Genomic DNA, 111,039 nt, shown 5'->3' with positions numbered 1-111,039 from the left:
GTGAACTTTTCCTTCTCGCGCATCGCGAACCAAGCGCATTGATTCGCACTTCCCGGCAATCGACGTGTCGGCAGGGATAGCTGATGTGTGATTTTCCGTCTCCGACGGGCGAAGACGATCAATTGACTCTACGGTCTGGGCGTATTCATCGCGAAGGCGGAGACGGGTGAACATAGTCACACCTATGTCAAGGTCGCAGCACTCGGGTGGCCTGATTTTCGCTGGGCTCTGGGCCACGCTAGAATCAGCGAGGCCCTTCGGGGCAAGCGCCCGTAGCTCAACGGATAGAGCATCTGACTACGGATCAGAAGGTTAGGGGTTCGAATCCCTTCGGGCGCGCAGAGCAAGTCCGTCGTTTCAGTCAGGAGCTGGTGCGACGGGCTTTTTGATTCCCGGTCGGATGGCACTGCGACGAGTCCGGGCGGTCCTGCGACGCGCGGGGTTTGGCTGGCTTGCCCAAGCCGATACGCAGCCATGGCACGGCTCGCATCCCGGCGCTGCGCTGCCTTGGTGCCGCAGGACGAGGCGTCACGACTGGTCAAGCGGTGACACCCGGCGTCAGCGCTGCACGCTGCCCCGCCATTTCGAGTCCTGCAAAAAAGTTCGGGGGACCGCGTTATGCATCGGGCGCTCAACTGTCTTAACGGGTATGAGCCGTTTAGGGGCGTCTCGCCGTCTCGGGGGCGGCGCCACGCTTTCTCGCTCAATTTGCACACGAAATCGAGCGGGCCGCGGTACTGCCTTTTTCAACGCTGTCACTGATTTTTTGCCCGATTGGCAGCGATACTCCCACATCTAGGAAACCCCATGAAGACACGACTCAGGACTCTGACGGTTGCGGCTGTGGTCGCCTTATCGACCGTTTCGCTACAGGGGCTGCCGCAGGCGAGCGCGGCGACCGACACCTTTGCCTTTGGCGTGTCCGCCGGTGGCACACGCATTTCTGCGGTCGGCACGACTGTCACCTCTGATCTGACCGCAGAGTCTTCGCTGATCGGAAGGTCGCCAGCCTCGACGAGCAACCAGGTCGCGAGCGTCCGAGTCGGTACACTCGCGCAGGTTGGCGCTGTCAACACCGACGCCGCCGCTGTGAGTTCCGGCAATGGGTTCGCGACGACCGCTCACGCCCGCACGGCCAACATCAGCCTGCTCAACGGTGCGATCAAGGCTTCTGCGGTCGACACGACAAGCAAGGCTGAGTCGAAGAGCGACGTGACGCCGACCGCGAGCAATCACACTGAGTTCGTGGGACTCACCATCGCAGGCAAGAAGTACCCGGTCAACGTTCCAGCCAACACCGGCGTCACCATTCCGGGCCTTGCTCAGGTCACCCTCAACGCATCCTCGATCGAGATCGATGGCGAGACGGTGGTCGGGCAGGGCGCAGGTCTGTACGTCACATTGTTGAAGGCGTTCAATGGCGTTGCAGCCGGCGCCGTGATCGTCCTGAACCCCACCTACGCCGTGGTCGTCCCGACGACTGATCAGGACGGCGGCCTCCAGTTGGGCGGCGGTGGGCAAGGTGCCTATGCGTACGCACACGTCGGCGACGAGGTCGAGGCCGAGACCGGTCAGATCGGCCGCAAGACCATGCCGCCGCGGGGCACCAACGGACAGACCTTGTCGAACACGACGGCCAAGGTCAACGTGCAAGGGTTGCTGACTGCCAAGGCGATCGAATCGACCGTGAACGGTACGAGCGTTCCTGCGCTCTCGGAGGCGACAGCCACCAGCACGATAACCGAGCTACGTCTGTTCCCCAGCCTGTTGTCGAGCGGGGTGATCACGGCCACCGCCATTGGTTCCAAGTCGCACGTTCGCGTCGATGACGGGACCCCAGTCACCGAGGGCAGCCTGCAATTCATCAACCTGAAGATCGCCGGCAAGGCCATCCCGGTCGATGTCGCCCCGAACACCACCCTCCACGTTGCCGGACTCGGGAAGGTCGTCATCAACGAGCAGAAGGAGATACGGGCGCCAGGCTTCGGACACGCGTTCCGCGTCATCGCACTCCACATCACGCTCGACACGGCCCGAGCTGGACTGCCTGTTGGAGCCGAAATTGAGCTGGGCCACTCCTACGCGGTCGCCTTCGGCTGAGCCTGCTTCGGCCCCTGAGCCGATGACGTGACAGAACGCCCCAGACTGAAGGTCTGGGGCGTTCTGCGTTGCCAGATTCAGCGGGTCTTCAGGCTCACCGAAGCCCTCTTGTCGTCATCGACGCCAGACGCTGACGATGGGAATGGTGTGGCGAGTTCCAGGCCGTTTCATGTCGCGTCGGAGACAAAGAAAAAGGGGAGCCGCCGAAGCGACTCCCCTCTTTCACACGCGGCTGTTCAGTTGCGTCGTCGACTGAACATCGGGCGGAGCGTCGTGACGACCCGCTCCCTGACTGTCATCAGCCGGACCGGTTGCACTGCGCCCCAGGCTTCCCTGGTCCTGACCATCTCGGCCATCGGTGGGAGTGTCAGCGAGTGAGCCGACATCCGTACGGGCGCCGCCTCGGCAGCTGCAGGCGAACGGCGCATCAGGAGCAGGGATCCTGCCGCCGTCATCGCGACCGCCATCAGCAACAGGTCCAGTGACGAACCTCCCGTGTCGGGCAGAAGCCTGTCCTCCTCGGGATCGAGTCCTTGGTCCTCGGGATCGAGCCCACCGGGCTCATCGCACTCGGCCTCGTTGACGTCTCCGGCTTGTTCGCCATCCTTTGCGTAGCGGATGGCGTATGAGCCGTGCGCGTCGTTGAAGTCGGCCGGGAACAGGCCGTCCCAGTCCTGTCCGAGGGCACTTTCGTTGACGATGATGATGTGGTGGAAGGTGCCGGGAGGGGCACCGGTGAACTTGCACACCACGACCTGGTCCTCGTCGTCGGTGATGATGACGTCGCAGTCGGTGCCCTCGGCCTGGTCGCCCGGTATCAGCGGGCACTGGTCGAACGGGTCCGGCAAGCAAGCGGCTTCGTCGACGTCTCCGGCTTGTTCGCCCTCCGCTGCGTAGCGGATGGCAAACGAACCATGTGCGTCATTGAAGTCGGCCGGGAACAGGCCGTCCCAGTCCTGTCCGAGCGCGCTCTCGTTGACGATGATGACCTCGTGGAAGGTGCCGGGCGGTGTGCCGGTGAACTTGCACACCACGACCTGGTCCTCGTCGTCGACGATGACGTCGCAGATGGTGCCCTCGGGCTGGTTGTCCGGTATCAACGGGCACTGGTCGAACGGCGGAGTACCGCCGCACTCAGCCAGTGAGATGTCGTCGGCCTCTTCGCCATCTTCTGCATATCGCAGGGCGAACGACGCTTGAGCATCGTTGAAGTCGGCCGGGAACAGTCCGTCCCAGTCCTTTCCGAGCGCGTTGGCGTTCACGATGATGATCTCGGTCAGAGTGCCGGGTGGCGTGCCGGTGAACTTGCAGACCACGACCTGGCCAGCGGCAGCCGCTGCCTCAGGCTTCGCGGCAGCTTCGGCGCCTTCAGGCTCTTCGGCCTTCTTCGCGTTGTTGTCTGGCGCCTGGCTGTCGTCAGACGTGACGTCTTCGGATGTCGGTGGCTCTGGAGCCAGCGGCTCGGGAGTCGGTGGCTCTGGGGGAGGATCAGGGGCTTTCGCCTCCGCTGGCGCTTCAGCTACCACGACGGCCGGTTCGGCCGTCGCAGCGTCGTCAGCGACGGCGGGCTGTGCCATCAGCACGCTGCCCATCACCATCGCCAGAACAATCGCTGCCTTCTTCATTGAGGTTTGCTCCATCCGTTTCGCCCCTGAGAGGAGCGCTCCGAGTCGCACGCAACGGATGTCGAGTGCGGTTCGGCAACGGCATGTATGGGTACGCGTCGCTGCCTGCACTCACAACCGTCAAGTTGCGCTCGGTGTCACGGCGAAACGGGTGGAGAAACCCAGAAATGGCGGCAGAACGAACATTTGATCATTCAGCACCCCCACCAGGTGGTGCCAATGAACTACGTCTTGCCTGGATCGGCGCCACGCTGGGTGGAGGATCGAGTGACTCTCTGGCGCGATTGTCGCGGTTGCGCGATCGTTTGACACATGAAGAGCACCGACTACCTCGTGGTGGGAGCCGGAACGAGCGGCCTCGCGTTCGCGGACACGTTGGTCGCGGAGTCTGATGTCGACATCGCGATCGTGGACCGCCGACCTTCACCCGGCGGTCACTGGGCTGACGTCTACCCGTTCGTGCGCCTGCATTCGCCGTCGGCCTTTTACGGCGTCAACTCCTTGCGCCTGGGCAATGACCAGATAGACGCCGACGGGCCAAACGCCGGGTTGTACGAACGCGCGACAGCGGCGGAAATCCAGGAGTACTTCAACACCGTTGTCGATCGGCTCGAGGCCACCGGGCGAGTTCGTGTGCTGCTCGGGCATGAGCACGTCGGAACGGAGGGTGAGACCGAGGTCGTGCGCGAGTTGGCCACCGGGCGGACGCACGAAATCCCCGTACGCCGCCGCATCGTCGATGCGCGCTACCTCGAGGCCTCTATCCCCGCGACCCACACCCCCTCCTTCGTCGTCGCTGATGACGCCTCATTCGTGCCCGTGCATCGGCTTCCTGATGCTGCGCCGTCATCGACGGCATTCACCGTGCTCGGCGCGGGCAAGACCGCTGTCGATGCATGTTTGTGGTTGCTGGAGAACGACGTTGACGCCGACAGAATCAGGTGGGTTCGCCCTCGCGACGCGTGGTTCCACGACCGGGAAAGGTTCCAGCCCGACGACCTCGTGGTGGACACGCTCGAGGGCTTCGCGACAGACGCGCGCGTGGGAGCCACCGCGCCAGACCTCGCGCAAATGGTGGAAGGTTTGGATGATGCAGGACGCATCGTCAGGATCGACCCCGCCGCACCCGCGTCGATGTACCGCGGTGGCATGCTGAGCGCCTACGAGATCGACCGAGTGAGGCAGGTCGAGGACGTCGTACGCCTCGGTCGAGTGCGGCGGATCGAGCGTGAACGCCTGGTTCTGGAGGAGGGGGAACTGCCGACAGGTGGATCGCTGCACATCGATGCGACCGCGGCGGGCCTGCGCCTCGTTCCTCCAGAGCCGATCTTCTCTCCTCGACGAATCACGTTGCAGCAGGTCCGACACAAGACTCCGCCGTTCAACGCCGCGCTGCTCGGGTTCGTCGAAGCGCGTCGGGATGACGACGAGGTCAAGAACCGGCTCTGTCCTCCCAATCCGTTCACTTCGGACATCAAGGAATGGGCGCGCACAGTCGCCAGGACGTGGCGGACCGAAGGAGGCTGGCGCGGCGAACCAGACCTGCAGGCGTGGGTCGCGAGCTCGCGGCTCAACCTGATGAGGGCGTTGCCACGACACCTGGAGGAGCCGCGCGCGTTGTCAGCCGTCGGGGTCTACGCGGGACACGTCGGTGACGCGATCGTCAACCTCGAGCGCCTTGCGGCCACCATCGAACCTGCTGCGTCGCCTTAGGGCGCCTTCTTGGCAGGCGGCGCCTTCTTCGCGGCGGCCTTCTTGGCGGGGGCAGCCTTCTTCGCCGGTGCCTTCTTGGCGGCGGGAGCAGTCTCTGCCGTCGTCGAAGGCGCGGGTGCCGGCTTCGGCGGTGCGGTGGGTGCCGGACGCGGCTGCGTGTATGACGGGGTCGGGGTGTTGCCAGCGACTCGGCGGGCGGCGGCAAACGCTGCCGCGCCAGCACCGGTCACGAGACCGAGCAGCGCGACCTTCTTGACCTTGCCGCGCTTCTTCTTGGGCTTGGCCGCCTCGGGGATGCGGTCGGCGACGCTGTCGGGGATCTTCTCGAAGAGCTCGTCGCGCAGGTCAAGCAGCTGCTTCTTGTCGGGAATCATGTCCTTGAGCTCTTCGCGATCTGGCAGGCGGTTCTTCACCTCGTCACGGAAGCCTGGAGCGCGTTCGACGAGGTCCTTCGCCTGATCGGCGATCTCGTCGATCTGTGCTTCGATCTTGTCGCGGATGCTCCTCTTGAACTTCATGTGCTCTCCTCGTGATCGATGGCCCGTGGCCCCATCGTCGCAGGCCGGAGGTCGTCATTCCAGCCGTACGTCAGCCTGGTCTTTGTCAGTACGTACCCCGCGCCAGCTCGGATGACGCAGATTTCCGCTGTGCGTCCACTCGCCGAACTGCACTTCGCCGACGATCTTCGGTGTCACCCAGCGTGCATCGCGCTCGACATCGCGGGGCACCTCGACGAATGGGCTGGTCTTCCGCTCCAGCGGCGTCAGCGCCTTGAGCAGGTCGGCCAGCGTGCGTTGGGTGAATCCGGTGCCGACCTTCCCGACGTACTGGAGTCCGTCGTCCCCGGGAATGCCGAGCAGCAGCGACCCGATCGTTCCGCCACGCGATCCGGTACCCGGCTTCCATCCACCGATGACGACCTCTTGCATCCGCTGGTGCTTGATCTTGATCCATGACGACGAACGCTTCTCGCCGACGTAGCGGCTCTCGCGTCTCTTCGCGATCACACCCTCGAGCCCAAGCTTCTTGCTCGAGGCAATGGCTTTGGCGAGCGTGCCCTCGTACGCCGGCGGCACCAGGATCGTGTGCCCGTCGTCGACGTCGAGCTTGGCGAGCGCGGCTCGTCGGTCGACGTACTGGTCGTTTCGCATGCCCTGAGCTTCAACTGCGAGCAGGTCGAACACCATGTACGTGGCCTCGACGCGCTCGGCTGCCGCCTGGATCTCTGCAGGTTTGGTGAGCCCCATGCGCTGCTGCAGCAGCCCGAAGTCAGGAGCTCCGGCGTCGTTGAGGGCGACGATCTCTCCGTCGAGGATCGTGTCGTTGAGCTCTAGGTCTGCGAGGGCTTCAACCACCTCGGGGTACGCCGCGGTCACGTCATTGCCCTTGCGGGTGAACAAGCCGATGTCGTGTCCATCGACGACTGCGATGGCACGAATGCCGTCCCACTTCATCTCGAACGCCCAGTCGGACTCATCCTCAAGGTCACCTGGTGTACCGAGGGTTGCGAGCATCGGCGGGACGAACGTCCTGGAAAGGCTATTTGTCGACTTTCGGGAGGCTATGGGTTTTTGGGCGGAGGAACTCTTCGTGGACGGCTTGGCCTTGTCCTGCATGAGGTGGATCAGCCAGTTCTTGCCGGTCTTGATCAGCGCGAACTTGCGGGTGCCGTGGAGTCCGCCCTCCTTGGTTCCCGTCAGCGTGACGATGACCTCGTCGTCTCGCCACTTCTCGAGGTCGTATGTGCCGGAGTCCCAGATCCATGACTTGCCGGCGCCGTACTCGCCCTTTGGGATCGTGCCCTCGAACGTCGCGTACTCGAGTGGGTGGTCCTCGGTCTGAACGGCCAAGTGGTTCTTGGACGGGTCGGTCGGCACCCCCTTGGGCAGAGCCCAGGACACGAGAACGCCCTCGTGTTCGAGCCGGAAGTCCCAGTGCAGCGCGCTCGCGTGGTGCTCCTGGATCACGAAGGTGTTGCCGTCGCCGGCGACCGGGCTGCCGATCGGCACGGGCTCGGGGGTCTTGGAGCCATCACGCTTCGCCCGGTAGTCGACCAGCCGGTCGGTGGAAGGCGTCGGCCCGACGAGGTGGGCCATCGGGTCCTTGCGCTTCTTCATCCGTGCCAGGACGTCCTCGAAGGAGAGCTGGCCGAGGTCAGGGTCGTCGAGCTCCTTCCACGTACGAGGAGTTGCCACGTTGGGCTCGAACGTTCCGCGCAGCGAGTAGGGAGCGATCGTTGTCTTGGACGCGTTGTTCTGGCTCCAGTCGACCAGCACCTTGTCCTTGCGGAGACTCTTCTTCATGTCGCTGACAACAAGATCTGGCAGCTCCGACTCCAGCGCCTTGGCCAGCTCCTTCGCGAACGCGTTGACGTAGTTGGAGTCCTGAGAGCCGTCGAGGCCGGCGTACAGGTGGATGCCTTTGCTGCCACTGGTCACGGGAACGGCGTCGAGGCCAATGTCCTGCAGCATCTGTCGGGCGGCTCTGGCGACCTCCGCGCATTCGGCCAAGCCGGCACCCGGTCCCGGGTCGAGGTCGAGCACGAGGCGATCAGGGTTCTGGGGTGTGCCGCGGCGGTTGACCTTCCACTGTGGAACGTGAAGCTCCAGGGCTGCAACCTGTCCGGCCCAGGCGAGGGCCGCCGCATTGGCGAACACGGGGTATTCCTTGGTGTCCTTGCTGTGCTCGACGGCGACTCGTCGGATCCACCTCGGCGCGGAGTCCGGGAGGTTCTTCTCGAAGAACACCTCGCCCGGGTTGTCGGCTGTGCCGACGCCGTTGACCCAGCGCTTGCGGGTCGTGAGCCTGTCGGCGAGATGCGGGAGGAGGATCGGCGCGATCTCGACGTAATAGTGGATGACCTCGGCCTTGGTGGTCCCGGTGAGGGGATAGATGACCTTGTCGGGATTGGTCAGACGGAGGCGATGGCCGGCGATGGACACGGTCTGTGGCGCTTCGGCCATGGAAGGTCCTCCCGCCTCATATCAGCCCGGCATAGTTCTAAAGAACTATGCTGCGTAGTAACTAGTAGTTACGAAATCCTTGTGTTTCATCGTGGCACGTGCGATGGTGGAAGAGCCGGTTGAGCAAAAGCCGTGCACGGTTCGAAAACTCTTTTGGAGTTCCCGTGAACACTGCTCCCGCAACTTTCATCGACAACACTACTGATCTTCTAGAGATGGCTGCTGACGCAGACGGTCAGGAACGAATCCTCCTCGAGGACGAGCTTGTCCGTCGCTATCTCAGCCTCGCAACGCACCTCGCCGGTCGCTACGCCGGACGTGGCGCGGACCGTGAAGACCTCATCCAGGTCGCCAACTTCGCGTTGGTCAAGGCGATCCGCGGATTCCATCACGATCGGGGCGAGTTCGTACCGTTTGCGACGGTGACGATCCTTGGCGAGATCAAGAAGTACTTCCGCGACTACTGCTGGGGAGTACGACCTCCCCGCAGAATCCAGCAGCTCCAGGCAGACATTGCGGCTGCGACGGAACGAGGCATGCACTCGTATGCGCAGACCCCGGGCGATGAAGATCTCGCTGAGGAGCTGGACGAGGAGGTAGCGGACATCCGCGAGGCGCAGGCAGCTCGAAGCTGCTTCTCACCCACCTCGCTGGATCAGCCGACACGCATCGGCGGACGACCGCTCGGTGAAGGGCTGTCGATGGACGAGGCTGCGTACGACTTCATCGAGGAGTGGGTGAGCGTGGCCCCTCTGTGTCAGCGACTCACCGATGCAGAGCGAGAACTCCTGCGCCTCCGTTTCGTCGAGGACAAGTCGCAGCAGGAGATCGCGGACATCATCGGTATCAGCCAGATGCAGGTGTCGCGCCGACTCTCGAAGCTGCTCGATTCGTTGAGGTCTGAGGTTCTTGAGTCATCGGCGGCCTGAGTTCAGCTGAGGTCGACAAACCTAGAGGTGAACGAACTGCCATCGGCGTGACCAACCTTGGCCGACACCTCGTCGACGATTGAGACGGCGAGGTGCTCGATCGGTGGAAGCGCGGAGGCAGCGGCGTCACCAACCGATGAGTGCCAGATCAACGACACGTCGTGGTGACGGCCGCACTCTTTGCACAAGTCTTGGAGACGTCGCACATCGAGCTCGTCGGCGGGCTTCTCGCACATCGCGATGACCGTCGCGTGGGGACGGTGTTGCCCTGCCAGGCCTTCGAGAGCGCGTTGTCCCGCCTCAGTGTCGAGCCGGCAGATGACGTTTTGGGCCGACGTCAGCCAGCCAGTCTTCACACTGACCGCATGTGTCCGGCAACCGCGCCGCTCGAGCTCTGCGCTCAGCGCTTGGTCGATCCGGCCATTGTCACCGAAGAGCGTGACGGTGAGAGTCGAACCGCTTCTGACGGGAGTGTTGAGCGGGTCTGGGCGATCGGTCATCCGACGTCCTTTCCGGTTCACACCGGTTGTGGCGATCAGTCGGTCAGGCATGACGTACCCACGGGTTTGGACGCCAAACAGGGCGCTGTAGGTTTCGGGCGCGACTTGTGGTTTCCTATAGCCGCAAAGAATCTAGCGAGGGGTGAGCAATGGACACTTCGTTTTTTTCAGAGATGGCGCTCGAGCTGCACAACGAGCCCACGGCTGAGCGCACGATCGAGCGCATTGCCGAGTTTGCGATGATCGCGACAAGCTGTGATGACGCCGGGATCATGCTGGTGCAGGGCCGCAACCAGATCGAGACGGCAGCCGCCACGTCCAGCCGTGTGGGTGAGTCCCACAACCTGCAGATCATCTTCGACGAGGGCCCGTGCCTGGATGCGATTGAGGGCGGTCCGCTTTACCTGTCCAACGATGTCGCCCGCGACCTTCGGTGGCCGGCGTGGGGTCCATCGGTGGCCGAGCTCGGGCTCCGAAGCGTGCTGAGCCTCAGGCTCGAGACCCGAGCTCGCCGTTATGGGTCACTCAATCTCTACGCCGAACGCACCGACGCCTTTGACGACGACGATGTCGCGGTTGCTTCGATCTTCGTGACCCATGCATCCGTGGCCCTCGCTGCCGCGCACAACGAGGAGGGGCTGCAGGTCGCGATTGACGCTCGCAAGCTGATCGGACAGGCGCAAGGCATCCTCATGGAGCGCTACGACCTTGACGCTGTCAGAGCGTTTGATTTCCTGCGCCGCCTGTCGCAGCACCACCAGATCAAGCTGCGCGAGGTGGCTGCGTGGGTCGTCGAGCACCGCACCTCTGACCACGTCGACCTCGCGGTCACGCCACCCGAGGGTGAAGCGGCAACCGTCTAGGCGCCTTTGGCTGTCTTCTTGCGGGCGGCGGTCTTTTTTGCCGGCTTGGACGCGGCCTTCTTTGCCGTACTTGCGGATACAGCCTTCTTGCGCTCGACGCTGCGCTTGAGGGCTTCCATCAGGTCGACGACCTCTCCACCGTCCGCCTCTTCCTCGGGCTTCTCGCCGAAGGTTGCCTCGGTGTCGATCGAGTCGCCGCTCTCGAGCTTGGCCTCGACCAGCGTGCGGAGCTGCTCCTGGTAGTCGTCCTTGAAGTCTGAGCTCTGGAAGTCGGCCGCCAGGGAGTCAACGAGTTGAGCAGCCATGTCGCGTTCCTTTGCGCTGATGCGCACGGTCTCATCGAGGATCGGGAAGTCGACCTCGCGAACTTCGTCGTCCCACAGCATCGTCTGCAGGATCAGCACGCCGTCGCGTACGCGCAGGGCTGCCAGTCGGGTCTTCTGCCGCATCGCGAACGTGACGATCGCCGTACGGTCTGAGTCCTCGAGCGCCTTGCGTAGCAGGACGTACGGCTTGAGCGACTGGTCCTCGGGCTCAAGGAAGTAGCTCTTGTCGAAGCGGATCGGGTCGATCTGGTCGTCGGGGACGAACTCGAGGACCTCGATCTCACGGGTGTACTCGGCCGGCAGCGACTTGAAGTCTTCGTCGGTCAGCACCACGGTGTGGGAGCCGTCGTCGTAGGCCTTGTCAATGTCTTCGTAGGCGACGACTTTCTCGCACACCTCGCACCGACGTTGGTAGCGAATGCGCCCGCCGTCCTTGTTGTGGACCTGGTGCAAGGACACGTCATGGCTCTCAGTCGCGCTGTAGAGCTTGATGGGCACGTTGACCAGCCCGAAGCTGATGGCGCCCTTCCAGATCGATCGCATAGGTACAAGTGAACCCCGAGCCGGGTTCGAGCGCTAGTCGCGGCCGAACCGACGCTGCCGTCGAGGGGCCGTGGGCTTCTGCTTGACGATCTCGATGAAGCCGGGCTCGTACGGTTCCAACTCGTCGACGAGCGGTCGGAGGGCCGCGACCGCAGCGACCGGATCGTCGTACCGGATGCCTCGGAGCTGGTTGGGCGAGAACCGCCACCAGCGCAACTCCAGGAGCTCATCGCGCAGGCTGTCGGAGACCCGCGACTTGATGGACTTCGCCGGCGCACCTCCGACGATCGCGTACGGCGGGACGTCCTTGGTCACGACTGATCCCGCGGCGATGACGGCGCCGTCCCCGACGGTTACACCGCTGAGCACGACGACATTGGCACCGATCCAGACGTCGTTGCCGATCACCGCTGTCGTGCCGCGAAACGATGCTCGGCCGCCAGCCTCGGGGTCGATGACCTCGCTTTCGGCGGCCGAGGGATGCCAGCCCCACGAAGCCTTCTTGTACTGGAACGAGTTGACGCTCAACCAGTCGAGAGGGTGGCCGGTGGCTCCCAGCAGCACGCCGGGTGCGATCTCGCAGTAGCGACCGACGCGTGCGTCCTGCACTTCACAATCGCGGGCGAAGCTGGTGAAGGCGCCGACGTACGTGTCTGAACGCAGAGTCGTACGGCCGTTGAAGCGGACCGGTGGTTCGGCGAAGAGCTTTGACGATCCGACCCGCTCGATATTGCGCGCCTTGCGTACGTGCTCGTCCATGCCCACAACGTAGTCGCGGTTTGGCTTCACGACGTTGAGGGCACGACTGTGGCATGACTGTCACGAATCTCGATGCCTGAAGGAGAGGAGGTCCTGCGCAACCATTAGGCCGCACAATGGGGGCATGAGCTCCCGACCCGAGCACGTCATCGTCGTCGGCGCGGGCATGGTCGGTCTGTCGACCGCGTGGTTCCTGCAGCGCGAGGGCATTCGCGTCACTGTGGTCGATCGAGGCGGTGTTGCCGCCGGCTCGTCGTGGGGCAATGCCGGGTGGCTTGCGCCGTCGCTGACGCTCCCGCTGCCCGATCCGGCCATCCTGGCTGGTGGCATCAAGGCCACGCTGAGCCCGTCGTCGCCGGTGTACGTTCCGCTGACCACCAACCCACGACTGCTCAAGTTCCTCGCGGACTTCACCCGGCACTGCACCCCGTCGAAATGGCGAGCGGCGATGACGGTCTTCAATGAGGCGAATGCTCTGGCGCTCGACGCCTTTGATGAGCTCGAAGGCTTGAGCGAACCGACGAAGCCGGCCGAGCCGTTCATCGCGGCTTTCGCCTCGGGGTCGGACCGGCAGAAGCTGATCGACGAGTTCGATCATGTGGCCGAGCTCGGTCGCCAGACTGCGTACGAATTGCTCGACGGCGCCGAGGTCCACGCGCTGGTGCCGTCGCTCGGCGAGGCTGTGACCTGCGGTGTCCGGCTGTCCGAGCAGCGGTTCATCAACCCGGGACGTTTCGTCCATGCCCTCGCAGACGCCGTACGCGCCCGTGGCTCGGAGATCGTCGACGCTGACGTACGCGACATCCGCGACACCGCCACCGGCGTCGAGCTCGAGGTCAGGAGCGGGGTGCCACTGCGGGCAGACGCCGTGGTGATCGCCACCGGAACCTGGCTCGGATCGCTGGCCCGCGACTTCGGTGTCTCGACGATCGTCCAGGCAGGTCGCGGCTACAGCTTCACGGTGCAACCCGAGCACATGCCACTCGCGCCGATCTATTTCCCGGCGCAGCGAGTGGCGGCCACTCCGCTCGGCGACGGTCTCCGGGTCGCCGGAATGATGGAGTTCCGCAAGCCCGACGCACCGCTCGATCCCCGCAGGATCAAGGCGATCGTCGACGCGGCCACGCCGATGTTGACCGGAGTCGACTGGGACGCGCGTACGGATGAGTGGGTGGGCTCTCGCCCCTGCACCGCAGACGGTTTGCCACTCGTGGGACGTACGAGATCGCCGCGCGTGTTCGTGTCCGGTGGCCATGGGATGTGGGGGATCGCGCTCGGACCATTGAGCGGCAAGCTCCTCGCCGCGCAGATCGCCCGTGGCGAGGACGCGGGGCTGCTTTCGTCGTTCGACCCCCTGCGCTGAGAGACTCGTTCACATGGACAACGAGCGCTTCTCCCTTCGCCAGAAGATCACCGTCATGGTCAACCGCTACGAGCTTCGTACGCTCGCCGACGATGGCACGGAAGGTCCGCTGCTCGCCTTCGCCGAGCAGAAGCGGATGGCGTTCAAGGAGCAGGTCACGTTCTTCACGGACGCCGCCAAGACCGAGCCGATCTTCGGGTTCAAGGCGCGCCAGCGGATGGACCTCGCTGCGACATACGACGTGACTGACAAGGACGGGAACCCGATCGGTGAGTTCCGCAAGGACTTCGGCAAGTCGCTGCTGCGGTCGACCTGGCATCTGTCGACTCCGGATGGACTCACCTCCGTGGGTCAGGAGCGCAGCCAGGGTGTTGCCATCGCCCGACGGGTGATTGGCATGGTCGGCGAGATCCCGATCCCGCTGCGATTCCATTTCGACTTCACGACACCTGACGGACAGATCGTGTTGAGCTCTGAGCGTCGTCGCTCGCTGCGCGACCGCTACGAGCTCACCGTGCCGAAGCTCGCCGACGGCCGCCAGCTCGACTGGCGGGTCGCCGGTGCAATGGCGGTCGCTCTGGATGCGTTGCAGGAGCGTTGAGCGGCGCTAGGGTCAGCAGCATGACTCGCCTCTGGCATGCCGCGATTTCCTTGGTCGCGGCCGTCGCCCTCGTCACGCAGCTCGTCCTGGTGATCGACAAGGACGCCAGCGTGACCAACTTCTTCAGCTACTTCACGATCCAGTCCAACATCCTGGTGATGATTGCGGCGGCGTTGATCGCCGTGAGACCCGATCGTGGCGGCACGGCGTTTCGCATCCTGCGGATGGCTGGGCTCGTCGGCATCACGATCACCGGCATCATCTTCTCGACCGTGCTTGCCGGGACCGTTGAGTTCGAGGGCATCGCCTGGTGGACCGACAAGGCCTTCCACTACCTCGTGCCGGCCATGGCCGTCACTGGCTTCATCTTCATGAAGCCGCGCACCAGGCTGGACCGGAGCTCGGTGTGGTTCCTCGCCTGGGCTCTCGCCTGGCTCGCGTACACGTTGATCCGGGCTGAGGTTTCGGAGCCTCGGTTCGCGGTCACCAACGACCGGTTCGCAACGGTCCCCTATGACTTCCTCGACTCCGACCAACACGGCACGACTGCTGTGGCGGTTGCGTGCGCGGGTGTCTTGGTGCTGGCGCTGGCGATCTCCGCGTTCTACATCTGGCTGAGTCAGCGCGACGCGGAGACGGCCACGGTCTGACCCAGCAGTCCCTTGCGGTCGGCGACGACCTCGAAGACGTACGTGAAGAACGGCGGGATGCTCGCCGCCAACGCGAGAAGCGTCGTCTTGGGCCGCCACTTGAAGATGACTGCAGTGACGATCGTGGTGATCACGTACGCGATGAAGATGACGCCGTGGGTCATGCCGGCGACGGGAACACCACCTTCGTGCAGGCCGAACGGCTCTGACTCCAGCACGTACTTGCAGAACATGGCTGAGAGCAGGAGCGCCCACGAGATGGCTTCGGCGATGGCGACGGTACGGAATGCGGTTCTGGTGTTCACGGCGGCCACGGTACCCGCGTAACCAGACCGCAATATGAGCCGGGGACAATGTGAACATGGCATTCCTGCTCCGCGTAGAGCTTCCGGACGTGCCCGGATCGCTCGGCGCGCTCGCAACTGCGCTCGGTGGTGCGGGTGCCGACATCGAGGCGATCGAGATCGTCGAGCGTCAATCCAGTGGTCGTGTTGTCGATGACGTGCTGCTGGAGCTGCCGCCTCGGTTGATGCCAGATGCGCTGATCACGGCGTGCCACAAGCTCGACGGCGTACGGGTGCACTGGATCTCCCGCTACAACGCTGGTGCGAACCTGAGCATGGACCTCGAAGCGGTCGAGCGGTTCACGGCCGATCCTGAGAATGCGATCGCCGAGCTCGTCAACGTCATACCGGCGACGTTCCGTACGGACTGGGCGATGGCTCTGCACAAAGTCGATGGGAAGGTCGCAGTGATGTCGAAGTCGTCGACGGCCCCCAAGCTCGTGCCCGAGGCCGAGTCCTGGCTGTCGATCCGGAGTGCCAAGATCCTGCCCGAGATCACGGCCTGGGACTCAACTGTCCTCGCAGCGTCGCCCGCCAAAGACCGCAAGGGTCAGCGCTTCGTGCTGGTCGTCGGTCGCCATGGCGGTCCGGAGTTCCTGGCGTCCGAAGTCGCCCGCCTCGGCCACATGGTCTCCCTGGCGGCCTCCGTACAAACGGTGTAGTTACTCGGCGGGCTTTGTCACTGGCGTGTGCGAGTGGTGGAAGCGGCCGAGCGCGTCGACCTCTTTCTCCATCTGCGGCACGGCTCCAGCGGCGATCCGACGTACGAGCGGCCAAGCCAAGGGAGAGTTCATCAGTGGCTTGGTCCAGTTGGAAACCAGCACCGACTTCTTGACGTAGACGCGCGCCTTGCGCTTCTCGAAGCCCTTGAGGATCAGGTCGATGCAGACCTCGATGTTGGTCGTGGCGTTCGCAGGCCAGGGCAGCTTCTTGCGCACGGCCTTGAACGTCGGCAGATCGGCTTCGGCGACGCGCACGATGTCGGTGTCGATCCACGACGGGTGGCAGACGCCCACGCCGATGCCGAGGTGCGCGACTTCCTGCTTGTAGGCGATCGCCAGCATTTCAGCGCCGGCCTTGCTCGCGTTGTAGGACGCGAGCCCGGCGAGTGCGGCGAACGATGCCTGCGAGGCCACGACGAGTGCGTACCCGTTGGTCTTCTCGAGATAGGGCGTGGCGTACTTGAGGGTGCGGAAGACGCCGTTGATGTTGATGTCGACCACACGCTCAAAGGCGTCGTCGGAGATCTGGCGGACCGTGCCGTACGAAGCGATGCCGGCGTTGGCGAGGACGAAGTCGATCTGCCCGAAGTGCTTGCCGGCGGCATCGATTGCCCTCTTCATGGCTTCGCTGTCGCGTACGTCTGCCTCCCACCAGGCCGCTGACTCACCCAGCTCGTCGGAAAGCTCGGTGAGGAGCTCGGGCTCGAGTCCGAGGAGGGCGACTTTGCCGCCCTTGGCAACGAAGCCGCGGGCGACGCCGGCACCGATCCCGCGCGCTGCGCCGGTGATGAGTGCGACCTTGCCGTTGAATGTCTGGGTCATCCGATTAACATACCGCCGGTATCTGAAATGCGGAAGGAAACCGAATGCTCAGAAATGAGACGCCTGTCTCATGGGGTGGTCGCCGTGACCGGCGACCGATAGGTTCTGCCGAATGAGTGTCGTGGGAGTGGTCGCTGAGTCGGCCGCAGGTGAGACCCGGGTCGCTGCGACCCCTGAAACCGTTGGCAAGCTGATCGGCCTTGGATACGACGTCGTCGTCGAGTCCGGCGCCGGCGAGTCGGCCAGCTTCACCGATGACGCGTACACCGAGGCTGGCGCGACGATCGGTGACGCGTGGGGCAGCGAGATCGTGTTCAAGGTCAACGCGCCGAGCAGCGACGAGATCAACAAGCTCGCCGACGGTGCCACCCTGGTCAGTCTGATCAGTCCGGCGCTGAAGCCCGAGCTGGTCGACGAGCTCGCCACGAAGCCGATCACGGTGCTGGCGATGGATGCCGTGCCTCGCATCTCGCGTGCCCAGTCGCTCGACGTGCTGAGCTCCATGGCCAATATCGCGGGCTACCGCGCGGTCATCGAGGCCGCCAATGTCTTCGGCCGCTTCTTCACCGGCCAGATCACGGCTGCCGGCAAGGTGCCGCCGGCCAAGGTTCTCGTCGCGGGAGTTGGCGTCGCCGGCCTCGCCGCGATCGGTACGGCCAGCAGCCTGGGCGCGATCGTACGAGCAACAGACCCGCGTGCTGAGGTCGCTGACCAGGTCGCATCGATCGGTGGCGAGTACATCGCTGTCGACGTCGAGACCGAGCAGAGCACCGACGGATACGCCAAGGCGACGTCCGAGGCATACGACAAGCGCGCTGCCGAGATCTACTCGGAGCAGGCGGCCGAGGTCGACATCATCGTCACGACCGCGCTGATCCCGGGACGCGCTGCCCCGATCCTCCTGACCGCTGCCGATGTGGCGAGCATGAAGCCCGGCAGCGTCATCGTCGACATGGCCGCAGCCCAGGGTGGCAACGTCGAGGGCACCAAGCCCGGCGAGGCTGTCGTCACCGACAACGGCGTCACCATCATCGGCTACACCGATCTGCCGGGTCGTCTTCCCACGCAGGCGTCGCAGCTCTATGGCACCAACCTGGTCAACCTGATGAAGCTGCTGACTCCGGAGAAGGACGGCCAGCTCGTCCTCGACTTCGATGACGTGGTCCAGCGCGGCATCACCGTCGTACGCGATGGCGAGAAGACGTGGCCGCCGCCGGAGATCCAGGTCTCCGCTGCGCCTGTCGCCGCGGTCAAGGAGAAGGCAGAGCCTGCTCCCGCCAAGCAGCCGATGACCGCTGCCCGCAAGCTCACGCTGGTCGGCATCGGCATCCTCGCGCTCTTTCTGGTCAACGCCTTCGCACCCGCGCCGCTGCCCCAGCACTTCACCGTGCTCACTCTCGCGATCGTCGTGGGCTTCTATGTCATCGGCAACGTGCACCACGCGCTGCACACGCCGCTGATGTCGGTGACCAACGCAATTTCCGGCATCATCGTGGTCGGAGCCATGCTCCAGATCGCCGATGACGACACCGCGATCCGCACCCTCTCGTTCGTGGCGATCCTGCTCGCCAGCATCAATGTCTTCGGTGGATTCGCCGTGACCCGACGCATGCTCAGCATGTTTTCAAAGGGGTGACGGGTATGGATTCCCAGAGCATCGCCACAGCTGCGTACATCGTCGCTGCACTTCTCTTCATCTTCAGCCTCGCCGGGCTGTCGAAGCACGAGTCGTCACGCCAGGGCGTCGTCTACGGCATCGCCGGTATGGCGATCGCGCTTGCTGCGACCTTCCTAGTCGTCGCTGACATCGGTGATGGCACCACGATCGCCTTGCTGCTCGTCGCCGTCGTGGTCGGCGCGGCCATCGGCCTGTGGCGTGCACGCGTGGTCGAGATGACCGGAATGCCCGAGCTCATCGCGCTGCTCCACTCATTCGTCGGCCTCGCTGCCGTGCTGGTCGGCTGGAACGGCTACCTCGAGCACGGGCACTTCTCCCTGCAGTCACTCGAGGACATCCACAACGCCGAGGTCTTCATCGGTGTCTTCATCGGCGCGGTCACCTTCACGGGATCGATCGTCGCGTTCCTCAAGCTGTCGGCCCGCATCTCGTCGGCACCGCTGGTGCTGCCGGGCAAGAACATCATCAACCTCGGCGCACTCGCCGCATTCGTGGCGCTCACGGTCTGGTTCGTCATCTCGCCCAACCTCGGGCTGCTCATCGCCGTCACCGTGGTGGCGCTGCTGCTCGGCTGGCACCTCGTCGCCTCGATCGGCGGCGGCGACATGCCGGTTGTCGTGTCGATGCTCAACTCCTACTCGGGTTGGGCCGCGGCGGCATCAGGCTTCCTGCTCAACAACGACGCACTGATCGTCACCGGAGCGCTCGTGGGCTCGTCGGGTGCCTACCTCTCTTACATCATGTGCAAGGCGATGAACCGCTCGTTCATCTCCGTCATCGCGGGCGGCTTCGGCATCGAAGCGGCCTCGGACGACGACACCGACTACGGCGAGCATCGCGAGATCAGCGCCGAGGACACCGCTGAGCTGCTCAAGAACGCCAGCTCGGTGATCATCACGCCCGGATACGGCATGGCGGTTGCCCAGGCGCAGTACCCGGTCGCCGATCTGGTCCGCAAGCTCCGCGAGCGGGGCATCGAGGTGCGCTTCGGCATCCACCCTGTCGCGGGTCGTCTTCCAGGCCACATGAACGTGCTGCTCGCCGAGGCGAAGGTGCCGTACGACATCGTCCTCGAGATGGACGAGATCAACGACGACTTCGCCAGCACCTCCGTTGTGCTGGTCATCGGCGCCAATGACACCGTCAACCCCGCCGCTGCGGAGGATCCGAGCAGCCCGATCGCGGGCATGCCCGTCCTGCACGTGTGGGAGGCGACCGACGTCGTCGTGTTCAAGCGATCGATGGCGACCGGTTACGCCGGCGTACAGAACCCGCTGTTCTTCCGCGACAACAGTCAGATGCTGTTCGGCGACGCGAAGGACAAGGTCGAGGAGATCATCCGCGCGCTGTGAGTCAATCGTGTGTGAGTCGTGACGTGAAGGCACGTGGAATCGTTAACAAGTTCGTACCGACCCGATCCATTGGAGAAGTGTTGTGGACAAGCCCGAGTACGACCGCCCAAATGACGATGACGACACCGGCAACAAGGCGTTGATCTTCTTGGTGCTTGCCCTCGTCGTGGTCGGCATCATGTACGGAATCTTCAACACCGACGTTCTCGGTTAGTCGACTACGCCGTACAGGCGGTCGCCGGCGTCTCCCAGGCCGGGGACGATGTAGCCGAGCTCGTTGAGCTTTTCGTCGAGCCCTGCCGTCACCAGGTTGACCGGCACGTTGATGTTCTCGAGCTCCTTCTCCATGCGGGCGATGCCCTCGGGAGCGGCGAGCAGGGTGATCGCGGTGATGTGGTTGGCCCCGCGCTTGACCAGGAAGTCAATCGCCGTGGCCAATGAGCCACCGGTCGCGAGCATCGGGTCGAGCACGTAGCACTGGCGACCCGTCAGGTCGTCGGGCAGGCGCTCGGCGTACGTGACGGCCTCGAGGGTCTCCTCGTTGCGCACCATGCCGAGGAAGCCGACCTCGGCGGTGGGCAGCAGCCGCTGCATGCCTTCGAGCATGCCGAGGCCGGCGCGGAGGATCGGTACGACGAGCGGTCGCGGGTCCGTCAGTCGTACGCCCTTGGCGATCGCGACGGGCGTCTTGACGTCGACCGGCGACACCCGTACGTCGCGTGTCGCTTCGTACGCGAGCAGCGTGACGAGCTCATCAGCGAGGCGTCTGAACGTCGGCGAGTCCGTACGCTCGTCGCGCAGCTTGGTGAGTTTGTGCGAGATGAGCGGGTGGTCGGCGACGTGTACCTGCATGCGACGAGAGTAGCGACATCAGGCTTGGGTCTGTCACCATCACAGAGAGGCCGCCGTTAGGCGGTCCCGTGACGTGCCGAGACTGAGTCGTTCAAGGAGGTGTGCCATGGCTGAGGACGATGTCGACTTCGCGGTGGCCGCCTACCGCGACGAAGGTGAGTGGCAGGTCGTCGAGCTCCACGCGACCATCGGCGAGGATGTTGACGAACTGAGCGAAGCGCTCACCCGCTTCCCGTCAGAGGTTGGCGTGCTTGGGCTGGTCTCGATGAACGACGACTTCTTCGTGATCCTGCGTCGCTCGGGTGTGCAGGTACGTGCGCTGCTGTCCGATGTGACGGCTGTGACCGACTGGCCGCTGGCCGGCGGAGTTGCGGACCTGCTGGACCTGCCCGATCCCGAGGATCCGGACGATCCGCAGCCGGTCGGCGACCTCGACATCATCAGCGATCTCGGCATGCCCGGCCTCGAGCTCAGCGTGCTGTGCGACGACGACGACCTCTTTCCTGAGGACATCCTTCGCGATGTCGCCGACCGTCTCGGCTTTGGCGACAAGCTCGACGCCATCATCGGTTGATGTACGACGCATTGATGCGGCAGGCGCTCGACCTGGCACTGACCGCTGCTGACTCCGACGACGTGCCTGTGGGCGCGATCGTCATCGATGCCGATGGGCTTGTCATCGGTCGGGGTCGCAACACTCGCGAGCGCGACGCCGATCCCACCGGCCACGCCGAGATCGTCGCGATCCGCGAAGCCACCGAGGCGCTGGGTGAGTGGCGGCTCGAGGGCTGCACCCTGATTGTCACGCTCGAACCGTGCACGATGTGCGCCGGCGCGATAGTCGCGTCGAGGGTCGAACGATTGGTGTTCGGCGCTTTTGACGAGAAGGCGGGAGCCGTAGGGTCGTTGTGGGACGTCGTACGCGATCGTCGCCTCAACCACCGACCTGAGGTGGTCAGCGGCGTGCTCGCCGATGAGTCCTCGACTCTGCTCAAGCAATTCTTCGAGAGGCACCGTACGTAATGACTGATGTCGTCATCGACGAGCTGATCCTCCCGGACAGCTTGGACGGTCCCGGGGGGGACGAGTTCCGCGAACTGATCGAGATGCGCAACGAGGTCGAGTTCGACACCTTGGGGACCGACGCCATCGCGGTCACGCCGGAGGCGATCTTCCCTCACTTCATCAGCACCCCGCAGAAGACTCGGCGCCATTTCGTCGTGAGAGACGAAGGGCGAGTCATTGCGCGCGCCCTGTTCGCGTGGATGACGGCGGAGAACGCACCGGCTGCATCGCTGATGGCTGACGTGCTTCCGGCGTACCGCGGCCGCGGAATCGGCACAGCGCTCTTCGACATGCAGGAGAAGCTGGCTGCCGAGCTGGGTCGCCGGGTGCTTCACGCATCAGTGATCCATACGACGAACCAGGGCGGTGAGCGGATCGCTTCCTCGACCGGGTTCGGCGACCTCCCAGCCGCCGACCCTGGAGTGAAATTCCTCCTTAGCCGCGGCTACCAGCTCGAGCAGGTCGTACGCATCAGCAGTTTTGACCTGACCGATGCGGGCAAGTCACTGGAACGGCATCGCCGGGCAGCCCAGCACAAGGCTGGCGATGACTACCGCGTCGTCAGCTGGATCGGACGTACGCCCGAGAAGTGGCTCGAGCAGCGAGCGGCTCTGGCCACGGCGATGAGCACAGACGAGCCGAGCGGCGGTCTCGAGACGATCGTCGACGAGTGGGACGCCGATCGCGTACGCCAACACGACGATCGCCAGGAAGGTAGTGGTCGGACGTTGTTCGTGTCAGCCGCCGAGCACGTGCCGACCGGCACACTGGTGGCATACAGCGAGCTGGGGCGCCTTGAGGGTGCGAACCAGCCTGCGGTGCAGGAGGACACGCTCGTCGTGCGTGCGCATCGTGGCCACAGGCTCGGGATGCTCCTGAAGGCCGCCAATGCCCAGTTCATGCTTGAGGCCGCTCCTGACACACCGTTGATCACGACGTTCAACGCAGAAGAGAACGAGCCGATGCTCCGCGTCAACATCGAGATGGGCTTCACGCCGATCGGCGCTGAGGGCGAGTGGCAGAAGCGGGTCTGATCGGATTGACTTCAGGTCGACATGAACTGACACGATCGGGAGATCATCCAGGTCAGGAGCGCAAATGCCACATCACCACCATCCAGGACCCGACGAGGCTTTCGTCGGGCCCGAGGAGGTTGCCCGCGTCGTTGCGGACGGAGAGATCGCGTTGGACTTCGTCGCGGAGGTGGTCGGTCTGCTCGACCATCCCGTACGACGGGTGCTCGACATCGGATCAGGCCCGGGTGTCGCCACGCTCGAGCTGGCCAGGCTGCTGCCCGAGGCCGAAGTGGTCGCCATCGACGCGTCGGAGTCGATGGTCGACGCCGTGATCGAGCGGGCGAATCTCGCCGGGGTGGGTGCACGGGTCAGTGCCCGGGTGGCGGAGCTACCGGGCGGCATCGGTGAGCTGGATGACATCGATCTCGTCTGGGCTTCGATGTCGTTGCACCACGTCAGTGACGAGCGCGCGGCGATCCACGAGATCACAGCCTCCTTGAGCGAGCACGGCGTGCTGGCGATCGTGGAGTTCGGCGATCAGCGCCGCCTTCTGCCCCCCGGCGACGACGCGCTCGGGGATCGTGTCGAGGCAGCGTACGAGCGATACTTCGCGGAGCAGTCGCAGCACTGGCATGGCAACACTCCGTCGGGGGAGCTGTCGGAGATGGTGCGAGGTGCCGGACTGGAGGTGATGGATGATCATGTGTCCGTGATCACCCACGAGCCTCCTCTCGACGAGGCTCAACGCCGCTACGTCACGTTGTCGATGTGGCGGGCGATCAAGCAGCTCGACGGACTTCTCGACCCGGCCGACCTCACGGCACTTGAGCTGCTCGCTGAGGATGACAAGCGCCCTGACGGCACTGTGGTGGTGTCCCGTCGCATCCTGTTGGCACGCAGGGCCTCGACGAGGGAATAGCGGGCATGAGAAACTAGTTGAACATTCCACAACGTTCTTTGAAGGAGAATGCGGGATGACCAGCATGCAGTTCGGACTGTTCTCAGTCGGTGACGTGACCCCCGATCCCACGAACGGGACCGTCCAGACCGAGCACGAGCGCATCAAGAACACGATCACGATCGCCAAGAAGGCGGAGGAGATCGGGCTCGACGTCTTCGCGACGGGTGAGCACCACAACCCGCCGTTCGTACCCTCGTCGCCCACGACGACCCTCGCGTACATCGCCGCACAGACCGAGAAGCTCATCCTCTCGACCTCCACGACGCTGATCACGACCAACGACCCGGTCAAGATCGCCGAGGACTACGCGACGTTGCAGCACCTGGCCGATGGCCGTATGGATCTCATGCTCGGCCGCGGCAACACCGCTCCGGTCTACCCATGGTTTGGCTTCGACGGCTCCAAGGCGATCGAGCTGACGGTCGAGCACTACCAGCTGCTCCGCCGGCTCTGGGACGAAGACGTCGTCACCTGGCAGGGGGAGTTCCGTACGCCGCTGCAGGGATTCACGGCGACTCCGCGCCCGCTGGACGGTGTGCCGCCGTTCGTATGGCACGGCAACATTCGTACGCCGGAGGTTGCCGAGCTCGCTGCGTTCTACGGCGACGGCTACTTCGCCAACAACATCTTCTGGCCCAAGGAGCACTACATCCGGCTGATCAACTTCTACCGTCAGCGCTACGCCCACTACGGGCACGGTGAGCCGGAGCAGGCGATCGTCGGACTCGGCGGCCAGTTCTTCATCCGCAAGAACAGCCAGGACGCGGTCAAGGAGTTCCGTCCGTACTTCGACAACGCGCCGGTCTATGGCCACGGCCCCTCGCTCGAGGACTTCACCGCGCAGACACCGCTCACCGTCGGCAGTCCGCAGGAGTTCGTCGAGAAGACCCTGACGTTTGCCGAGTACTTCGGTGACTACCAGCGTCAGCTCTTCCTGGTCGACCACGCAGGCCTGCCGCTCAAGACCGTGCTTGAGCAGCTCGACGAGCTCGGTGAGGTGCTGCCTCAGCTGCGTGCCGAGTTCGATGCTCGTCGGCCGGCGAACGTACCGGATGCTCCGACCCACGGGGCTCGCGTAGCAGCCAAGCTCGCTGCTGAGTCGGTCGAAGAGGCGACGGTATGACAAACATCGTGGCAATCGCTGCCGGTCTGAGCGATGCGTCGACGACGCGGCTGCTCGCCGACCGGTTCGCCGAGTCGGTAAAGCGGAAGTACGGCGATGCGACCGTCGAGGTCGTCTCGCTGCGCGAGCTGGCACACGAGATCACCGACGCGACGCTGACCGGGTTTGCCCCGCCGCGTCTGCAGACCGTGATCGACAAGGTCGTTGCGGCTGATGGTCTGATCGTCGTCACGCCGATCTTCAAGGCGTCCTACCCAGGCCTTTTCAAGTCGTTCTTCGACGTGCTCGAAGCCGACGCGCTCACCGGCAAGCCGGTCGTGCTCGCGGCGACCGGAGGCACCGCGCGGCACTCGCTGGCGATCGACTTCGCGATGCGTCCGCTCTTTGCGTACATGCAGGCACTCGTCGTACCGACTGGCGTGTTTGCCTCCCCGTACGACTGGGGCTCGGACGGTACGAACGCCCTCGGCGAACGCATCGACCGTGCGACCGCCGAGCTGGTGAGCTTGCTCAAGGGTGCCGGTACGGGCCGCGGACCGTCGGATGACATCGACCTGTTCAGCGACACGTTCCTGTCGATCTCGAACCCGCCAACGGTCGACTAGCCGCTGCTCTCAGACGTCGAGCACGAGTGATCCTTCGCGGGCTCGCGACACGCAGGGATACATGACTCGGGCTGCATCCTTTTCGGCGTCGTCGCTGACGGAGTCGAGGTGCTCGGCGCTGCCGGCCAACACGCGTACCTCGCACGCGCCGCAGACCCCTTCGCGGCACGACCCGAGGACGGCGATTCCGTCGGCCTCAAGCGCATCGAGGACGCTCTCGTCGGCTCTGACTGTCACCTCTCTACCAGCGCGAGCGCACGTGATGGCGATCGGTGTGGCTGGCATACCGACGCGTTCCAGCGCGACAAAGCGCTCGAGGTGCATCTGAGTCTGGGGGGCGCGGTCGGCCACCGCCTGCATGAGCGACTCCGGACCGCACGCGTAGACCTCCGAGCTGGTGCCGGTGACCACTGCACTCGGTGACAACCGGGATCCTTCGTCGCTCGCGTGCACCACGACCCGACCCGGGTACGCGCGTTCGAGTTCGTCGACAAACGGCATGCTGCGGCGGCTGTGGCCCGCGTAGTGCAGGATCCAGGCTCGATGGGCAGGTAGTGACTCGATCATCGACTTGATCGGACTGATCCCGATGCCGCCGGCGACGAACAGGTATGACGCCGCAGGGACGAGATCGAAATGGTTCAGCGGACCTGAGACCTGCACAGTCTCACCGATGGCCAGATTCGCGTGCAGCCATCCGCCGCCTCCGGTCGGATCCGGCGTGCGGCGTACAGCGATCTCGTATGCCGATCGGTTGGCTGGGTCGCCGCACAGCGAGTACTGCTTTTGTCCGACCGGAAGGTGAAGGGTGAGATGCGCACCGGGCTGCCAGGATGGGAGCGGAGCACCGTCGAGGGCGGACAGTCGCACGCCCAGCGCTCCTTCGGCGAGAGGGGTGAGGGCCGTGACGACCATGGTGCGCGTCGGCCGCTCGCGGTGGGCGTTTGCGCTCGCGGTCAGGGTTTCGACCCGCTCGTTGACGACGAGCCGCAGAACCACGGCGAGGACGGCGGTCGCGATCAGTGTGATCGCAAGGACGGTGTACCAGATCGAGCCCACGTCAGTGCCGATCATTCCTGCGTGGATTGCCACCACTCCGAGCAGGAGGTAGCTCAGGAGGTGGACTGCTCGCCAGAACTTGGCGGGCAGCTTGTGCATGACCATCGAGGTGGCCTGAATTGCAATGAAGACGTACAGGCCGATCACTCCGATGGCAGTCGCGACCGGCTTGAAGTCGGTGGCGAATGGCACCAGGACCTCGGCGATCCGGAACTTCAGCCACCCGTCGAGCATCAGCGAAATCACGTGCAACCCGACCATCAGGATCGACAGGCCGCTGAGGTATCGGTGCAGGTCGTGCAACCAGCCCGGGTTGTCGATGTGCCGCAGGGCGCGCGTCGCGAGCAGCACTCCCCAGAGCACTGACACGGTCATCAGGATCCACGCCACCATGGCGGAGGCGCGGGTGATGTACCACCAGATATGCGGATCGTTCACCGGTATTGCTCCCAGTTCGTTGATTCATGGATCGTGCCGTCGCTGTCGATCAAGAGACCGGCGGCCCCCATCGTCGGCAGCCAGGTCATGTAGTCGTTCGGATCGAGGAGGAACCCTGGCTTGGTGAGCACCTCGGCCCAATCGCCGGTTTCTGCAATGACCGAGACGGTCTGGATCGCGGTCCGAGCACTGTGGTTGGTTGCCGGATCGATGAGGTGGTGGGTCGGGACTCCATTGACCTGGAACGTGCGCTTTCGAACGCTGGAGGTCACCAGCGCACCCTCGATGAGTCGTACGACGTCGCAGTGGGGATTGGCCGAGCTGGATTGCCTTGTGACAAAGGGGTTCTCGATGCCGAGGCGCCACGCATCACCGTCCGGTGCGCGACCCGCCACAACGACATCGCCGCTGACACTCGCCATGGCTCCCTCGGCTCCACCGGCGATCGCCAGCTGGCACAGGAGATCTCCGGCCAGGCCCTTGCCGATACCGCCTGCATCGAGCGTGGTGCCGCGAGGGAGGGTAACGGTTTGCCCATCGATGTGGATGCCGGTGACGTCACCTGGTGCGGCCGCGGAGTCAGGAAGGACGGTGCGGCGCGTCGGGTCCAGCATGGAGCAGACGTAGCCCGCAGCGAGCACGGCTGGCAAAAGGGTGGGGTCGAAGGCGCCGCCGGTGAGCGTGTACCCGTCGATCATCGAACGGATGAGCTGGATCGTGAGGTCGTCGACCTCGACCGGCGCCCCTTCGGCATGATTCAGACGCATCAGGTCACTCGTCGGAGTGAACCTGCTCCACAGTGAGTCGCAGCGGTGTGCCAGATCGAAGGCCGCGTCGAGCAGGGCAGGAGTTCCACCCACGACTGTGACGGAGGTGTGGCCGCCCATCACAGCCTCGGTCCTCGTCAACACGGGCCAGGTCGAGGGATGCTCGAGAACAACTGACGTAGCTGCCCCGACCTCGACGGGCTGGGTCATGAACCACCGGACGATGCGTCGACCGGCGCCGGTGTGGACGCCCTCTTTGGGGCCGGTCGGGGAGCAGACCTCGGTGCGGCCGCACGAGGTGCTGGAACGTACACCCGTGCCGCGGCTGCTAGTTGTTGGGCCCGCGCGGCCGCCGCCTTCTTGGCGGCTGCTCTGGCCTTGGCGGCGGCCTTTCGCTCAGCTGCGTCGGTAATGGCGACGATCTGGCCCGCGAGCCGAACGTCACTTCGTGCCGCCGCTTCGCGTGCCACTGCCTGCCGGGTGAGCTCTTGCTGGGCGGCTTCCGCCGATGCGCCGGCGATGTGGAGACCCGAGACCATGCTCGCGAACGCGAGCGCTGTCACGGTTCCGGTGATGACCTTGGCGGTGCGGGCTGGGCGCCTAGTCATCGTCCTCGCCGTCTTCTTCGTCCTCTTCGTCCTCATGTTCGTCTTCGTGTTCGTCGTCGTCCTCGTCGTGGCCGTCGTCCTCGGTGGTCCGGGGCTTCGGTGCCGTATGTGGCTTCGGGTTGGCGGGTGCGGGAGCGGCGGCCCGCGGCACCACGGTCAGGGGCAGGTCGGTCGTCTCAGGCGTCACGTCTTCCGTGGCTGTGTCTGACGGCGTCGACGCTCGCTCGGGCAGGGTTGGCGTGAGATCCGCCCCCGGCGCCAGGACGGATGACGCACCGTCATTCGGCGAGCTTGGCGACCCGAACGTATCGGCGTTGACGGCCATGGCAGCCGTACCAGCACTGAGGACACCGATGACGGTGAGGACGGTAACTCCGCGATTTCTCATGGGAATAACGCTAGGCCGCGGTCGGTCAAGACTGGGGCGAGGAATTTCCTAGGTTTGTCCAAGATCCCCACCGCCGAATCTTCGGGGCGCCAGGCGTGACCCGGTGGAGGGTCACACTGACGGTGTGCGAGTACTGGTTGTGGAGGACGATGCCTCAGTGGCATCAGGCATCGTTGACGGCCTCACAGCCGGCCGGTTCGACACGCTCCACGTGGAGACAGGCGCTGCAGGCCTTGCCGCCGTGACCGAGTTCGCGCCCGACGTTGTGTTGCTCGATCTCGGCCTCCCAGACATGGAGGGCACCGATCTGTGCCGTCTGATCCGGACCATGTCCAATGTGCCGATCATCGTGGTGAGTGCCCGAAGTGAGGAGATCGATCGGGTCATCGCGCTGGAGATGGGCGCGGACGACTATCTGGTCAAGCCGTTCGGCATGCGCGAGCTGGTCGCCAGAATCCGTGCGGTCACGCGGCGAGCCAGCGCCAGCGATTTGACCGCGAATGGGCGTGGAGCGACGGAGCTCCGAGTGGGTGCACTGCACATCGACCTGCGCGCCCATCGCGTGGACATGAACGGCTGCGAGGTCCATCTGACTCCCAAGGAGTTCGACCTGCTCAGCTACCTCGCCACCGACTCCGGGGCGGCACACCGACGGGGCGACATCTTCCGCGACGTGTGGGGCACCGGTTGGTACGGGACGACGAAGACCGTGGACGCCCACGTCGCTGCCATCCGCAAAAAGCTCGGCGACCCCGCTTGGATCGAATCAGTCCGCGGAGTTGGTTTTCGGTTGAGCGAACCGCGATGATCCCGTGACCCGGCGCTTCATGGCGGCCTTCATGGCGGTTGGGCTGCTTGTCCTGCTCGTACAGGATGTTCCGCTGGCGAGATACTTGAAGCAGGTCGAGACCGACCGCATCATGACGAGCCTCCAACGCGACGCGTTCGTGCTCGCTGGGCGCAGCGAGGAAGCTCTCCACTCAGCGAGTACCGACGATGACGACCCCATGATCGAGCTCGCACAGGCGTACCGGAGCGAGGGAGGCGCACGAGTCGTCATTGTGGACGCGACAGGTTCTGCGGTCGTCGTCAGCGACGACGATCAATCGTCGGTCGGAACGGCATACGGTTCGCGACCGGAGATCGCACGAGCGCTGACGGGTGCCGTGGCGACGGGGAGTCGGTATTCCAAGACGCTGCAGATGGATTTGCTCTATGTAACGGTGCCGGTCATCAGCGGCGGGGACATCCTCGGCGCCGTGCGGCTGACCTATCCGCAGGATGTCGTGGACTCCGCCGTGAATTCCCAACTGAGACGTCTCGCGATTGTCGCCCTCACGTCGGTCCTGATCGCGGGCATCGTGGCGTACGTACTGGCTCGGAGCGTGACCCGACCTCTGGGCGCCTTGCGGCTGGCCACCGTCGCGCTGGCGGGCGGTGACCTGACGGTACGAGCCGACGAGGGAGTCGGAGCGCCGGAGATCCGCTCGTTGTCGACCTCCTTCAACCAGATGGCTGTGCAGCTCGACACTCTCCTGGCTCAGCAACGTACGTTCGCGGCGGATGCGTCGCACCAGCTGCGGACTCCGTTGACCGCCCTCCGACTGCGCCTGGAGCGGGCTCGTGAGCTGCTTGACACCGACCCGACTGGCGCCGAGAAACGTCTCGACGCGGCCGACCTCGAGGCCCAGCGCCTCGCCACTCTCGTCGACGGCTTGCTGCTGCTCAGTCACATGGACGCGGGAGAGGCCGAACGCAAAGCCGTGGACCTCGCCGATGTGGCACAGGGACGTGTCGACGCCTGGCAGCCACTCGCAGCCGAGCTGGGTCTGGTCGTCACCATCGACGCACCGTCTCCGACACCCGTCCTGGCTGCGCCGACCGCTGCTGAGCAGATCATCGACAACTACATCGACAACGCGATGTCGGCGAGCAAGGCCGGTGACACGATCCATGTCGCGGTGATTCGCGACAACGCCACGTCTGTCGTGCGGGTTGTCGACCAGGGACCTGGTTTGTCTCCTGAGGATTGCGAGCGAGCCTTCGTCCGATTTTGGCGCGCCGAGTCGGAGTCGACGGGTACGGGACTCGGCTTGGCCATTGTGGCGCGGCTGGCCGAGGCGAGTGGGGCACGGGTAAAGCTCGAGCGTTCTCCGGCCGGCGGCCTCGTCGCGTCGGCCGCCTTTGAGACGGCACCACCGCCAGCCGACGTCTAAGCGCCGTCGACCACCAAGTCCGCCGAGCCCTGCTGGGCGATGATCCGGCGCGCGTTTGGCTCGTCGACCCGGTCGACCCACGCCCGCGCTTCGTCCTCGGACTTGCCGAACTCGATGTGTCGCCGCACGAGGCGCTCATGTCGTAGGTCGTCGGCGACGTCGACGAACCACACTTCGTCGAGCGCTTCACGGACCTGCGTCCACGACTGGTCGAGCAGGTAGTTGCCCTCAGTCACGACGAGGACGTCATCGGGTCGGACGGTGATCGCGCCGGCGATCGGCTGCTCGAGAGTGCGCTCGAAGTCGGGGGCATAGACGTCGTACGTCAACTCGGTCTTGAGTCGCCGGAGCAGCGCGAGGTAGCCGCCGCGGTCGAACGTCTCGATTGCGCCCTTCGCCGCGAGAGTCCCGTGGTCGGCGAGGGTGACGTCAGCGAGGTGGAAGCCATCCATCGGAACGTGAGCCACGCCAATCCCACCTTCGCGGAGCCGGCGTACGAGCGATTCGGCAAGTGTCGTCTTTCCGGCGCCTGGGGCCCCGGTGATACCGAGGATCGCCCGTTCGTCAGAACGTACGAGTGCCATCGCGCGGGTCGTGAGCTCATCCATCAGCGTGGCGTCCACAGACGTATCCTGCCCTGCTAGCCCGAGCCGCGGGGATGCGCTGGGAGTCGAGGCCCGCCGCACTCTAGTCAAAACTCTCAGGGAGATCTAAGGTGACGCCAATACCGTGCGCGCCCGGATCGGGCACGCATCTCAACGATTTCCGCCCACAAGGCGGACCTATCGGGAGGATCGAAAATGCGTCAGCAATCGAAGCGTGGCTTGACCTGCTTAGCGGTCGTTGTGGCCCTGTCCACGGCAATTGGTGGTTCGGCGATGGCCCACCCAGAGGCACAGACGGACGGCGCCGTCGAGAAACATGATCATCGGGACGCGCATCAGCACGGCGAGTCCGCGGGCCATCTACCCGCGAGCCAGACTGACAACATCGATCTGGTCAGCAAGCTCAAGCTCAAGAACGCCGTGCCGGAGAAGATCGCCGATGTCGGCGTTCTCGGCGACTATGCCTATCTGGCCGCATGGGGCGTGACCACGTGCAAGTACAACGGCGTACACGTGGTTGACATCTCTGACGTGGAGAATCCCGACGAGGTCGCGTTCATTCAGTCCAAGGAAGGTAGCTATCCCGGCGAAGGCATTCAGGCGGTTTCGATCAGCACCCCCAAGTTCAACGGCGACATCTTGGTGTCCAACAACGAAAAGTGCAAGGACAAGGTTGGCTTCGGCGGTCTGAACCTGTACGACGTCACCAATCCTGAGCACCCGACGCCGCTAGCCGAAGGCATTGGCGACTCCACAGTCAATGGGATGGGCAAGAAGCAAGCCAACGACATCCACAGTGTCTTTGCATGGGACGCGGGCAACAAGGCCTACGCCGTCATCGTGGACAACGAGGAGGGCACCGATGTCGACATCATGGACATCACCAACCCGAGGAAGCCGTTCCTGACCGCGGAGTACGATCTGGACGAGTTGTTCCCGCAGATCACGCAGGCCGCGCCTGACAATCTGGTCGAGATCTTCCTTCACGACATGATCGTCAAGGAAATTGATGGCAAGCAGGTCATGCTGCTCTCCTACTGGGATGCCGGCTACGTCAAGGTCGACATGACCGACGTGAAGAACCCGGTCTACCTCGGTGACACCGACTTCACCGACCCAGATCCCGAGGCTGCGGAGAGCGGGTTCACCGTGCCGGCAGAGGGCAACGGTCACCAGGCTGAGTTCACCAACGACAACAAGTATGTGGTGGGCGCCGACGAGGACTTCGCTCCGTTTGCACTCAACGCGAAGAACGTGACCGACGACACCGACATCGATGCCAGTCAGGGTGACGGCACGACCAAGCTTGAGCCCGGTGACACCATCACTGGCGAGTCGAAGTTTGTGGGCCGGGCCTGCAATGCCGATACAGCTGTGCCAGCTGGCGACGGCACGCAGGTCGCGGTGGTGGAACGCGGTGTTTGTGCCTTCACCGAAAAGGTGACCAACGTGATCGCGGCGGGCGGGTACGAGGCCATCCTCGTATTCAACCGGACAGCATCCGACGCCTGCGAGATCCCGCTTGGCATGAGCGTGGAGGGTGACATTCCGACCTTCGGGGTGGCGCCTCGGTCGCAGGGCTACGCCATCTTCGATCAGCCGTATAGCGAGGCCGATTGCCTGGCCGGTGACGGCAGTCAGCTGTCCCCGATGACGGTGGGCGAGGTGGGCGACGAAGTCACCTTCTCGTCCTACTTCGACGGCTGGGGCTATGTCCATCTGTTTGACAACTCCGACGGCAAGATGACGGAGCTCGACACCTACGCGATCCCGGAGGCGCACGACCCGGCCTTCGCGGAGGGCTTTGGCGATCTGTCGGTGCACGAGGTCGCGACCTCGAAGCAGGTGGACAACCGGTTGTACTTCTCGTACTACTCGGGTGGCTTCCGCGTAGCCGAGATTGAGGACGACAAGATCGTTGAGAAGGGTCACTACATCGCAGAAGACGGCAACAACTTCTGGGGTGTGCAGGTGTTCGAGCGGGGCGGCCAGGAGTACGTGGCGGCCAGCGATCGTGACAACGGTCTCTGGATCTTCAAGTACAACGGCTGAACCCAGCGAAGTCGACCATGCCCCGGATCTGCCAGGGGCATGGTCGACTTTCGTCTGTCGCCCTTGGAAATTGGCCGGTGCGGACGCGATTGGGAGGCCACCCACCCCGTCCGGTAACCTCGTCCGCGGTGGCGTGTCCGAGCGGCCGAAGGTGCAACACTCGAAATGTTGTGTGGGTTCACGCCCACCGTGGGTTCAAATCCCACCGCCACCGCAGCATGAAGACCCCCGATTTTCACTGGTATTCCAGCGAAAGCGGGGGTCTTCACTTTTGCACAATGTCCGTTTTGGGCACATTTTGGGCACACTTTTCTCACGATCCAACAAATTCCGGCGGCCTAAACGTGATCTGGAGAGTCTCGATCTAAGCTCGTCGCAGCCCTCAACCGACTCGTCGAGGCGACCATTTGGGTCTCGCCCTATCGCCCAGAATGTGGCGAAACGTTTTCGCGGGTACGACAAAGGGGTTCCGATCGGGAGTACCGTCCTAACTCCCACTAGTCCTGCCTCGACTGCTTAATAGCGCAGGTCTTCGCGGCTTGGGCCCCCTGACGAGAGGTTGCGCGGCGTGAGAAGCGCTGGATCGCTCAACCAGAGCGGTCGGTACGTATGAGTGCCGATCCGCCTGACTGGGCTGCGCTCTACTTGTCCCACCGTGACGCGATGTATCGAGTTGCGGCCAGTGTCTTGAGGGGGTTCGGAATCGCTGACCAAGCAGACGATGTAGTTCAGGATGCCATGGTGTCTCTCATGGGATCTCCGCCGAGCGAGGTGAATAACTGGGAGGCGATGATGGTATCTGCCGCCAAGAATCGCGCACTCGACCGGGTCGGATCCGCTGCTGTTCGCCACGCCGGCCCTGAGCTCGACCCCCACCGCCTTGGCGGCGAGGCCCCGGACATCGCGGACGACGTTGCCGAGAGTCTTGACCGGCAACGCCTCGCCGCCAAGGCTTGGGATCACTTGGGAATTTTGGACGATCGCCACCGGAAGGTTGCGTGGGAGTACATCGCGCTGGGTCGTGACCGGACGGAGGTCGCGGCTGAGCTCGGCGTCTCGCCAGCTCGCGTGAGTCAGATGGCCAAGAAAGCGGCGGAAGATTTAAGAGAAGCATTCAGGCGAGAGGGGGAGAATCTATGAATGGTGAAGCGGACGACACATTTGGTGAGGCTTTGGAAGCGCGACTGCGCGGGACAGAAATGCATGTTCGATCTGGGCCTTCAGAGCCCGCCCCGTCTGAACTCGACTCCCTGCTTAACGTCGCGGATCTGTTGTGGGAGACGGCCCACGGTGCGCCTCCAATCGCGTCCGATCCGACTGCGGCGATGCTTGGCCTCGTGCCAGATCCGAAGTATGCGCTCTACTCCAGGGCACTCAAGAGGTTGAGGTCCAATGCCCAGATGAAACCGAGCCAGCTGGCTAGTCAACTCAGGGAACGCGGGTGGCGGCTTGAGACCCGCGACGTGGTGCGTTGGGAAAGTAGACCATCTGCGGACGTGTCACCAGCTTTGATCAGGGCAATCGCGGCTGCTCTTGGCGCTGAACCGGACGAGCTCACATCCAGTGCTTCAGGCGCGACGATTGGAGTTTCACTCACCGGGCTGACTGCGTCTCCGAAATTCGCACGCTTGGCCGCTCGCTGGGCAGCGATTCAGGGCATCTCGATCCCGATGGCCAGGTCCGCGCTTGAATCGCGCGTCGTCGCCACCGTTCACCGAGGAGAGTGGCCCGACGACGACCAACTTTTGCAGTCGCTGGAGGTTTTGGTCGACTCGGTTGAAGAGTCACGTGGCTGGAATGACGACACTTGATGAATGCGCAGAACTTGCGCTCGCGATCGTCGACCCGGGGACTCGGGAACATTTCGCTTTGGATCCGCTGACCGCCCTTCGCGACGAGCTGCACATTGTTGCCAAGCCTGCGGAGCACCTTGTGGCGCTGAGGTCAGGCGGGGGGGCGTGCGACGGAACTTCGTTTCTCGACGACGGCGTGATCCTGTACGCCCCGAGCCTCAACAGCAGGCGGCAGAACTTCACGCTAGGTCACGAACTGGGCCACTGGCTGGTCGAGCAGCTCGACGATGTCCTCGACTGGATCGCGGACCAGCGAGACCCCAGTGCAGTAGTCGAATCCGTATGCGACCGGATAGCTCAAAGATTGTTGCTACCTGAGGAACTTATCGACTCGGTCGTCGGCAATGGACCAGTGAGAGCTAGGCATGTAGTTGAGCTCTTCGATGCAAGCCTCGCTAGCCACCCGGTGTGCGCGATCGGCCTGGCGCGACGTCTGCCGTGCTTGGGATCGGTCGCGATCATCGACCCTGGTGGGCGTCGAGTGCAGTACGCCAGTGTCGCCACAGACAGTGCCGGCGGATGGCCGAGCATCTTCCCATGGCCTGGGCATGACGTACCTGCCGGGCATCCAACGCTGACCATTGTGCCTGGTACGGAGGTGACGCGTCGCTCCTTCTGGCGAACGCCGTGGGGCGACCAACAGGACTACTACATCGATGCGGTCCGCTTTGGTCATCGCGTTGCTGCAGTTCTTGCCGAGCACGACTTGTGGGGTGCTGAGCGGCTACACCTCGATACAGGTAGCAGCGTGGACGACCGCCCCGAAACCGAGCATTTCTGTTGCGGCGAGCGACAGACCGCCCGGGGCTACCCATGCGGCGACTGCGGCGGACCCTACTGTCGAATCTGCAAGCTGTGCCCGTGCCAGCGATCCGCCGCAGCCGAGCAGCTCTGCGCCGGCACGTGCTTTATGAAGTTCCGCCCGAACCTCCTTGAGAATGGTCTCTGCGAAGAATGCCGATGATCACACCACTGGCGTGCTAACTCCACGCCGTGCTGCGTCGACTACCTAGTGATAGCCACCAACGACGAGCGTGGCCTACGTCAAGGAGTCCGCATGAAGCGCAACTCGAACGGATACACCGTCACCTGCCCGCACTGCCGCGCCCAGTTCCTGATCGGCGGCTACAGCCCCGGCCTCATCCGATGCGGCTCCTGCGGCAAGCCGTTCAACCTTCGGTAGCCCAAGAGCCGGCAATCGATCTCGCCGCGGCGCTTCCGCGGCGCGCCGTGATCCATCACCGCTCGATCAAACGAAAGGCTTCACCCATGACCCAGCCCAACAAGCGCACTGTGCAGCGTCGCGACGACGGCAATTTCGAAGTCCGCAAGCCTGGGGGCGCCCGAGCCAGCGCCGTCACCCGGACACAGGCCGAGGGGATCGACCGCGCCCGCGAGATCCTCCGAGGCGATGGTGGAGGCGAGCTCGCTGTCCGTGCGCTCGACGGCCAGATTCGCCAGCAGGACACCATCAAGCCCGGGAACGACCCCCGCTCGAGTAAGGGCTGAGACACCACACCGCCCTCTCATCCCCAAGACCGAATCGTTCAAGACTCGAGGACAAGGACTCCGATGTGCTGACCGCTGCCGCGAAGTCGATCGTGCGGTTCACCCGAGCGCCTGTCGCGGGACCTGTCAGCGGGTCAGGTGGTCGTAGAGCGCCCTTTCGCATACGAGCACGTGTGGCCTAGTGCCGTCGGAGCCCGGGCCCGAGCCACGGACGGTGACGGCGATGAGGTCGTTACCGGCATCGAGCAACGCTGCGAGGCGGCGAGCCTGTCCCTTCGGCACATACCCCGCGGGCCGTCGGCCGGTCTCGGGGTAGACGGCAATGGCGTTTGCATCGTGGACGTTGCTCGGCTCGCGGACCAGGCGAACCGGAGTGCCGGGGGTGAACTGGCCCGCCTTGACGGCCGCTTGGTGGTATGACGTGCCAGCTACAGCGAACGAATGAAGTCCCGCTCGGTAGGCCGTCCGTGACCTGGGATTAACCCAGCCCAACGAGGTGACGACGAGCAACCTGTCGCGCTCGCGCTCCAGGCGAGCCTTAGGCAATCCGGAGGCTCCAGGTGCCAGGGCACGTGCCTCGGTCTCGGGGTCCATGTACTCCGCCCTGGCGACAATCCCGACGCTGCGCGCACGGGCGGCGCTTTCAGCACGAGTGCGTGTTTTCTGAGGACCGCGCTTCTCCAGGTGGATCACAATTCCGCGGATCTCGGCGTTGGATCGGCCTTGCCTCTGGTAGGCACTGAGACGCCCGTGCCAGTCGTCAACGGGCATCCAAGATGGACCTGTCTCGATGCTGAAAGAGGCGCTCTTAGCCGGCGCGGCGTGGGAATCGACGTTGCCGACGTCAGGGCGCTTGCGGCGAAAGAATCCCATCGCGCCAGCCTGCCACCGAGGAACCTCCAGAGGCGGTGAAACGGCCAATTGGCGGTGGTCGCGTGCGCGGAGCGAGTGTCTGATCCCGCAAGAGGTCTCAAGGTCTCGAGGGTTGCCCCCACACGGCTAGCGCGAGGTGGCCAATGTCCGCCCGCCCGTCGCAGCCAGTTTCAGGGGCGGCTCAGAGCTCACTCACCTCGGGTATCAGGATCGTCACGCGGGCACGCACCATCCCGGCGCCGTCATCCTTGGCCCAAATCCGGGCGACACCGGTTACGAGATGTCCACTGCCGGCGATCCGTGCAAGCGCCACCGCATACTGCTCAGCTAGCTCTGCTGGAAGGTGGCCGACTTGGTGTCCATCGATGACGACCGCGACTGCGTTAGCGTCGTGTGGGTTCCATGGCTCGGGGATTAGCACGCACTCGCTGTCGTTGACCTCAATTCCTGCAGTAGGAATCGGGAGGCCGCGTCCCCGAAACACTTTCTTGATACCTGCGACGTGATACGTCTCGCCGACAACCTCGACTTGCTCGTCGAGTGGATCTCGGAGCGGCTCGAGTCTCAGCTCTGCCAGCATCTGAGCTATAGAAGGAGTGGTGCCCTGGTGGCTACCGCGGCTCCGACTGAATGAGGCGGACTCATTGAGCTTGGCCTTGAGAATCGCGTTCGTGTCGGCACGAAGGGCAAGGCGCTCGGCCTTCGCTTCAGCGCGCTCCTGCTTGTCGCCGACTAGTTCCCGTATGAACCTGCTGCGCTGCTTCCGCCCAGGCGTCGCTTCCTCTCCTTCCGGCTCGGTGCTCGGATCGCGCGGGGCGAATTGCTCTGTCCACTGGATGCCGTCCCACCAGCGCCAGCGGCCAGCGTTGTTCGGATCGACGTACCACTGGGGAGGAGGAGGCTCGCTACTTTGGCCTGACACGCTGTCGAGCGTATGCGGGATCAAGGGGGCACGTCCCCAAGATGTCTATCTAAATATCGTCGTCTCTCAACTTCTCGTGTGGCCGTCAGCGGTCGCCATAGCCTTCGCGCTTCACCAACGACGTCACGATTTTGGGGCCCGCCGCCGCTGATGTGTCAACCCGCTGGGTTCATGGGAGGACGTGAGCTCAGGAAAGAGCACGGAGGGCCGCTTCGTTCATCGCTTCCGCCACTGCGTCGAGGTCGTCTTCGAAGAGGTCGGCGTAGACGTCGAGGGTCATGGCGGCGGATTTGTGGCCCAGCATGCGCTGGACAGCCTTCGCGTTCGCGCCCGATGAGATCGCGAGTGATGCGGCGGTGTGGCGGAGGTCGTGTGGGGTGACGCGCGGGATGCTGGCGCGGCGGACGGCGCCGGCGAACCAGCCGCCGGATGAGCCATCGGTCCGTGTTCGTCGCCGGAGCTCACCGTCAGGTCCCGGGAAGAGGAGCGCCTCGGGTGACTTTCCGACGCAGGCCTTCTCGAAGAGGGGGTCGAGCATCTGGATGTACGGCACCGATCGGCGCTCGTGGTTCTTGGGTGTGCCGATGTGGATCTCGGTGCCGACCTCGACGGCGTTGCGCTCGATCGAGAGGCGACGTCGCGAGGTGTCGACGTCGCGTACGCGAAGCGCGATCATCTCGCCCCACCGGATGCCGGTATAGGCGAGGACCAGGACGACGCCGCACGAGTCGCCGGCCTCCTGGGCAAGGCGGTCGACCTGTCGGTGGTTGAGGTAGATGCGGCCCCGCATAACCTTGCGCTTTGTCTTCACACCCTTGGCCGGGTTGGCGATGATGCGCCGGTCATCGACGGCGTCATCGAGGATGGACGACAGCACCCCGTATGCACGCTTGACCGTGGTCGCCGAACGATCGGCGCCGAGCGCAGCGACCCAGTCTTGGATCGTCGTACGGCTGATGTCGCTGACTCGCACGTCATGCCAGCGAGGCGCGACGTGAACGCGCCATCCGATTTCGACCGCCTTCAACGACGACGGCTTGAGGTGCGCACTCTGTCGGACCAGCCAACCCGGCCCGAGCTCGCCTACCGTCGCTTGGCCGGCTTGGTGCGAGATGAACTCGCCGCGATTCTTCTGCACCTCGACTGAGGCCGCGAACTGTTCGGCATCGCGCTTGGTCCTGAACCCACGCTTCTTGGTCTGGGTGCGCTCCGGCGTGCGATAGCGAACTTGGTACCGCTTGCCGCTCGACGTTTCGTACGACTCGATCGTCGCCACAGCAGATCACCTCCCTTCTGCACCTCCGGGACTACCGCTTCGAGCGCATGTCGCGCCATAGGAGGTGGGCAAGTTGTGGAGAAGGTAGGCGGCACGCACCCTGTGGATCGTTGACCTGGATTCACGTTCGGACTCGTCGCTGAGCGTCGAGCCACGACCCAACGTCGGTCAGCGAGTACCGCACCCGCGTGCCGACCTTCACGTACTCCGGCCCAGTCCCGAGGTAGCGCATCTGCGCCAGCTGTCCGATGCTCACCGAGAGCAACTCGGCGAGGTCTTCCGGGGGGACGAGCCGCTCCATCACCTGATCAGTCATCTTCATCCTCCGCATTCGTAGGCATCACACCCAACAAGGGCAATTGGAATGCCGTGAGTGGCGGGGGAACGTTCAAGAATCGGGGGAACGTTTAGGGAACTTCGACGTCGGGGAACTACCTGCACTTTGGACGATCGGCGAGCGATACCCGCTGACCACGAATTCCTCGTATGGGTCCGTCGGTAGCTCCGAGTAACTTCGACGCATGAACACAGTCATCGCGATTGCCGCGGCGGTCGCTTCCCTCGTTTCCGGAATCTTTGTCTGGCTGCAGGTGCAAGAGATGCGCCGCCAGACCCGTTTGCAGCAGGAAATCTACGAAGCTGCGGCGCAGCCTTATGTATGGGCTGACATCAGAGTTTCTGAGGACGGCGGATGGAGCTTGATGTTTGTCCTCGGCAACTCCGGGCAAACGATCGCCCAGAACGTCCGAGTCATGATCGACCCCTACCTGCCGTACGAGGAGCGCGACGCTGAATTCATAGAACGCCTTCGTCCCAAATTGGAGCGCGGACACTCCTCTCTAGCTCCCAACCACCAAATAGCCTGGCCCCTCGGAGGCTCACCCGACATCGTTAACGCAGACGGCCCCCGGTCCCACTCCGTTCGAATCGACTACGAGGGCCCTTTCGGGCCCGTCACCACGGCAGAGTTCGTCATCAATCTTGATGACATACGAGAGGCCGCGGCCCGACATTTCGGAACTCTGCACGAGATTCGAGAAGCTGTGGATCGCCTCGCTTCGAAGAGTTGATGGGAAAGGTAGACGTGAGACAGCGTCCGAAACGCCACGAGTTCGACACGAAGATCTCAGTTGTCATCTCCGAAGCGATTGAACGATCAGGACTCGACATCGATACCCAGCCCGAACTTGTCGAGCAGGTTGTTGGCAAAGCAATCGACAGGGGTTCCAAGAACGCGTCCGACGTCGTGGTCCGAAGCTTGTTCAAGGCTGCTCCGCGCATGTTGCGCCGCCGACGGCGTGACGAAAGGAAATGGCGCCGACAGATTCGCAAGTACTGGGGCGAGGCATTCAACATTTACCGGATGCTTTTGGTTGCGTGCCATGAGGTGGGCGAGGCCTTCGATTTCGACCATCGACCTCCTGACACGGAACCATTCCCACCGCTCGCGAACGCGATGTTGGGTCTGCAGGCGCGAGCCGTTCAGGTTGCTTTGGACGTCCTGACCCTGCTCGAGAATGGTTTGGGTCAGGGCGCGCTCGGGCGCGCTCGGACACTCCATGAAATTGCTGTCGCAGCCTGCGTGCTGTCCGAGCAGCGAAGCCCAGGAACGAATCCCGACTTGGCAGAACGATTCCTCGACCATCAGATCGTGAGCACGCGCAAGGACGCGCGGCAGTACCAAGACAACGCCGATGCGATCGGCTACGAGAAGTTCACTGACGATGAGATGAAAGAGTTCGAGGACAGCTTCGAACGTGTCAAAACCAAATACGGATCTGAGTTTTGCAAAGACAACGGCTGGGCGGCAGTTCTGAACGGTGGCTCAGCGCCGACGTTTCGTCGGCTCGAAGAACTCGCGAGCATGTCGCACTTGAGGTCGCACTACGCGTGGGCGAGCCATGAGGTTCACGCCGACTCAAAGGGCTGGCAGCAGAACATCGGCGAGTGGGACGGGGTTCTCTACAGGTCGACCGGCGGAACGCTGAGCGGCCTGGCCGATCCTGCGCACATGGCCGCTATCGCGCTCAATAACGTAACGCTGAGCCTGATCATGTGCACGGACGAAGGTCCAGACACGGAATCACTGATTGTAATGCGAGTCCTCACGCAACTCGTGGATCGAGTCGGAGACGCGTCCATCGAGGCTCACCGACGAGTCGAAGCTCTTGGAGGCTCAAGCGTGCACGACGGATAGGCAAGGGTGCGTCTTCTCACGCCGGATCCGCCACGTTCCCCTCGCGCCATTTCGTCAGCAATCCGGGAATGCATGAGGTGTGTGACGAAATTCTTTGGACGAGGTGTCGTCTCGGGCAGGAGAACTCGACCTTAGTTGTCAGGAGGTCTTCTGATGAGCGATGACAAGGGATCGAGTGAGCCGAGCAAGCCTCGGTTGTGTGAGCGGTGTGGTTCGCGGATGCCGCCGCAGAAGAGGGGGCGGCCGCGGCGTTGGTGCTCCCAGCAGTGCAGGCAGTCGGCATACGAGGAACGTCACGGTCTGGAGAGCTGGAAGGACAAGCAGCCAAAGGTGAGCAATCTGTCGGACGTTGTCGAGGTGATGTCGGAACGTGGCGCACGTCGAGATGCCGCACGCCGACGGTCGACGTCCGATCGTCGCGGAGCCCACACGCCAAACGATTGCCTTTTTGCCGTCGGCGAGGATCTGATTTCGATGACGATGGTCGTCGAGCGGGTGACCGACATGGTGCGCGACTACGGTGTGGTCAACACGTTCGAGGGTCGGCTCCTTGCTGGTCGAGTAGCGGAACTCGTGAACACCGTTCTCGAGCGATGCGCGGCGGTGGTGCCGGTGGAGGCGTGTCCTGGGATCAACCCATCAACACCCGAAAGCTGAAGTGGGCGGGTCCCAAATACATGCTCGCCGGGCTCATAACCCAGAGGTCACAGGTTCAAATCCTGTCCCCGCTACCAAAGAAGGCCCGGACCAATAGGTCCGGGCCTTCTGCAATGTTGGAAGGCGAATGCGCGCCAGTCAGCGTGTCGTCAATGTCGACGCGGCGGGCGCGTTGGGTCTTCGAGGAGCGAGTCATGCGACCTGGGATTGGGACGTCGTCGTACTCGCCACTCGAGCCTGACCTAGGGTCGTCCTGTGACTGTGAACGTTCTTCATCCCCAACAGGCTCGTGGCGTCCTCCTCTTCGGACCCGGGGCGGGCGGTTCGCCGCATCGTTATCAGCGGCTCTTGGATGCCGCGTGTGAGGCGGGGTTCGTTGTTGCTGCGCCCGTGCATGACCGATTCGATGGTCGATCCGTCACTGACGAACAGATGCGCGACCGTGCCTTCGGTCTTCAGGCTGCGCTTGGCGAGGTCGGGCGTTCGGACCTGCCCGTCATTGCAGCAGGGCATTCTGCTGGTGGGTGGGCTGCGCTCTGTTTGGCAGGCGCCCAGCCTTGGGGGCAAGACCGTCGCCAAATTGAGGTCCCATTCGAGACGCGCGTCGCCCGAGTGGTGATGCTCGCTCCAACCCTCGGCTGGTTTCGGGAGCCCAGCGCGTTGGAGCGCGTCGATGTCCCTCTCGTTGCGATGGTCGGCGAGTTGGACAGGGTGACACCCCCGGCCGAACTAGATCTCCTGAGAGCTGGACCGGGTCTCGTCGACGAGCGAAGGTACGAGGGCGTCGGGCATCTTGACTTCATGTCTGAGCTCCCTCCTGGAGTTGTGCCGACCGACGGCCTCGATCACATCCGGTTTCTCGACGAGCTTGAACGTGACTTTGTCGCTGCTCTTGGATAGGGGAGCTCGTCGGACTTGGAACGGAGGCGCATTGGGAGCCGCCTGGTCCGTTTCTTGTCGCAGTGAGTGATCGTGCCAAGTCTGGCGTCTCGAACCCGCTACCAACAGGGCCGAACCAACAGGTCTGGGTCTTCGTTGTGTCAATGGCTCGCGCTTCGGACTTCGCTAGGCGATAGGCCGAATCGGCGACGGAATGTGCGACTGAATACGGCTGGATCGACGATTCCGTATCTGGCGCTGACTTGGGCAATGGTCAGGTGAGCAAGGTCTGGGTTCTGCAGATCCGCGAAGCAACGGGTGAGTCTTTGCTCGCGTAGCCAGGCCCCAAACGAGGAGTCAGTCAGTGCGAAGATGCGGTGGAGCTGGCGCACTGAGATTCCGTGAATTTCCGACACGATGGTTGGACTGAGGGATGGGGAGCTGATCTGGCTCCTCGCGAAGGTTTTCATTCGTGCAGCTAGCTCCAGAGGATCGATCGTGTCGGCAAACTCGGCTGCCGGACGCAGGCTTGCTCCGAGAAGTTCGACAGCCATCGCCCCATAGGCGATTCGGTCAGCGTCCGAGACAGTCTCATCGAGACGGCTCAGGTTGAGAAGGTAGTTGGCTACGAGTTGGTCTGAACGTGAGCCGGAGCCGAACACGCGGGCTGTGTCTCGTCGCCCGTCGACGCCGGTGCGAGTGAGAGCATCGCGTGGAATGTGGAACACGAGATGGTCGAACCCGTCCCCTTGAAAGTCAACTGTGTACGGTCGAGCGCTGTCGAAGAGGGCGAATTCTCCCGCTCCGAGGCTCACTTCGCGGCCATCTTGGGATCCGAACGTGTGGCCACGTAGCTGGAGGGCAACCAGGAATCGGTCCTCGCGGGAGGTCGCCAGGTTGTTTCGCGTGCGAGCGGCTGTCATGGGGTCAGTGACGATGCGAGTAGCGCGGAGCGGACCGAACTGGCGGGTTCGGATTGCTCCGCGAATGGGTCCGTCGATGTTGGGTGTGATGTCCAGCTCGACGAATGTCCGACACATGGCTGCGCGCCAGAATTCGTTGCGATCGCGGGCTGCGACGCGGCTCGTCGACACCGTCTCGTCCATCCGCGAAATGTAGGACGCGGTGCCCGTGCTCGGCAATAGCGCACTTGATCTTTAGCGCCAAGGTGATTTGCCATCTGTGCCAAGGTGGCGGCCCACGGGCATCGCGTCCGTACGTTCCACTCAAGCAATTTCGAATGGAATGGAGCTCGTCATGTACGTACGCGCAGGGATTCTGACCAGCGAGATCGGCTCGCGATACGGAGAGAGCCCAGCCCTCACGTTCGAGGGTGAAACGGAGACCTTCCGAACCCTCGACCTCGCGGCGAACCGTGCTGGTTCGGGCCTGACCGCCATCGGCGTCTCAGCAGGGTCCGTGGTGGGCGTACTCGCATACAACAGTGCAGAGGTTGTCCATGTCTGGCTCGGATGCGAGCGCGCCGGACTCGTCAGAGTCACGCTGCACAGCCACTTCGAGATGGAGACCCACGTGACGTTGCTCCAGGAGGTTGGCGCAACGGCGCTGGTGTTTGACTCCCGCTTCAGCGACGCGGTCGATGCGCATCGCGAAAATCTTGCCGGCATGGCTCTGATCGCGATCGGCGACAACCCTCCCGACTGGGCCACCTCGTGGTCGGAAGTAACGGCCAAGGGTTCGGACGGTGAACTCTTCCTCGACGCCAATGAGGCCGATCCCGTATTCCTTCAGCCGACCACAGGTACAACAGGTAAGCCCAAGCCCTGGATCGTGACGCACCGGTCGTGGGCAGCGATCGTCAATCAGAACCTGCACCACCTTGACACGTTCTCGACGGACCTGCCCTCCGTTGGCCCAAATGACGTGATGTTGCACGTTCACGCACTTCAATGGGCGACCGGATTTCAGCTCCTCTACCCATTCATCGTGCGCGGTGCGCGCACCGTCTTGATGGACGACTCGGAGTTCGATCCAGAAGCCCTGGCGCAGACTCTTGTGGATGAGGGGGTGACGGCGCTGCTGCTGCCGGCTCCGATGCTCACCCCACTGCTTGACCTCATTGAGGCGAAAGGCGGAATCGATCACAAGCTGAACAGGCTTGTCATCTTCTTCGCAACCCCGGAGTTGCTGGTGCGCACTTCTGAGGTGCTTGGCGACGTTTGGTGCCATGGCTTCGGCTCAACCGAGCAGGGCGCGGCCACCACACGACTCCTGAGTAGCGAAGTGGCCGTCAACGCTGATCGCCTGGCAAGCGTCGGCAGGGCGGCGTCGCCGTTCTTCGAGGTGGCGATCGTTGACCACACAGGTTCGCGACTGCCAGCTGGCGAGGTGGGCGAAATCGTGGTCCGGAGCGCGATGTCCACCAGTTCCTACTGGGATCTTCCGGAGCGCACCGAGAACGCCTACTTCGCCCACAACTGGTTCAGGCCCGAGGATGTCGGCTATCTCGACGCCGATGGTTTCCTGTACTACGTCGACCGGGCGGGCGACTCCATCTCCACTCCCCACGGGACCGTCTACCCCCACGCCGTTGAGGGCGCCGTCCTGCGCCATGACGCTGTGGCGAATGTCGGTGTCGTCGGTCTGAGCAACGGCGAGATCGTCGCCGCAGTCCAGCTGAAGCCAGGCTTCATTGATTCAGTCGAGCTCCGCCGCGAAATCGAATCCGCGGGCTCTGCAGGACTCAAGCCGCACGAGCTGCCGACGGTGCTCATTGTCGAGGAGCTACCCACCGTTCTTGGTGGCGCCAAAGTTCAACGCGGAGTGCTTCGCGAGGCGTTGGAGGAGCAACGTCGATGACTGCGACCTCCTCGGCCCTGGTGGAAGCCGCAGATTTGGTGCTCGTCACTGACGGGCAGGGCGAGACGCGAACAGGCGCAGAGCTGTATCACGCCGTGTCGTTGCTGGCAGGCGAGATGACGGCAGCGGGGTGGGCAGGGGGCGTTGTCGGGCATTGGTTCACCAACAGCATCGCGTCGATCGAAGCAGCTCTGGCGATCGAGTGGATTGGCGCGACGCGGGTGTCAATCGATCCGACGACCAACAGCCAAGAAGCGAACTCGATGTGGAACGCAGCCAACGTTGATGGCCGACTTGTCGACCCTGAGCACGGACACGCGCCGACCCCCGACTCGCTGGTATACACGCGCTCTCCCGAGACAGGCGGCAGTCTTATACCTCCCACTGAGGAGGTCGATCCGAACAAGACCTACCTTCTGTACCCGCGTGCTGTGCAAGATGGTGAGCTGCTGGCGGTGCCGATCTCGTACGGCAACTGGGATGCGACGATGCGGCTGAACCAGGCTCTATACCGTGAGGGCTGGTACGGGTCGGGGTTTGGTCCTGACGCATGCTTCCTGACGGTGCAGCAGCTCATGCACGGAACTGGGTTGGTGGGGTCGTTCCCGTTTCTGCGCATGGGACTACCCCAAATCATTCTCGACCGGTTCGATGCCGACCTGGTGCTTGAGGTGTTGGGGTCCGGGCGCGTGACCGCCACGATGATGGTGACGGCGATGGTGGATCGGCTAACTGACGCCCTCGAAGCAACCCCACGCTCACTCGGGAAGCTGAGCACCCTTTTGTATGGCGGCGCTCCGATGAGCCCTGACCGGCTCCTCAGAGCGACCACGGCGATGCCGGACGTGCTGGTCCAGATCTATGGTCGGCTCGAGGGAGGTTGGCCGCTGACCGTCCTGGATCAGGCGGATCATCGGTCAATCCTTGCGGCGGACGGTGGGCTCCTCATCGCGAGTTGTGGACGCGCACTCCCAGAAGCGGGTTTGCAAATTCGCGCGTCAGGAGAGGTTGTCGTTCGCTCTGACATGGTCGTCGACTCGTTTGCCGATGTCGACGGCTCCTGCGGACTCGGTGACATCGGCCATCTCGACGCCGACGGATATCTATTCCTCGACGGTCGCCTGGATCGGATGATCAACACCGGCTACCACGTGTATCCGGCTGAGATCGAGGATCGAATTCGAGAGGTCGCAGGTGTACAGAGCGCTCGTGTTGAGGGACGCCCAGACCCCCGGCGGGGCGAGAAGGTCGTCGCGCTCGTCGTGGCGAGTCGCGACGACCACGAACGACTGCAGCGTGAGCTTGATCTGCACCTGCGAGCGACCCTGGCGCCGTACAAGGTTCCGCGCGAGTACGAATTTCCCTCCTCGCTTGGCCAATAGTAGCCCGCGAGTCCGTAGCTGTTGTGTGTCCAGATCAACGTGTCCCAGTAGAACCAAACTAAGGAGAAACAATGAGTTCGACCAATGCCACTGCCCTGAGTGTCGGAGTGCTCGCAGGACTCTCGATCTACCTCGCGGACCTTGTGGACATCCCGCCGTGGCTCACGTTCCTTGCATGGTTGACCGTGTACTTCTGTGGTGGGGGACGCGAAGGTGTACGTCTCCAGGTCACCAACAACCTGTGGGGAGTGCTCGTTGGAGCTGCAGCACTATGGGTACTTGCAGAAGCGGCAACCGGGCTTTGGCTGACTGCGGTCGCGCTGGGTGTGGCGGCGTTTGTGATCGCGCAATCTGCCCGATTCGGGCCTCTGTCCCAAACTCCTGCCGGCTTCGTCGGACTCGCCATGGCTGCAGCCGCGGCCCAGGTCGCCCCGGTCGCAATCACAGATGGGTCACGCCACAATCCAGTGCTGGTGGCCGTGGGTGCAGTCGTACTCGGATCGCTGCTCGCGCTAGCCTCCGACTTGCTTTCGTCGATTCTCAGTGGTGATCGACCTCGCTCTGAAGCGGCCGAATTCGGGGCAGTCGACTAGGCACTCAACCCAGAGGTCGCAGGTTCAAATCCTGTCCCTTCTACCAATGAAGGCCCGGACCTGTTGGTCCGGGCCTTCATTACGTTTGCACTACTGGTCCGCGGATGGGCTAACTGTCTTGGCGCTTCAGCGACGGTGGATCAGATGTTGCCGATCGACGCGTGACAAGCGCTTGATTTGGCGAACTGGCGATGTCTCCAACGTCGAGACAGAATCGGCTAGACAAACGTTTGATCAAGCCCGTACAGTCGCATTGAGACGGTGACGTCGTGCCTGAGCGTGAGGCGCTGCCACCGCCCGATTCAGAAGCAAAGGATTTCGGGTCCGTGACGTTCATCATCACCCAGTCATGTTGCAACGACGCATCATGTGTAGCTGTCTGCCCGGTTGACTGCATCCACCCGGCGCCGGACGATCCGGACTTCGCGACAGCGGAGATGCTCTACATCAATCCTGATGAGTGCATCGACTGCGGTGCCTGTGTACCCGCCTGTCCGGTCAGCGCCATTCACGCTGACTCCGAGCTGCCGGGGCACCTCAGCGACTACGTTCAGATCAACGCTGACTACTTCACCTGGGTCGGCGACATCCCGTTCCCGGCCGTTCCTCCGCCGGCCGGCCCCAAGGTGCAGGATCAGGCCGCTCCGCTGCGGGTTGCCGTCGTGGGATCCGGTCCGTCGGGTTGGTTCGTCACCGAGGAGCTGGCCGCCACCCGTCGCGCCGACGTGGAGATCACGGTCATCGACCGGCTGGCGACGCCTCACGGTCTCGTACGCCATGGCGTCGCGCCTGACCACCTCGGCACCAAGGACGCGTCGCTCATGTTCGACACCATCGCGCGGCACAAGAGCACCACGCTCCGTCTCAACGTCGACGTCGGCCGCGACGTCACCCACGATGATCTCCTCGACCACCATCACGCGGTCGTCTACGCGACCGGCGCACCGGTCGGTCGTACGCTCGGTATCCCGGGCGAAGACGTGCCCGGCAGCTACTCCTCTGCGGAGTTCGTCACCTGGTACAACGGCGAGCCCGACCACGTCGATCTCGCACCGGCGCTCGATCACGAGCGTGCGGTCATCATCGGCAACGGCAACGTGGCTCTCGACATGGCACGCCTGCTCCTTCTCACCCCCGACCACCTGCACGCCTCGTCGGACATGGCCCCGTACGCGATCGAAGGGCTCCGCGAGTCAGCGATCCAGGAAGTCGTTCTGGTCGGACGTCGCGGACCGGAGCACGCAGCGTTCACGACGCCTGAGCTGCTGGCGTTGGTCAACAACCCCGACATCGACGTCATCGTGGATCCTGCGGAGCTAACGAGTCTGGCCGAGATCGCCGACGGCGAACGCACTGCCGGCACGTATGCCGCAAGTCAGAAGGTTGCGCTGCTGAAGCGGGCCGCTGCGATGGCCCCAACGGGTGCCATCAAGCGCCTGGTGCTGCGTTTCGGCCTGACTCCCCAAGAAGTCGTGGGGGAGGAGCGGGCCACCGGCATCGTCCTCGCGCGTACGGGCGATCCCGCCGACCTCGAGACGATCGAGGCAGGACTGGTGCTGCGAGCCACTGGCTACCGCTCGACCGCCGTTGAAGGCGTGCCGTTCGACGAGAAGTCTGGCCGGTTCGCCAACGACGGCGGACGCGTGATCGATCCGGCATCGGGCGAGCTCGTGGCCCGGGTCTACACGACTGGATGGGCCAAGCGAGGTCCATCCGGCGTGATCGGCACCAACCGTACGTGCGCTGCCGAGACCGTAACCGCGCTGATTGACGACTACTACGAGGGCTTGCTGCCCGAGCCTGGTGGCGACAAGAAGTCCTTCGACTCCCTGCTCACCGAGCGTGGGGTGGTCATCGTAGACCTCGCGGCCTGGAAGCGGCTCGACAGCCACGAGAAGGCCGAGGGTAAGGCCGTCGGACGCCCCAGGCTCAAGATCACCGACCGCGAGGAACAGATCCGCATCGGGGCCGAGAGGAGTGTTGTATGACAAATGAGGTTCATCGGCCTTGCCGCCTGCTCGAACTGCCCGACCCACGGAGATACTCATAATGGCTCATCCCGAAGGAAATGACGGCGCGCCGGAAGCGATCATCTTGCCCACAAGTCGCCGTACGCCGTTTGAACTGCCTGCGGAGCTGCAGGCTCTCCAGAGCCAAGGTCGGCCGATCTCCCGGCTTCGTTTCCCCGATGGACATCTCGGCTGGCTAGTCACAAGCGATGCTCTGGGGCGGAGGGTGTTGGTCGATGGGCGATTCAGTGTTCAAGATGGCCGCAGCCCGGTTGGTGACCCGGTCGAGAACGAATCAGTCAAGCGAGCATTTCATGCCCGACCCGAATCCAGGGGCGCCATACTGGAATGGGACCGGCCGCTGCATGCACGCCTTCGCCGGGCCCAAGCTAGCCATTTCACCGCGAACCATACGAAGGTGTACCAGTCGATCATCGAAAAGATCGTGGAAGCACGCCTGGATGCTATGCAGGCTGCAGGTTCGCCTGTCGACCTAGTCCATGAGTTCGCTCTCCCAGTCTCGTCGATGACAATTTGCGAGATCATGGGGGTGCCGGCGGAAGATCGAGAAAAGTTCGAGCGTCCAAGTGCTGCGACGCTGGATCTTGACGCCACATCGGAAGAGCGAATCGCCGCCAATGATGAGCTGTTCACCTACGCACGGCAAGTGATCGCCAGCAAGCGTGCCAATCCGGTTGGCGACCTTTTGAGCGATCTTGTGGTTGGCGGTCAGTTGTCGGATGAGGAACTGGCCGGAGCGGCGGCTCTTCTTTTCGAAGCCGGACATGGCACGACGGCAAGCATGTTTGCCCTCGGGACGTTTGCGCTTCTGGTCGATCAAGAGCGCTGGCAAGCACTCCGGTCCGACCCTTCCTTGGTCGACAACGCCGTCGAAGAGCTGCTGAGGTATCTGACTATTTTCCACCTGGGGGCTTTCACGCGGACCGCGATCGAGGCCGTCGAACTCGACGGAATCCTCATCGCAGCTGGGGAGAGCGTCGTGGTTTCTCTTCCAGCAGCCAATCGAGACCCCGGACGATACGCAAACCCAGACCAATTCGATCTGCAGCGCGATGCGCACGGCCATATGGCATTTGGACACGGCCGACACGTCTGCCTAGGCCAGTACCTCGCTCGGCTCGAACTCCAAGTTGGTTTCAGAGCAATGCTTGACCGGTTTCCTAGTCTCCACTTGGCTGTCGCCCCAGAAGACGTACCCCTCTACGAAGAGGAGCTGATTATTCAGGGAGTCCACCGGCTCCTTGTTGCTTGGTAGAGCGAGTCAATGAAAAGGGTCCGAGCTTGAATGGGGTGGTCGCAAAGCGGTAGGCTGGTCAAACGTTTGATCTACTACGGTGGGTTGTCTCTCGATGGCCGCACTCGCTGTAGGCGCGAGCAAGTTTCCAAGCCGTGAGATCTCCGATTGAAGGACTGAATAGATGAGCTTCTTCTCATTCTCCCCAACCACGGGGGAAACCGTTGCGGAGTACGGAGAAGCTACAACCGAGGAGATAAATGATGCAGTCGAACAGGCGGCGGAGGTCCATCGCTCGGGAACTCTCTCAGACCCAGGAGTACGTTCTCGGCTCTTGGGTCGTCTTGCCAAAGAACTGCGCGGAGTTGGCGACGCGATCGACGCGATAGCCCACATTGAGACTGGCTTGCCAGTTGCCAGGCTTGGGGGAGAGTTCGAGCGCGCATGCGTCCAGTTGGAGATGTTCGCCGATTTGGTCGAATCAGGCGTGGATGCCGAGGCGATTATCGACACCGCCGATCAGACGTGGCTTCCAGTCGCGCGACCAGATCTAAGGCGAATGCTGGTACCTCTCGGCCCCGTGGCCGTCTTCGGCGCGAGCAACTTCCCGTTGGCATTCAGCACGGCTGGCGGTGACACGGCTGCCGCTTTGGCTAGCGGGTGCCCCGTGGTGGTAAAGGAGCATCCGTCACATCCTGGCACGGCCGACATTGTTGCGGGAGCCGCGAAGCGTGCCGTAGCAGCAGTCGGACTGCCCCCCCGGAACCTTTAGCTCGCTCAGGGGAAGATTCGCGATCGGCCAGAGCCTTGTTGCGCATCCAGGAATTGCCGCGATCGCGTTCACAGGCTCGGCACAAGGGGGACTCGCGTTGAAGGCCATCGCCGAATCGCGGCAAGTCCCAATCCCAGTCTTCGCTGAAATGGGCTCCAACAATCCCTTCATCATCACAGCAGGTGCAATCACCGACGACATGGAGGGGTTTGCAAATGGGCTGGCGAATTCCGTGACTGGATCCGGGGGACAGCTGTGCACGAAACCGGGAGTAGCGTTCGTCCCCGAAGGCGAAGCTGGCGAGAACCTGATCGACGCGTTCCGCAGCCGGCTTGACGCGATGGAGCCTTCCCTACTTCTGAATTCTTCGGTTCATGGTCGTTTTCGAACGGGGCTGGCGAGGCTCTCAGCCGATCGAGTGACGGAGCGCGATGAGCTTGAACGGTTGGCAGGTTACCGTCAGCGTCCAGTTGCGGCCCGCGTCAGTGTTGGCGACTTGGCTCTCGATCCCAGTTTGCTGGAAGAGCTGTTCGGACCATTTGTCTTGATTGTGAGTTACGCCGACCTGGACGAATTGGAATCAGCCCTTGAAGCGCTACCAGGCCAACTCACGGCGACACTTCGCGTCGGGTCCAATGACGAGCTGATCTGCGAACGCCTTGCCGCTGTGCTGCAGCGAATCGCCGGCAGAGTCCTATTCGATGGGTTCCCGACCGGAGTTGCCGTAACTTGGGCCATGCATCATGGCGGTCCCTATCCAGCCACCACTGATCCGGCGCATACGTCCGTGGGAATGACGGCAACTCGGCGATTCCAACGCCCAGTGACGTGGCAGTCGGCACCGCAGCATGTGCTCCCGCCTCAGCTGCGTGACGGAAACCCATGCCAGATATCTCGGCGTGTGAACGGCGTCCTCACCACGTCCAAGTTGCTCCCGCGGTCTCCCAATGAAGATTTGTCAATCTTGAACCCTTAGTGCAGGTACGTCTGTTCCGGAGAGGCTATCGACTTTCCTGGACATAGACGGAGTTGCCGCGGGAGCAATGACATTTTCTCAGAACCCTCCGCTTCAAGCGATTGACTGCTCGTATCAAGCCGTGAGGGCGCGCGGTTGGCATGGCGCCCCAAGTAGGACCAGCCTGCGCGGCACCCGACGGCCGTATCAATCGAGTCAAACGATTGCCTTTTCGTTCGGACGCTACTACGCTGCCGTGAATGTCGAGAATTGCAGCGTTGCTCGGGCCGGCGGGTGGGCGCCGTCCCGATCGTTGCCAGCACACCATTGATAGTCCAAAGGAGCTCCACATGAAACGGAACAGACTTACGGCGAGCATCTGCGCGCTTCTAATAGCGCTGCTCGCCGCGTGTAGTGGCGGAAGTGACAAGAACTTGACCGACGAGAAGTTCACGCTGACGGTCTGGGACCTTGGCAACTCACTCAATCCGGAAGTGGATGAGCAGATCGATGACGCTTTCGAAGCCAAGTACCCTAACGTCACGATCAAGAGGGTTCATCAACCGCCAGAGACTTACCCAACGTTGCTTCGTACAGCCATGGCGGCGCAAAAGGGCCCTGATGTGTTTGCAGCATACGGGGGCAAATGGGTGCTCGACTTCCCCGCCGTACGGGAGCTGGACGACCTCATGGCCCCGGGCGACGAGGCAACCCTCACAGCTTGGGCAGAGAATGCCAAGCTAGCGGGGGGCAAGCACTTCACAGTTCCGACCGAGACGGCAGGAACGGTGATCTACTACAACAAGGCGCTGTTCCGGGAGGCTGGACTAGATCCCGAAGCCCCACCAACGACCTGGGACGCCTTCCTGGCGACATGCGACAGGCTGAAGTCGGCTGGCATCGTGCCGTTCGCTGGAGGTTTCAAGGACGGCGGCTTGGGTGAGATAATGTTCCAAAACTTCGCGCCGCAGTACATACCGGATACCAAGATGGACGAGCAGGTCGCCAATCCAGATTGGCAGGATCCTTCGGTGTCGAAGGGCTTTGACCGGCTGCGAGAGCTGCATGACCGCGGATGCTTCACCCCCGATTCAGAGACCATCAACCTGTTCCCGGATGTGGTCAACCAGTTCAAGTCGGGCAAGGCTGCCATGAGCATCGGGTTCACCGGAGGCGACGTCCACTGGAAGCTCTTCCGCGAGACGGCTTGGGGCAAGAAGGATCTTGGCGTTGCGCTTTTCCCGTTGGTGGCTGACGGCCTTTGGGACGAGCAGCGCATTCAGATAGGAATGGCGGGAGGCTCGGCCATGACCAAGTGGACCAAGCATCCCGAGGTCGTGTACGAGTACATGATGTTCGTCGCGAATAAGGAGAACTCGGAACTGCGTTTCGAGAAGAACGGCGCGATGCCGGCGAATGTCAATGCCAAACCAAATGTCACAGACGAGGCTGCCAAACAAATCATCGAGTGGATGCGCACCAAGCAAACACACCTGGGCGGCCAGATCGGTGCCATTGGCGCGAACGTTGAGATCGCCCTGTTGAAGGTCGTCCCGCAAGTTGTATCGGGTGACAAGAAGTGGGACGACGTGTCTGACCAAGTTCAGTCCGAGCAAGAAAAATCCAACTAACACAAATGTTGATGCACCAACTCACTGAAAATACGCGCGTGGCGCGGCGGACCGCCTTCTCGGGGCTCCGCCGCGTCACGAGCGCAGCGTCAGAACTGTTCATGGTGCTACCGGTCACCGTGTTGATCGCGTTTGTGGTGCTCATCCCGGTTGGCAGCGCGATCTGGCACTCGTTCACGGAATGGACTCCGGGCTACGGATCGACCTGGATAGGACTGGACAACTATCGCGAGATCTTCGCTTCTGACCAGTTTCAACAACTGCTCTCGAATCAATTCATCCTGTTGCTGGGCGTGCCGCTATGGGTTGGTTTTCCCCTCGCAGTGTCGTTCCTCCTCTACGAAGGCGTGCCGCTCCCAGGGGCATTCAGGGCGATCTTCTTCTTCGCTGGCACATCGCCTCCAGCTCTCATCGGCTTGCTCTTTTCATTCATGCTTGCCACCAATGGAACACTCAATGAGACACTGCGTCGTCTCGGTCTTGGCGCCTTGGCAAATGGGTGGCTCACAAATGAGAACCTGGTCAAGCCCGTGATCATCCTTGTACTCGCGTGGGCGACCATGGGCATGGGTGTGGTCCTGTTCTCCGCAGCACTAACTGCAGTCGATGGAGAGCTTCTGGAGAGCGCGGAACTGGACGGCGCGGGATGGTGGCAGCGAATGCGACACATAATTCTCCCAAGCATCCGTCCCACGGTCGAGCTTTGGACGGTGCTCCTCGTGATTATGGTCTTTACGGGCATCTTCCCCTGGATCTTCACGCTGACTGGAGGGGGGCCAGGTTACGCGAGCACAACGCTCGACTGGGACTTGTACGTCAATGCGCTGACGTATGGGAACTTCGATTTTGCTGCCGCTGAATCTGTCCTCTTGCTGGCCATTGCCGCATTCATCATGGGTGTGGGTTGGATGTCGGCGAAATACAGAGAGAGCCGCGCGTGAGAGCGCGCAAAAGGAGCTTGCGAAGCAGGAGCTCTAAGCGGAGAACGTTCTTGCTCCTGCTTCTCACCCTCCCATTTTTGTACCCGTTCGTTTTCTTGATCAACACCGCTCTGAAACCGCGGAGCGAGTTTGAACGTGATTCCGTATCGCTTTCAACGAAATTGACGTTCGAAAACTTCGCCTCGGCGTGGACGGACGCCGATCTCGGCGCAGCGATGCTCCATTCAGTAATTTCGGTTTCGATCGGCGTACTCGTGGCGGTCGCAATCTCGGTTACCGGGGCTTTTTGGTTCGTTCGCCGCCCAGGTCGGTGGTCGACCTCTTGGCGTGTACTGCTCATTGCCACGACCGCAATTCCGTTGCCCGTCTACATCATTCCGCTGTTCCTGCAACTCAGTGACGCGGGTCTGACCGACAACCTGTATGTGATGGGCGCCATTTACGCTGGGTGGACCTCAAGTTTGGGTCTGTATCTGGTCTACACGTTCCTCAAGGCCATCCCGGACGAGTTACTTGAGGCTGCGCAGCTCGACGGCGCGAACCCATGGCAACAGCTCGCGTACATTGTTCTTCCGCTGTGCAAGCCGATCGTTGCGACTTTGGCCGTCCTGGCCTTTGTCGCAACTTGGAGCGACCTTCTTGCCGGAGTTGTGCTGATCCAAGATCCCGAGAAGCGGCTGCTGATCCCGGCCACCGCACTTCTGAACGATCTACATGTCAGCAACGTTCCAAGGACGGCTGCGGCGGTCGTGATTGCCATGGCGCCGATGTTTGTCGTCTTCCTTGTGGGACAGCGATCGTTGGCACGGGGGATTCTCGCGGGAATCGGGAAGTAGTGCGAGCGGTCGAAGCACGTGACGATGCATTGGCGGTTAATCTTGGGCAGGCACGAGCAGGGGGACCGACAGACCATTCAGCACCGCAAACTGACTAGTGCGCGGAGGATCCCTTAGAACTTGGGCCCTCGAGCCGGCTGAACTCCCAGAGCTTGGAATTCGTAGTGACCTGAAGTGATCTTGGTGGTCCAGAATTGCTCGTCCCGCTGAACGCTAGTCACGCCTGCAGCATCCTGAGCCGAACTGCCACCCTCGAGGAGCGGCCCGCTACCAGCTGGGATAGTTAGTGTCGCCCGGGTATTTGGCGGAACGTCAACCTTCAGCGTGAATCTGGAGTCTGCCTGAACCCAATCGCTCACGAAGGTTCCGCGAACCGAGCGGTAGGTCGTGCGAGCGTAGGCGAGGTCTCCCGGGACCGGAGCGATCAGGACATTCTCGTACGTGAATTCATCTTGGCCCTGTCGGATGCCGCCAACATATTCAAAGAGCCAGGCTCCGATCGCGCCCAATGAGTAGTGGTTGAAGGAATTCATCTCGGGTGTCTGGAATCCTGCATGCTTCGTCCAGCCATCCCAGCGTTCCCAGATGGTTGTCGCACCATGCCGGATGGAGTATCCCCAGGATGGATAGGTGTCCTGTAGCAGGAGTCTGTGAGCCACGTCCGGATAGCCCGACTCCGTCAACACGGGACAGAGGTGACCTGCACCGAGAAATCCGGTAGCGAGGTGCCATCCGCGGTCTTCAATATTTTCGACGAGGTGGGCGGCAGCCTTCGCGCGCTTCTCAGCGGGCAAGACTCCGAACGCCAATGCGAGTACATAGCCAGTCTGGGTGTTCCCACGGATCCTGCCATCGTCGTCGACGTATGCGTCATTGAAGGCTTTGGAGATTCTCCCGTAAAGGTCTTGGTATGCGATCTTGCGCTCGGTGTTGCCTAGCACGTCGGCGGCTTGCGCCATGATGCTGGCATCGTGCGCCCAGTACGCCGTTGCGATGACTTCGGGGGGAGTGTGCTCATCGACGGAGAGCCAATCGCCGTAGTCATCCATTCCCTCACGAGACCAGAGCAGTTTCGGGTTCTCGCGCTCAATGTAGGCGAGGTAGCGCTCCATGTGCGGCCAGTGGCGTCGGAGCATTCGGAGGTCGCCATAGCGGCGATAGTGAGTCCACGGAACAATCACGCCCGCGTCCGCCCACGCGGGCGCGCCGTCGGTCGAGGCGACTATGCGCGGGGCGACGTCGGAATAGGCTCCACTCGGAGACTGCGCATCAAGCACGTCGTCGCCCCACTTCGACACGAACGCGTCGATATCCATATTCAGCGACGCAGTCGGGAGGAAAATCTGGGCATCGCCGAGCCACCCCAGTCGCTCGTCTCGTTGGGGACAATCGGTGGGAACCGAAATGAAGTTTCCTCGTTGTCCCCATTCAATATTTCGTTGGAGTTGATTCACCATCTCGTCTGAACAAGTGAATGACCCGGTCTGTGGCGTGTCGGATGAGACCACGAGACCTGTGAGGTTCTCGGGTAGCAGCGGATCAATTTCGCCGCGCACTTCGACGTAGCGAAATCCGTGAAAGGTGAAGTGAGGCTCGAAAACTTCTATCTCGTTCGTGCCCGCTAGGACGAAGGTGTCTTGTGCGCGTGCGCTTCGCAGGTTCGCCGTGTAAATGGAGCCGTCACGGTCCAGCATCTCGGCAAAGCGCAGCTCAAGTCGAGTGCCACGCGGACCTTGGACCGCAAGACGGACCCATCCGACCATGTTCTGTCCGAGGTCAAACGTGAAAGTGTCCGACGCCTGCTGGGTCACCGAAATCGGCTTGAGCTGCGCTGTGACTCGGATGGGCTGAGCTCGCGCAGGAACGATGATGGGGACCTCAGGAGTCTCGGAGACCAGGACTGGACTCCAATCCGTGTCATCGAAATTCGGCTTGCTCCAGCCGCCGAGGCCGTAGCGCGCGTCGATACGTTCCCCATGCAGGAGATCCGAATAGCGGATAGGTCCGTTTCGGGTCGCACGCCATGAGCCATCGCTGGTGACGATGGTCGTCCTTCCGTCGGCATGTTCAATGCGCACCTCGCACAACAGTTCCGGTGAGTGGCCGTACCAAGCGCTGGGGTGTTCGTGATCGAAGCCCACGTGGCCCGCATACCATCCTGTACCCAATATTGCGCCAATCGCGTTAGGCCCGTTGCGGACATACGCAGTGACATCGTGCGCCTGGTACTCAATGCGCTTGTGATAGTCGGTCCAGCCTGGGTCGAGGAGGTTGTCACCGACTCGTTGACCATTGACTTGGACCTCGACAAGACCACGGGCCGTAACGTAGAGGGTCGCGCGGGAGATTTCACTGTCGACCTGAAACTCTCTCCGCATGTATGGGGACGGCTCCTCGCGATCGAGCAATTCGGCGGGGTAACTCGCGTCGTCCGACGGACGGGTGCTTGGCGCCACAAGCGGGTTATGTCGTATCCAGACGGCGCCCCACGAGTCAAGGGCCGTGCGGAAGAGCGCAGGTTCTGCCCAGCCGTGCACTATGTCAGATTCATCGCGGACCCGTACTGTCCACACAAAAGTCGAGGCAGGTGGGAGAGGTAGCCCCGAGTATGGAATCTCGAGAGTTTCCGACGACTCCACCATGCCGCTGTCCCAAAACAGGCGAGTCGGATCGTCGTGGGCGGCGCCGTCGGGCCAAACCCGAATCTGGTAAGCGGTTTGCCGTCTGTTCCGCCCGTCCGCGTTCAGCGTCCAGGCGAATCGCGGTGCCGGCGTGTCGACGCAGGGCACGTCCTCACGGTGCTCGCAGCGAAGCCTGCTTGGCTGCAACGTGCGACTCCTCTGCGTCCATTCACGCGACCAGGCGTAGCCGCGTTGCTCGGCTAGCCAAATGCCAGCCCTCCGTACCTAACTCCGAGACGATTGCACAATCGTTTGACTAGTGCAATAGATCCTTACGATTTCTGTCCCGGCTTTTTCGCGGACCAATCCCTGGCAACAAATGATCTCAGCCCGGCAGGCTCTCGCGACGTGAGCAAGGGGGAACGGCGTCAATGCCAAATCTGTGGGCGCGAGCCATTAGTCAAGCTCGATCATCCGGGAGCTGGCTTTGGCGACGACGTTCCTCTGCGTCGGTAGCTCCGCGGCCATCGATGATCGCATCGGCTGGGTCAAACCCTGAACCTCCCAGAACAATCATGAATCGATCCTTGTGAAGGCGTTCTCCCGTTTGGAATATTCGCAACTCAAGGCTCCTCAGCCAACTGGCCAATCTGGGAGAGATGCCTTCCGGATCGGCATTTGGGCCGGTCGAAGGTGCACCGTTGGCGTCGTCTCGGGTGTTCTCGTCGCTCATCGCTGGATCTCAATCCGCTCATGCGGCAAGCACCGCGTAGTTGCTCCGCCATCTACTACGAGTGAGGCGCCCGTGACGTAACTCGACTCCGATGAGAGAAGAAACCAAGCTGCGTTCGCGATCTCTTCTGGGGTGCCGGGTCGCTCCATCGGACTGAGGCGACTTTCTTCACGCAAAGCGGCTTCGAGATCGTCGGTTCCGACCAACGTAGCGCGGGTCATCGGGGTGTCAACCAGGCCAGGCAGTAGCGCATTGCATCGAATGCCCAAGTGACCGTAGTCGGCGGCGATTCCCTTCGAGACCATAGTCAGAGCTGCTTTCGCTGCTTGGTAGGCGAAATAGCGAGGAAAGGCTGCGACTCCTTGAATAGATGAGACGTTCACGATTGATCCGCCACCATTCGCGAGCATTTGCCGCACGGCGATGGCGCAGCCAAACATGGGTCCCAGCTGCAGCACCTTTAGCGCGTCGACGAGAGATGCTTCTGTAACTTCGTGCGCACCCCCAACTGCATCGATCCCTGCGTTGTTCACCCAGTAGGCGAGTCGTCCTTCTGCTTGAGCAGCGTCAGCGGCGTGCAAATGTGTGGACCAGTCTGAGATATCGCCTTCGAGCGGAACCAGTCGGCCGTTCAGCTCGCTGGATGCCTCGACGAGTCGTGCGTGATTCACATCAACGCCGACTACTACGATCCCTTCCTTCACCAAGCGCTTGGAAATCGCGAGTCCGATTCCCATTGCTGCGCCTGTGACGACGGCGACTCGTTCCTGTGTCTGCGGGATGTCGTCCACGCGGCCTCCATCAACGGTAGTCAAACGCTTGACTTGGTCGAATTCTATCCGATAGACAGACTATGTGGAGTTTCTCGTTGAGATTGATATCAGACTTCCTGCAGACATGTCGGAAGAGCGACGGTCAGAACTCCTTGCTGATGAGCGAGCTCGAGGAACCCAACTACTCGACGAAGGGGTGCTCGTCGACATCTGGCGAATTCCTGGCCGTCTTGCAAATGTGGCCATCTGGAAGGCCGTCGACGCGACCGAGTTGCATTCGGCGATCGCGACTTTGCCGCTGTTTCCTTGGTTCGATGTGCGCGTCACCTGCTTGGCGGTTCATCCACTGCGAGCACCTCACGTCGTGGAGACCGAGTGATCAGTCTGAGTTCGGCTGCCCTCAACGTGACGGTGGATCCACTGAATGGGGCCGAGATCGTGTCGGTCGTTGATGTTGCGAGCGGAATCTCGCTGCTGGCAACAGCACCGAGTGTTCGCACACGGACGTCACATGGAGACCTCAGTGCTGCAGTCTGGGAAGCTGGGTATCGCGGGGGCTGGCAAGTCCTGACGCCCAACGCGGGTCGTCAAAGCAACGTTGACGGCGTTCATCACGGGTTTCACGGGCGCGCGTCAAGCGACCGGTGGCGGATAACTGGTGCAGAGCACTCGACGGCTCAGCTCGTTTGGGAGGGGCATGGGTTGCATGTCACCCGCCTGTACGAGGTAGTCGGCCCACGACTCGAGGTAACGACTACTTGGTCAACCGCGTCGGACAGACCAATTCCGATGCTCCATGTTGAACACTTCGCCATTGGGTCCGCTTTCCTTGAGCAGAATCTGGTGATTGAAGTCGCCGGGAGGTCGTTGGATTCAGCGAGTCCCGCGCTGAGCTTCGAGGACGACGCGCCGCATATGGGGTTTGAGGTACTCGGACCGCTGTCGGAAGGCGTCGTCGAAATCTCGTCCCAGCGACGTGAACTGCGCGCGACTCTTAGGTGGCGAATCGACGAACTGCCGTACCTGTGGCTCTGGCACGAAAACCGAGCACCGGAGGGTGTCTGGGGAGCTGAGGGACGAGTTCTGGGCCTGGAACCTGCCTCCGTCCCGCACGAGAATGGGCTTGACCACGCAATTCGACACGGGCAAGCGACATGGATCTCTGCGGGTGAGCCGGTGACTCGCGCGATTTCGCTAGAGATCGTTTCTGCCACACACTCACAACGGGATCCAACTCACAAGCCGCTCAATCCCCGCAGCTCGCATGATTCGATGGACTCTCAATGAGCGGACCTTTCGGCGAGACGCGGGTGGTGGATGCTCACCAGCACTTTTGGGACCTGAGTCGCGACGATCATCCCTGGTTGCGCCGGCCCGCGCCGGGCAGCGAGGAAGACGTGATTCGTCGGCGCTATTTCAAGTACCAGCCGAAGGAGTATCTGGAGGAGGTCAAGCCTCTGCGGGTGGCTGCTTCAGTGCACGTGGAAGCCAGCTGGAACGTGGACGACCCGGTGGGTGAGACGCGCTGGCTGCAACATATGCATGACAGCGGGGGATGGCCGACCGCAATTGTTGGAGCTGTTCAACTGGAGGCACCTGACGCTCGAAAGGTTCTCACCGCGCACGCCCGGCACCCAGCGTTTCGTGGTGTTCGAGACCCTCTTGGTTGGTCGCGCCGTCCCGAATTTCGACTCGCTCGTGCCCCCAGCCAGATGGCAGACCCGGCATGGAGGAAGGGGTTTGCGCTTCTGCAACCCCTAGGCCTTCGTTTCGATATGCAGGTCTTTCCGTGGCAGTTGACTGAAGCGGCGGATCTCGCGTCGGATTTCCCAGATACCGCGATTGTTCTTGATCACTGCGGGTCGCCCGATGAACTTGCCAACGACAGAGATGTTTGGAAAGAGGGGATCGCGCGCCTCGCGAACTGTGCGAACGTGTACGTGAAAGTGTCAGGCATCTCTCACTCAGCCCGGTCACCCTCAGACATCTGCGAGTACACCACTACCCTGATCGAACGCTTTGGATGCGAACGAATCATGTTTGGCAGCAACCTTCCGATCGAAGAATTGGGAGGCTCACTAGCGACACTCATTGAGGGCGCGCGCGCCGCACTATCGAGTCGTTCAGATGAAGAACGCGATGGCTTCTGGGGTGGCAACGCTGCTCGCTTTTACGCCTTGGTCACCAAATAGTCAGGTCCCTGAAAACGTGTCCGAGCGGGCTCGCCCACCCCTGGTCTTGCCGTTAGTCCGGAGGCGGAGGCGCCGTAGACGCTCGCTGAGTTAGGCGAGGCAACTCGTCCAATTCGACATCCGCCACATCCTCATCGTCGATGAGGCGGAGGAGCATTTCAACAGCCGTCACACCCATGGCGCGTAGAGGTAGTTCGACGGTCGTCAACGCGGGATGCATGAACTCACCAATCGGGGTGTCGGAGAAGGCGACGATCGAGAGATCCTCGGGCACTCGTACCCCTAACTCGTCACAAGCCGCGAGGGCACCCATGGCCCACCTCGACGTCGCGATCAGAAGCGCGGTGGGCCTGGGTTCGCGATGGAGGAGTTCGAGTGTCGCCTTGTACCCGCCGATCTCGTCTACGTCGGTGGTGATGCCCAGCTCGGGGGGAACCGGCAAACCGGCGTTGCTCATCGCGCGCAAGTATCCGGCCGTTCGTCTGTTACCCGTGTCGAGCGGAACGTTGACGACCAGGTGAGCGATCCGACGGTGCCCGAGATCGATGAGATGTTGTGTGGCCACCTCCGCGCTCGCCTCGTCGTTGCCGATGACGCTGGGTCCAAGGTGTGGCTCACGCCGATTGACCAGCAGGCATGGGATGCCTTCAGGCAATTGCACGGGGGCAGCCGGATCGCCCGTAGCAATGGCGTAAAGCAGGCCGTCGACTCTTCCATGGAGCTGGGCCAACCTATGTTCAGCTGCGCCGCTGGCAACGAGCAGAATGTAACCCGCGTCGTTCGCGCGCTGCTCCGCGCCGATCGCGATCTGGGCGTGGCTGGCGTTCGCGAAATCTGGGATGACGAGACCAATAGCCATCGTGCGGGAAGTCTTGAGCATGCGGGCAGCGATGTTCGGGCGATAGCCAAGGCGATCGATCGCGTCCAGCACTCGCTGACGCGTTTCGGGCCTCACCAATAGCCGCTCGTCTCCATTGATCACCCGCGAGACTACGGACGTGTCTACTCCGGCAAGCGCTGCCACGTCTGACATACGCACTGCAGATTTTTGTCGTCGGCGACCCGACGGGGCGCTCAAAGGATTGTCTTGCACACGGCTCATGCTACCGCTCGTGCCGAGGTCCTTGACCTCTGAGTCAGTCGGTTGAGCATTTCGGTCTGTTCCGCTTTGGCTGTCAGGAGATGAAGCGGACTCCATGTTCGGCTCCTAGCTCTTGTACACACCGAAGTGCTGCGGCTGATTCACGAACTCCTAGGTGCTCTACAAGCAGTGTCGCGTCTGAGGGTAGGTGGCGACACGCCCGTAGTACGGCCGGCAGGTCCATGACCCCGGTACCAGGAGCAGCCTCGGAAATCTTTAGGACAAGGTCGGGCTCAACCACAACGTCCTTGATGTGTGCTGAGGGAGCCAGTCGAGGGCCCAGAGTCGCTGCCGCGCTCTCTGCAACCTCTCCAGAGGAGAACACGGCTTCGAGCGAGCCGAGGAAATTGACCGGATCGTAGTTCGCGCGAATCCACGGAGAGTCGACCGCATCCAGAATTTCGCGCACGTGCTCGGGCGTATCCAATGTTGTCAACAAGTGAGCCTCCAGACTCACGGGCATCTCAGCGTCTTCGGCGTGCCGGGCGAGTATCGCGAGATTGCGAACCAGCCGGTCTCGCGTTTCCTGTGTGTGATTCCGTGGATCTGGGCCATAGCTGAATGTTGGATGGTGTGAACCACACCCGAAGAGCATTGCCTCTGCCCCAACCGTTTGAGCCGACGACATGGCTTCGGCGATTATCCCAATGTCATGAGCCGCAATCCTCGCGTCGGGGCTGACCAGGCGCGGGCCAAAACCGCCGTATTGGACTATTCCGAGCCCCGCGTTATCTAGCGTTTCAGCGAGTGTCTTTCCTCGGTCTCCGCCGAGTCCACCGGGGGCGACTGCGAAATGCGTCATGATGCGAGTAACGCCGAGCTGCGAGATCTGACTGGCTCTCTGTGGCGTCAACTCGTCAGGGTCCTCAGGAACCAAGCCCTGCCCGAGTCCGAGGTGCATCTCAAGCGACTCATTCGATTCGAATGTCATATAAGGCCCTTGGGTCTGTTGAGATCGGCGCCCTCAATATCGGTCAGGATTTCGGACAGGAAGAGGTCGCCTAAATTTGCTATGCCCAATCGGTCAAGATTGGGGCCAAAGAACGCGGCGTTGGTAGGTGCGGAGACACCGATTGCTTGCCAATCGTCGACCAAGATTTCCATGGAATCGCGTGACCACAGGTACACGCGGTCGGGGCGGTAACAGGTAATTACCAGTCGACCGTCGGCTGCGAACGCCAGACCATCGGGCACGGTTTGCGGAAGCTCCAGGTGGACCTCGCGGGGACCTAGTTCACCGGATTCCGAGAACAACTTGTGACGTACGACGCCTGGAAGCGTCGACTCGACGACATACAGAAACTCGCCGTCGGGATCGATTGCCAAGCCGTTAGGAAATCGTGAGCTCTCGCGATCCACAACGCGGCAAGTTCTGTCCGACTCAACCACCCAGATCTTGCCATTCTCGGCACCCCATTCGCCCGAGTCCGATACGTAGAGTCGGCCAGTTCGATCGAACACAAGGTGGTTGGGCGCCATCATTGGTTCGTCGTCGTCTCCATCGGCATAGTGCTCAATCGCACCGCTCGATGGATCCACCCGGACCACTTTGCGTAGCCCCATGTCGCACACGTATACGCGTCGCAAATCGTCGAGGGCAATCCCCAGAGCGAAGCCGCCGGTGTTGGCAATCTCTTGTGACTCCGGGCGCTTCCCGCGAATGTCGACTCTGTAGATTTGCCCCGCCTCGCCTCCGGCGAAGAGGAAGCCGTTGGGATCCCACGCTATGCCTTCAGGATGGTCAAGACCGTCGATCAGGGTGCGAATGGCTGTAGGCATACGTGCTCCGTCGAAGGATCGTTGAGGTTGCCGTGGAAGTCGGTGACCACGCTAGACAACCGTTTGGCTTTGGTCAACGACAAGCCGGTGCGACCCATCTACGCACCCAGGCGGCGCTCGGTAACCTCAGCGGTGCGATCACCATGACACGTAGGCATCCAGTCGTGTACGTTTAGACAAACGCTTGACTGAGATGAGGATCGATATGGGTCGGACCAAGGATGCGAGCACTGCTCTCACGCTCGATCAACAAGTCGACGGGCTGCGGACGATGCTCGAAATCCGCGGATTTGAAGACGAATGCCACCGGTTGTTCGCTGCCGGACTCGTGCGTGGATCGACCCACCTTGGACAAGGGCAGGAAGCCGTTTCGGTGGGAACGGCCCTGGCCTTGCGGGACGGCGACACAATGACATGCACCTATCGGGGCCACGCAGCGACGTTGGCGATGGGCGCCCCCCTTGATCGTTCATTCGGAGAGATATTGGGAAAGGCAGAGGGCCTGTGCGGCGGCAAGGGTGGATCGATGCACCTGACCCACGTCGAAAGTGGTGCGATGGGTTCGTTCGCGATAGTCGGAGGGCATCTACCCATCGCATGCGGATTTGCGTTCGCTTCCCGCTTTCGCGGTACTGGCGAAGTGAGCGTCTGCTTCTTTGGGGATGGCGCGACCAACATTGGCGCGTTCCACGAATCGATGAACCTCGCCTCGGTCTGGAAGCTGCCGGTTGTGTTTATCTGTGAAAACAACCTTTACGGCGAGTACTCGCCTCTGCGATCGACGACCCCTCTCGACCACCTTGTCGAGCGCGCTTCGTCCTACGCGATGCCGGGCGTGCAAGTTGACGGCAACGATCTGATGAAGATGCATGCGGCGGCAAGTGAAGCGGTCAGTTGCGCCCGGTCGGGAGAGGGCCCCACATTCATTGAAGCCCTGACCTATCGCCACAAGGGTCACTCCCGATCAGATCCAGCGAAGTACCGCCCAGAGGGAGAACTTGAGGTGTGGCTCGAGAAGGACCCAATCGAGCAGTGCGTTCAGACGCTCCTTGAGGCCGGCGTGAAAAGCGAACGTATCGAGCAGGTTCGTGCGGATGCAGCCACCTCGGTGGCAGGAGCGCTGGAAAGAGCGATGAATTGGCCGGAGCCCCTGCCCGCTTCTCGATTGGAGCACGTGTACGCATGACTGAGACTCTGACTTACAAGCAAGCCATTACACGCGCGATGTCAGACGAACTCGCTTCCGATGACTCGGTGTTCGTGTTTGGAGAAGACGTCGGAGCCGCTGGCGGTGTCTTCAAGGCGACGGAAGGACTCTTCGAAGAGTTTGGCCCCGGACGTGTGCTTGACACGCCGATCTCAGAACAAGCGATTGTGGGCACGGCGATCGGCGCAGCGATCCAGGGACTGCGACCCGTCGCCGAGATCATGTTCGCCGATTTCGCCGCCGTATGTTTCGACGGGATCGTCAACGAGTTGGCCAAGTACAGGTACATGACAGGCGGCCAAGTGACCCTCCCGGTAACCCTGCGAATGGGCGCCGGAGGCGCAGGCGGAGGATTCGGGGCGCAGCATTCTCAGGCAGTGGAGAATTGGTTCCTCAACGTGGCTGGTCTCAAGCTGGTGGTTCCAGCGACTCCGGTCGATGCATATTGCCTGCTTCGAGCCGCAATCCGGGATCCTGATCCGGTGTTGTTCTTCGAACACAAGGGTCTGTACAACATCAAGGCAGATATGCCGGACGAAATGCCTACTGTCAGTCTTGGCACCGCTCGGGTCGCCAGGCGGGGAAATGACGTCACGGTCATTGCAACTCAAGCCATGCTTCAACCTTGCTTGGACGCAGCGACCGCACTTGCAGTTGATGGGGTGGAGGTCGAGGTCATTGATCCGCGTACCTTGGTCCCGTTCGACTTGGAAACCGTTGTGACGAGTTTGCAGCGCACCAATCGGCTTGTTGTAGTCCAAGAGGCGTCTCATGCGGGAAGCTGGGGCGCAACGCTGGTGTCATCGCTCGTGCAGGGGCAGTTCGAGTTGTTCGACAGCGCGCCGGTGATTGTTGCTGCTGAGGACACGCCGATTCCCTTCGCGAAGTCTCTGGAGGAACTTTGGATCCCGTCGACTGCCAAGGTCGTCGAAGCGATTCGAAAGGTCGTATCCGCGTGATTGGCGTTTCTACGCTGGTCAAATGCGCAAATCCATGGACGAGGTAGGTCGATGAACGAATCACCAGAACGTTCGAATGAGACAGGTGACCCCTGGCCCGCGCCGTTCGCTCCCGATGAGCTGGCAGGCCGAATTTGTCTGGTGACTGGAGCGGCGCGTGGATTGGGTGCTTCTTTCGCCGAGACACTCGGGCGTCACGGAGCGACAGTCGTCGTCACTGACATAGACCTGCCTGGCGCCAAGGACTGCGCGTCGACACTGGTCGCCTCTGGGATTGAGGCCACAGCTCTAGAACTAGATGTCAGCGATACGGCGGCCATCGACGATGTTGTCGCTTCGATCGAACGCGACATCGGAACCGTGGGAATTCTCATCAACAATGCGGGTTTGTGTGTCGTCCGTCCCTCCGTTGAGGTTTCGGACGCCGAATGGGACCTGCATCAAAAGGTGATGTTGACCGGTCCGTTCAAGTTGGCGCGACGCGTTGCTCCCGGGATGCAGCAATTGGGACGTGGATCCATCGTGAATATCTGCTCAATCAGCGCGTTTGGCGGATGGCCGCAGCGGGCCGCCTACAGCGCGGCTAAAGCTGGATTGAAGTCTCTAACCGAAGTGCTAGCAGTCGAGTGGGCAATTACAGGTGTGCGTGTAAACGGGTTGGCACCGGCCGTCACACGGACCGAGATGACCGATGATGTCGTGGCGGGATCGAGCGGTTCCATTTCGCTTAGAGATTTTGAAGGTCGAACCCCTATGGCCCGCTTGGGCGAGACCGCGGAGATGGCTGACGCGGCGCTCTTCCTCGCGTCTGACCGCGCAGCTTTAATAACCGGGCAGATCGTGCCTGTGGACGGCGGCTGGCTCGCAAGCGACGGTTTTCCCACGGCGGGTGCGTTGTGAAGAGGGGGGCCACTCGAGCAGTCATAGTTTGCCGCGATGACCGCATTGGTGACGCGATCGAGACCGCGCTGGGTCTGGCTTTGCTGCGGATCGACCCGGATTCGATCGCGCAGGGCAGAAGCACGGTCGATCACGCCTCCGAATTTGGAATCGTCTGGGTGCACGCGGTTTCAACAACCTCCTCAGATCCGGAGCCGTATTCAGAGGCAAAATTGCTGCTCGCCTCGGCCGCGGCCGCACATAGTGAGGCGGTGCGTCACCAGGTCCCTGTGGTCTTTGTGGCGATCCTGCCAATGCCGGGCATCTATGTCGGTCCTGAAGGACTGGTCTATGACCTCGCACTGTCAACGATGACCTCGCTGATGCGCACTCAGATTCGCCAATGGACTAGCGGTGGGTGTCGGATCGTTGGGTTGGTCCACGCTGGGTTCGGGATCGACGATGGAACTCCAGGGAAGCGCGATTCGGGCACCATCCGCGACCGCTCGCCGATGAAGGACTCGGTGTCGATCGACGACCTCGTTGATGCATTGGCATACGTCGGATCACCTGCAACCAGCTATCTCTCAGGCGTTTTGCTGCACATCGATGGTGGCAGCCAAGCCTATTCGTGGGTTCACCCGGCCCGAGATCACTGAAACTAGACCGAAGGAATCCAGTGGCGCACCAGACAAGTATCCCCGGATGGGGAACGGACAAGTTCTTCTTCACCGAGGCCGCAAGAGGCGGACCGCTGACGTGGGCAATCGGAGACGCGGGGTTTGACGGCGACGTCCTCGGCCCGACACGTCACGCCCATGACGGTGCGGCCGAGTACTTCTTCATGGCGGAAGGTGCCGTACGGGTGGAAGTAGGCGGAGATGAGTTTGTCGTACAGGAAGGCGACTTGTGTTGCATTCCAGCAGACGTGCCCCACAACGTTCTCGGCCCTACCTCCAGAATTGACGCTCACTTGTTTTGTGTCGTCGCGCCAAACTTCGTTGACCACAAGTGGCGGATCGACGGCTTCACCGAAGAGGGTGAATTGGGAAAGGCGACGGTCGGTCGACCGTTTGTCGATGCAGAGCTCCCGAAATCAGGCGGGCTCTCCGCTGAAGCTCTAACCCTCAAGCCAACTGATGAGGTCCGGCTCGAGACTTTGCAAGGACGAGAGTGCGTCTACTTCGTGTGCGAAGGGAAACTGGACCTGGAGTTCTCAAACGGACTGAGTGGTTCCTTAGCTCCAGGGGCGTTTCAACATGTGCGCGAAGGCTCGCCACACAAGGTCTCCACGGCTTCCGACGAGTGTCGCGTCCTCAGAATTGACTGCGCCTTCGAGAGCTGGGCGACGGCGGTTCGATCTTGATCGCGCGAAGCACTACCCAACGTTGTGAAAGGACCTCAAATGGGTGACGTGTATATGCCTCGACTGTCGGATTCGATGGAAGAGGGCGTCATAGCGGTCTGGCTCAAAGAAGATGGCGATCAGGTTGCGCGAGGTGAAGAGATCGTCGAAATCGAAACTGACAAGGCGACGATGTCCTATGAGGCTGATGAATCTGGGCCACTTCACATAGTGGAACCAGTTGGATCCACGGTGGCCGTCGGCTCAATAATCGCGACGATTGGCGATCCGCCAGCGACGACGAGAGAGCCCCAGATTGCAAAGCACTCTGACGGAGATCAGGTGGATATCGAGTCGTCGGAAGTTCCGCCAACTGCAAACGTCAGCCGACCGTCAGTCTCGCCATTGGCTCGGAAACTCGCGAAAAGTCTCGGCGTCGATATCGCGACCGTGGAGGGCACCGGGTCTGGAGGCAGGGTTCTGAAATCTGATATCGAGGCCGCGGCGAAGGCTGTAACCGAAGTCGGTCCCGTGCAAGAGGAACCTTCGGCTGCGCCGTCAAGCATCAGCCCGTACACGCGCTCGGGCGTGGGCGGTTTGGTGGCACTGTCTCAGGTACAGAAAACGATCGCGCAACGGATGGTGGCCACGAAGTCATCAGTTCCAGAGTTCTCTGTTACATGTGACATCGAAATGGATTCTGCGTTGTCCCTTCAGGCCCAACTTCGCTCGCTGGCGGAGCTTTCCGGTCGGGCACCCTCAATCAACGACATGATCGTGAAAGCTGTCGGCCTGGCACTCCGCCATCATCCGAAAGCCAACTCGAGATTTGTGGACGACGCGGTGGAACTGGCCGCTCAGATCAACGTAGGTATAGCCGTGGCCACCGAGGACGGACTGTTCGTGCCGGTTGTCGAAAATGCCGACGCCCTAACCACGAGTCAAATTGCGATGCGGACGAAGGAACTCGTGGCTCGCGTGCGTGACGGATCAATCACGCCAGCGGATATGTCGGGCGGGACGTTCACTGTTTCGAACCTGGGCGTGTTCGGGGTGAGTGACTTCACGGCGATCATCAACGCGGGCCAAGCCGCGATCCTGTCTGTGGGAGCCATTCGTACCGTGCCAGTGGCGAAAGACGGGATACTCGCGATCGGATCGCAAATGCGGTTGACGCTGACTTGCGACCACAGAATTCTGTACGGGGCGGACGCAGCTCGACTTCTGAAGACGATTGCAGGATTTCTGGAGTTGCCCGTATCTCTAGTTGTGCCGGACTTCGCGGAAGTCCGCGAAGGTGATGCGAATGTGGCCTCTTGAGCGCGATCACACGGCATTCCTTCACATTGAGGGTTGCCGCAGGTAAGGAGGCCGAGTACCGCCAGCGGCACGACGAGATTTGGCCCGACCTGGTCGCACTCCAACAGCGCGCGGGTGTTCGCAACTTCACGCTATTCCAACGCGGGACCGACGTGGTCGGGTACTTCGAACATGACGCGAGTCAGGCGGTCATCTCACTCGCCGAGTTCGAGTCCGAACAGCTGGTCAGGCGCTGGAATAAGCACATGGCCGACATCATTGAGTCCTTCGGCGGGAAGCTTCTTGAGGTCTGGCACGCTTGATGGCGGCGCTTGATCGGGCCCGACGTGCGGCCAGGGCTCGGACCAGCAAACCCTGATGAGCTGCACAGGTGGGATCAACTCACTTGCCGTGTCCATCGATCTCGACGGGGGTGCCGTTCTGGCCAGCGGAGATGTACGCAGCCTCAATAAGTTCGACGGCGGTAGTCGCCGCCTCAGCCGGACCGTAGTTAATTCCTTCGCCCTTCATCAAGGCGACGAGGCAATCAACTGGCGCTGAGATAAGAGCGAGCCCTTGTTCCGGCGTCAGTGGCTCGCACAAGACCTCAGACGCTGCGCCATTCCAGGGCGTGAACACCAACTCGCCTGTAACGAAGTTGTGGTGCAACGAACCCCGCGTCCCGAAGTAGTGGAGCTCCTGACGCACCTCCTGACGTGGTCCCAATGCCCCTGTGGCCGCAACCGAGCCGATGGCGCCATTGTCCAGTTGGTAGCTGATTGCATCGACTAGGTCGACGCGAGCCCCTTGAGAGCTCATGAACGCTGTAACTCGTTTTGCGCGAAGACCTGTCGCCCACAACTGCATGCCAACGGCATGACTCACTTGGGACTGTCCTTGGCCACCACCTGACATGCTGGGATCTGCGTAGGTGGACACACTCGGACCTCCGACTGGGCTCAGCTCTGACACCTCTGTTTCATCGCCCGGGTCCCCCCGTACGAACTCGTCGAAATTCGATGTGAAGAGAGTGGAGAGCAGGTTCAAATCGCCTAGTGCGCCCGAAGTAAGCATCTTCTTTGTCAAGATCGCTGCGGGTGAGAACTGGGAGGTAAAGCCCACGACGATGTGAAGTCCGCGATCACGCGCCTTCGAGATCAATGTCCGCGCGTCCTCGGAATGTACTGTGAACGGTTTCTCAACGAGCACGTGCAAGCCAGCGTCTAGGGCGTCCGTTGCCAACTGAAAATGAGTGGTGTGTGGAGTCGCAACCACGAGCGCGTCAAGACGTCCGTTGGCGATCAGGTCGCGGTGGTCGGTGAAACGCGCCGCGACGTTGAATACCTCACCCGTGTCTCGCAGTCGATCAGCGTCTGGGTCGGCGATTCCGGCGAGAGTCGCGTTTGTATTCGCCAGTACTGCAGGAATGTGGGCAATGGCCGCCCACGAACCTGCGCCGGCGACGCCGATTCGAAATTGGTGACTCAAATTGATCCTTCATCGAGTTGCTGAATGTCAATAGTGTGGGCCCTTTCGGGCCTTTAGACAAACGTTTGATCTGATATGGTTCGAACACACCAGAGCACACGCCTACGAAACTGAGAAAGTGAACGGGTCAATGGGGAATCTTGCGGCGACGAGTTTGCCGGTTCTCTCAACACTCAGCGGAATGTCTGGTCCGACCAACTGCGTTCGCAACCGCCAGAGTGGTGAAGCAGGGTGAAACTCGGACTATCAGACGCATTTCTGCCCGATCGAATGGATCAGCTCGGGAGCCGCGAAATTCGGCGGGTGCGAGAGCTAGGCTTTTCCGGCATCTTCAGCCGCTTCACCGCACATGACCCGCATGACGTGACGACGCGCCAATGCGACCGGGTGCGAAAGATGCTGGCGGATGAAGGCGTCGAGATGTTTCAGGCCAGTGGATATCGACCGTGCCTGGTGCATCCGGATGAGGGCGTTCGAACTGAGGCTGTGCGAACGTTGCGCGCAGCGTTGCGCATCGCTGGCGAACTGGGCGCGATCTCCGTCGACACGGGGCCGGGATCGGTCAGTCCGAACGGTCCTTGGGCTCCCGACCCGTATAACTTCACGTCTCGTGCCGTCGAGCAACTGATCAAGAGCGTGCGCGAGGCTGCCTCGGCTGCCGAGGAGCACGGGGTACTTCTGTGTCTCGAAGGTCACCAACTGGTAACTCTGCGATCGGCCGAGGTGATGCGCGAGGTCGTAGACACTGTCGGGTCTCCGTACGTCAAAGTCGACTTTGACCCTGCCAACTGGATTGGACTGGAAACGATCTACGAAACAGGTCCGGCGATTGAATCAATGGCGGCTGTTTTGGGAGACCGCATCGCCACGGCGCACGTCAAAGACATCACGTTGCGCTCCTCACTCATGGTCCACATCGACCACTGCCCTCCAGGACAAGGCCTCATGGACATAGGCGCGCTGCTGCGAGTTATGGAGCAGATCGACCCAGAGGCAGCAGTCATTCTCGAGGCAGTCGAAGAGGACATGCTTGCCGAAGTGAACCAACTCTTGCGATCACTCGCAAAAGATCAACGAATTGAGGTTGTCGAATGACTGAGGGGCAACGTCGGTATGTCGCCGTCGTGACGGGTGGATCACGAGGGATTGGTCAAGCAACGGCGCTCCGCCTAGCGCAGGACGGATGTGCGGTAACTGTTGCCGACGTCAATCCGGCCGGGGCTGAAGTCGCCGCTCAAATCGTTGCGAACGGCGGACATGCGCGGTTCATCGAGACAGACGTGGCGGATTCGAACTCGGTGGCATCGATGGTGGCTGAGACCGAGTCCGCGTTCGGCAAAGTGAACGTTCTGGCGGCAGTTGCCGCGATCCTCGGTGATGAGCACTCCGTCGTTGACCTCCCTCTGTCGGAGTGGCAGAGAGTCATAGACGTGAACCTCACTGGCGTCTTGAACTGTTCCCAAGCCGTACTACCAAGCATGATCGACCAAGGGTGGGGAAGGATCGTTGCAGTCTCGTCGCACGCCCGATTCGGCGTTCCCGAGCGGCTGCCTTATGGAGTCTCAAAGGCGGGCGTGCTGGCGTTGATCGGGGCGATCGCGTACGGATATGCGCGTGCCGGCATCTTGGCCAACTGTGTCGACCCAGGAAGGGTACTCACCGACATGATTGTCCCGCGCTATGACAGTGAGTACCTCGCGAACCCGCCTGGCGTTTCGATCGGCCGGTTCGCTCAGCCGGAAGAGATTGCCGAGGTGATCGGCTTTCTCTGTTCGCCCCGAAACACCTATGCCGTGGGCGCGCTATGGGAAGCATCGGGCGGGATCGAGTTCGCTTGAGGCGGGCAACTAGTTCATGGCCCAACATTCAAGGGACAGAGTGAGATGACACGATTCGAGCAGATTGCTCCGATGCTGGATGCTCAGGCGATCGAAGTCCCCTCGTGGGCGTACGGCAACTCGGGGACCCGTTTCAAGGTGTTCGGCAGCCCAGGTACGCCGCGCACTGTCGAAGAAAAGATAGCCGACGCAGCCACCGTGCATCGGTTCACAGGACTCGCGCCAACAGTTGCGCTCCACATCCCATGGGATGTGGTCGACGACTTCGGAGCCTTGCGCCGGTACGCCGAAGATCTGGGCATCGGTCTCGGGACAGTCAACTCCAACACGTTCCAAGACGACGACTACAAGCTTGGGGCACTGACTCACACAGACCCGAGGATCCGACAGAAGGCGATCGACCACCACATCACCTGCATCGATGTCATGAATCAGACGGGTTCGCGCGATCTCAAGATATGGCTCGCAGACGGCACCAACTACCCAGGACAAGGTGACATCCGCGGTCGACAGGACCGCTTGGCTGACTCACTCGCCACGATCTACGCGCGCATCGGCGACGAGCAACGCCTCGTGCTTGAGTACAAGTTCTTCGAGCCGGCGTTCTATCACACGGATGTACCGGACTGGGGCACGTCCTACGTGCAGGTAGCCGCCCTCGGCGACAAGGCGTTCGTGTGCCTTGACACAGGTCACCACGCACCGGGGACCAATATCGAGTTCATCGTGGCGCAGCTGCTTCGGCTAGGGAAGCTCGGCTCGTTCGACTTCAACTCCCGCTTTTACGCCGACGACGACCTGATCGTGGGCTCGGCCGATCCCTACCAGCTGTTCCGAATCATGTACGAGGTCATTCGCGGCGGTGGTTACGGCCCCGGCAGCGACGTCGCGTTCATGCTCGACCAATGCCACAACGTCGAGCAGAAGATCCCGGGTCAGATCCGGTCAGTTCTCAATATCCAGGAGATGACCGCTAGGGCCCTGCTGGTCGACTCCGCGGCTCTGGTCGTGGCTCAGGAGGAAGGTGATGTCCTGCTAGCCAACGAGGTATTCATGGACGCGTTCTATACCGATGTCCGCCGTGACCTGGCGGCGTGGCGTTATCAGCGTGGTCTACCTCCGGATCCGATGCGCGCGTACCTCGACAGCGGCTACCAAGAGCTGAAAGTGGCGGAACGCACGGGCGGTACGCAAGCGGGATGGAGCTGAATCTCCGATGACTGAAGCCAGCAACCCCACAATCGCTGCGTTGGTAGCTCGTTCCAACCGCCTAGGATCCGATCCCAGAAATACCAATTACGCCGGAGGAAACACCTCCGCGAAGGGTCTCGAGATTGATCCAGTCACGGGCGAGGAAGTTGAGCTGTTGTGGGTCAAGGGCTCCGGAGGTGACCTGGGCACGCTGGCCGAGGGTGGTCTTGCAGCGCTGCGGCTCGATCGGATGCGTGCGTTGGTCAATGTCTACGCCGGCCCCGACCGTGAGGACGAAATGGTCTCGGCTTTCGACTTCTGCTTGCACGGTCAGGGCGGGGCTGCCCCATCGATCGACACCGCAATGCACGGGTTGGTCGACGCGAATCACGTAGACCACCTGCATCCAGACTCCGGCATCGCAATCGCCACATCCGCCGATGGCGAGGCGCTGACAACGACCATCTTCGGCGACAAGGTCGTGTGGGTGCCGTGGCGCCGCCCCGGCTTCCAGCTTGGCCTCGACATCGCAGACATGAAGGCCAATAACCCGGCCGCGATCGGCTGCATCCTCGGCGGCCACGGCATCACGGCGTGGGGTGACACTAGCGACGAAGCAGAGAAGAACTCGCTCTGGATCATCGAGACGGCCTCGACGTACATCGCGAAGCACTCACGCCCCGAGCCGTTCGGCGAGACGCTAAAGGGCTATGGCGCGCTTGCCGAGACCGAGCGTCGCGCGAAGGCAGCTGCGCTCTTGCCGACGATCCGCTCGATCGCCTCGCAGGATCGACCGATGGTCGGCCATTTCACCGACAGCGAAGTCGTCCTGGACTTCCTCGCCGCCGCCGAGCACCCTCGGCTGACGGCGCTCGGCACAAGCTGCCCGGACCATTTCCTCCGAACGAAGGTCAAACCTCTCGTGCTCGACCTGCCGGCGAATGCGTCGGTCGACGAGTCGATCTCCCGCCTGCGCGAACTGCATGACGCATACCGGGACGACTACCAGAACTACTACGACCGCAACGCCGTCGCAGACTCGCCGGCGATTCGTGGCGCTGATCCGCTGATCATCCTCGTTCCGGGTGTCGGCATGTTCAGCTTCGGAAAAGATAAGCAAACCGCACGCGTCGCTGGCCAGTTCTATGTAAACGCCATCAACGTGATGCGCGGGGCCGAAGGCCTGTCGATGTACACGCCGATCGACGAGTCCGAGAAGTTCCGCATCGAGTACTGGGCGCTCGAAGAGGCCAAGCTGCAGCGCATGCCAGCACCGAAGCCGCTGGCCGCGCGCATCGCTCTCGTCACCGGAGCAGCCTCTGGAATCGGCAAAGCGATTGCTCACAAGCTCGCATCGCAGGGTGCGGTGGTCGCGATCGCTGACCTTGATTTGGCCAAGGCACAGGCAGCGGCTGCGGAGATCGGCGGATCCGATGTGGCGGTGGGTGTACAGGCCGACGTCAGCGATGAGGTGCAGGTGCAGGCCGCGATCGATGCGACGCTGCTCGCCTTTGGCGGACTCGACCTCGTCGTCAACAATGCCGGGCTGTCGCTGTCCAAGTCGCTCCTCGACACCACGGTGGCCGACTGGGACCGACAGCACAACGTCATGGCCAAGGGTTCGTTCCTGGTCTCGCGAACTGCGGCAAGAGTGCTGATCGAGCAGGGCCTCGGCGGTGACATCATCTACATCTCGTCCAAGAACTCGGTGTTCGCAGGGCCCAACAACATTGCCTACTCCGCGACCAAGGCCGACCAGGCGCACCAGGTACGTCTTCTCGCTGCCGAACTCGGCGAGTTCGGTGTGCGCGTCAACGGCATCAACCCGGACGGTGTCGTGCAGGGCTCAGGCATCTTCTCCAGCGGGTGGGGTGCGAACCGCGCCGCCGTCTACGGTGTTGACGAGAAGGATCTAGGCGCGTTCTACGCCCAGCGCACGCTGCTCAAGCGCGAGGTCCTGCCGGACCATGTGGCTAGCGCGGTGTACGCGCTTGTCGGCCCTGACCTCACCCAGACAACCGGTCTGCACATCCCCGTCGACGCGGGTGTCGCCGCGGCCTTCCTGAGGTAGCGCCATGTCTGTCAGCGTCGCTGCAATCGATCTGGGCGCGTCGAGCGGGCGCGTCATGGTCGGCGACGTCGGTCCGCGGCATCTCAAGCTGCGCGCAGTTGCGCGATTTGCCAATGAGGCTGTTCGCTCGAGCGACGGGCTTCATTGGGACCCTCTTGAGCTCTATCGCCGGGCTCTTCTCGGTCTGCGGACGGCCGTGAGCCTGTCGCATCACGGGCTTCGGAGCGTGGCGGTCGACTCGTGGGCAGTCGACTATGCACTCATGCGGGGCGACCGCATGCTGGGCTCGCCGTTCCACTACCGAGACGAGCGCACGATCACAGGCGTGGAGCGCATTCACGCCGTAATACGGCCGGAGGAGCTGTACGCGCGCAACGGGCTGCAGTTCTTGTCGTTCAACACTCTCTATCAACTGGCCGCAGACCCGCTCGTCGATCAAGCCGACCGCATGCTTCTCATCCCTGACTTAGTTGGCTACTGGCTCACGGGTCGTTCGGTCACGGAACGCACCAACGCATCGACGACAGGACTGCTCGACGTGCACACCGGCACTTGGGATCTTGCGCTCGCGGAGAGGCTCGGGCTGCCGCGCACACTTTTCACCGACCTTGTGAGCCCGGGCGATGTGATCGGCAACGTCACACCCGCCGTTGGCGAGAAAGTTGGCGACCGCGCACTGATGGTGACCGCCGTGGGATCCCACGACACGGCTTCGGCGGTCGTCGGTGTGCCCATGAAGGGCGACGACGCGGCGTACATCTCGTGCGGGACCTGGGGTCTGGTCGGCGTAGAACTTGAGTCACCGATCCTGACCGACGAGGCCAGGCGTGCGAACTTCACGAACGAGGGCGGCGTCGAAGGCCGAATCCGATTTCTTACAAATGTCATGGGCACGTGGCTTCTCAGTGAGACCTTGCGTGGCTGGGCATCGACCGCACCGCTCGATCAACTCCTCCGTGAGGCGACAAACGTCACGGGTCAGATCCCGGTCTTCGACGTCCAGGACCCTCGCTTCCTGCCGCCGGGCGACATGCCTCAGCGCATCACGTCATGGTTTGCGGAGAATGACAAGCCAGCACCCCAGGACAGGGCAACGCTGGTGCGCAGCATCGTCGAGAGCCTTGCCCAGGCGTTCGCCGATGCGATCGAAACGGCTGAGAAGCTCAGTGGTCAGACGATCGGAGTGGTTCACCTGGTCGGTGGAGGTGCGCAGAACGAGCTTCTCTGCCAAGCAACGGCCAACCGCTCAGGCCGTCCCGTCGTCGCCGGTCCGGTCGAGGCGACGGCACTCGGCAGTGTGCTTGTGCAGTCCCGCGCTCTCGGCGAGCTCCGCGGGGGTCTCGACGAAATGCGCCGGCTAGTCGCAGACACCCACTCGCTCGCTCGCTTCGAGCCTCGAACCTGACACGTCCTGAAAGGACCGACATGGCCAAGCGCCGCCGCTTCCCCCGACCGCGGGACTTCGTTCCGCTTCTCCGGTTCAAGAAGCCGACCCTCAACCCCACACGTCGACGTCTTGAGAAGGCGCTGACCGTCGAGGACCTTCGCCGGGTGGCCAAGCGACGTACGCCGAAGGCTGCCTTCGACTACACCGACGGCGCGGCTGACTCCGAACTCTCGCTGGCTAGGGCACGTCAGGCGTTCCAGGACATCACGTTCCACCCCGCGATTCTGAGGGATGTGTCAGTGGTGGACACCTCGGTCGACGTACTCGGCGTGAAGTCCGCACTGCCGTTCGGCATCGCGCCGACGGGGTTCACTCGCATGATGCAGTCAGAGGGCGAGATCGCCGGTGCGACAGCTGCAGAGGCCGCTGGCATTCCATATGCGCTGTCAACGATGGGTACGACGTCGATCGAGGACGTCACTGCCGCCGCGCCGCACGGTCGCAATTGGTTCCAGCTCTACATGTGGAAGGACCGCGACCGTTCGATGGCGCTGGTCGACCGCGCTGCCCAGGCTGGCATCGACACCTTGCTCGTGACCGTGGACGTACCTGTCGCTGGCGCTCGTCTACGTGACACCCGCAACGGGATGACCATCCCGCCGACCTTGACTCCTCGGACAGTGCTCAACGCAATCCCGAGGCCAGCATGGTGGTTCGACTTTCTCACCACCGAACCGCTGGCCTTCGCGTCGCTCGACAAGTGGTCGGGCACGGTCGCGGAGCTGCTGGACTCCATGTTTGACCCGACCGTGACATTCGACGATCTCGCCTGGATACAGCAGCAATGGCCCGGAAGGATTGTCGTCAAAGGAGTGCAGAGCGTTTCTGATGCTGTGAGGCTCGCCGAGATGGGCGTCGACGCGGTGCTGCTGTCCAGCCACGGAGGACGTCAGCTTGATCGGGCGCCCGTACCGTTTCTCCTGCTTCCCGAGGTGCGCCGCGAAGTTGGCCACGAGATGGATCTCTATCTCGACACCGGGATCATGTCGGGCCACGACATTGTCGCGGCGATGGCGGTGGGCGCAGACTTCACCATGATCGGCCGCGCCTATCTCTACGGCCTCATGGCCGGCGGTCGCCGCGGAGTCGACCGCGCGATCGAGATCCTCGCCAAGGACATCGAACGCACCATGCGACTCCTTGGCGTCACCAGCATTGCCGAGTTGGATCCGGGTCATGTCGAATTCCTGTCGCGAGCCGACCGTGCGTAGGCATATGAACTCAGTCCAAAGGCTGCGTTATTGCTCGGGACCGGGTGCCTGCGCAGTCCCACCACCCCAATTGAGCCTCCCTTAGGGACCTATCCCACGGCCGAGCGTCAGAGTTGAAAAGCCTGCGGGCAGCAATAACTCGCCCAGATCTGGGTCAATGAACTGAACCGGCACTGGGCTGTCGACTGTCACGTCGCGCCCGGAGATCTTCACCGTCAGCAGCCCGTGTGGTGTTGGCACGGCCCCCTCGACGTCAGCAAGCACATGTGGCTGAGGTGCAACTCTTGCCGAGGCGTAGCCGGGCTCACGAGGGCTTATGCCCACAATGTACGAGAGCAGATCCCGCGTCGGTGTGGAACTCCAACCGTGAACAGGGGTGCCGCCTTCCCAACACTCTCCGAACGTGTCGTAACCATCCTTGAGGAACCGGCTCCAATCGCGAATTGCGTCCAACAGTCGGTCGAACAATCCAGCTGCCGCCAAGGCGTCATGTACGACGTAGCTGAAGAAGGGTTGAGCGCGGACGACCTGGTGGTGAACGTCCCACGTCGACTCCCGGGCCCCCAACACCTTCTCGAGCATCCAGGTTTCGTCGAATTCTTCGGACTCATCGATCCATAGGCTCTCGACAAGGCGGCTGCGGTCTGTCATGCGGTCAGCTATGTCTTTCCACCGCTCGGCTGGCGCTAGTTTCGACACGATCGCGCTCGCATTGGCCACTTGGGACACAGCCGGCATCTTCGTGCCGTCCAAGTAGTGATCGACGTAGAGACCCCGTGCGGAATCCCAGAAGTCTTCGAAACCTGTCCTTGCGGAGTCGTAGTAGCCCAAAGCCCACTGAGCAGACCCGGAATTACCCAAGAATTCGCTCATCTCCGCGAACTCGCGAAGGCCTCGCGCCCACAGTGCGGTGAGGATGCTGCTGCGTCCGTTCGTCGATACGCTTGACCAATCGGCGAGGTTCCACTCCGGGACATCGGTGAGCGTGCCGTGCTCATCCACGTACGGCAGGTACCACCGCAGAATTCGCTCGACCGTGGGAAGGTGTCGCCGCACTGCCTCGGCATCGTCGAACCGAAAGAGATTGTGGACACCGTGCACCCAGTGCAGCGACCAATCCGGAATCGTGAATTGTCCGAGGTCCTCGACGTCTCCGGCGACGCTCATAGGCAGTATTCCGTCGTAGCGAGGCGAGTCGGAAAGTTCGACGTACCATCGGGCAAGACGCCAATCTGTGTTTGTCGTCATGTGCACCATTTGGTGCACGACTCCGTCGCCGACCCACGCCCGCTGCTCTCGCGTCGGACAGTCAGTGAACGCATCGAAGGAGTTCAATTCAACGGTTCGGATACCCGCCGTGTAGATGCGATCTAGTTCTGGGTCGCTGCTGCGGAAGTACGCATCTCCGCTGCGCGGGTACGTGTATTCGCGCACTGCGACGCGGTGTACTGCCACCGGGCCACCGTCGGGGGAGTGGATCAGCATATGCAGAAATCTGAGTCCATTGAGCTCCACGCTCGCATATGTCTGAGCTCCATTGCGAGCTATGTACTGCGCGCCTGCTCTCGGCTCTCCGATGAAGTCCGAGACTTTTGCCGGATTGAATGGCCACTCGCGATAGAGCAGTTCGACGTACGTTCCACTCGGGACGTCCAGGTCGACCTCGACGAACCCAGCGACGATGCGTCCGAAGTCCACCGCGACGTGCTGGACCTGTCCCGGCATCAGTTCAGCACGAATCGGAAGTGTTCCTGGTGACCACGTGAAGTCGGTGACCAGGACCTGTCTGACGCGGTCTACTGGGTGCCCTGTCGTCCACGATGGACGAAGATGAGTCGAAGAATCGACGACCGACTTGGCGGTCACAGTCTCTCCACCGAGCGTTCCGATGGGACGCGGCTCGAGTGCGCCATACGGGTTCACTGGCGGCCGAGATCGCTGGAGGCCACCAAAATGGCCCGCCTTCAGGATCAGGGCGCGCGACCAGTTGCTGTCGTCGAAGTCGGTATCCAGCCAGTTGGTTGGCAGCAGGCGGGAGTCCAGCGATTCGACCGCAATGCCGTTGTCGACCGTGGTGTCTGCTGCTTCGGACCACGCCGGGGAATCTTGCGCTTTCCACTCATCATCAGATATGAGAAGCGTGTCGCCGATGCGCGCCTCGAACACGAATCCGGCGTCGCCACCGATGCCGCTCCTAACAGCGGGCTGCCACCAAGAATTGGGCTTTCCGTAGTACGTGACCAGGAGCGCGACTGCGTTGTCGCCGGGGACAAGGAATTCGGCCAAGTCGTGCTCGTCGTATCGCAGCCGGCGCGGCTGTGAACGGACGGGCCCGCGCCCGACCTCTCGGCCGTTAACCCAAAGCACGTATCGGGAATCTGCCGTCAGACGAGCGATCGCAGTCGTCGGCTGAGCGTCGACAGCGAATCGGCGTCTGAACATCACACGAGAGAACCCCAGGCCCTGCTCCGCCGTCAGAGCATCGAACAATGTGGGGCCGTCACCTGGTGCTGGACGTTCGACACCGACCCAGTTCCCAAGCCATGGCGTTCGAGGTTGGTCTCGAGTACTGGAGGTGGTGTTCAGACCAACGGTCATTTCAACGCTCGATTTCTCTCGGTCAGATGGGACCTTACGTGCAGAAAGCTCACGCGCGTACTAGCGCATTCATGTCTTTTACCCAAGCCTCGAGCGGCCAAATGTCAGTCTGTTCCGGGCTTGCAGCACTGCTCGGAGTCCAGCCGATCGCACCCGCCGCCCTCAACTGTTCCGCAACCCAACGATGAAAGTCACGCGCCGAGGATCCGCTATCCCACAAGCTAGTGAGCGAGATCGTGGTCGCGTAGCCCTCGCCGAAGTACCACGGCACATCGAGGTCAGACGACAGCTGAGTGGCCTCACGGATCCATTGCTGCATTTGCGATTTCGCACCATCCTCGGCGCGCCGCCAGACCTCGTCGAAGAATTGGAAGAACCGATCAGGGTCTGCCCATGTGGCGAGGTAGCACTGAGGAAAGTAGGGGTCACGAATGCTCGTGCCAAGTCCTTCGCGCCACGCTCGATACGAAGGCGCGTCAGGGAGGAGAAGGTGGCGGACCTTTTCATCCAGCACGTCGCCTTGCCATACATCGCCATCGGAAAAGAGTGCTCGGTAGTCACCGAGCAGGGCCGTGTCGGTGATGTAGCCGTTGATCGCGATGAGGTCGAGGTTGGTCGGCGCGCTCGAGTCGGCCCAGGGCCAGACCGTGTCTACGGCGTACTTGAGTTCAGGGAAGCGTGAGCGGAGTTGCTCGATGCACTCCTCAATCATGGGCCGTGTCACCTCGTGCAAGTGCTGTCTAGCCCCGGCCTCTGTTCCTTTCGGACCCTCCTGCGAATCGGTGCCGAGCCGAGAGAGTGGGCCGATCTCAGGACTTTCGAGTTCGTTGGTGATCTCCACGGCCCAGATGACGTCGAGCAGGTCATGCTGGTCGATCAATTCAAGGGAGTCCAACATGACGTCAGCGATGTGTTGAAACATTGCCTCGATGGTCGGAAGTTCATCGAGAGTACGTTGCAGTTCTCCACTGCGCTCAAACTTGAAACTCTGGTTGAAATCCCAGTTGGAGAGAATCAACTTGAGCCCGTTCGCTTGAGCAGCTCGACATAGGTCGATCAGACGAGCGGCTGGCTGAATGGTGATATCCCCACGGAAGTTGTACCAGCGCAGATTGTCAGTGACCCCTCCCTCCCAGTTCAGCAACTCCAACTCATCGAGACCGGTTCGGACTGATCGCGACACATAGCTGGGCATTCCGCAGACTCTTAGTGTGTCGAAACCACGATCCGCGCACTCCCGAGCCGCCGCATCGAGGTCCGCGTATTCCTCGCCCGGCGCCGCATGGGTGTACCAGCAAAAGCTCCATAGGCATATCGCTCGTGCGGCTTCTCGAGGCAGTTGGTCAAAGGTTTGAGTGGTCATGCGGAGGAGGCTAGCGTCTGGTTCGCAGGCACGGCAAGCCTTTCGTCCGAAGCAAACCCTTGCGGTTCAGTCAAACGTGTGTGTAACGTCCCTCACACTCGGTTGGCTTGCTGTTCGGCTTCAAAATCGTTTCTGAGCTTGTCGAGTCTTTACGGCAGTCATACGACTGATTGATACATGTTCTGCCTTAATTGCCTAAAACGCGCAGGTATCTACGGACAGCGACCGGCGCTCAACGAGGAGAGAACGGCTTGAGATCAATCAGAATGTCAAACAGAGCTGTCCGGTGGATCGCCGCGAGTTTGGTAGTGGCGAGCCTGACGAGTGCCTGCACAGGAAGTGGCGACAGCGAGGGCGAGTCGTCTGAGAAGGCGACCGTCGTCGTCTGGTACTGGGGGACGCCTGATGACAAGGTGATGCGTCAGATCGATGCCGACTACATGGCGGCGCACCCCAATGTCACGATCAAGCGTGTGGTCCAGCCGGGAACCACCTTCCCGACGCTCATGCAGTCGACCGTGGCTGCCCGCAAGGGTCCAGATCTGTTCGCAATGTATGCCAGCCCGTTTGTCTTCGACTACACAGCGGGTGTGGAGGGCATCGAGAAGTACATCACCGACAAGGACAAGGCCGAGGTCATCGGATACAGCCAGACGACAACGAAGGCTGGTAAGGCTCACGGTGTCCCGTTCGACGCAAACGGCAACATGATGTACTACGACAAGGCCAAGTTCGACAAGGCAGGCATCTCAGGCCCACCTGAAACTTGGGATGACATGCTTCAAGCATGCGACAAGCTGAACGCTGCGGGCATCACTCCGATTCAGGCGGGTTGGAAGGATGGCGGCTACCTGGAGTGGTGGCTGAGTCTGCTCGCCGTCCAGTACCAGACAGACGCCGAGACGGAGAAGGCCGTCACCGACCCGGACTGGAAGAGTCCGTCCCTGCAGAAGGGGCTCGACCGTGTGAGGGAACTTCGCGATCGCGACTGCTTCACACCTGACGCGGAGTCGATTCCCTTGTTCCCTGACACCGTCAATTCGTTCAAGGCTGGCAAGGCGGCGATGATGGTCGGACTTTCCGCTGGAGACATCCACTGGAAGCAGTTCCGCGAAACCAAGTGGGGCAAGGACGGGCTGGGCGCGTTCCTGTTGCCTCTCGTGCCTGGAAGTGAGTGGGACGCGCCGCGTGTCAACTACACCGCCGGAACCGTGTGGGCAGTCACCAAGTGGTCAAAGCACAAGGAAGCTGCCGTTGACTTCGCAAAGTACATGGCGAGCGCTGAGGTGCAGACCAAGTACTTCGGTGGCATGGGAGCATTCCCGGCCAATCTCAAAGCGACGCCGGAAATGGGCGATGACGTAGGAGATCAGATTCTTGGATACACCAAGACGAACGATCCCTACGGCGGCCAGTTCTCCCTGATCCGTGGCGTGGTCGAAGCCGAAGTCCTCAAGTTCGCCGCAGCTCTGGTCAGCGGTGACAAGGACTGGAAGGACATCGAAGATTCCTTGCAGGAAAAGCAGGACCGAGGGGCTGAATAGCTCGGATGGTCATTCCGAACACGCTCAGGAGGCGGCCCAAATCGGGTCGCCTCCTGCCGGCGGCAGGTGAGTTCCTCTTTGTCCTTCCAGTGCTGGCCCTGTTGGCCGTCACTGTGGTGCTACCGACTTTGCAGGTCCTGTTCCATGCATTCACGGACTGGCAGCCCGGATACCACAGCGAGTGGGTCGGGTTCGACAATTTTGCCGAGCGTTTCAGTTCGGACAGTTTTTGGCAGGTCCTCAGGAATCAGGCTTTCCTGCTTCTTGGCCTCCCGATTTGGATTCTCACGCCCCTCGCGCTCGCCTTTCTGCTGCACGAGGGCGTGCCTCGAGCAGGGCTCTACAGAGCCATCTACTTCTTCCCGGCCATCGCTCCGCCGTCCCTGATCGGCATTCTCTTCGCGATGCTTTTGCAGCCCCAAGGGCTGATCAATTCCGTGTTGAGGTCGGTGGGCCTTGGCGGACTCGCTCAGGACTGGCTCACCTCCGAACAACTCGTGAAGCCTGTGTTGATTGTGGTGCTTGCTTGGGCAACGGTCGGAACTGGCGTGGTCATCTTTTCCGCCGCGCTTTCGGCCGTACCGACGGACCAGTTCGAAGCGGCTCGCCTTGATGGTGCCAGTTGGCGTCAGCGGCTCTGGCACGTCGCTCTTCCGAGTATCAGAGGGACGGTCGAACTATGGTCGGTGATCCTCGTAGTGATCGTATTCACCGGCATTTTCCCGTGGATCTATACGCTCACCCGCGGTGGACCTGGCTACTCGAGCTCCACCCTGGATTGGGACATCTACCAAAACTCGTTGCAATTCGGGTACTACGGAACAGCGGCAGCGGAAGTGGTCATCATGCTCGCGCTGGTAGTCGTCGTGGTAGTTCTCGGTGCCTTACTGACCCGTAGGAGCAGACGATGAACACAGCCAATGCGCGCCGATTGCGGGCCAGCCTCCTGCTGTTGACCTGCATCCCCTTCGTTTACCCGTTCATCTTCCTTTTGGGCACCGCCGTGAAGACAGAGGAGGATTTCGAGAGCAATCAGGCTGGATTGCCTGACTCTTTCACCCTCGACGGTCTCCACGACGCGTGGACGGACGCCCGGCTCGGAACGGCATTCGGCAACTCCCTGATTTGTGTCAGCATCGCCGTCGTGTTGACGGTTTTGCTCTCTGCCGGAGGCGCATTCTGGTTCTTGCGTCACAAGGGACGGCTTGCCGCCACGCTTCGTGTATTGGTCATCGCCATGATGGCCGTTCCGCTTCCGGCATTCATCATCCCGCTGTTTGTGCAACTCAGCGATTGGAATCTGGGCGACAACCTCTTTGTCCTTGGATTCGTGTTCGCGGGGTGGGCAAGTCCATTCGGCATCTACTTGACCTACACGTACATGAAGGAGCTTCCGCATGAAGTCGTGGAGGCAGCTGAGATCGATGGCGCCTCAACGTGGCAGGTGTTTTGGCACATCATGGTGCCCCTGTCGAAGCCTGTTCTGACGACGCTTGCGGTATTCGCTTTCGTCTGGGGCTGGGGTGATCTCCTTGCGGGCCTTGTCCTCATTCACGAGCCCGAGCTCCGGCCTCTTACGCCAGCCACGACCTTGTTGATCGACGTCCACTCTTCAAATATTCCACGCAGCGCAGCGGGGGTCGTGATCGCCATGGTGCCGATGCTGGTTGTGTTCTTGATCGGGCAGCGCGCATTGGTCAGAGGATTCGTTGTCGGCGTGGGCAAATGATCCCTGCACGACGTGCAGGAATCATTTGCCACCGTGAATTCTCCCGCTATCCGCGACGATCTCTGGCCTGTCATCGCAGACGTAGGACTTGATCCTGGACCGAAGGGCCAATCGTGACAGATCCGCAATCGTCAGTCTTCGAACCTAGATCAGCAGTACGAGTCCCGACCCTACTCGAGAGAATCGGGTTGTCCAATGTGGACAGTCACGATTTGCCGAGCAGCTCCGCCACGTTTGATGACGGCGGGCAGTACCGAATTGAAGTTTCGACAACTGAGGGCGTCGGGGCTCTCCGCGCCGTTCTCGATGAGTCCGATCGCCTTGCAGTCCCGGTTCATAGAGTCAGACAAGGCAGCGGCATCATGCTGACAACTTCGTCAGAGCTTGCGGCGATGCTTGAAATGACTGCAACCCGAGGTATTGAGCTTTGCCTCTTTGTTGGTTCCCCGCGCTGGATGGGGAACGGGTCTCCAACCATGAACTTCAATGGTCGTGCGCTTGCATCCACGCTTCACGGTTCAGAAGAACTTGCCTGGAGTTTGGAGGACATCGTCTGGGCTTGCGAGCTCGGGCTCCGCAGCATTCTAGCCGCAGACATCGGTCTTATTTATGCGATCAAGCAACTTAAGACTTCAGGAGATCTACCCGAGGACTTGGTGGTGAAGGTCAGCGCCAGCCTTCTTGTCACGAATCCTGCAACGGCGGTTGTTTTTGAGGACCTCGGTGCCACCACACTCGACCTGCCAGTCGATTTGCCCATTCAAACACTGTCCGCGATTCGTAGTAGTACGACATTGCCTCTCGACCTCTATATCGACGGTCCAGGCGACCTAGCTTCCCCCGTGCGCTATTACGAACTCCCTGAGGTTGTGCGCGTTGGCAGCCCGGTGTACCTGAACTTCACCGTTCGAAACGCGCCGAGTCTCCCTCGCAGTGGCGGGCACAATATCCAGAGCTTGGTCGAGGCGCTAGCCAAGGCGCGAGTCAGACATATCAGCAGCGGTGTCAGGGTGTTGAACCAGTACTTGCCGGGAGCTCGTGTGAGCGCGGTGGCGCGTCCGTCCTCCTGATCATCGAAGAGACAGGTGGGTGCGCCGGACTGGCCCCGATCTCTTGAGCTCGCGAAGTGCGAAGGGCGCAGCTTTGCCGAATCCACGCTCGAGAAAGGACAACCCTTGCCAAATAGTCAAACGTTTGTGTAGCGTGACGTGCATCACGTTTGCGTTGTAAATGCACCCCAGTTGATGCTCATTCCGCCTATTCGGTCATACGAATGAACTGGGATCTCGTGGCGTGGGGTCAAAGTCACTTAGGAGAGTCGAATGCACGTCAGGCCGATACTTGATGAAAGAGATGCACGAGGATCAAAGAGCAGATTGTGGGCACGTCGGCGTATGGCCGGTCTCGGTCTATTGAGTGCGCTGGGCCTTGTGCTGAGCGTGCTCGCGGGAGTGGCGAACGGGGCTAACGGTGTCAACGACAGTACGGACACGTCGTTGACTGTTGATGGTGACACGCATTGGTTCAACGCGAACTCTATGGTCAGCTACGGCGCCTATCAGTACTCGGCGTACTGGGATGCTGCGGACGTCACGACTGGAGATATCTATCTCAAGGTCACGCGGCGCAAGCTGTCAGACAACAGCCTGCAGTCGGTTCGCCTTGACGGTACCGGCGGGGCTATCACCGAAGCGCTCGCTAACGTCAACGACGGCCACAACACGGTGATTTTGGGCATCAGCCCGAAAGACGGCCGTGTCCACATGAGCTTCAGCGCGCACAGCGCTCCTCATCACTACATCAAGTCCAGCTCGGGGTGCATGACGCAGACGACGTTTAGCAGTGGCACTTGCACGTTCACGTCGAGCAGCTCGCAGGCGAGCCCGACGACGGAGGACAGACTCACGTATCCGCAGTACTTCAATGATGCGGACGGCGACCTCTACATGGGGTATCGGCACAGGTCCAGCGACAACAGTGACTACTACTTGAACAAGTACAACAACAATGGCACGTGGACCTCGATGGGGATGGTGTTCCACGGCTACAACGCCGGTCAGGACTGGGATGCCGATGGGCCTGCCGGTCCGATCGGCAACTCAACCCATCGCGGTATCTACCCGTGGTCGTGGCGGTTCGATGTCAATGACCGCCTTCATGTGATGTGGAACTGGCGCGAGAGCCCGCAGGAAGCCGCGGGTCTCTCGGTGCAGCATGACGTGTACTACGCGTACAGCGATGACTACGGGGTGACGTGGAAGAACAACAACGCCACGACGGTCGGCACCATTGACAGTGACCCGATTACGGTGCTGGACACCTCGACGATGGTGTTGTCTGTGCCCGGCGGTTATTGGCTGGGCGCTGGGATCATGGAGCTGGATTCGAACAATCAGCCGCACGCTTCGATCCCGTACTCCGATGTCCAGACGCTGGTGCAGGCCGAGGCGAACATGCGTCAGGCGCACTTCTGGCGGACGGCGGATGGGACCTGGTCCAAGCAGTTCATCCAGCCCACCGGTGACGGTTTGCCGATGGCGTACGGCGGCGCCATGCTTTTCGATGGTGCTGATGACGCCCACTACTTCTACGCTCAGTACGACCGTGACTGGACGCCGTGGAACTCAGACATCTACGACCAGGATGAGTTGCCGTATGAGAATGTCACCAACCAAGATGACGGGACGCAGAAGTATCTGAACATCGTTCCCCACACGGCGGCGACGGCGATCGATTCTGAACGCTTGATCGGGATCCCGATCACGACCGCGAGCGGAGCCAACAACAACCGCAAGATCACGGTGCGGATGAAGAACAACACGGCTGCCACGACGTTCAAGGTGTACTGGACAACAGAGGCGTCTCAGGCTTACAGCGAAAGCAAGGGCCAGTCGTTCACGATCACCGCGAACGACGCGTCGTGGAAGACGTACACGTTCACGGTCAGCGACGCTGACTGGACCGGCACGCTGCGCAACCTAGAGCTCAACCCGGTTGGTCAGACCGATGTCAGCGGACCGGGCAAGGACGTCAGGATCGACTACGTCCGCATCCAGGACGACCAGACCACACCCAACGTGGCCAAGGCCTGGGAGTTCAACTCGGGCATGACCATCAAGGAGGCTGTGGCAGACGCGGACTCCAACTGGTCAACGTGGAACATTTCGACGATCCTGCCCGACGTCAACGACTCGGTGAACGACGCGATCGGCCGCCTCGATATCGACCTCTACAACAACGGCTCGCGCAAGGTCGACTTCATGCTCCTGGAGCAAGGCGTGCCCGGCATCGAGAAGTCGGTACTGCACGAGTTCACGATCGACGGTGACACAACAGCCAAGGACTGGAACTTCCCCGTCGACAAGCAGGGCTGGACCGACGGCGGCGACATCAGCGGCTTCGGCTACTTCTTCGACTTCGGCCCTGGGAGTGTCGGTGCCACGATCACCGGGGCCGACTCGGCCATCGTGTCGGCACCCAACCTTGCCAGGAGGATCGGAACCGCCAACAAGATCGTCGTGCGGATGAAGAACGGTTCAAACGCCGCGACGGCGAAGATCTACTTCATCACCAACAGCAGCACCAGCTGGAACGAGACGAAATCCAAATCGTTCTCGATTGATCCGAACTCCGGCTACACCGAATACACCGTCGACATGACCGGCGTCAGTGGATGGGACTCGACAAAGATCCTGCGTCAACTGCGACTCGATCCCGCCAACGACGCAACCACAACCGGCACATTCAGGGTCGACCGCATCCACATCAAACCCTAAAGATGTCCGCACGACCGGCCCGCCCCTCACGGGGCGGGCCGACCGTGCGATCGCTGGTGCCGACGGTCGGGCACTACTTCCGCCATGTGTCGGCATCGCAATCTGGGGCGACTTGCCGAGTGAGATGTAACGTCGGCGAAATCTAGCGCTATCTACTGGCAGTAGAATCTGGTTCATAACCGTAGACTAGGGTCGTCGCAGCTTGCGGATCGTATTGAGGAGACAAGCATGAGTCACGGGTCAAATTTGGCCGAGCTTGCCAAGGAGGCCGGCACGACGTTCATCCTTGCGCTGTTTGTGGATTTGACGGGCAAGCCGTGCGCCAAGCTCGTGCCGGTTGAGGCGGTCGAAGAGCTGCAGAGCGAGGGTGTCGGATTTGCTGGGTATGCGGCGGGAGCTATGGGCCAGGAGCCGAAGGATCCCGACATCATGGCAATCCCGGATCCTTCGTCATTTACTCCGATTCCGTTCATCAAGGAGGGCTTGGCGGTAGTCCACTGCGATCCCCACGTTGAGGGCGTCCCGTGGAAGTTCGCGCCGCGGGTGATTCTGCGCAAGATGGTGGAGCGCGCCGAGGATAAGAACCTGTCGGTGTTCGTGGGAGCTGAGGTCGAGTACTTCCTCGTTGGCCGGGACGACCAAGGAAACCTTGTGACGGCGGACCCGTCGGACAATGCCAGCAGGCCGTGTTACGACGCCCGCGGAGTGACCCGCATGTTCGACCATCTCGCAGCCGTGTCAAAGGGCATGAACCAGCTCGGGTGGGCAAACTACGCCAACGATCACGAAGACGGCAACGGACAGTTCGAGCAGAACTTCGCCTATGCCGACGCGTTGACCACTGCCGACCGAGTAGTCACTCTGCGGTACCTGATATCGATGCTGGCCGAGCAACGCGGAATGACTGCGACGTTCATGCCAAAGCCTTTCGGCGACCGCACCGGCAACGGCTTGCATATGCATCTTTCGCTGTGGAGCGACGGTGAGCCTCTGTTTCCCAGCGCGACCGATGAACGCGGTCTCGGACTCTCGCCGCTCGCGTACTCGTTCATCGCCGGCGTGCTGGAGCATGCCAGCGCGCTCCAGGCTGTCATCGCACCAACGGTCAATTCCTACAAGCGGACCGGTGCTGTCTCCACGACGTCGGGTGCCTCGTGGGCTCCACGATTGCCGACATACGGGGGCAACGACCGCACACATCTCGTCAGAGTTCCTGATGGCAACCGAATTGAGTTGCGGGGTGGCGACGGGTCCGCGAATCCTTATCTTGCCGCTGCTGGCGCACTCGGTGCCGGGCTGGATGGAATTGAGAGGAGCCTCGATCCGGGAGCGCCGGGCGGAGACGCCGGCAGTCCCCGAGCGGCCCTCCCGCTGACATTGCTGCACGCGATCGAAGCCCTCGAAGCCGACTCCGCGATCTGTGGGGTCCTCGACTCGGTGGGTCCAGACGTCGCCGCGTATTTCGCCAACCTCAAGCGTGAGGAGTTCTTCACCTGGCACAGCCACGTCAGCGCCTGGGAAGTTGACCAGTACCTCACGGCCTTCTGAGCCGGTCAAGGATAGGAGACACGAATGTGTGGAATTGTCGGACTTCACCTAAGGAACCCCGATCTCTATCCCAGGCTCGGCGTGTTGCTAACTGAGATGCTCTGCGAAATGCAGGACCGAGGTTCAGACTCAGCGGGTGTCGCAGTGTACGGAGACCCGCGGTGGTCCCCTCCCGGCCACGCGACCGTTTCGATCCTGGATATGTCCCTCGGAGAAGACGAGCTTGCGAAGGCGGTCGGCGACGTTCTCGGCGATCGTGTCGAAGTGGTCGACTCGGCTCCGACGTTCGTCGTACATGCGCCCGTATCAGTTGAGGCTTTGAGGGCGGCTGTTCAAGAGGCCGTGCCGGAGGCGCTGGTGATCGGCTTCGGACAAGACGTGGCAGTTCTCAAAGGCGTCGGGCATCCCCGTGATCTCGCCACGCGATTCGGGTTGGAGCATGCACAAGGTTGGCAAGGAGTGGGGCACACCAGGATGGCAACTGAATCGGCGGTAAGCCCGGCGGGCTGCCATCCATACGCTGTCGGCCCGGATCAGTGCATGGTTCACAACGGCTCCTTCCACAACTACGCGACGATCCGCCGCAACCTGGTCTCCCGCGGAATGACATTCGACAGCGAGAACGACACGGAGGTTGGGGCTCGATTTGTCGCTCAGTGTCTTGAGGACGGGATGGACGTTGAGACCGCACTGAAAGAACTGTGTCGGACCTTCGATGGGTTCTACACGCTCCTCGTCTCCAACAGGGACTCGTTCGCGGTTGTCCGTGACGCGATCGCGTGCAAGCCGGCTGTCATTGCCGAAACCGACGACTGGGTCGCGATGGCTTCTGAATACAGGGCGCTGGTGGGTCTGCCTGGCATTGAGTCTGCGCGGATCTTCGAGCCAGAGCCAGAGCAGGTTTACGCATGGACACGTTGACCCAGAGCTACACGGAGGACATCAGCATGGCCGACGCTCTTTTGTTTGACCTGACCACGACGAGCCTGCGGGAGGTCAACGCTTCCCTGCACGCCCTCGGCAAGGGCGACACAAAGGTTCGGATTCTGCACCCTGCAGGCAAGCACAGCATCGCCGTGGGTCTTACCGAGCCGGCGAGCGTGACCATTGACGGCCACGTCGGCTACTACGCAGCAGGTATGAATCAAGCCGCCAACGTCCTCATCAACGGGAATGCTGGCGTCGGCGTAGCTGAGAACATGATGAGCGGCTCTGTCTGGGTGAAAGGGAGTGCATCGCAGTCGGCCGGTGCCACGGCGCATGGCGGCCTGTTGGTCATCGAAGGCGGCGCCGCCGCCCGGTGCGGCATATCAATGAAAGGCGTAGACATCGTCGTAGGCGGGAATGTCGGGCACATGAGCGCTTTTATGGCCCAGGCCGGAACGCTCGTTGTTCGTGGGGACGCCGGAGAGGCCCTTGGCGATTCGATCTATGAGGCTCGTATCTACGTCCGTGGCACCGTCGCTTCGCTTGGTGCGGACTGCGTTGCGAAGGATATGGCCGTCGAGCACCACGAGCAGCTCGCTCTGCTGCTGAAAGCTGCAGGCTATGACGACGACACGAGCGAGTACACCCGCTACGGATCATCCCGCGGTTTGTATCACTTCCACGTTGACAACGCCTCCACGTACTGAGCAAGGACATCAACATGACATTGCACATCACCAGACTTCGTGAGTCGGCAACGTTCGACCGAGCGGCTATCGCTGAGATTCAGCGCGCGGCTGAAACGGGCATCTACGACATTCGAGGTTGGGGTGCGAAGCGTCCGCTCCCGCATTTTGACGATCTTCTGTTCCTGGGCGCGAGCATGTCGCGATATCCCCTGGAGGGATACCGGGAGAGATGTGCGACGGACATCGTCTTGGGTGACCGCCACGCGAAATTCCCCCTGCACCTCGACATCCCGGTCACGATCGCTGGCATGAGTTTCGGTGCGCTCTCCGGGCGCGCAAAGGAAGCGCTAGGGCGTGGGGCAAGCGAGGTCGGAACATCAACGACCACTGGTGACGGAGGAATGACTCCGGAAGAGCGTGGGCAGAGCAAGAATCTGGTCTACCAATACCTTCCGTCGCGCTACGGAATGAACCCTGACGATCTGCGTAAGGCAGACGCCATCGAGGTTGTCCTTGGTCAAGGCGCAAAACCTGGCGGCGGCGGAATGCTGTTGGGCCAAAAGATCACGGAGCGGGTCGCCAGAATGCGTACGTTGCCGCAAGGCGTTGACCAGAGAAGTGCCTCTCGCCATCCCGACTGGACCGGCCCTGACGACCTGACAATCAAGATCGCTGAACTTCGGGAGATCACTGACTGGGAGAAGCCGATCTACGTCAAGGTCGGCGCGACGCGGACGTACTACGACGTCAAGCTCGCGGTGCATGCCGGTGCCGACGTCGTCGTGGTCGATGGCATGCAGGGCGGCACTGCGGCGACGCAGGAGGTATTCATCGAGCATGTCGGCATCCCCACACTCGCCGCGATTCCGCAGGCCGTCCAGGCATTGCAAGAGCTCGGCATGCACCGCAAGGTCCAGCTCATAGTGTCGGGCGGCATTCGAACGGGCGCCGATGTCGCGAAAGCCATGGCCCTGGGCGCGGACGCCGTTGCGATCGGCACTGCCGCACTGATCGCGCTGGGCGACAACGACCCTCGTTGGCAGAGTGACTACGAGGCGCTCGGATCATCGGCAGGCTTCTACGACGACTTCCAAGACGGTAAGGACCCTGCTGGGATCACGACCCAGGACCCCGAGCTGCAGATGCGGTTCGATCCCGTCGAAGGAGGGCGTCGACTCGCCAACTACCTCCGCGTACTCACGATGGAGGCACAGACAATTGCGCGCGCATGCGGGAAGTCCCATCTCCAGCATCTCGAGCCAGAGGATCTCGTCGCCATCACGATCGAGGCGGCAGCGATGGCGAGGGTGCCCCTTGCAGGAACATCCTGGATCCCTGGACACGACAATCGAGTCGGCTTGTGAGTGGCGCCAAGGCGATCGTGATCGGCGGCGGCTTGATCGGCCTCTCCATCGCGCGGTCACTCGCCGAACGAGGCCTGACAGACGTCCTGGTCTTGGAGCGGCACCAGCTGGCCGGCGGCGGTACGGGCAAGTCCAGCGGCATTGTTAGGGCGCACTACGGCATCCCGTCGATAGCGGCGATGGCTTGGCGCAGCGTACCTGTCTTCGAGGAGCTCGGCGCCGAGGTGGGCTTCCGCCAGGTCGGCTACACCGTGATCGTGGGAGTCGACAACGCCGAACCACTCAAAGCGAACACTGCTATGCATCAATCGCTGGGCATCGAGGTAGATCTCGTCGACAACGACCGTCTTTCTGCCATGTGGCCGATGATGAACGTGGACGACATCGCCCTGGCTTCGTACGAGCCTCGTGGCGGATTCGCTGACGCCACCCAGCTGGCTCTTCACTACGGCCAGCGAGCCCGGGCCCAAGGGGCGAAGATCCGGCAGAACACCCCGGTCGCCCGAATCCTCACAAAGGGAGAGAAGGTCAGCGGCGTCGAGCTCGCCGATGGTGAGGTGGTGCTCGCCGATCTCGTCATCGTGGCGTCGGGCTGGTGGTCGGCGAAGCTTCTGGCGGACCTCGGCATCGAGTTCCCTGTCGAGGCGTACCGGTCCGAGCTGCTGATCGTCGACGCGGGCGTGCCGCTGACTGACCTCCCAGTCGTGTCGGACCTCGCGTCACTGCAGTACTGCCGTCTGGAGGGCACCGGACAGTTCTTGGTGGGCAACAGCGATCATGCCGACTTCGCAAAGAAGTTCGTCGACCCCGACAGCTACTCGAATGTCGCGAGCGAGGCGAGTATCGAGACGTACGTTGAGAAGCTGATGCACCGCTTCCCGGGGTTCCCCGAACCGTCGGTCACGCACACATACGCAGGCGTCTACGACGTCCCGCCGGACTGGAACCCGGTCATCGGACACGTCGGCGGTGTCGACGGGCTGATCCTGTGCGCGGGCTTCGCCGGACACGGCTTCAAGATCAGCCCAGCCGTGGGTGATCTCGTGGCGGACTTGGTCCTCGAGGGCGACAGCACCGACAGCGACATTCCCGCCTCGGACTTTCGGCTCGAACGATTCGAGGAGGGCCGGCATCTGACCAGCCTCCACCCGTACGTCGGAGCCGGTGAGATGCGCTGATGCTCGATCCTTCGCGAGTGGAACCGTCTCCGTGGAACAACGGTGCCGGGTCCACCCGCGAGCTGGCGGCTGAGACAGACCCCGACGGTCAGACGCTATGGCGGATCAGCATCGCCTCGCTCGACCATGATGCACCGTTCTCGGTGTTCCCAGGGATGGACCGGCTCTTCGTGGCCCTCGGCCCGCTGCGGCTCACGGTCGACGGTGCGACGTCGGCGATGACCGCTGGCGAGCAGGCCCGATTTGCGGGCGAGGCCGCGGTCGCCATCAGTCTCGACGAGCCGACCACCGCGCTCAACGTGATGACCCGGAGAGGCCGCTACCGCGCGGAAGTGACTCTGCGTGATGCCGATGAGGTCGCTCCTGACGGTGTGGACGCGACAGTCCGACTCGGAAATCGTCACGCCGACGTACGTCTCGGTCGGCAGACGGAGGAAACTAGGTGACGAATTCCCCCACGTCTGTCACCCAGCTGCTTGGCGAGATCCGCGACGTCGGTCAGGACAAGCAGCGCGGCGGGTACTCGCGATTCACATTCACCTCCGCCGAGCTCGAGCTGCGCGAGTGGTTCGTCGCCGAGGCGCAGCGGCGCTCGATGGATGTCGAGGTCGATCGCAATGGACTCATCTGGGCCTGGCGTGCAGGCGCGGGCGGTTCGTTGGACGATGCGATCGTGACCGGGAGCCATCTCGACTCGGTGCCCGGAGGCGGTGAGTTCGACGGGCCGCTGGGCATCGCTTCGGCGCTCGCAGCCGTCGACATTATGGATTTCCGCGGAGTCGTCCCCGATCGGCCGTTGGCTGTCGTTGCCTTCCCCGAGGAGGAGGGTGGGCGGTTCGGGCTGGCTTGTCTGGGATCACAGCTCATGACGGGGGCGGTCAACCCTGATCGAGCCCGCAATCTCCGCGATTCCGACGGAAACTCCTATGCGGACGCGTTCGCACGAGCAGGTCTCGACCCGGCCCACATGGGCCGTGACGACGAAGCGCTCCGGCGCATCACGGCGTTCGTCGAGTTGCATGTCGAGCAGGGCCGCGGCCTGATCGACCTGTCCCAGCCGGTCGCGATCGGATCATCCATCTTGGGACACGGTCGCTGGCGCCTGACGGTCATCGGCGAGGGCAACCATGCCGGTGCCACCCGAATGGCGGATCGTCGTGACCCCATGGTGGCGGCCGGGCTGATCATCAGCGCCGTACGGGACATCGCGACGGCCTTTGACGAGGCCCGCGCAACGGTCGGCCGCATACATCCGATTCCTGGCGGAACCAATGTCATCGCCTCACGAGTCGATGTATGGCTGGATGCCCGTCACCCGGACGATGCAGTCACGGCCGAACTCGTCGGGGCGATCCACGATCGTGCCCGGGCTCTCGCAGAGGCCGAAGGGTGCGAGGTCGTGATGGTGGAGGAATCGCTAAGCAACTCAGTGAACTTTGACCCGAGACTACGTACCCAATTGGAGGCGGTACTGCCCGACGCGCCAGTCCTGGGGACCGGCGCGGGACACGACGCGGGCGTGCTCAGCACCGAGGTGCCCACGGCGATGCTCTTCGTACGCAATCCAACCGGCGTATCTCATTCGCCGTACGAGCAGATCGAAGACGCTGATGCGGAGTCTGGTGCTCTCGCTCTTGCGGATGTACTTGAGAACCTACTCGGTTCCAGTTCGCCCGTGCCCGGAGCGGCGCGAACATCTATTCATGAGCAGCGACGACGTTAGACTCCACGCGTGTCCGATGACGACCCACTGCTACGAAACGCCGCCGGTAGCGCGCGCGACCGCGACCGTTCCGAGCCTCTTGAATCGAAGGTACTCGAGCAAGCCATTGCCCTCAACGTTCGCAACCTCCGATTGCAATCGGGGTTGTCGGTCGCAGACATGGCTGACCGAATCGGCATCTCGAAAGCAATGATGTCGAAGATCGAAAACGCGCAAACGTCGTGCAGCCTGGCAACGCTCCAGAGGCTGGCGCGGGGCCTTGACGCACCTGTGACAGCGCTTGTGAGGGGAGCCGACTCGGATCGCGAAGCGGTCTACACGGAAGCCGGGGGAGGGCTGCGCATCGCGCGAAACGGGACGCAGGCGGGTCATGAGTACGAGCTCCTTGGGGCATTGCGAGGCCAACACAAGCGGCTTGAGTCTTTGATGGTCACATTGAATGAAGACAGTCAGACCTATCCGTTGTTCCAGCACCCCGGTACGGAATTCATCCACATGCTTGAGGGAGAGATGGTGTACGGGCATGGTCGACAGACGTATCGCTTGGCTCCCGGCGACTCCCTTCAGTTCGATGGCGAAGGTTCACACGGGCCGGTCGAGCTGACCGTTCTGCCGATCAGATTTCTGTCGATCATCGCTTTTCCCGATGCCTCCGTGTGAGCGTGAGCCCTAAGGATGGTGGAGTGAATGCCTGACCATGGGGGAGAAGCCACATCGTTCAGTTCTGACGGTTTTGGCCGATCCAGCGAAGACGAAGTCGACATACACGGTCCGAAGAGCGCGGCCGCCGGTGTCAAAGGTGTTCGCGTCGCCCTCCAGCGGGCGGTCCGCCACATGGGACTGAGGCGTTCAGTCACAGCGTTGACCGCAATGAACCAAGTTCACGGTTTTGACTGCATGAGTTGCGCATGGCCCGACCCTGATCCCGAGCATAGGCACAGGGCCGAGTTCTGCGAGAACGGTGCCAAGGCTGTTGCCGAGGAGGCAACTCGAAAACGTGCCGACCCCGAGTTCTTCGCCCGGCATTCGATCGCAGAGTTGAACTCACACGATGAGTACTGGCTTGGTCAAGCAGGTCGGATCACCCACCCAATGGTCAAACGCCCTGGAGCGACTCACTACGACCCGATCGACTGGGGGGACGCGTTCGAGCTGATCGCTACGCACTTGCAATCCCTCGCTTCGCCCGACGAGGCGGTCTTCTACACGTCTGGTCGCGCCTCGAACGAGGCCGCATTCATCTATCAGCTCTTCGTCCGTGCGTTCGGCACGAACAACCTGCCGGATTGCTCGAACATGTGCCACGAGTCAACCGGAGTGGCCCTGGGTGAATCGATTGGTTTTGGTAAAGGCAGCGTCAGTCTTCGCGATATCTACGACGCAGAGTTGATTGTGATTGCCGGCCAGAATCCGGGAACCAACCATCCACGCATGCTCTCGGCGCTGGAGACCGCGAAGCGGCGCGGAGCCAAGATCATCTCGATCAACCCGTTGCGTGAGGCTGGCCTCGTCAACTTTCGCAACCCACAGCGTGTGCGCGGTGTGCTCGGTCGCGGAACGGACCTTTCCGACCTCCACCTGCCGATCAAGCTGAACGGCGATCTGGCGCTGTTCCAGGCGATCGGATCGTTGCTAGTCGAATGGGACGCGATCGATCATGAATTTGTCGAGACGCATACGTCGGGCTTCGAGGCGTGGTCCACACACGTTCGCGAAGTCGATTGGGAGACGGTGACGCTCGCCACGGGACTCTCGCGGCAACAAATCACGGCTGCGGCCGAGATGATCCGTGACTCGAACGCCACCACCTATTGCTGGGCTATGGGACTCACCCAACACCGCAACTCAGTGGCGACCATCAAAGAGGTGGTCAACCTGGCGTTGGTTCGAGGAGACATCGGCAAGCGTGGGGCCGGTCTGTGTCCGGTTCGAGGTCACTCGAACGTGCAAGGCGACCGAACCATGGGGATCTACGAGAAACCGAGCTCTGACTTCCTCGACGCCCTCGAGCGCGAGTTCAACTTCGTTGCACCACGAAAGCACGGACACGATGTCGTCGAGTCAATTCGCGCCATGCGCGACGGACGAGCGAAGGTCTTCATCTGCCTAGGAGGCAACTTCCTGCATGCAGCGCCTGACACGGCTGTCACTGCAGAGGCGCTTCGAGCCACCGACCTGACCGTGCAGATCTCGACCAAGCTGAACCGATCGCACCTGGTGACCGGCGGTACCGCGCTGATTCTGCCGACACTCGGCCGCACAGAGATTGACACTCAGACAGCTGGACCGCAATACGTCACTGTCGAGGACTCGATGTCTTCAGTCCATGCATCGCGCGGTGTCCTGAAGCCGGCGTCCGAGCACCTGCGCAGCGAGGTCGCGATCGTCGCAGGTATGGCGGGGGCAACACTTCGCGGATCGAACGGCCCGGCTATCCGAGACATCGCCTGGGATGAAATGGCTGGCGACTACGGAGTGATCCGGGATCACATCTCGCGTGTCGTGCCGGGCTTCGAAGACTTTTCAGCGCGTGCCGATCGCGCAGGTGGCTTCGTCCTACCTCATCCGCCGCGGGACTCGCTCACATTTGCCACGTCGACCGGCCGCGGAATCCTCTCCGTTTCTCCGATCGACGTACTCCACGTTCCCGACGGGCACCTCGTGCTTCAGACGCTTCGAAGCCACGATCAGTTCAACACCACGATCTATGGCTTCTCCGACCGGTACAGAGGCATCGAGAACGGTCGGCGAGTTGTATTCGTGCACCCTGACGACATAGAGGAAATGGGTCTCGCCGACGGGTCGATCGTCGATCTTCATTCAGTGTGGCGAGATGACGTGGAGCGGATTGCGCCGCGGTTCCGGGTGGTGGCTTATGACACCCCTCGCGGTTCAGCCGCCGCCTATTACCCCGAGACGAACCCTCTTGTGCCTTTGGATTCGACGGCACTCGACAGCAACACCCCAACGTCGAAATCCGTCATCATCCGACTGGTGGCGAGCGCACCGTGATTCCAGCGAGTGTCACGAGAACTGTCACGACGGTTGGTCTGATCGGACGACAAGACCGATCGGATGAGCTGGCATCCGAGGCGCCGCTTGAGATCCGGGTCAACGCTCGCGGCTACGCCGTGACGATGAGAACCCCCGGAAATGACGTCGAGCTCTCCGCCGGATTCCTGGTCTCGGAAGGGCTGGTGGCGGGTCCTGACGACCTTCTTTCAGTTGACGTCCTAGCCGAAGTCGAAGGCGATGTCATCGACGCGAAGGTGGCAGGTCCTGGAGCACTGGTCGCGATGGACCGTCAGCGCAACATTTACACCACCAGTTCGTGTGGAGTGTGTGGACTCGCATCAATTGAGGCAGTGCGGACGACGTCTCGCTTTGAACTGCACGACAACACGTTGACCGTGGCGGCCGACCTTGTGGCGCAGCTTCCCGGTCGTCTGCAAAGCGCCCAGCGCTTGTTCGAATCCACGGGCGGAGTCCACGCAGCTGGACTGTTCGACGTTGGCGACGATTCCGTCGTGGTTCGCGAGGACGTGGGACGCCACAACGCTGTAGACAAGGTCGTCGGTCATGCGGCATTGGAGGGGCGTCTCCCGCTGTCGAACTGCGTCTTGCAGGTCTCCGGGCGGGCGTCGTTTGAGCTTGTCCAAAAGGCCGCGATGGCAGGTGTGCCGATCCTCGCCGCGGTCAGTGCGCCGTCAGCGCTCGCAGTTGAGTTGGCCGAGGCGCTCGGTATCACGCTGATTGGGTTCTCGCGAGAGTCGTCGTTCAATATCTATAGCCACGGTCATCGGGTGACTGGAGCTCTCTCATGACCGAAAGTCTGGTCGGCCGCGCTGGTCCCAGCCGGCTGCTCTTGGATGCCGGACAATGCGCCAAGGTTGCTGACGCGATGATCACCGAGGTCAAGGTGTTTGGTCTCGATACGACCGTCGGAGACGTTCGAGCATTCTTCGCGGATGAACATGTGCATCTCGTCGTCGTCGACGACGGCAGTCGAGTGGTCACGACGATCGAGCGCAGCGATATTCCAGGTGAGTGTGACGCCCGCAGCTTGGCGAGAGGTCTCGGCACGTTGGAAGGTCGCCGCGTGGATCCAGACGAAGATCTCGGGGTAGTTCGCAGTCATATGGTCGAAATGGCAAGCCGACGCTTTGTTGTGCTCGACAGGTATGAGCACCTCGTTGGATTGTTGTGCCTCAAGAGACATGGGCGAGGGTTCTGTCGTGACGAGGACGTGCAAGCTCGGCTTGCCGAGCGGCCAAGTGCCAAACCGCGCGCCCCCGGCGCGCCCCCAGGGTGAGCGTCGAGGCAACCGGTGGGCTCGGTGGAACTGGAATCACAAGGAAGAACCAGTTGAGCAATCTCTCGTTGTGAAGAGGTTCTCCGGTTCGGACGCCTTATGAACGCTGACCCGCAGTGTGTCCATAAGGTGCCAGGTCCACGTCGGAGTCGCATCACGGCGCCGACCGATTGTTATCCGTGTGGACATTGATCGCTCCACACGTTTGTCCACAGAAATGGGAGAGGCTCTGGCCGCGGGGTGCAGGTCGGCCGAAGGTGAGGATGCACCCAAACGGAGGACATTTCATCACCCACATCGGCTCAGCGATCAGTCCCGAACTCGAGGAAGCAATCATGCGAGCTGGCGACCTGCTCGCGTCGCTGCACGAGCAGACACGCCTCACGGACAAGTCGGGTATGGACGCGCGACAGGCGCACGCTTTGAACGACGCCTCGTCGATGGCGTTATGGGGGACAGTTGCGGCAGCGCACTTCGTGACCTCTAGACGCTGCGGCACGGATCCTGTGTTTGACCTTGAGACTCCGCCTCTCATGTTGGTCACGAGGGCGTACGAGTTGATCAACGAACAGATCGTGGGCATGGTGGACATCGATGTGTTGAGGTTGCTGGATTGGGTCGGGACGATCCGCGTCGTGCTGAGGCGGTGACCGCGATCCGTGGGCACATTTTGGGCACACTTTGTTGTGATCTAGCGGGATTCGGACACATCACTGTGACACGGATACGTTGGAATTGCAGCAGATTTGCCCATCGCTGCAGGTCGAAAATGGTCGATTTTCGAGTTCAAATCCCACCGCCACCGCCAACGTGAGAAAGCCCCGCCCCGGTCTTGGGCGGGGTTTCTTGCGTTTCCCGTGCCACTGGATTTGAGGCGGAGCTCGGCGAGCTGCGGGAATGCGTAAGGCCCGACCGGGAGGGAGTCCACGGGCCGGGCCTGCATACGCAGAGGGCGGGAGGGAGTTTGCCGTCTACACAATCAGTAACGAGGCCCAAGGGGGCGGGTTACGCGGTCAAGGCCTGTTACTTCGAATGTATGTCGCAGGTGCTCTGGGTGATGAGGCCGACGGCCCTTCTACAGCCCCCATCGGCGGCGAGCGTCTGCATAGGTGAGACGGGTAGCGATCGCGATCTCGTGCCACGATGCGCCGAGCCGCAATGCCTGGGCGACTGCATGATCGAGTTCGGCAGCGTGTTCCGGTCGCCGCGCACTGAACCTGCCCAGTTGAAAGAGAGCGTCGATCGGCGCGACATGCCTTTCCCACTCGGCACGGGTCACCGCGACAACCGTGGCCGGGTATCCCTTGTCTTCGCGGCTGCCGAGATACTCGGCCTGACCAGCCCATCCGCAGCTGCAGCTTGCGCGCCATCGAAGGTGCGACTGTGGCTGCAGGCCCGGTGTGTTTCGGACGATCAGTTCGGGGCGTCCCTCATGACCGGGCGCCTGCGCGAACCAAGCGTGCGCCGGCTCGTCGATGTCGGTCCGAAGCTGATCGCTGTCAGTCATGGGGACGATCGCGCCTTTCGCCGATACCGGTATGCCTGACCGTGCTTCGCAGCGATCACTCTCAAAACCGTACACGACATGAAGAATTCTTCAAGTGATGTACTCTTCAATTGGCACCTTCCAACGGTGCTGACGGAGGAACCCATGACGACGAACGCCTTGCTCGACGAACCGGTTGCAGCCGTGTGAGCACGCTGTCCGAACGTTTTTCAAGACTCCGTGGCTTTGCCGCCGGAACAATCGGCAGCTTCGGATCGAGGCTCGGCGAGCTCGCTCCCGAGCCGGCAGATCTGGCTGCCATGCGAAGAAATCCCAGGCAGGACCTGCTCGCCGGGCTGACGGTCGCTGTGGTGGCGCTTCCGTTGGCGCTCGCGTTCGGCGTCGCCTCGGGCCTCGGCGCCCAAGCTGGCCTGGTGACGGCGGTGATCGCAGGCATCGTCGCCTCCGTGTTTGGGGGTTCCAACCTTCAGGTCTCAGGGCCCACGGGCGCCATGACGGTAGTTCTCGTTCCAGTGGTCCACGCTCACGGAGCGGCTGGTGTTCTGATGGTCGGAGTTATGGCTGGGATTGTCCTGATTGCCATGGCGATGGCGCGTTTTGGCGGGTATGTGCGCTTCCTGCCGGTGCCAGTCATCGAAGGTTTCACTGCGGGGATCGCGGTGGTAATCGCCTTGCAGCAGGTACCAGCGGCGCTGGGCATCACGGATGTCTCCGGAGATCGAGTGTGGCGAAGTGCCGCCGACGCAGTCGGCCAGTTCGCGCACCACCCCCACATCACCCCGTTGGTCGTCGCTCTGGCGGTCGCCGCGTTGATGCTCGTCGGAGCACGCTGGAAACCGGGCATCCCGTTTTCGCTCATCGGCGTCATCGCCGTGACGATTGTGGGCCGTGTCTTTGACCTGAAGCTGGCACCGCTCGGCCACCTCCCAGCGAGTCTGCCGGCACCGTCGATCGACTTCATCGACCTCGGAGCTGTTGGCTCGCTGATACCTCCTGCGCTGGCGGTTGCGGCGCTTGCTGCGCTCGAGAGCTTGCTCTGTGCAACCGTGGCGGATGGCATGAGTGTCAACGAACGACATGACCCCGATCGTGAGCTGTTCGGCCAGGGCATGGCCAATGTGGTGGTTCCGGTCTTCGGGGGAGTCGCAGCGACCGCTGCGTTGGCCCGTACCGCGGTCAACGTACGAGCCGGTGCACGTTCACGGTTGGCCGCCATCACCCATTCAGTGGTGCTGGTGGTCGTGATCTTCGCTGCCGCACCTCTGGTGTCAGACATTCCGCTCGCCGCACTCGCGGGAGTGCTGTTCGCAACCTGCGTCCGGATGATTGAGGCCGGATCGATACGGACCTTGATGCGCGCGACCCGCTCTGATGCGCTCATCGTTGCGCTGACGTTCACTGTCACTGTTGCCGTCGATCTCGTCACGGCTGTCGGAGTGGGAGTGGGAGTTGCCGTCATCCTGGCCCTACGCGAAGTGGCCCGGAGCGCCCGATTGGAAGTCGTCTCGCTGGAGGCTGGCGATCACAGTGCCGAAGAGCATGCCCTGCTCAGCGAGCACATCGTCGCGTATCGGCTCGACGGCCCGTTGTTCTTCGCCGCCGCGCATCGCGTCCTGCTGGAGCTCCCGGACATCGCCGACGTACAGATTGTGATCCTGCGGATGTCCAGGGTCACCACGATCGACGCCACGGGCGCCCAGGTGCTCGGTGATGCCATCACGAAGCTGGAGCATCGCGGCATTACCGTCATGCTCTCCGGCATCACCGAGCGACATCATGACGTCCTGGCCGCACTGGGCGTCGCGCAGAAGTTGAGGCGCGAAGGTCTGGTGTTCCCTGGGACACCTGAGGCGATCGCCCACGCGCGAGATCTGCTCGCACTCCCCGCCACCACGAAGAACACCGACGTCTGACACGCGCGTTCGTAACGGATCGACGGTAGAACTCGTTACTGGTTCCACGGATTCCTGATGAGCGCGCGGCTCCGCGCCTCAGTCAGTTCCGCCTTGAGGAGGGACGTTCATGCGCGCCAAGCCTGCGAACCCTGGAGGCCGCCTTCTCGGCGGCATGTTTGCGGCATTGGCCGTAGCCACGGCTGCTTCGGTTGTCGCCCTCCCGCCGGCGGCAGCTGAGACCACGGCTGACACCTGCAGCTGGATGGACGCATCCAAGTCCTCGAAGACGCGGGCAAATGAGCTCGTCGCTGCCATGACCCTGGACGACAAGATCCAGATGGTCACCGGCATCGGCATCCTCAACCCCAAGGCCCCGAACAAGGGTGCGTCCGGCGTCATCGTCGGCAACCCGCGACTGTGCATCCCCGACCTCGTCCTCAACGACAGCTCCGGCGGCATCGGGTTCAACCAGAAGGGCACGACCGCCTTCCCCCAGGGCATCACGCAGGCCACGACATGGAACACCGACCTGATCAAGGCGTACGGCGAGGTGCTGGCGGACGAGGCGGTCGTCAAGGGCGTCAACGTCATCCTCGGCCCAGGCCTGAACATGTCGCGCAATCCTCTGGCTGGCCGCAACCTGGAGTACGCGGGCGAGGATCCTCACCTGACGACGCAGATGGGCGTCAGCTTGATTAAAGGAATCCAGTCCACCCCCGGCGTGATGGCCAACGCCAAGCACTTCGTGCTCAACGAGCAGGAGACCGACCGCAAGACCAACTCGTCGGAAGTCGATGAGCGGACACTGCGCGAGATGTACCTCCCGCCCTTCGAGGCCGCCGTCGACGCCGGCGTCGGATCGTTCATGTGCGCGTACAACCGGGTCGACTCGGTCCACGCCTGCGAGAGCAAGGCGCTGATGACTGACCTCCTCAAGAAGGAGATGGGCTTCGACGGCTTCGTGATGAGCGACTGGGGCGCGAACTTCACGACTGCGCAGGCAGCCAACGCCGGTCTGGACATGGAGATGGCCGGCGACGGATATGCCGGAATCTCGTACGCGCAGCCGGCCAAGTGGGGAGCGAAGCTCAAGGCCGCAGTGCAGGACGGTTCGGTGCCGCAGGCGCGCGTGGACGACATGATCCGCCGCATCACGACCCCGATGTTCCGCCTCGGCCTGTTCGAGAACCCGCCGGCCACTGGGGACGCGGCTGACAAAGCGGTCGCGACCACGCCGCAGAGTCTCGCGATGGCGAGGAAGGTCGCCGAAGAGGGCTCGGTCCTGCTCAAGAACTCCGACAAGATCCTCCCGCTGAAGTCGACTGCCAAGAAGATCGCGGTCATTGGTCTGCCGGCCTCGAGGCTCGGCGCGCAGCTCTCGTCGCAGGGCTTCGGTAGCAACCACGTGCCGGTCTTCGGGCTTCACCCAGACGTCTCCCCGCCGCTGACGGCACTGAGGGAGCGGGCCGCGGTCAACGGCACCAACGTCTCGTACGACTCCGGCGCGGTTCCCGCCCTCTCCGGCCTCCTCGCCAAGGGCGCAGACGCAGCGATCGTCTTCGTCGGCAATGCCGAGATCGAGGGTGAGGATCGGCCGAATCTCAAGCCGCGGCAGGCGTACTGCAACCCCTTCCTCGAGGTCCTTCAAGGGCTGGTGAGCCGGTGCTTCGGCATCCCCGGTGACCAGGACGCGCTGGTGAAGGCTGTCGCCGGGGCAAACCCCAACACCATCGTCGTGCTGCAGAACGGAGGCCCGCTGGCCATGCCGTGGCTCGACTCGGTCAATGCGGTCGTCGAGAACTGGTATCCCGGGCAGGTGGACGGCGACGCGATCACCAGCCTCCTGTTTGGTGACTCGAACTTCTCCGGAAAGCTTCCGATCACCTTCCCGAAGCAGGTGGGTGATGGCCCGCTCCGCACGCCCGAGCAGTTCCCTGGTGTGATGGGGGCGGACGGCATCCCGCGCTCCACCTACAGCGAGAAGCTCCTCATCGGCTACCGGTGGTACCAGGCCAAGAACATCAAGCCGCTCTTCCCGTTCGGCTACGGCAAGTCCTACACGTCGTTTGCCTTCTCAGGCCTCACCGTCACTCCCAAGGCCGGCGGTGCCGCGACCGTGAGCGTCAAGGTCACCAACACCGGATCCCGTGCCGGTGCCGAGGTCGCTCAGGCGTACGTCGCCTTCCCGAGCGCAGCAGGTGAGCCGCCTCTGCAGCTCAAGGCGTTCGACAAGGTCTTCCTGAAGCCAGGGCAGTCCTCGCGCGTCACGTTCGAGCTCGACCGCAGTGCCTTCTCGATCTGGAAGGGCAGCTGGACGGTCAAATCCGGCTGCTACACCGTGCGAGTGGGCAACTCGTCGACCAACCTGCCGCTGGCCAAGAAGATCGGGCGCGCCGGAGGAAGCTGCTGACGTCAGCTGTTGGTGTCGACGCGATCGCCGTCGTCGGTGTATTCGATGTTCTCGAAGCTGACCGGGCGCTTGCCGTTGGCGAGTGACGTCACCATCGCGGTACCGAGCGGACCGGCGCGGTCGAAGACCTCAGCGGTTCCGACAGCGATGCCGTCGATCTCGACGCGGTCGGTTGCTGAGAGGCCGACTTCCAGGCTCACGGGCTTGCGGGCGAGCGCGAGGGTGATGTCGGTGTTGATGTACTGAACGCCCTCGGTGCCCCAGTTGACGACCATGCTGGTGCCGTCGGCGATCGCCGCAACGGACTGGAACGGCGTACCGGCTTCACCTTCGACAACGGGCAGTCCGACCTGCCACGTCTGCTTGCGGCCAGCGTTCTGGTGCTCGGGGAACGACTGCGACCAGTCCTCATCGCTTTTGAAGAACGGCACGCGCGGCTGGTCGCTCACGGGTGCGACATCGAGCGGCGGCGGTACGGGGTGCTCCTCGGCGGTCCATACGATGCCGCCTGCGTTCTCCGTCGGAAGCAGGAAGATGCAGCTGGCGCGGGCGACGCGTACGTCTCCCTGCATCAGCGCAGCATCGATCAGTGCGAGGCGCCGGCCCTCGCGAATCACCTCAGTGACGACAGTGCAGGGAGCCATCTTGGCGGGCTGGAACAGGTCGACGGTGTAGCGCGCGGGAACCAAGTCGGTGCGGCCGATCTCGGCCAGCTTGGTCTCCAGGCCACGCGCCAGCGCACCACTCACGGCGACGCCGTGCATCTGGTCCGGGCTCCACATGCTTCGGGCAATGTCACCGGGAACGAGCTGGTCGTTCTCAAGGGTGAACATGGACAAGTTCATGGAGAAAGAGTGGCAGGCCCATGGTTCGACTAGAACGGCGGCGGTGGATCGTCGATCGGATCGAGCACCGGACCGCTGCCGCCGACGGTCTTCTGGAACGCCTCGCTGTCGGGGCACCACTGACTGACGGGGCACCACAGGCAGTGCTCGCCGGGGTTGGTCTCCCAGGTCGAGTCGAAGTGCCACCGACCCGCGGCCGCCGCCAGGTCTTCATTGGCCATCGCGAGCACGTCGCCGTCGTCCAGATCCCACGCGTACATCTCGCTGCCGTCGGGCGTCAGCACCTCGACCTCGACGGTTGCGTCCTGTGCGCCGTACGCATCCTTCAGCCCACTCGAGAGCATCGAGAGCAGGAACGAGATCTGCGTCGTCTGGCCGTAGACCTGCTCGGCTCCGCCCTTGGGCAACGAGCTGCTGGTCTTGAACTCGCGGATGATCAGCCGGTCGCCGATCCGATAGACGAGGTCGGGCTTGGTGACCGTGACGACA

Annotated in this window: 103 protein-coding genes and 2 tRNA genes; 76 read left to right on the top strand and 29 right to left on the bottom strand. The window is 62.1% G+C overall.

Going from position 1 to position 111,039, the window contains the following annotated elements; translation table 11 throughout:
- Positions 1 to 266: 266 nt before the first annotated feature.
- A tRNA-Arg gene (locus V6M39_RS09620) sits at positions 267 to 339 on the top strand.
- A gap of 468 nt (positions 340 to 807) precedes the next feature.
- On the top strand, positions 808 to 2,100 hold the full coding sequence (locus V6M39_RS09615; protein WP_332643601.1) for a choice-of-anchor P family protein: 1,293 nt from the start codon (positions 808 to 810) through the stop codon (positions 2,098 to 2,100).
- Between the two features lie 236 nt (positions 2,101 to 2,336).
- Here the strand turns inward: V6M39_RS09615 and V6M39_RS09610 are convergent, their stop codons facing one another.
- Positions 2,337 to 3,740: a hypothetical protein gene (locus tag V6M39_RS09610; RefSeq protein WP_332643600.1), complete on the bottom strand. Its 1,404-nt coding sequence runs from the start codon at positions 3,738 to 3,740 to the stop codon at positions 2,337 to 2,339.
- Positions 3,741 to 4,037: 297 nt separating this feature from the next.
- Between V6M39_RS09610 and V6M39_RS09605 the strand changes: the two genes are divergently transcribed.
- A complete protein-coding gene (locus V6M39_RS09605) occupies positions 4,038 to 5,438 on the top strand; it encodes an NAD(P)-binding protein (protein WP_332643599.1) in 1,401 nt (466 codons plus the stop codon).
- On the opposite strand, the gene V6M39_RS09600 is transcribed toward V6M39_RS09605, so the two are convergent.
- Both V6M39_RS09600 and V6M39_RS09595 read right to left on the bottom strand, forming a co-directional pair.
- On the bottom strand, positions 5,435 to 5,956 hold the full coding sequence (locus V6M39_RS09600) for a hypothetical protein (protein WP_332643598.1): 522 nt from the start codon (positions 5,954 to 5,956) through the stop codon (positions 5,435 to 5,437). The two genes, V6M39_RS09605 and V6M39_RS09600, sit on opposite strands and share 4 nt — an antisense overlap.
- Positions 5,957 to 6,010: 54 nt before the next feature.
- Positions 6,011 to 8,401 carry an ATP-dependent DNA ligase gene (locus tag V6M39_RS09595; protein ID WP_332643597.1) on the bottom strand — a complete coding sequence of 797 codons (2,391 nt, stop codon included), beginning with the start codon at positions 8,399 to 8,401 and terminating at the stop codon, positions 6,011 to 6,013.
- A 215-nt stretch (positions 8,402 to 8,616) separates the two neighbouring features.
- Between V6M39_RS09595 and V6M39_RS09590 the strand changes: the two genes are divergently transcribed.
- On the top strand, positions 8,617 to 9,330 hold the full coding sequence (locus tag V6M39_RS09590; RefSeq protein WP_332643596.1) for a sigma-70 family RNA polymerase sigma factor: 714 nt from the start codon (positions 8,617 to 8,619) through the stop codon (positions 9,328 to 9,330).
- Positions 9,331 to 9,332: 2 nt separating this feature from the next.
- On the opposite strand, the gene V6M39_RS09585 is transcribed toward V6M39_RS09590, so the two are convergent.
- Positions 9,333 to 9,830, bottom strand: coding sequence for a hypothetical protein (locus tag V6M39_RS09585; protein WP_332643595.1), 498 nt, complete (start codon positions 9,828 to 9,830; stop codon positions 9,333 to 9,335).
- Positions 9,831 to 9,979: 149 nt separating this feature from the next.
- Between V6M39_RS09585 and V6M39_RS09580 the strand changes: the two genes are divergently transcribed.
- Positions 9,980 to 10,693, top strand: a complete 714-nt coding sequence (locus V6M39_RS09580; protein WP_332643594.1) for a GAF and ANTAR domain-containing protein — start codon at positions 9,980 to 9,982, stop codon at positions 10,691 to 10,693.
- Here V6M39_RS09580 and ku read toward each other — a convergent pair.
- Positions 10,690 to 11,562, bottom strand: coding sequence for a non-homologous end joining protein Ku (gene ku, locus V6M39_RS09575; RefSeq protein ID WP_332643593.1), 873 nt, complete (start codon positions 11,560 to 11,562; stop codon positions 10,690 to 10,692). The genes V6M39_RS09580 and ku overlap by 4 nt on opposite strands.
- 33 nt (positions 11,563 to 11,595) lie before the next feature.
- On the bottom strand, positions 11,596 to 12,351 hold the full coding sequence (locus V6M39_RS09570) for a CatB-related O-acetyltransferase (protein WP_332643592.1): 756 nt from the start codon (positions 12,349 to 12,351) through the stop codon (positions 11,596 to 11,598).
- A 94-nt stretch (positions 12,352 to 12,445) separates the two neighbouring features.
- Between V6M39_RS09570 and V6M39_RS09565 the strand changes: the two genes are divergently transcribed.
- From V6M39_RS09565 to V6M39_RS09555, 3 genes are read left to right on the top strand one after another with little or no spacing between them, the layout of a single operon-like run.
- Positions 12,446 to 13,684: an NAD(P)/FAD-dependent oxidoreductase gene (locus tag V6M39_RS09565; protein WP_332643591.1), complete on the top strand. Its 1,239-nt coding sequence runs from the start codon at positions 12,446 to 12,448 to the stop codon at positions 13,682 to 13,684.
- A 13-nt stretch (positions 13,685 to 13,697) separates the two neighbouring features.
- The gene (locus V6M39_RS09560) at positions 13,698 to 14,285 is read left to right on the top strand and encodes a hypothetical protein (protein WP_332643590.1); all 588 of its coding nucleotides are present in this window, start codon (positions 13,698 to 13,700) and stop codon (positions 14,283 to 14,285) included.
- Positions 14,286 to 14,305: 20 nt separating this feature from the next.
- Positions 14,306 to 14,935 (top strand): Pr6Pr family membrane protein, encoded by a 630-nt coding sequence (locus V6M39_RS09555; protein ID WP_332643589.1) that lies wholly within the window; start codon positions 14,306 to 14,308, stop codon positions 14,933 to 14,935.
- Here the strand turns inward: V6M39_RS09555 and V6M39_RS09550 are convergent.
- Positions 14,905 to 15,240, bottom strand: a complete 336-nt coding sequence (locus V6M39_RS09550) for a DUF3817 domain-containing protein (RefSeq protein ID WP_332643588.1) — start codon at positions 15,238 to 15,240, stop codon at positions 14,905 to 14,907. The two genes, V6M39_RS09555 and V6M39_RS09550, sit on opposite strands and share 31 nt — an antisense overlap.
- Before the next feature lie 56 nt (positions 15,241 to 15,296).
- Between V6M39_RS09550 and V6M39_RS09545 the strand changes: the two genes are divergently transcribed.
- Positions 15,297 to 15,941, top strand: coding sequence for an amino acid-binding protein (locus V6M39_RS09545; RefSeq protein ID WP_332643587.1), 645 nt, complete (start codon positions 15,297 to 15,299; stop codon positions 15,939 to 15,941).
- Here the strand turns inward: V6M39_RS09545 and V6M39_RS09540 are convergent, their stop codons facing one another.
- The gene (locus V6M39_RS09540; RefSeq protein ID WP_332643586.1) at positions 15,942 to 16,823 is read right to left on the bottom strand and encodes an SDR family oxidoreductase; all 882 of its coding nucleotides are present in this window, start codon (positions 16,821 to 16,823) and stop codon (positions 15,942 to 15,944) included.
- Positions 16,824 to 16,935: 112 nt separating this feature from the next.
- Between V6M39_RS09540 and V6M39_RS09535 the strand changes: the two genes are divergently transcribed.
- From V6M39_RS09535 to V6M39_RS09525, 3 genes are all read left to right on the top strand, one after another.
- Positions 16,936 to 18,459: a Re/Si-specific NAD(P)(+) transhydrogenase subunit alpha gene (locus V6M39_RS09535; protein ID WP_332643585.1), complete on the top strand. Its 1,524-nt coding sequence runs from the start codon at positions 16,936 to 16,938 to the stop codon at positions 18,457 to 18,459.
- Positions 18,460 to 18,464: 5 nt separating this feature from the next.
- The gene (gene pntB / locus V6M39_RS09530) at positions 18,465 to 19,853 is read left to right on the top strand and encodes a Re/Si-specific NAD(P)(+) transhydrogenase subunit beta (RefSeq protein ID WP_332643584.1); all 1,389 of its coding nucleotides are present in this window, start codon (positions 18,465 to 18,467) and stop codon (positions 19,851 to 19,853) included.
- An 82-nt stretch (positions 19,854 to 19,935) separates the two neighbouring features.
- Positions 19,936 to 20,067, top strand: coding sequence for a hypothetical protein (locus V6M39_RS09525; RefSeq protein WP_332643583.1), 132 nt, complete (start codon positions 19,936 to 19,938; stop codon positions 20,065 to 20,067).
- On the opposite strand, the gene upp is transcribed toward V6M39_RS09525, so the two are convergent.
- Positions 20,064 to 20,705, bottom strand: coding sequence for a uracil phosphoribosyltransferase (gene upp / locus V6M39_RS09520; protein WP_332643582.1), 642 nt, complete (start codon positions 20,703 to 20,705; stop codon positions 20,064 to 20,066). The two genes, V6M39_RS09525 and upp, sit on opposite strands and share 4 nt — an antisense overlap.
- Positions 20,706 to 20,811: 106 nt before the next feature.
- Here upp and V6M39_RS09515 point away from each other — a divergent pair, with 106 nt between their 5' ends.
- The 6 genes from V6M39_RS09515 to V6M39_RS09490 all read left to right on the top strand — a co-directional run bounded on the left by V6M39_RS09515 (position 20,812) and on the right by V6M39_RS09490 (position 25,475).
- A complete protein-coding gene (locus V6M39_RS09515; protein ID WP_332643581.1) occupies positions 20,812 to 21,279 on the top strand; it encodes a tRNA adenosine deaminase-associated protein in 468 nt (155 codons plus the stop codon).
- 14 nt (positions 21,280 to 21,293) lie between these two features.
- Positions 21,294 to 21,728 (top strand): tRNA adenosine(34) deaminase TadA, encoded by a 435-nt coding sequence (tadA, locus tag V6M39_RS09510; protein ID WP_332643604.1) that lies wholly within the window; start codon positions 21,294 to 21,296, stop codon positions 21,726 to 21,728.
- A complete protein-coding gene (locus tag V6M39_RS09505; protein ID WP_332643580.1) occupies positions 21,728 to 22,804 on the top strand; it encodes a GNAT family N-acetyltransferase in 1,077 nt (358 codons plus the stop codon). Before tadA ends, V6M39_RS09505 begins: the two co-directional genes overlap by 1 nt.
- 64 nt (positions 22,805 to 22,868) lie before the next feature.
- Positions 22,869 to 23,705 (top strand): class I SAM-dependent methyltransferase, encoded by an 837-nt coding sequence (locus V6M39_RS09500; RefSeq protein WP_332643579.1) that lies wholly within the window; start codon positions 22,869 to 22,871, stop codon positions 23,703 to 23,705.
- 64 nt (positions 23,706 to 23,769) lie between these two features.
- Positions 23,770 to 24,870 (top strand): LLM class flavin-dependent oxidoreductase, encoded by a 1,101-nt coding sequence (locus V6M39_RS09495; RefSeq protein ID WP_332643603.1) that lies wholly within the window; start codon positions 23,770 to 23,772, stop codon positions 24,868 to 24,870.
- Positions 24,867 to 25,475 (top strand): CE1759 family FMN reductase, encoded by a 609-nt coding sequence (locus tag V6M39_RS09490; protein WP_332643578.1) that lies wholly within the window; start codon positions 24,867 to 24,869, stop codon positions 25,473 to 25,475. Before V6M39_RS09495 ends, V6M39_RS09490 begins: the two co-directional genes overlap by 4 nt.
- Before the next feature lie 9 nt (positions 25,476 to 25,484).
- Here V6M39_RS09490 and V6M39_RS09485 read toward each other — a convergent pair whose 3' ends face one another.
- Genes V6M39_RS09485 through V6M39_RS09470 form a run of 4 tightly spaced genes read right to left on the bottom strand, consistent with a single transcriptional unit; the run spans position 25,485 to position 28,735 of the window.
- The gene (locus V6M39_RS09485; protein ID WP_332643577.1) at positions 25,485 to 26,972 is read right to left on the bottom strand and encodes a 2Fe-2S iron-sulfur cluster-binding protein; all 1,488 of its coding nucleotides are present in this window, start codon (positions 26,970 to 26,972) and stop codon (positions 25,485 to 25,487) included.
- Positions 26,969 to 27,949 (bottom strand): FAD:protein FMN transferase, encoded by a 981-nt coding sequence (locus V6M39_RS09480; protein ID WP_332643576.1) that lies wholly within the window; start codon positions 27,947 to 27,949, stop codon positions 26,969 to 26,971. Before V6M39_RS09480 ends, V6M39_RS09485 begins: the two co-directional genes overlap by 4 nt.
- On the bottom strand, positions 27,946 to 28,347 hold the full coding sequence (locus tag V6M39_RS09475) for a hypothetical protein (protein WP_332643575.1): 402 nt from the start codon (positions 28,345 to 28,347) through the stop codon (positions 27,946 to 27,948). Before V6M39_RS09475 ends, V6M39_RS09480 begins: the two co-directional genes overlap by 4 nt.
- Positions 28,340 to 28,735 (bottom strand): hypothetical protein, encoded by a 396-nt coding sequence (locus V6M39_RS09470; protein WP_332643574.1) that lies wholly within the window; start codon positions 28,733 to 28,735, stop codon positions 28,340 to 28,342. Before V6M39_RS09470 ends, V6M39_RS09475 begins: the two co-directional genes overlap by 8 nt.
- A gap of 124 nt (positions 28,736 to 28,859) precedes the next feature.
- Here V6M39_RS09470 and V6M39_RS09465 point away from each other — a divergent pair, with 124 nt between their 5' ends.
- Together V6M39_RS09465 and V6M39_RS09460 are read left to right on the top strand one after the other, a co-directional pair.
- A complete protein-coding gene (locus V6M39_RS09465; protein ID WP_332643573.1) occupies positions 28,860 to 29,543 on the top strand; it encodes a response regulator transcription factor in 684 nt (227 codons plus the stop codon).
- 4 nt (positions 29,544 to 29,547) lie between these two features.
- Positions 29,548 to 30,951 carry an ATP-binding protein gene (locus V6M39_RS09460; protein WP_332643572.1) on the top strand — a complete coding sequence of 468 codons (1,404 nt, stop codon included), beginning with the start codon at positions 29,548 to 29,550 and terminating at the stop codon, positions 30,949 to 30,951.
- Here V6M39_RS09460 and V6M39_RS09455 read toward each other — a convergent pair.
- Positions 30,948 to 31,574 (bottom strand): nucleoside/nucleotide kinase family protein, encoded by a 627-nt coding sequence (locus V6M39_RS09455; protein ID WP_332643571.1) that lies wholly within the window; start codon positions 31,572 to 31,574, stop codon positions 30,948 to 30,950. The genes V6M39_RS09460 and V6M39_RS09455 overlap by 4 nt on opposite strands.
- Positions 31,575 to 31,829: 255 nt before the next feature.
- Between V6M39_RS09455 and V6M39_RS09450 the strand changes: the two genes are divergently transcribed.
- The 7 genes from V6M39_RS09450 to V6M39_RS09425 all read left to right on the top strand — a co-directional run bounded on the left by V6M39_RS09450 (position 31,830) and on the right by V6M39_RS09425 (position 36,970).
- Positions 31,830 to 33,608 carry a PA domain-containing protein gene (locus V6M39_RS09450; RefSeq protein WP_332643570.1) on the top strand — a complete coding sequence of 593 codons (1,779 nt, stop codon included), beginning with the start codon at positions 31,830 to 31,832 and terminating at the stop codon, positions 33,606 to 33,608.
- Between the two features lie 127 nt (positions 33,609 to 33,735).
- Positions 33,736 to 33,822: transfer RNA gene (locus tag V6M39_RS09445), tRNA-Ser, on the top strand.
- A gap of 395 nt (positions 33,823 to 34,217) precedes the next feature.
- On the top strand, positions 34,218 to 34,748 hold the full coding sequence (locus V6M39_RS09440; protein WP_332643569.1) for an RNA polymerase sigma factor: 531 nt from the start codon (positions 34,218 to 34,220) through the stop codon (positions 34,746 to 34,748).
- Positions 34,745 to 35,419: a hypothetical protein gene (locus tag V6M39_RS09435; protein ID WP_332643568.1), complete on the top strand. Its 675-nt coding sequence runs from the start codon at positions 34,745 to 34,747 to the stop codon at positions 35,417 to 35,419. Before V6M39_RS09440 ends, V6M39_RS09435 begins: the two co-directional genes overlap by 4 nt.
- Positions 35,406 to 36,425 carry an ImmA/IrrE family metallo-endopeptidase gene (locus V6M39_RS18080; protein WP_442880755.1) on the top strand — a complete coding sequence of 340 codons (1,020 nt, stop codon included), beginning with the start codon at positions 35,406 to 35,408 and terminating at the stop codon, positions 36,423 to 36,425. The genes V6M39_RS09435 and V6M39_RS18080 overlap by 14 nt, the downstream gene beginning before the upstream one ends.
- Before the next feature lie 93 nt (positions 36,426 to 36,518).
- Positions 36,519 to 36,644, top strand: coding sequence for an MJ0042-type zinc finger domain-containing protein (locus V6M39_RS09430; RefSeq protein ID WP_332643567.1), 126 nt, complete (start codon positions 36,519 to 36,521; stop codon positions 36,642 to 36,644).
- A gap of 86 nt (positions 36,645 to 36,730) precedes the next feature.
- Entirely contained in the window at positions 36,731 to 36,970 is a 240-nt protein-coding gene (locus tag V6M39_RS09425; RefSeq protein WP_332643566.1) for a DUF2188 domain-containing protein, read from the top strand.
- A gap of 126 nt (positions 36,971 to 37,096) precedes the next feature.
- Here the strand turns inward: V6M39_RS09425 and V6M39_RS09420 are convergent, their stop codons facing one another.
- The 4 genes from V6M39_RS09420 to V6M39_RS09405 all read right to left on the bottom strand — a co-directional run bounded on the left by V6M39_RS09420 (position 37,097) and on the right by V6M39_RS09405 (position 40,357).
- Positions 37,097 to 37,843, bottom strand: coding sequence for an HIRAN domain-containing protein (locus V6M39_RS09420; RefSeq protein WP_332643565.1), 747 nt, complete (start codon positions 37,841 to 37,843; stop codon positions 37,097 to 37,099).
- A 181-nt stretch (positions 37,844 to 38,024) separates the two neighbouring features.
- Positions 38,025 to 38,765: a DUF2510 domain-containing protein gene (locus V6M39_RS09415; RefSeq protein WP_332643564.1), complete on the bottom strand. Its 741-nt coding sequence runs from the start codon at positions 38,763 to 38,765 to the stop codon at positions 38,025 to 38,027.
- A gap of 187 nt (positions 38,766 to 38,952) precedes the next feature.
- Positions 38,953 to 40,041, bottom strand: a complete 1,089-nt coding sequence (locus tag V6M39_RS09410) for a tyrosine-type recombinase/integrase (protein ID WP_332643563.1) — start codon at positions 40,039 to 40,041, stop codon at positions 38,953 to 38,955.
- A 121-nt stretch (positions 40,042 to 40,162) separates the two neighbouring features.
- Positions 40,163 to 40,357, bottom strand: a complete 195-nt coding sequence (locus tag V6M39_RS09405; protein ID WP_332643562.1) for a helix-turn-helix transcriptional regulator — start codon at positions 40,355 to 40,357, stop codon at positions 40,163 to 40,165.
- Between the two features lie 205 nt (positions 40,358 to 40,562).
- Here V6M39_RS09405 and V6M39_RS09400 point away from each other — a divergent pair, with 205 nt between their 5' ends.
- The 4 genes from V6M39_RS09400 to V6M39_RS09385 all read left to right on the top strand — a co-directional run bounded on the left by V6M39_RS09400 (position 40,563) and on the right by V6M39_RS09385 (position 43,795).
- Positions 40,563 to 41,111, top strand: a complete 549-nt coding sequence (locus V6M39_RS09400) for a hypothetical protein (protein ID WP_332643561.1) — start codon at positions 40,563 to 40,565, stop codon at positions 41,109 to 41,111.
- Positions 41,111 to 42,238 (top strand): DUF5677 domain-containing protein, encoded by a 1,128-nt coding sequence (locus V6M39_RS09395; RefSeq protein WP_332643560.1) that lies wholly within the window; start codon positions 41,111 to 41,113, stop codon positions 42,236 to 42,238. Before V6M39_RS09400 ends, V6M39_RS09395 begins: the two co-directional genes overlap by 1 nt.
- Positions 42,239 to 42,457: 219 nt before the next feature.
- The gene (locus tag V6M39_RS09390; protein ID WP_332643559.1) at positions 42,458 to 42,895 is read left to right on the top strand and encodes a hypothetical protein; all 438 of its coding nucleotides are present in this window, start codon (positions 42,458 to 42,460) and stop codon (positions 42,893 to 42,895) included.
- 660 nt (positions 42,896 to 43,555) lie between these two features.
- The gene (locus V6M39_RS09385; protein WP_332643558.1) at positions 43,556 to 43,795 is read left to right on the top strand and encodes a hypothetical protein; all 240 of its coding nucleotides are present in this window, start codon (positions 43,556 to 43,558) and stop codon (positions 43,793 to 43,795) included.
- Positions 43,796 to 43,935: 140 nt separating this feature from the next.
- On the opposite strand, the gene V6M39_RS09380 is transcribed toward V6M39_RS09385, so the two are convergent.
- Positions 43,936 to 44,880 carry a helix-turn-helix domain-containing protein gene (locus tag V6M39_RS09380; protein WP_332643557.1) on the bottom strand — a complete coding sequence of 315 codons (945 nt, stop codon included), beginning with the start codon at positions 44,878 to 44,880 and terminating at the stop codon, positions 43,936 to 43,938.
- Positions 44,881 to 45,031: 151 nt separating this feature from the next.
- Here V6M39_RS09380 and V6M39_RS09375 point away from each other — a divergent pair, with 151 nt between their 5' ends.
- From V6M39_RS09375 to V6M39_RS09330, 10 genes are all read left to right on the top strand, one after another.
- On the top strand, positions 45,032 to 46,594 hold the full coding sequence (locus tag V6M39_RS09375; RefSeq protein WP_332643556.1) for a class I adenylate-forming enzyme family protein: 1,563 nt from the start codon (positions 45,032 to 45,034) through the stop codon (positions 46,592 to 46,594).
- Positions 46,591 to 47,976: a class I adenylate-forming enzyme family protein gene (locus V6M39_RS09370; protein ID WP_332643555.1), complete on the top strand. Its 1,386-nt coding sequence runs from the start codon at positions 46,591 to 46,593 to the stop codon at positions 47,974 to 47,976. The genes V6M39_RS09375 and V6M39_RS09370 overlap by 4 nt, the downstream gene beginning before the upstream one ends.
- 71 nt (positions 47,977 to 48,047) lie before the next feature.
- Entirely contained in the window at positions 48,048 to 48,569 is a 522-nt protein-coding gene (locus tag V6M39_RS09365) for a DUF1097 domain-containing protein (protein WP_332643554.1), read from the top strand.
- Between the two features lie 269 nt (positions 48,570 to 48,838).
- Entirely contained in the window at positions 48,839 to 50,557 is a 1,719-nt protein-coding gene (locus tag V6M39_RS09360; protein ID WP_332643553.1) for an FAD-dependent oxidoreductase, read from the top strand.
- Positions 50,558 to 50,618: 61 nt separating this feature from the next.
- Positions 50,619 to 51,854, top strand: coding sequence for a cytochrome P450 (locus V6M39_RS09355; RefSeq protein ID WP_332643552.1), 1,236 nt, complete (start codon positions 50,619 to 50,621; stop codon positions 51,852 to 51,854).
- 163 nt (positions 51,855 to 52,017) lie between these two features.
- Positions 52,018 to 52,605 carry an aldehyde dehydrogenase family protein gene (locus V6M39_RS09350; protein WP_332643551.1) on the top strand — a complete coding sequence of 196 codons (588 nt, stop codon included), beginning with the start codon at positions 52,018 to 52,020 and terminating at the stop codon, positions 52,603 to 52,605.
- A 22-nt stretch (positions 52,606 to 52,627) separates the two neighbouring features.
- Positions 52,628 to 53,581, top strand: a complete 954-nt coding sequence (locus V6M39_RS09345) for an aldehyde dehydrogenase family protein (RefSeq protein WP_332643602.1) — start codon at positions 52,628 to 52,630, stop codon at positions 53,579 to 53,581.
- A gap of 413 nt (positions 53,582 to 53,994) precedes the next feature.
- Positions 53,995 to 55,191, top strand: a complete 1,197-nt coding sequence (locus V6M39_RS09340; RefSeq protein WP_332643550.1) for an ABC transporter substrate-binding protein — start codon at positions 53,995 to 53,997, stop codon at positions 55,189 to 55,191.
- Positions 55,192 to 55,229: 38 nt separating this feature from the next.
- Positions 55,230 to 56,132, top strand: coding sequence for a carbohydrate ABC transporter permease (locus tag V6M39_RS09335; RefSeq protein ID WP_332643549.1), 903 nt, complete (start codon positions 55,230 to 55,232; stop codon positions 56,130 to 56,132).
- Positions 56,133 to 56,182: 50 nt separating this feature from the next.
- Positions 56,183 to 56,968, top strand: a complete 786-nt coding sequence (locus V6M39_RS09330) for a carbohydrate ABC transporter permease (protein WP_332643548.1) — start codon at positions 56,183 to 56,185, stop codon at positions 56,966 to 56,968.
- A 113-nt stretch (positions 56,969 to 57,081) separates the two neighbouring features.
- Here V6M39_RS09330 and V6M39_RS09325 read toward each other — a convergent pair whose 3' ends face one another.
- Entirely contained in the window at positions 57,082 to 59,796 is a 2,715-nt protein-coding gene (locus tag V6M39_RS09325) for a family 78 glycoside hydrolase catalytic domain (protein ID WP_442880754.1), read from the bottom strand.
- Between the two features lie 522 nt (positions 59,797 to 60,318).
- Positions 60,319 to 61,113 carry an SDR family NAD(P)-dependent oxidoreductase gene (locus tag V6M39_RS09320; protein ID WP_332643546.1) on the bottom strand — a complete coding sequence of 265 codons (795 nt, stop codon included), beginning with the start codon at positions 61,111 to 61,113 and terminating at the stop codon, positions 60,319 to 60,321.
- Between the two features lie 64 nt (positions 61,114 to 61,177).
- Between V6M39_RS09320 and V6M39_RS18075 the strand changes: the two genes are divergently transcribed.
- Both V6M39_RS18075 and V6M39_RS09315 read left to right on the top strand, forming a co-directional pair.
- Positions 61,178 to 61,474, top strand: coding sequence for a muconolactone Delta-isomerase (locus V6M39_RS18075; protein WP_442880753.1), 297 nt, complete (start codon positions 61,178 to 61,180; stop codon positions 61,472 to 61,474).
- Between the two features lie 904 nt (positions 61,475 to 62,378).
- The gene (locus tag V6M39_RS09315) at positions 62,379 to 63,287 is read left to right on the top strand and encodes an amidohydrolase family protein (RefSeq protein ID WP_332643545.1); all 909 of its coding nucleotides are present in this window, start codon (positions 62,379 to 62,381) and stop codon (positions 63,285 to 63,287) included.
- Between the two features lie 52 nt (positions 63,288 to 63,339).
- Here the strand turns inward: V6M39_RS09315 and V6M39_RS09310 are convergent, their stop codons facing one another.
- From V6M39_RS09310 to V6M39_RS09300, 3 genes are all read right to left on the bottom strand, one after another.
- Positions 63,340 to 64,320, bottom strand: coding sequence for a LacI family DNA-binding transcriptional regulator (locus V6M39_RS09310; RefSeq protein ID WP_332643544.1), 981 nt, complete (start codon positions 64,318 to 64,320; stop codon positions 63,340 to 63,342).
- Between the two features lie 142 nt (positions 64,321 to 64,462).
- Complete coding sequence (locus V6M39_RS09305; RefSeq protein ID WP_332643543.1) at positions 64,463 to 65,359, bottom strand: sugar phosphate isomerase/epimerase family protein; 897 nt, start codon at positions 65,357 to 65,359, stop codon at positions 64,463 to 64,465.
- Positions 65,356 to 66,207 (bottom strand): SMP-30/gluconolactonase/LRE family protein, encoded by an 852-nt coding sequence (locus tag V6M39_RS09300; protein ID WP_332643542.1) that lies wholly within the window; start codon positions 66,205 to 66,207, stop codon positions 65,356 to 65,358. Before V6M39_RS09300 ends, V6M39_RS09305 begins: the two co-directional genes overlap by 4 nt.
- Positions 66,208 to 66,400: 193 nt before the next feature.
- Here V6M39_RS09300 and V6M39_RS09295 point away from each other — a divergent pair, with 193 nt between their 5' ends.
- The 7 genes from V6M39_RS09295 (at position 66,401) to V6M39_RS09265 (ending at position 72,219) form a co-directional block, all read left to right on the top strand.
- A complete protein-coding gene (locus V6M39_RS09295) occupies positions 66,401 to 67,393 on the top strand; it encodes a thiamine pyrophosphate-dependent dehydrogenase E1 component subunit alpha (protein WP_332643541.1) in 993 nt (330 codons plus the stop codon).
- On the top strand, positions 67,390 to 68,373 hold the full coding sequence (locus V6M39_RS09290; protein ID WP_332643540.1) for an alpha-ketoacid dehydrogenase subunit beta: 984 nt from the start codon (positions 67,390 to 67,392) through the stop codon (positions 68,371 to 68,373). The genes V6M39_RS09295 and V6M39_RS09290 overlap by 4 nt, the downstream gene beginning before the upstream one ends.
- Before the next feature lie 51 nt (positions 68,374 to 68,424).
- Positions 68,425 to 69,273, top strand: coding sequence for an SDR family NAD(P)-dependent oxidoreductase (locus V6M39_RS09285; protein ID WP_332643539.1), 849 nt, complete (start codon positions 68,425 to 68,427; stop codon positions 69,271 to 69,273).
- An 80-nt stretch (positions 69,274 to 69,353) separates the two neighbouring features.
- Complete coding sequence (locus tag V6M39_RS09280) at positions 69,354 to 69,911, top strand: hypothetical protein (protein WP_332643538.1); 558 nt, start codon at positions 69,354 to 69,356, stop codon at positions 69,909 to 69,911.
- Between the two features lie 20 nt (positions 69,912 to 69,931).
- Entirely contained in the window at positions 69,932 to 70,618 is a 687-nt protein-coding gene (locus V6M39_RS09275) for a cupin domain-containing protein (protein ID WP_332643537.1), read from the top strand.
- A 39-nt stretch (positions 70,619 to 70,657) separates the two neighbouring features.
- Positions 70,658 to 71,917, top strand: coding sequence for a dihydrolipoamide acetyltransferase family protein (locus tag V6M39_RS09270; RefSeq protein WP_332643536.1), 1,260 nt, complete (start codon positions 70,658 to 70,660; stop codon positions 71,915 to 71,917).
- Complete coding sequence (locus V6M39_RS09265) at positions 71,914 to 72,219, top strand: L-rhamnose mutarotase (protein WP_332643535.1); 306 nt, start codon at positions 71,914 to 71,916, stop codon at positions 72,217 to 72,219. Before V6M39_RS09270 ends, V6M39_RS09265 begins: the two co-directional genes overlap by 4 nt.
- 79 nt (positions 72,220 to 72,298) lie before the next feature.
- Here the strand turns inward: V6M39_RS09265 and V6M39_RS18070 are convergent, their stop codons facing one another.
- A complete protein-coding gene (locus V6M39_RS18070) occupies positions 72,299 to 73,384 on the bottom strand; it encodes a Gfo/Idh/MocA family protein (protein WP_442880751.1) in 1,086 nt (361 codons plus the stop codon).
- Between the two features lie 270 nt (positions 73,385 to 73,654).
- Between V6M39_RS18070 and V6M39_RS09255 the strand changes: the two genes are divergently transcribed.
- From V6M39_RS09255 to V6M39_RS09230, 6 genes are read left to right on the top strand one after another with little or no spacing between them, the layout of a single operon-like run.
- A complete protein-coding gene (locus V6M39_RS09255; protein ID WP_332643533.1) occupies positions 73,655 to 74,479 on the top strand; it encodes a sugar phosphate isomerase/epimerase family protein in 825 nt (274 codons plus the stop codon).
- Positions 74,476 to 75,222 (top strand): SDR family NAD(P)-dependent oxidoreductase, encoded by a 747-nt coding sequence (locus V6M39_RS09250; RefSeq protein ID WP_332643532.1) that lies wholly within the window; start codon positions 74,476 to 74,478, stop codon positions 75,220 to 75,222. Before V6M39_RS09255 ends, V6M39_RS09250 begins: the two co-directional genes overlap by 4 nt.
- Before the next feature lie 45 nt (positions 75,223 to 75,267).
- Positions 75,268 to 76,431: an L-rhamnose isomerase gene (rhaI, locus tag V6M39_RS09245; RefSeq protein ID WP_332643531.1), complete on the top strand. Its 1,164-nt coding sequence runs from the start codon at positions 75,268 to 75,270 to the stop codon at positions 76,429 to 76,431.
- A gap of 7 nt (positions 76,432 to 76,438) precedes the next feature.
- A complete protein-coding gene (locus tag V6M39_RS09240) occupies positions 76,439 to 78,484 on the top strand; it encodes a bifunctional aldolase/short-chain dehydrogenase (RefSeq protein WP_332643530.1) in 2,046 nt (681 codons plus the stop codon).
- A gap of 4 nt (positions 78,485 to 78,488) precedes the next feature.
- Positions 78,489 to 79,889 (top strand): rhamnulokinase, encoded by a 1,401-nt coding sequence (locus tag V6M39_RS09235; RefSeq protein WP_332643529.1) that lies wholly within the window; start codon positions 78,489 to 78,491, stop codon positions 79,887 to 79,889.
- Positions 79,890 to 79,909: 20 nt separating this feature from the next.
- Entirely contained in the window at positions 79,910 to 81,142 is a 1,233-nt protein-coding gene (locus V6M39_RS09230) for an alpha-hydroxy acid oxidase (protein WP_332643528.1), read from the top strand.
- Between the two features lie 81 nt (positions 81,143 to 81,223).
- On the opposite strand, the gene V6M39_RS09225 is transcribed toward V6M39_RS09230, so the two are convergent.
- Together V6M39_RS09225 and V6M39_RS09220 are read right to left on the bottom strand one after the other, a co-directional pair.
- The gene (locus V6M39_RS09225; protein ID WP_332643527.1) at positions 81,224 to 83,584 is read right to left on the bottom strand and encodes an alpha-L-rhamnosidase-related protein; all 2,361 of its coding nucleotides are present in this window, start codon (positions 83,582 to 83,584) and stop codon (positions 81,224 to 81,226) included.
- Between the two features lie 205 nt (positions 83,585 to 83,789).
- Positions 83,790 to 85,103 (bottom strand): cellulase-like family protein, encoded by a 1,314-nt coding sequence (locus tag V6M39_RS09220; RefSeq protein ID WP_332643526.1) that lies wholly within the window; start codon positions 85,101 to 85,103, stop codon positions 83,790 to 83,792.
- A 308-nt stretch (positions 85,104 to 85,411) separates the two neighbouring features.
- Here V6M39_RS09220 and V6M39_RS09215 point away from each other — a divergent pair, with 308 nt between their 5' ends.
- From V6M39_RS09215 to V6M39_RS09120, 20 genes are all read left to right on the top strand, one after another.
- Positions 85,412 to 86,647 (top strand): ABC transporter substrate-binding protein, encoded by a 1,236-nt coding sequence (locus V6M39_RS09215; RefSeq protein WP_332643525.1) that lies wholly within the window; start codon positions 85,412 to 85,414, stop codon positions 86,645 to 86,647.
- A gap of 5 nt (positions 86,648 to 86,652) precedes the next feature.
- A complete protein-coding gene (locus V6M39_RS09210) occupies positions 86,653 to 87,558 on the top strand; it encodes a carbohydrate ABC transporter permease (RefSeq protein WP_332643524.1) in 906 nt (301 codons plus the stop codon).
- Positions 87,555 to 88,376, top strand: coding sequence for a carbohydrate ABC transporter permease (locus V6M39_RS09205; protein ID WP_332643523.1), 822 nt, complete (start codon positions 87,555 to 87,557; stop codon positions 88,374 to 88,376). The genes V6M39_RS09210 and V6M39_RS09205 overlap by 4 nt, the downstream gene beginning before the upstream one ends.
- A gap of 362 nt (positions 88,377 to 88,738) precedes the next feature.
- Complete coding sequence (locus V6M39_RS09200) at positions 88,739 to 89,446, top strand: hypothetical protein (protein ID WP_332643522.1); 708 nt, start codon at positions 88,739 to 88,741, stop codon at positions 89,444 to 89,446.
- Positions 89,447 to 89,914: 468 nt separating this feature from the next.
- Positions 89,915 to 92,152, top strand: a complete 2,238-nt coding sequence (locus tag V6M39_RS09195) for a BNR-4 repeat-containing protein (RefSeq protein WP_332643521.1) — start codon at positions 89,915 to 89,917, stop codon at positions 92,150 to 92,152.
- A gap of 228 nt (positions 92,153 to 92,380) precedes the next feature.
- Positions 92,381 to 93,700: a type III glutamate--ammonia ligase gene (gene glnT, locus V6M39_RS09190; RefSeq protein WP_332643520.1), complete on the top strand. Its 1,320-nt coding sequence runs from the start codon at positions 92,381 to 92,383 to the stop codon at positions 93,698 to 93,700.
- A gap of 24 nt (positions 93,701 to 93,724) precedes the next feature.
- Entirely contained in the window at positions 93,725 to 94,621 is an 897-nt protein-coding gene (locus tag V6M39_RS09185) for a hypothetical protein (protein ID WP_332643519.1), read from the top strand.
- Positions 94,609 to 95,334, top strand: a complete 726-nt coding sequence (locus tag V6M39_RS09180) for a hypothetical protein (protein ID WP_332643518.1) — start codon at positions 94,609 to 94,611, stop codon at positions 95,332 to 95,334. Before V6M39_RS09185 ends, V6M39_RS09180 begins: the two co-directional genes overlap by 13 nt.
- Positions 95,335 to 95,348: 14 nt before the next feature.
- On the top strand, positions 95,349 to 96,680 hold the full coding sequence (locus V6M39_RS09175; RefSeq protein WP_332643517.1) for an FMN-binding glutamate synthase family protein: 1,332 nt from the start codon (positions 95,349 to 95,351) through the stop codon (positions 96,678 to 96,680).
- On the top strand, positions 96,677 to 97,858 hold the full coding sequence (locus tag V6M39_RS09170; RefSeq protein ID WP_332643516.1) for an NAD(P)/FAD-dependent oxidoreductase: 1,182 nt from the start codon (positions 96,677 to 96,679) through the stop codon (positions 97,856 to 97,858). The genes V6M39_RS09175 and V6M39_RS09170 overlap by 4 nt, the downstream gene beginning before the upstream one ends.
- On the top strand, positions 97,858 to 98,304 hold the full coding sequence (locus tag V6M39_RS09165; RefSeq protein WP_332643515.1) for a HutD/Ves family protein: 447 nt from the start codon (positions 97,858 to 97,860) through the stop codon (positions 98,302 to 98,304). The genes V6M39_RS09170 and V6M39_RS09165 overlap by 1 nt, the downstream gene beginning before the upstream one ends.
- Positions 98,301 to 99,581, top strand: coding sequence for an allantoate amidohydrolase (locus V6M39_RS09160; RefSeq protein WP_332643514.1), 1,281 nt, complete (start codon positions 98,301 to 98,303; stop codon positions 99,579 to 99,581). Before V6M39_RS09165 ends, V6M39_RS09160 begins: the two co-directional genes overlap by 4 nt.
- Before the next feature lie 9 nt (positions 99,582 to 99,590).
- The gene (locus V6M39_RS09155) at positions 99,591 to 100,241 is read left to right on the top strand and encodes a helix-turn-helix domain-containing protein (RefSeq protein ID WP_332643513.1); all 651 of its coding nucleotides are present in this window, start codon (positions 99,591 to 99,593) and stop codon (positions 100,239 to 100,241) included.
- 27 nt (positions 100,242 to 100,268) lie between these two features.
- Positions 100,269 to 102,593, top strand: coding sequence for an FdhF/YdeP family oxidoreductase (locus V6M39_RS09150; RefSeq protein WP_332643512.1), 2,325 nt, complete (start codon positions 100,269 to 100,271; stop codon positions 102,591 to 102,593).
- Positions 102,590 to 103,405 carry a formate dehydrogenase accessory sulfurtransferase FdhD gene (gene fdhD, locus V6M39_RS09145; RefSeq protein ID WP_332643511.1) on the top strand — a complete coding sequence of 272 codons (816 nt, stop codon included), beginning with the start codon at positions 102,590 to 102,592 and terminating at the stop codon, positions 103,403 to 103,405. Before V6M39_RS09150 ends, fdhD begins: the two co-directional genes overlap by 4 nt.
- The gene (locus V6M39_RS18065; RefSeq protein WP_442880747.1) at positions 103,402 to 103,893 is read left to right on the top strand and encodes a CBS domain-containing protein; all 492 of its coding nucleotides are present in this window, start codon (positions 103,402 to 103,404) and stop codon (positions 103,891 to 103,893) included. The genes fdhD and V6M39_RS18065 overlap by 4 nt, the downstream gene beginning before the upstream one ends.
- Positions 103,894 to 104,228: 335 nt before the next feature.
- Complete coding sequence (locus V6M39_RS09135) at positions 104,229 to 104,543, top strand: hypothetical protein (protein WP_332643509.1); 315 nt, start codon at positions 104,229 to 104,231, stop codon at positions 104,541 to 104,543.
- Positions 104,544 to 105,067: 524 nt separating this feature from the next.
- A complete protein-coding gene (locus V6M39_RS09130) occupies positions 105,068 to 105,439 on the top strand; it encodes a hypothetical protein (protein ID WP_332643508.1) in 372 nt (123 codons plus the stop codon).
- A 146-nt stretch (positions 105,440 to 105,585) separates the two neighbouring features.
- Positions 105,586 to 107,313 carry a SulP family inorganic anion transporter gene (locus tag V6M39_RS09125; RefSeq protein WP_332643507.1) on the top strand — a complete coding sequence of 576 codons (1,728 nt, stop codon included), beginning with the start codon at positions 105,586 to 105,588 and terminating at the stop codon, positions 107,311 to 107,313.
- 109 nt (positions 107,314 to 107,422) lie between these two features.
- Entirely contained in the window at positions 107,423 to 109,705 is a 2,283-nt protein-coding gene (locus tag V6M39_RS09120) for a beta-glucosidase family protein (RefSeq protein WP_332643506.1), read from the top strand.
- A 2-nt stretch (positions 109,706 to 109,707) separates the two neighbouring features.
- Here the strand turns inward: V6M39_RS09120 and V6M39_RS09115 are convergent, their stop codons facing one another.
- Complete coding sequence (locus V6M39_RS09115; protein ID WP_332643505.1) at positions 109,708 to 110,550, bottom strand: thioesterase family protein; 843 nt, start codon at positions 110,548 to 110,550, stop codon at positions 109,708 to 109,710.
- Positions 110,551 to 110,579: 29 nt separating this feature from the next.
- On the bottom strand, positions 110,580 to 111,039 hold a 460-nt coding region (locus tag V6M39_RS09110; RefSeq protein ID WP_332643504.1), incomplete at its 5' end, for a PD-(D/E)XK nuclease family protein.

Source organism: Aeromicrobium sp. (genome assembly GCF_036675695.1).
GTDB lineage: Bacteria > Actinomycetota > Actinomycetes > Propionibacteriales > Nocardioidaceae > Aeromicrobium.
Note: the sequence above shows the minus strand (reverse complement) of the source record. Positions and strands in the feature narration are given on the sequence as shown.

Bases quoted from the DNA above. Each gene is read 5' to 3' on its own strand.
- V6M39_RS09615 (WP_332643601.1), top strand. From the start codon at position 808: ATGAAGACACGACTCAGGACTCTGACGGTTGCGGCTGTGGTCGCCTTA.
- V6M39_RS09610 (WP_332643600.1), bottom strand. From the start codon at position 3,740: ATGGAGCAAACCTCAATGAAGAAGGCAGCGATTGTTCTGGCGATGGTG.
- V6M39_RS09605 (WP_332643599.1), top strand. From the start codon at position 4,038: ATGAAGAGCACCGACTACCTCGTGGTGGGAGCCGGAACGAGCGGCCTC.
- V6M39_RS09600 (WP_332643598.1), bottom strand. From the start codon at position 5,956: ATGAAGTTCAAGAGGAGCATCCGCGACAAGATCGAAGCACAGATCGAC.
- V6M39_RS09595 (WP_332643597.1), bottom strand. From the start codon at position 8,401: ATGGCCGAAGCGCCACAGACCGTGTCCATCGCCGGCCATCGCCTCCGT.
- V6M39_RS09590 (WP_332643596.1), top strand. From the start codon at position 8,617: ATGGCTGCTGACGCAGACGGTCAGGAACGAATCCTCCTCGAGGACGAG.
- V6M39_RS09585 (WP_332643595.1), bottom strand. From the start codon at position 9,830: ATGACCGATCGCCCAGACCCGCTCAACACTCCCGTCAGAAGCGGTTCG.
- V6M39_RS09580 (WP_332643594.1), top strand. From the start codon at position 9,980: ATGGACACTTCGTTTTTTTCAGAGATGGCGCTCGAGCTGCACAACGAG.
- ku (WP_332643593.1), bottom strand. From the start codon at position 11,562: ATGCGATCGATCTGGAAGGGCGCCATCAGCTTCGGGCTGGTCAACGTG.
- V6M39_RS09565 (WP_332643591.1), top strand. From the start codon at position 12,446: ATGAGCTCCCGACCCGAGCACGTCATCGTCGTCGGCGCGGGCATGGTC.
- V6M39_RS09560 (WP_332643590.1), top strand. From the start codon at position 13,698: ATGGACAACGAGCGCTTCTCCCTTCGCCAGAAGATCACCGTCATGGTC.
- V6M39_RS09555 (WP_332643589.1), top strand. From the start codon at position 14,306: ATGACTCGCCTCTGGCATGCCGCGATTTCCTTGGTCGCGGCCGTCGCC.
- V6M39_RS09545 (WP_332643587.1), top strand. From the start codon at position 15,297: ATGGCATTCCTGCTCCGCGTAGAGCTTCCGGACGTGCCCGGATCGCTC.
- V6M39_RS09540 (WP_332643586.1), bottom strand. From the start codon at position 16,823: ATGACCCAGACATTCAACGGCAAGGTCGCACTCATCACCGGCGCAGCG.
- V6M39_RS09535 (WP_332643585.1), top strand. From the start codon at position 16,936: ATGAGTGTCGTGGGAGTGGTCGCTGAGTCGGCCGCAGGTGAGACCCGG.
- pntB (WP_332643584.1), top strand. From the start codon at position 18,465: ATGGATTCCCAGAGCATCGCCACAGCTGCGTACATCGTCGCTGCACTT.
- upp (WP_332643582.1), bottom strand. From the start codon at position 20,705: ATGCAGGTACACGTCGCCGACCACCCGCTCATCTCGCACAAACTCACC.
- V6M39_RS09515 (WP_332643581.1), top strand. From the start codon at position 20,812: ATGGCTGAGGACGATGTCGACTTCGCGGTGGCCGCCTACCGCGACGAA.
- tadA (WP_332643604.1), top strand. From the start codon at position 21,294: ATGCGGCAGGCGCTCGACCTGGCACTGACCGCTGCTGACTCCGACGAC.
- V6M39_RS09505 (WP_332643580.1), top strand. From the start codon at position 21,728: ATGACTGATGTCGTCATCGACGAGCTGATCCTCCCGGACAGCTTGGAC.
- V6M39_RS09500 (WP_332643579.1), top strand. From the start codon at position 22,869: ATGCCACATCACCACCATCCAGGACCCGACGAGGCTTTCGTCGGGCCC.
- V6M39_RS09495 (WP_332643603.1), top strand. From the start codon at position 23,770: ATGCAGTTCGGACTGTTCTCAGTCGGTGACGTGACCCCCGATCCCACG.
- V6M39_RS09490 (WP_332643578.1), top strand. From the start codon at position 24,867: ATGACAAACATCGTGGCAATCGCTGCCGGTCTGAGCGATGCGTCGACG.
- V6M39_RS09480 (WP_332643576.1), bottom strand. From the start codon at position 27,949: ATGACCCAGCCCGTCGAGGTCGGGGCAGCTACGTCAGTTGTTCTCGAG.
- V6M39_RS09475 (WP_332643575.1), bottom strand. From the start codon at position 28,347: ATGACTAGGCGCCCAGCCCGCACCGCCAAGGTCATCACCGGAACCGTG.
- V6M39_RS09470 (WP_332643574.1), bottom strand. From the start codon at position 28,735: ATGAGAAATCGCGGAGTTACCGTCCTCACCGTCATCGGTGTCCTCAGT.
- V6M39_RS09450 (WP_332643570.1), top strand. From the start codon at position 31,830: ATGGCCCACCCAGAGGCACAGACGGACGGCGCCGTCGAGAAACATGAT.
- V6M39_RS09440 (WP_332643569.1), top strand. From the start codon at position 34,218: ATGAGTGCCGATCCGCCTGACTGGGCTGCGCTCTACTTGTCCCACCGT.
- V6M39_RS09435 (WP_332643568.1), top strand. From the start codon at position 34,745: ATGAATGGTGAAGCGGACGACACATTTGGTGAGGCTTTGGAAGCGCGA.
- V6M39_RS18080 (WP_442880755.1), top strand. From the start codon at position 35,406: ATGACGACACTTGATGAATGCGCAGAACTTGCGCTCGCGATCGTCGAC.
- V6M39_RS09430 (WP_332643567.1), top strand. From the start codon at position 36,519: ATGAAGCGCAACTCGAACGGATACACCGTCACCTGCCCGCACTGCCGC.
- V6M39_RS09425 (WP_332643566.1), top strand. From the start codon at position 36,731: ATGACCCAGCCCAACAAGCGCACTGTGCAGCGTCGCGACGACGGCAAT.
- V6M39_RS09420 (WP_332643565.1), bottom strand. From the start codon at position 37,843: ATGGGATTCTTTCGCCGCAAGCGCCCTGACGTCGGCAACGTCGATTCC.
- V6M39_RS09405 (WP_332643562.1), bottom strand. From the start codon at position 40,357: ATGACTGATCAGGTGATGGAGCGGCTCGTCCCCCCGGAAGACCTCGCC.
- V6M39_RS09400 (WP_332643561.1), top strand. From the start codon at position 40,563: ATGAACACAGTCATCGCGATTGCCGCGGCGGTCGCTTCCCTCGTTTCC.
- V6M39_RS09395 (WP_332643560.1), top strand. From the start codon at position 41,111: ATGGGAAAGGTAGACGTGAGACAGCGTCCGAAACGCCACGAGTTCGAC.
- V6M39_RS09390 (WP_332643559.1), top strand. From the start codon at position 42,458: ATGCCGCCGCAGAAGAGGGGGCGGCCGCGGCGTTGGTGCTCCCAGCAG.
- V6M39_RS09380 (WP_332643557.1), bottom strand. From the start codon at position 44,880: ATGGACGAGACGGTGTCGACGAGCCGCGTCGCAGCCCGCGATCGCAAC.
- V6M39_RS09375 (WP_332643556.1), top strand. From the start codon at position 45,032: ATGTACGTACGCGCAGGGATTCTGACCAGCGAGATCGGCTCGCGATAC.
- V6M39_RS09370 (WP_332643555.1), top strand. From the start codon at position 46,591: ATGACTGCGACCTCCTCGGCCCTGGTGGAAGCCGCAGATTTGGTGCTC.
- V6M39_RS09365 (WP_332643554.1), top strand. From the start codon at position 48,048: ATGAGTTCGACCAATGCCACTGCCCTGAGTGTCGGAGTGCTCGCAGGA.
- V6M39_RS09355 (WP_332643552.1), top strand. From the start codon at position 50,619: ATGGCTCATCCCGAAGGAAATGACGGCGCGCCGGAAGCGATCATCTTG.
- V6M39_RS09350 (WP_332643551.1), top strand. From the start codon at position 52,018: ATGAGCTTCTTCTCATTCTCCCCAACCACGGGGGAAACCGTTGCGGAG.
- V6M39_RS09315 (WP_332643545.1), top strand. From the start codon at position 62,379: ATGAGCGGACCTTTCGGCGAGACGCGGGTGGTGGATGCTCACCAGCAC.
- V6M39_RS09310 (WP_332643544.1), bottom strand. From the start codon at position 64,320: ATGTCAGACGTGGCAGCGCTTGCCGGAGTAGACACGTCCGTAGTCTCG.
- V6M39_RS09305 (WP_332643543.1), bottom strand. From the start codon at position 65,359: ATGACATTCGAATCGAATGAGTCGCTTGAGATGCACCTCGGACTCGGG.
- V6M39_RS09300 (WP_332643542.1), bottom strand. From the start codon at position 66,207: ATGCCTACAGCCATTCGCACCCTGATCGACGGTCTTGACCATCCTGAA.
- V6M39_RS09295 (WP_332643541.1), top strand. From the start codon at position 66,401: ATGAGGATCGATATGGGTCGGACCAAGGATGCGAGCACTGCTCTCACG.
- V6M39_RS09290 (WP_332643540.1), top strand. From the start codon at position 67,390: ATGACTGAGACTCTGACTTACAAGCAAGCCATTACACGCGCGATGTCA.
- V6M39_RS09285 (WP_332643539.1), top strand. From the start codon at position 68,425: ATGAACGAATCACCAGAACGTTCGAATGAGACAGGTGACCCCTGGCCC.
- V6M39_RS09270 (WP_332643536.1), top strand. From the start codon at position 70,658: ATGGGTGACGTGTATATGCCTCGACTGTCGGATTCGATGGAAGAGGGC.
- V6M39_RS09255 (WP_332643533.1), top strand. From the start codon at position 73,655: ATGGATCAGCTCGGGAGCCGCGAAATTCGGCGGGTGCGAGAGCTAGGC.
- V6M39_RS09250 (WP_332643532.1), top strand. From the start codon at position 74,476: ATGACTGAGGGGCAACGTCGGTATGTCGCCGTCGTGACGGGTGGATCA.
- rhaI (WP_332643531.1), top strand. From the start codon at position 75,268: ATGACACGATTCGAGCAGATTGCTCCGATGCTGGATGCTCAGGCGATC.
- V6M39_RS09240 (WP_332643530.1), top strand. From the start codon at position 76,439: ATGACTGAAGCCAGCAACCCCACAATCGCTGCGTTGGTAGCTCGTTCC.
- V6M39_RS09235 (WP_332643529.1), top strand. From the start codon at position 78,489: ATGTCTGTCAGCGTCGCTGCAATCGATCTGGGCGCGTCGAGCGGGCGC.
- V6M39_RS09230 (WP_332643528.1), top strand. From the start codon at position 79,910: ATGGCCAAGCGCCGCCGCTTCCCCCGACCGCGGGACTTCGTTCCGCTT.
- V6M39_RS09225 (WP_332643527.1), bottom strand. From the start codon at position 83,584: ATGTTCAGACGCCGATTCGCTGTCGACGCTCAGCCGACGACTGCGATC.
- V6M39_RS09220 (WP_332643526.1), bottom strand. From the start codon at position 85,103: ATGACCACTCAAACCTTTGACCAACTGCCTCGAGAAGCCGCACGAGCG.
- V6M39_RS09210 (WP_332643524.1), top strand. From the start codon at position 86,653: ATGGTCATTCCGAACACGCTCAGGAGGCGGCCCAAATCGGGTCGCCTC.
- V6M39_RS09205 (WP_332643523.1), top strand. From the start codon at position 87,555: ATGAACACAGCCAATGCGCGCCGATTGCGGGCCAGCCTCCTGCTGTTG.
- V6M39_RS09200 (WP_332643522.1), top strand. From the start codon at position 88,739: ATGCTGACAACTTCGTCAGAGCTTGCGGCGATGCTTGAAATGACTGCA.
- V6M39_RS09195 (WP_332643521.1), top strand. From the start codon at position 89,915: ATGGTCAGCTACGGCGCCTATCAGTACTCGGCGTACTGGGATGCTGCG.
- glnT (WP_332643520.1), top strand. From the start codon at position 92,381: ATGAGTCACGGGTCAAATTTGGCCGAGCTTGCCAAGGAGGCCGGCACG.
- V6M39_RS09185 (WP_332643519.1), top strand. From the start codon at position 93,725: ATGTGTGGAATTGTCGGACTTCACCTAAGGAACCCCGATCTCTATCCC.
- V6M39_RS09180 (WP_332643518.1), top strand. From the start codon at position 94,609: ATGGACACGTTGACCCAGAGCTACACGGAGGACATCAGCATGGCCGAC.
- V6M39_RS09175 (WP_332643517.1), top strand. From the start codon at position 95,349: ATGACATTGCACATCACCAGACTTCGTGAGTCGGCAACGTTCGACCGA.
- V6M39_RS09165 (WP_332643515.1), top strand. From the start codon at position 97,858: ATGCTCGATCCTTCGCGAGTGGAACCGTCTCCGTGGAACAACGGTGCC.
- V6M39_RS09150 (WP_332643512.1), top strand. From the start codon at position 100,269: ATGCCTGACCATGGGGGAGAAGCCACATCGTTCAGTTCTGACGGTTTT.
- V6M39_RS18065 (WP_442880747.1), top strand. From the start codon at position 103,402: ATGACCGAAAGTCTGGTCGGCCGCGCTGGTCCCAGCCGGCTGCTCTTG.
- V6M39_RS09135 (WP_332643509.1), top strand. From the start codon at position 104,229: ATGCGAGCTGGCGACCTGCTCGCGTCGCTGCACGAGCAGACACGCCTC.
- V6M39_RS09130 (WP_332643508.1), top strand. From the start codon at position 105,068: ATGATCGAGTTCGGCAGCGTGTTCCGGTCGCCGCGCACTGAACCTGCC.
- V6M39_RS09120 (WP_332643506.1), top strand. From the start codon at position 107,423: ATGCGCGCCAAGCCTGCGAACCCTGGAGGCCGCCTTCTCGGCGGCATG.
- V6M39_RS09115 (WP_332643505.1), bottom strand. From the start codon at position 110,550: ATGAACTTGTCCATGTTCACCCTTGAGAACGACCAGCTCGTTCCCGGT.